General features: G+C 63.3%; 108 protein-coding genes and 1 tRNA gene (1 of these 109 only partly in view). 52 read left to right on the forward strand and 57 right to left on the reverse strand.

From position 1 onward, the window contains the following. Window positions 1-321: 321 nt before the first annotated feature. A complete protein-coding gene (locus DKW65_RS13445; protein ID WP_111657947.1) occupies window positions 322-1,302 on the forward strand; it encodes a ChuX/HutX family heme-like substrate-binding protein in 981 nt (326 codons plus the stop codon). Window positions 1,303-1,329: 27 nt separating this feature from the next. Here DKW65_RS13445 and DKW65_RS13450 read toward each other — a convergent pair whose 3' ends face one another. The 6 genes from DKW65_RS13450 to dapF are packed head-to-tail and all read right to left on the reverse strand — an operon-like array spanning window position 1,330 to window position 6,508. After that, a complete protein-coding gene (locus DKW65_RS13450; RefSeq protein ID WP_111657948.1) occupies window positions 1,330-1,647 on the reverse strand; it encodes a YqcC family protein in 318 nt (105 codons plus the stop codon). Next, window positions 1,640-2,347: an HAD family hydrolase gene (locus DKW65_RS13455; protein WP_111657949.1), complete on the reverse strand. Its 708-nt coding sequence runs from the start codon at window positions 2,345-2,347 to the stop codon at window positions 1,640-1,642. Before DKW65_RS13455 ends, DKW65_RS13450 begins: the two co-directional genes overlap by 8 nt. Window positions 2,348-2,391: 44 nt before the next feature. Then, window positions 2,392-3,309 (reverse strand): tyrosine recombinase XerC, encoded by a 918-nt coding sequence (gene xerC, locus DKW65_RS13460; RefSeq protein ID WP_111657950.1) that lies wholly within the window; start codon window positions 3,307-3,309, stop codon window positions 2,392-2,394. A 30-nt stretch (window positions 3,310-3,339) separates the two neighbouring features. Then, a complete protein-coding gene (locus tag DKW65_RS13465; RefSeq protein ID WP_111657951.1) occupies window positions 3,340-4,902 on the reverse strand; it encodes a hypothetical protein in 1,563 nt (520 codons plus the stop codon). 17 nt (window positions 4,903-4,919) lie between these two features. Further along, window positions 4,920-5,639: a DUF484 family protein gene (locus tag DKW65_RS13470; protein WP_111657952.1), complete on the reverse strand. Its 720-nt coding sequence runs from the start codon at window positions 5,637-5,639 to the stop codon at window positions 4,920-4,922. Further along, on the reverse strand, window positions 5,636-6,508 hold the full coding sequence (dapF, locus tag DKW65_RS13475; protein ID WP_111657953.1) for a diaminopimelate epimerase: 873 nt from the start codon (window positions 6,506-6,508) through the stop codon (window positions 5,636-5,638). The genes DKW65_RS13470 and dapF overlap by 4 nt, the downstream gene beginning before the upstream one ends. 184 nt (window positions 6,509-6,692) lie before the next feature. Here dapF and DKW65_RS13480 point away from each other — a divergent pair, with 184 nt between their 5' ends. Next, on the forward strand, window positions 6,693-7,556 hold the full coding sequence (locus DKW65_RS13480) for a metal-dependent hydrolase (protein WP_111658124.1): 864 nt from the start codon (window positions 6,693-6,695) through the stop codon (window positions 7,554-7,556). 19 nt (window positions 7,557-7,575) lie between these two features. Here DKW65_RS13480 and DKW65_RS13485 read toward each other — a convergent pair whose 3' ends face one another. The 7 genes from DKW65_RS13485 to argH form a co-directional block, all read right to left on the reverse strand. Then, window positions 7,576-8,589 carry an ArsA family ATPase gene (locus DKW65_RS13485; protein ID WP_111657954.1) on the reverse strand — a complete coding sequence of 338 codons (1,014 nt, stop codon included), beginning with the start codon at window positions 8,587-8,589 and terminating at the stop codon, window positions 7,576-7,578. Continuing rightward, window positions 8,589-8,873, reverse strand: coding sequence for a cory-CC-star protein (locus tag DKW65_RS13490; protein ID WP_211315812.1), 285 nt, complete (start codon window positions 8,871-8,873; stop codon window positions 8,589-8,591). Before DKW65_RS13490 ends, DKW65_RS13485 begins: the two co-directional genes overlap by 1 nt. Further along, window positions 8,870-10,546 carry a carbon starvation CstA family protein gene (locus tag DKW65_RS13495; protein ID WP_111657955.1) on the reverse strand — a complete coding sequence of 559 codons (1,677 nt, stop codon included), beginning with the start codon at window positions 10,544-10,546 and terminating at the stop codon, window positions 8,870-8,872. The genes DKW65_RS13490 and DKW65_RS13495 overlap by 4 nt, the downstream gene beginning before the upstream one ends. A 100-nt stretch (window positions 10,547-10,646) precedes the next feature. Further along, a complete protein-coding gene (locus DKW65_RS15960) occupies window positions 10,647-10,796 on the reverse strand; it encodes a hypothetical protein (protein ID WP_162925876.1) in 150 nt (49 codons plus the stop codon). Between the two features lie 35 nt (window positions 10,797-10,831). Beyond that, window positions 10,832-12,073, reverse strand: a complete 1,242-nt coding sequence (lysA, locus tag DKW65_RS13500; protein WP_111657956.1) for a diaminopimelate decarboxylase — start codon at window positions 12,071-12,073, stop codon at window positions 10,832-10,834. Then, a complete protein-coding gene (lptM, locus tag DKW65_RS13505) occupies window positions 12,073-12,240 on the reverse strand; it encodes an LPS translocon maturation chaperone LptM (RefSeq protein WP_111657957.1) in 168 nt (55 codons plus the stop codon). The genes lysA and lptM overlap by 1 nt, the downstream gene beginning before the upstream one ends. Before the next feature lie 23 nt (window positions 12,241-12,263). Beyond that, window positions 12,264-13,661, reverse strand: coding sequence for an argininosuccinate lyase (argH, locus tag DKW65_RS13510; protein WP_111657958.1), 1,398 nt, complete (start codon window positions 13,659-13,661; stop codon window positions 12,264-12,266). 175 nt (window positions 13,662-13,836) lie between these two features. Here argH and DKW65_RS13515 point away from each other — a divergent pair, with 175 nt between their 5' ends. The 4 genes from DKW65_RS13515 to DKW65_RS13530 are packed head-to-tail and all read left to right on the forward strand — an operon-like array spanning window position 13,837 to window position 16,908. Next, entirely contained in the window at window positions 13,837-14,865 is a 1,029-nt protein-coding gene (locus tag DKW65_RS13515) for a sensor histidine kinase (RefSeq protein ID WP_111658126.1), read from the forward strand. Window positions 14,866-14,882: 17 nt separating this feature from the next. Further along, complete coding sequence (locus DKW65_RS13520; RefSeq protein ID WP_111657959.1) at window positions 14,883-15,602, forward strand: LytR/AlgR family response regulator transcription factor; 720 nt, start codon at window positions 14,883-14,885, stop codon at window positions 15,600-15,602. A gap of 37 nt (window positions 15,603-15,639) precedes the next feature. After that, on the forward strand, window positions 15,640-15,951 hold the full coding sequence (locus DKW65_RS13525; protein WP_111657960.1) for a TRL-like family protein: 312 nt from the start codon (window positions 15,640-15,642) through the stop codon (window positions 15,949-15,951). Window positions 15,952-16,002: 51 nt separating this feature from the next. Further along, a complete protein-coding gene (locus tag DKW65_RS13530) occupies window positions 16,003-16,908 on the forward strand; it encodes a YihY/virulence factor BrkB family protein (RefSeq protein ID WP_111657961.1) in 906 nt (301 codons plus the stop codon). Between the two features lie 7 nt (window positions 16,909-16,915). On the opposite strand, the gene DKW65_RS13535 is transcribed toward DKW65_RS13530, so the two are convergent. The 7 genes from DKW65_RS13535 to yrfG form a co-directional block, all read right to left on the reverse strand. Further along, on the reverse strand, window positions 16,916-17,614 hold the full coding sequence (locus DKW65_RS13535) for a DUF6901 family protein (protein ID WP_111657962.1): 699 nt from the start codon (window positions 17,612-17,614) through the stop codon (window positions 16,916-16,918). After that, the gene (locus tag DKW65_RS13540) at window positions 17,611-19,062 is read right to left on the reverse strand and encodes a sensor histidine kinase (protein WP_111657963.1); all 1,452 of its coding nucleotides are present in this window, start codon (window positions 19,060-19,062) and stop codon (window positions 17,611-17,613) included. Before DKW65_RS13540 ends, DKW65_RS13535 begins: the two co-directional genes overlap by 4 nt. Window positions 19,063-19,083: 21 nt before the next feature. Then, window positions 19,084-19,545 (reverse strand): response regulator, encoded by a 462-nt coding sequence (locus DKW65_RS13545; protein WP_111657964.1) that lies wholly within the window; start codon window positions 19,543-19,545, stop codon window positions 19,084-19,086. 243 nt (window positions 19,546-19,788) lie between these two features. Beyond that, window positions 19,789-21,333 carry a phosphoenolpyruvate carboxykinase gene (locus tag DKW65_RS13550; protein ID WP_111657965.1) on the reverse strand — a complete coding sequence of 515 codons (1,545 nt, stop codon included), beginning with the start codon at window positions 21,331-21,333 and terminating at the stop codon, window positions 19,789-19,791. Between the two features lie 247 nt (window positions 21,334-21,580). Continuing rightward, complete coding sequence (gene hslO, locus DKW65_RS13555) at window positions 21,581-22,462, reverse strand: Hsp33 family molecular chaperone HslO (protein ID WP_111657966.1); 882 nt, start codon at window positions 22,460-22,462, stop codon at window positions 21,581-21,583. Between the two features lie 11 nt (window positions 22,463-22,473). Next, window positions 22,474-22,860 (reverse strand): RNA-binding S4 domain-containing protein, encoded by a 387-nt coding sequence (locus DKW65_RS13560; protein WP_111657967.1) that lies wholly within the window; start codon window positions 22,858-22,860, stop codon window positions 22,474-22,476. After that, on the reverse strand, window positions 22,857-23,528 hold the full coding sequence (yrfG, locus tag DKW65_RS13565) for a GMP/IMP nucleotidase (protein WP_111657968.1): 672 nt from the start codon (window positions 23,526-23,528) through the stop codon (window positions 22,857-22,859). The genes DKW65_RS13560 and yrfG overlap by 4 nt, the downstream gene beginning before the upstream one ends. Window positions 23,529-23,577: 49 nt before the next feature. On the opposite strand from yrfG, the gene nudE reads away from it, so the two are divergent. Both nudE and cysQ read left to right on the forward strand, forming a co-directional pair. Further along, the gene (gene nudE / locus DKW65_RS13570) at window positions 23,578-24,132 is read left to right on the forward strand and encodes an ADP compounds hydrolase NudE (protein WP_111657969.1); all 555 of its coding nucleotides are present in this window, start codon (window positions 23,578-23,580) and stop codon (window positions 24,130-24,132) included. Then, window positions 24,129-24,938, forward strand: coding sequence for a 3'(2'),5'-bisphosphate nucleotidase CysQ (cysQ, locus tag DKW65_RS13575; RefSeq protein ID WP_111657970.1), 810 nt, complete (start codon window positions 24,129-24,131; stop codon window positions 24,936-24,938). The genes nudE and cysQ overlap by 4 nt, the downstream gene beginning before the upstream one ends. 1 nt (window position 24,939) lies before the next feature. On the opposite strand, the gene DKW65_RS13580 is transcribed toward cysQ, so the two are convergent. Together DKW65_RS13580 and DKW65_RS13585 are read right to left on the reverse strand one after the other, a co-directional pair. Then, on the reverse strand, window positions 24,940-25,236 hold the full coding sequence (locus tag DKW65_RS13580; protein ID WP_111657971.1) for a hypothetical protein: 297 nt from the start codon (window positions 25,234-25,236) through the stop codon (window positions 24,940-24,942). A 152-nt stretch (window positions 25,237-25,388) separates the two neighbouring features. Further along, entirely contained in the window at window positions 25,389-26,753 is a 1,365-nt protein-coding gene (locus tag DKW65_RS13585; RefSeq protein WP_111657972.1) for an SLC13 family permease, read from the reverse strand. A gap of 96 nt (window positions 26,754-26,849) precedes the next feature. Between DKW65_RS13585 and DKW65_RS13590 the strand changes: the two genes are divergently transcribed. The 3 genes from DKW65_RS13590 to DKW65_RS13600 all read left to right on the forward strand — a co-directional run bounded on the left by DKW65_RS13590 (window position 26,850) and on the right by DKW65_RS13600 (window position 37,854). Beyond that, window positions 26,850-27,353 (forward strand): ATP-dependent zinc protease family protein, encoded by a 504-nt coding sequence (locus tag DKW65_RS13590; protein ID WP_111657973.1) that lies wholly within the window; start codon window positions 26,850-26,852, stop codon window positions 27,351-27,353. Between the two features lie 396 nt (window positions 27,354-27,749). After that, window positions 27,750-32,021 (forward strand): PKD domain-containing protein, encoded by a 4,272-nt coding sequence (locus tag DKW65_RS13595; protein ID WP_111657974.1) that lies wholly within the window; start codon window positions 27,750-27,752, stop codon window positions 32,019-32,021. A 16-nt stretch (window positions 32,022-32,037) separates the two neighbouring features. Next, a complete protein-coding gene (locus DKW65_RS13600) occupies window positions 32,038-37,854 on the forward strand; it encodes a PKD domain-containing protein (protein ID WP_111657975.1) in 5,817 nt (1,938 codons plus the stop codon). Window positions 37,855-38,180: 326 nt separating this feature from the next. Here DKW65_RS13600 and DKW65_RS13605 read toward each other — a convergent pair whose 3' ends face one another. Further along, window positions 38,181-38,411, reverse strand: coding sequence for a DUF2798 domain-containing protein (locus DKW65_RS13605; RefSeq protein ID WP_111657976.1), 231 nt, complete (start codon window positions 38,409-38,411; stop codon window positions 38,181-38,183). A 152-nt stretch (window positions 38,412-38,563) separates the two neighbouring features. Here DKW65_RS13605 and DKW65_RS13610 point away from each other — a divergent pair, with 152 nt between their 5' ends. Continuing rightward, window positions 38,564-40,003, forward strand: coding sequence for an aminotransferase-like domain-containing protein (locus tag DKW65_RS13610; RefSeq protein ID WP_111658127.1), 1,440 nt, complete (start codon window positions 38,564-38,566; stop codon window positions 40,001-40,003). A 16-nt stretch (window positions 40,004-40,019) separates the two neighbouring features. Here the strand turns inward: DKW65_RS13610 and DKW65_RS13615 are convergent, their stop codons facing one another. Next, window positions 40,020-42,203, reverse strand: a complete 2,184-nt coding sequence (locus DKW65_RS13615) for a hypothetical protein (protein WP_111657977.1) — start codon at window positions 42,201-42,203, stop codon at window positions 40,020-40,022. A gap of 312 nt (window positions 42,204-42,515) precedes the next feature. Between DKW65_RS13615 and DKW65_RS13620 the strand changes: the two genes are divergently transcribed. Next, window positions 42,516-44,873 (forward strand): DUF6351 family protein, encoded by a 2,358-nt coding sequence (locus DKW65_RS13620; RefSeq protein WP_111657978.1) that lies wholly within the window; start codon window positions 42,516-42,518, stop codon window positions 44,871-44,873. Window positions 44,874-44,932: 59 nt separating this feature from the next. Here DKW65_RS13620 and DKW65_RS13625 read toward each other — a convergent pair whose 3' ends face one another. Beyond that, window positions 44,933-46,144 carry an NAD(P)/FAD-dependent oxidoreductase gene (locus DKW65_RS13625; protein WP_111658128.1) on the reverse strand — a complete coding sequence of 404 codons (1,212 nt, stop codon included), beginning with the start codon at window positions 46,142-46,144 and terminating at the stop codon, window positions 44,933-44,935. 438 nt (window positions 46,145-46,582) lie between these two features. Here DKW65_RS13625 and DKW65_RS13630 point away from each other — a divergent pair, with 438 nt between their 5' ends. Then, window positions 46,583-47,002 carry a PRC-barrel domain-containing protein gene (locus tag DKW65_RS13630; RefSeq protein WP_111657979.1) on the forward strand — a complete coding sequence of 140 codons (420 nt, stop codon included), beginning with the start codon at window positions 46,583-46,585 and terminating at the stop codon, window positions 47,000-47,002. 98 nt (window positions 47,003-47,100) lie between these two features. On the opposite strand, the gene DKW65_RS13635 is transcribed toward DKW65_RS13630, so the two are convergent. From DKW65_RS13635 to DKW65_RS13650, 4 genes are all read right to left on the reverse strand, one after another. Then, a tRNA-Phe gene (locus DKW65_RS13635) sits at window positions 47,101-47,176 on the reverse strand. A gap of 53 nt (window positions 47,177-47,229) precedes the next feature. After that, the gene (locus DKW65_RS13640; RefSeq protein WP_111657980.1) at window positions 47,230-47,502 is read right to left on the reverse strand and encodes an oxidative damage protection protein; all 273 of its coding nucleotides are present in this window, start codon (window positions 47,500-47,502) and stop codon (window positions 47,230-47,232) included. A 48-nt stretch (window positions 47,503-47,550) separates the two neighbouring features. Next, window positions 47,551-48,624, reverse strand: coding sequence for an A/G-specific adenine glycosylase (gene mutY / locus DKW65_RS13645; RefSeq protein ID WP_111657981.1), 1,074 nt, complete (start codon window positions 48,622-48,624; stop codon window positions 47,551-47,553). A 7-nt stretch (window positions 48,625-48,631) separates the two neighbouring features. Beyond that, window positions 48,632-50,830, reverse strand: a complete 2,199-nt coding sequence (locus DKW65_RS13650) for an AsmA family protein (protein WP_111657982.1) — start codon at window positions 50,828-50,830, stop codon at window positions 48,632-48,634. Window positions 50,831-50,980: 150 nt separating this feature from the next. Here DKW65_RS13650 and DKW65_RS13655 point away from each other — a divergent pair, with 150 nt between their 5' ends. After that, window positions 50,981-52,912, forward strand: a complete 1,932-nt coding sequence (locus DKW65_RS13655; RefSeq protein WP_111657983.1) for a sensor histidine kinase — start codon at window positions 50,981-50,983, stop codon at window positions 52,910-52,912. Between the two features lie 12 nt (window positions 52,913-52,924). On the opposite strand, the gene DKW65_RS13660 is transcribed toward DKW65_RS13655, so the two are convergent. Further along, window positions 52,925-53,263 (reverse strand): acetyl-CoA sensor PanZ family protein, encoded by a 339-nt coding sequence (locus DKW65_RS13660; protein ID WP_111657984.1) that lies wholly within the window; start codon window positions 53,261-53,263, stop codon window positions 52,925-52,927. Window positions 53,264-53,343: 80 nt separating this feature from the next. Here DKW65_RS13660 and hisB point away from each other — a divergent pair, with 80 nt between their 5' ends. The 5 genes from hisB (at window position 53,344) to DKW65_RS13685 (ending at window position 57,137) form a co-directional block, all read left to right on the forward strand. Next, window positions 53,344-53,946 carry an imidazoleglycerol-phosphate dehydratase HisB gene (gene hisB / locus DKW65_RS13665; RefSeq protein WP_111657985.1) on the forward strand — a complete coding sequence of 201 codons (603 nt, stop codon included), beginning with the start codon at window positions 53,344-53,346 and terminating at the stop codon, window positions 53,944-53,946. Between the two features lie 7 nt (window positions 53,947-53,953). Further along, the gene (gene hisH / locus DKW65_RS13670; protein ID WP_111657986.1) at window positions 53,954-54,616 is read left to right on the forward strand and encodes an imidazole glycerol phosphate synthase subunit HisH; all 663 of its coding nucleotides are present in this window, start codon (window positions 53,954-53,956) and stop codon (window positions 54,614-54,616) included. Between the two features lie 9 nt (window positions 54,617-54,625). Beyond that, window positions 54,626-55,366, forward strand: coding sequence for a 1-(5-phosphoribosyl)-5-[(5-phosphoribosylamino)methylideneamino]imidazole-4-carboxamide isomerase (gene hisA, locus DKW65_RS13675; protein WP_111657987.1), 741 nt, complete (start codon window positions 54,626-54,628; stop codon window positions 55,364-55,366). A gap of 33 nt (window positions 55,367-55,399) precedes the next feature. After that, on the forward strand, window positions 55,400-56,173 hold the full coding sequence (gene hisF / locus DKW65_RS13680) for an imidazole glycerol phosphate synthase subunit HisF (RefSeq protein WP_111657988.1): 774 nt from the start codon (window positions 55,400-55,402) through the stop codon (window positions 56,171-56,173). A gap of 79 nt (window positions 56,174-56,252) precedes the next feature. Next, a complete protein-coding gene (locus DKW65_RS13685) occupies window positions 56,253-57,137 on the forward strand; it encodes a bile acid:sodium symporter family protein (protein WP_111657989.1) in 885 nt (294 codons plus the stop codon). Here the strand turns inward: DKW65_RS13685 and DKW65_RS13690 are convergent. The 3 genes from DKW65_RS13690 to DKW65_RS13700 are packed head-to-tail and all read right to left on the reverse strand — an operon-like array spanning window position 57,039 to window position 60,366. Continuing rightward, complete coding sequence (locus tag DKW65_RS13690; protein ID WP_111657990.1) at window positions 57,039-57,872, reverse strand: divergent polysaccharide deacetylase family protein; 834 nt, start codon at window positions 57,870-57,872, stop codon at window positions 57,039-57,041. The genes DKW65_RS13685 and DKW65_RS13690 overlap by 99 nt on opposite strands. After that, window positions 57,872-59,146 carry a S41 family peptidase gene (locus DKW65_RS13695; RefSeq protein ID WP_111657991.1) on the reverse strand — a complete coding sequence of 425 codons (1,275 nt, stop codon included), beginning with the start codon at window positions 59,144-59,146 and terminating at the stop codon, window positions 57,872-57,874. The genes DKW65_RS13690 and DKW65_RS13695 overlap by 1 nt, the downstream gene beginning before the upstream one ends. Beyond that, window positions 59,143-60,366 (reverse strand): murein hydrolase activator EnvC family protein, encoded by a 1,224-nt coding sequence (locus DKW65_RS13700; RefSeq protein WP_111657992.1) that lies wholly within the window; start codon window positions 60,364-60,366, stop codon window positions 59,143-59,145. The genes DKW65_RS13695 and DKW65_RS13700 overlap by 4 nt, the downstream gene beginning before the upstream one ends. Before the next feature lie 121 nt (window positions 60,367-60,487). Here DKW65_RS13700 and DKW65_RS13705 point away from each other — a divergent pair, with 121 nt between their 5' ends. Genes DKW65_RS13705 through secB form a run of 3 tightly spaced genes read left to right on the forward strand, consistent with a single transcriptional unit; the run spans window position 60,488 to window position 61,650 of the window. Continuing rightward, window positions 60,488-60,901 carry a rhodanese-like domain-containing protein gene (locus DKW65_RS13705; RefSeq protein ID WP_111657993.1) on the forward strand — a complete coding sequence of 138 codons (414 nt, stop codon included), beginning with the start codon at window positions 60,488-60,490 and terminating at the stop codon, window positions 60,899-60,901. Then, window positions 60,901-61,158, forward strand: a complete 258-nt coding sequence (gene grxC, locus DKW65_RS13710; RefSeq protein WP_111657994.1) for a glutaredoxin 3 — start codon at window positions 60,901-60,903, stop codon at window positions 61,156-61,158. The genes DKW65_RS13705 and grxC overlap by 1 nt, the downstream gene beginning before the upstream one ends. Window positions 61,159-61,182: 24 nt before the next feature. Beyond that, complete coding sequence (secB, locus tag DKW65_RS13715; protein ID WP_111658129.1) at window positions 61,183-61,650, forward strand: protein-export chaperone SecB; 468 nt, start codon at window positions 61,183-61,185, stop codon at window positions 61,648-61,650. Between the two features lie 413 nt (window positions 61,651-62,063). Here the strand turns inward: secB and DKW65_RS13720 are convergent, their stop codons facing one another. Next, window positions 62,064-62,528, reverse strand: coding sequence for a tRNA (cytidine(34)-2'-O)-methyltransferase (locus tag DKW65_RS13720; RefSeq protein WP_111657995.1), 465 nt, complete (start codon window positions 62,526-62,528; stop codon window positions 62,064-62,066). Between the two features lie 104 nt (window positions 62,529-62,632). Between DKW65_RS13720 and DKW65_RS13725 the strand changes: the two genes are divergently transcribed. Further along, on the forward strand, window positions 62,633-63,043 hold the full coding sequence (locus DKW65_RS13725) for an SEL1-like repeat protein (protein ID WP_162925877.1): 411 nt from the start codon (window positions 62,633-62,635) through the stop codon (window positions 63,041-63,043). Between the two features lie 59 nt (window positions 63,044-63,102). Here the strand turns inward: DKW65_RS13725 and DKW65_RS13730 are convergent, their stop codons facing one another. Beyond that, entirely contained in the window at window positions 63,103-63,573 is a 471-nt protein-coding gene (locus DKW65_RS13730) for a winged helix-turn-helix transcriptional regulator (protein WP_111657997.1), read from the reverse strand. A gap of 98 nt (window positions 63,574-63,671) precedes the next feature. Here DKW65_RS13730 and DKW65_RS13735 point away from each other — a divergent pair, with 98 nt between their 5' ends. From DKW65_RS13735 to DKW65_RS13745, 3 genes are read left to right on the forward strand one after another with little or no spacing between them, the layout of a single operon-like run. Next, entirely contained in the window at window positions 63,672-64,397 is a 726-nt protein-coding gene (locus tag DKW65_RS13735) for an SDR family oxidoreductase (protein ID WP_111657998.1), read from the forward strand. 13 nt (window positions 64,398-64,410) lie between these two features. After that, complete coding sequence (locus DKW65_RS13740) at window positions 64,411-64,992, forward strand: 2-hydroxychromene-2-carboxylate isomerase (RefSeq protein WP_111657999.1); 582 nt, start codon at window positions 64,411-64,413, stop codon at window positions 64,990-64,992. Beyond that, window positions 64,989-65,774 carry a thioesterase family protein gene (locus DKW65_RS13745; RefSeq protein WP_111658000.1) on the forward strand — a complete coding sequence of 262 codons (786 nt, stop codon included), beginning with the start codon at window positions 64,989-64,991 and terminating at the stop codon, window positions 65,772-65,774. The genes DKW65_RS13740 and DKW65_RS13745 overlap by 4 nt, the downstream gene beginning before the upstream one ends. Window positions 65,775-65,920: 146 nt before the next feature. Here DKW65_RS13745 and DKW65_RS13750 read toward each other — a convergent pair whose 3' ends face one another. From DKW65_RS13750 to typA, 7 genes are all read right to left on the reverse strand, one after another. Continuing rightward, window positions 65,921-66,427: a GNAT family N-acetyltransferase gene (locus DKW65_RS13750; RefSeq protein WP_111658001.1), complete on the reverse strand. Its 507-nt coding sequence runs from the start codon at window positions 66,425-66,427 to the stop codon at window positions 65,921-65,923. A gap of 4 nt (window positions 66,428-66,431) precedes the next feature. Further along, window positions 66,432-66,920: a uracil-DNA glycosylase gene (locus tag DKW65_RS16175; protein WP_111658002.1), complete on the reverse strand. Its 489-nt coding sequence runs from the start codon at window positions 66,918-66,920 to the stop codon at window positions 66,432-66,434. A 68-nt stretch (window positions 66,921-66,988) separates the two neighbouring features. Beyond that, on the reverse strand, window positions 66,989-67,381 hold the full coding sequence (locus DKW65_RS13760) for a VOC family protein (protein WP_111658003.1): 393 nt from the start codon (window positions 67,379-67,381) through the stop codon (window positions 66,989-66,991). 223 nt (window positions 67,382-67,604) lie between these two features. Continuing rightward, window positions 67,605-68,252, reverse strand: a complete 648-nt coding sequence (locus DKW65_RS13765; protein ID WP_111658004.1) for a DUF5701 family protein — start codon at window positions 68,250-68,252, stop codon at window positions 67,605-67,607. A gap of 151 nt (window positions 68,253-68,403) precedes the next feature. Next, window positions 68,404-68,811 (reverse strand): VOC family protein, encoded by a 408-nt coding sequence (locus DKW65_RS13770; protein WP_111658005.1) that lies wholly within the window; start codon window positions 68,809-68,811, stop codon window positions 68,404-68,406. A gap of 96 nt (window positions 68,812-68,907) precedes the next feature. Further along, window positions 68,908-69,453, reverse strand: coding sequence for a DUF6624 domain-containing protein (locus DKW65_RS13775; protein WP_111658006.1), 546 nt, complete (start codon window positions 69,451-69,453; stop codon window positions 68,908-68,910). A gap of 350 nt (window positions 69,454-69,803) precedes the next feature. Continuing rightward, a complete protein-coding gene (gene typA / locus DKW65_RS13780) occupies window positions 69,804-71,612 on the reverse strand; it encodes a translational GTPase TypA (RefSeq protein WP_111658007.1) in 1,809 nt (602 codons plus the stop codon). A gap of 284 nt (window positions 71,613-71,896) precedes the next feature. On the opposite strand from typA, the gene DKW65_RS13785 reads away from it, so the two are divergent. The 9 genes from DKW65_RS13785 (at window position 71,897) to glnG (ending at window position 81,468) form a co-directional block, all read left to right on the forward strand. After that, window positions 71,897-72,418 carry an ATP-dependent zinc protease family protein gene (locus DKW65_RS13785; protein WP_111658008.1) on the forward strand — a complete coding sequence of 174 codons (522 nt, stop codon included), beginning with the start codon at window positions 71,897-71,899 and terminating at the stop codon, window positions 72,416-72,418. 33 nt (window positions 72,419-72,451) lie between these two features. Continuing rightward, window positions 72,452-73,993, forward strand: coding sequence for an inactive transglutaminase family protein (locus DKW65_RS13790; RefSeq protein WP_111658009.1), 1,542 nt, complete (start codon window positions 72,452-72,454; stop codon window positions 73,991-73,993). Window positions 73,994-73,995: 2 nt separating this feature from the next. Next, entirely contained in the window at window positions 73,996-74,979 is a 984-nt protein-coding gene (locus DKW65_RS13795; protein ID WP_111658010.1) for an alpha-L-glutamate ligase-like protein, read from the forward strand. A gap of 81 nt (window positions 74,980-75,060) precedes the next feature. Continuing rightward, window positions 75,061-76,197 (forward strand): tRNA (5-methylaminomethyl-2-thiouridylate)-methyltransferase, encoded by a 1,137-nt coding sequence (locus DKW65_RS13800; RefSeq protein WP_245932519.1) that lies wholly within the window; start codon window positions 75,061-75,063, stop codon window positions 76,195-76,197. A gap of 3 nt (window positions 76,198-76,200) precedes the next feature. Continuing rightward, entirely contained in the window at window positions 76,201-76,425 is a 225-nt protein-coding gene (locus tag DKW65_RS13805; RefSeq protein ID WP_111658011.1) for a sulfurtransferase TusA family protein, read from the forward strand. 210 nt (window positions 76,426-76,635) lie between these two features. Then, on the forward strand, window positions 76,636-78,042 hold the full coding sequence (gene glnA, locus DKW65_RS13810; protein WP_111658012.1) for a glutamate--ammonia ligase: 1,407 nt from the start codon (window positions 76,636-76,638) through the stop codon (window positions 78,040-78,042). Window positions 78,043-78,127: 85 nt separating this feature from the next. Beyond that, complete coding sequence (locus DKW65_RS13815; RefSeq protein WP_162925878.1) at window positions 78,128-78,742, forward strand: DUF4124 domain-containing protein; 615 nt, start codon at window positions 78,128-78,130, stop codon at window positions 78,740-78,742. 124 nt (window positions 78,743-78,866) lie between these two features. Then, window positions 78,867-80,033 carry a nitrogen regulation protein NR(II) gene (gene glnL / locus DKW65_RS13820; protein WP_111658014.1) on the forward strand — a complete coding sequence of 389 codons (1,167 nt, stop codon included), beginning with the start codon at window positions 78,867-78,869 and terminating at the stop codon, window positions 80,031-80,033. 13 nt (window positions 80,034-80,046) lie between these two features. After that, a complete protein-coding gene (glnG, locus tag DKW65_RS13825; RefSeq protein ID WP_111658015.1) occupies window positions 80,047-81,468 on the forward strand; it encodes a nitrogen regulation protein NR(I) in 1,422 nt (473 codons plus the stop codon). Between the two features lie 12 nt (window positions 81,469-81,480). Here the strand turns inward: glnG and DKW65_RS13830 are convergent, their stop codons facing one another. Next, window positions 81,481-81,957 (reverse strand): nuclear transport factor 2 family protein, encoded by a 477-nt coding sequence (locus DKW65_RS13830; RefSeq protein ID WP_162925879.1) that lies wholly within the window; start codon window positions 81,955-81,957, stop codon window positions 81,481-81,483. A 32-nt stretch (window positions 81,958-81,989) separates the two neighbouring features. Here DKW65_RS13830 and pip point away from each other — a divergent pair, with 32 nt between their 5' ends. The 5 genes from pip to DKW65_RS13855 all read left to right on the forward strand — a co-directional run bounded on the left by pip (window position 81,990) and on the right by DKW65_RS13855 (window position 86,741). After that, the gene (gene pip, locus DKW65_RS13835; protein WP_111658017.1) at window positions 81,990-82,967 is read left to right on the forward strand and encodes a prolyl aminopeptidase; all 978 of its coding nucleotides are present in this window, start codon (window positions 81,990-81,992) and stop codon (window positions 82,965-82,967) included. Continuing rightward, window positions 82,964-83,401 (forward strand): D-aminoacyl-tRNA deacylase, encoded by a 438-nt coding sequence (gene dtd / locus DKW65_RS13840; protein ID WP_111658018.1) that lies wholly within the window; start codon window positions 82,964-82,966, stop codon window positions 83,399-83,401. Before pip ends, dtd begins: the two co-directional genes overlap by 4 nt. Window positions 83,402-83,506: 105 nt before the next feature. Beyond that, window positions 83,507-83,989, forward strand: a complete 483-nt coding sequence (locus DKW65_RS13845; protein WP_111658019.1) for a DUF3015 domain-containing protein — start codon at window positions 83,507-83,509, stop codon at window positions 83,987-83,989. Between the two features lie 74 nt (window positions 83,990-84,063). Then, a complete protein-coding gene (locus tag DKW65_RS13850) occupies window positions 84,064-85,923 on the forward strand; it encodes an Lnb N-terminal periplasmic domain-containing protein (protein ID WP_245932520.1) in 1,860 nt (619 codons plus the stop codon). Next, a complete protein-coding gene (locus DKW65_RS13855) occupies window positions 85,902-86,741 on the forward strand; it encodes an alpha/beta hydrolase (protein WP_111658020.1) in 840 nt (279 codons plus the stop codon). The genes DKW65_RS13850 and DKW65_RS13855 overlap by 22 nt, the downstream gene beginning before the upstream one ends. A gap of 1 nt (window position 86,742) precedes the next feature. On the opposite strand, the gene tatC is transcribed toward DKW65_RS13855, so the two are convergent. The 8 genes from tatC to DKW65_RS13895 all read right to left on the reverse strand — a co-directional run bounded on the left by tatC (window position 86,743) and on the right by DKW65_RS13895 (window position 92,237). Beyond that, on the reverse strand, window positions 86,743-87,504 hold the full coding sequence (gene tatC, locus DKW65_RS13860; protein WP_111658021.1) for a twin-arginine translocase subunit TatC: 762 nt from the start codon (window positions 87,502-87,504) through the stop codon (window positions 86,743-86,745). Beyond that, entirely contained in the window at window positions 87,501-87,845 is a 345-nt protein-coding gene (gene tatB / locus DKW65_RS13865; RefSeq protein WP_111658022.1) for a Sec-independent protein translocase protein TatB, read from the reverse strand. The genes tatC and tatB overlap by 4 nt, the downstream gene beginning before the upstream one ends. A 3-nt stretch (window positions 87,846-87,848) precedes the next feature. After that, window positions 87,849-88,094 (reverse strand): Sec-independent protein translocase subunit TatA, encoded by a 246-nt coding sequence (gene tatA / locus DKW65_RS13870; protein ID WP_111658023.1) that lies wholly within the window; start codon window positions 88,092-88,094, stop codon window positions 87,849-87,851. Window positions 88,095-88,107: 13 nt separating this feature from the next. After that, a complete protein-coding gene (locus tag DKW65_RS13875) occupies window positions 88,108-88,437 on the reverse strand; it encodes a phosphoribosyl-ATP diphosphatase (protein ID WP_111658024.1) in 330 nt (109 codons plus the stop codon). A gap of 81 nt (window positions 88,438-88,518) precedes the next feature. Continuing rightward, the gene (locus tag DKW65_RS13880) at window positions 88,519-90,129 is read right to left on the reverse strand and encodes an AarF/UbiB family protein (protein WP_245932521.1); all 1,611 of its coding nucleotides are present in this window, start codon (window positions 90,127-90,129) and stop codon (window positions 88,519-88,521) included. Further along, a complete protein-coding gene (locus DKW65_RS13885; RefSeq protein WP_111658025.1) occupies window positions 90,126-90,791 on the reverse strand; it encodes a ubiquinone biosynthesis accessory factor UbiJ in 666 nt (221 codons plus the stop codon). The genes DKW65_RS13880 and DKW65_RS13885 overlap by 4 nt, the downstream gene beginning before the upstream one ends. Then, window positions 90,788-91,537, reverse strand: coding sequence for a bifunctional demethylmenaquinone methyltransferase/2-methoxy-6-polyprenyl-1,4-benzoquinol methylase UbiE (gene ubiE, locus DKW65_RS13890; RefSeq protein WP_111658026.1), 750 nt, complete (start codon window positions 91,535-91,537; stop codon window positions 90,788-90,790). The genes DKW65_RS13885 and ubiE overlap by 4 nt, the downstream gene beginning before the upstream one ends. Beyond that, window positions 91,530-92,237, reverse strand: coding sequence for a DUF8198 family protein (locus DKW65_RS13895; RefSeq protein ID WP_162925880.1), 708 nt, complete (start codon window positions 92,235-92,237; stop codon window positions 91,530-91,532). The genes ubiE and DKW65_RS13895 overlap by 8 nt, the downstream gene beginning before the upstream one ends. Window positions 92,238-92,354: 117 nt before the next feature. Here DKW65_RS13895 and DKW65_RS13900 point away from each other — a divergent pair, with 117 nt between their 5' ends. Together DKW65_RS13900 and DKW65_RS13905 are read left to right on the forward strand one after the other, a co-directional pair. Then, window positions 92,355-93,176 carry a TlpA disulfide reductase family protein gene (locus DKW65_RS13900; protein ID WP_111658027.1) on the forward strand — a complete coding sequence of 274 codons (822 nt, stop codon included), beginning with the start codon at window positions 92,355-92,357 and terminating at the stop codon, window positions 93,174-93,176. 87 nt (window positions 93,177-93,263) lie between these two features. Further along, window positions 93,264-93,683: an SRPBCC family protein gene (locus DKW65_RS13905; RefSeq protein WP_111658028.1), complete on the forward strand. Its 420-nt coding sequence runs from the start codon at window positions 93,264-93,266 to the stop codon at window positions 93,681-93,683. Between the two features lie 220 nt (window positions 93,684-93,903). Here DKW65_RS13905 and hslU read toward each other — a convergent pair whose 3' ends face one another. The 5 genes from hslU to DKW65_RS13930 all read right to left on the reverse strand — a co-directional run bounded on the left by hslU (window position 93,904) and on the right by DKW65_RS13930 (window position 100,518). Next, window positions 93,904-95,229, reverse strand: a complete 1,326-nt coding sequence (gene hslU, locus DKW65_RS13910; RefSeq protein ID WP_111658029.1) for an ATP-dependent protease ATPase subunit HslU — start codon at window positions 95,227-95,229, stop codon at window positions 93,904-93,906. Between the two features lie 5 nt (window positions 95,230-95,234). Next, window positions 95,235-95,774, reverse strand: coding sequence for an ATP-dependent protease subunit HslV (gene hslV, locus DKW65_RS13915; RefSeq protein ID WP_111658030.1), 540 nt, complete (start codon window positions 95,772-95,774; stop codon window positions 95,235-95,237). Window positions 95,775-95,892: 118 nt separating this feature from the next. After that, on the reverse strand, window positions 95,893-96,513 hold the full coding sequence (locus DKW65_RS13920) for an SPOR domain-containing protein (RefSeq protein ID WP_111658031.1): 621 nt from the start codon (window positions 96,511-96,513) through the stop codon (window positions 95,893-95,895). Next, window positions 96,513-98,258 (reverse strand): arginine--tRNA ligase, encoded by a 1,746-nt coding sequence (argS, locus tag DKW65_RS13925; protein WP_111658032.1) that lies wholly within the window; start codon window positions 98,256-98,258, stop codon window positions 96,513-96,515. The genes DKW65_RS13920 and argS overlap by 1 nt, the downstream gene beginning before the upstream one ends. Before the next feature lie 64 nt (window positions 98,259-98,322). Continuing rightward, window positions 98,323-100,518: a primosomal protein N' gene (locus tag DKW65_RS13930; protein ID WP_111658033.1), complete on the reverse strand. Its 2,196-nt coding sequence runs from the start codon at window positions 100,516-100,518 to the stop codon at window positions 98,323-98,325. A 157-nt stretch (window positions 100,519-100,675) separates the two neighbouring features. On the opposite strand from DKW65_RS13930, the gene rpmE reads away from it, so the two are divergent. Next, window positions 100,676-100,897 (forward strand): 50S ribosomal protein L31, encoded by a 222-nt coding sequence (rpmE, locus tag DKW65_RS13935; RefSeq protein WP_111658034.1) that lies wholly within the window; start codon window positions 100,676-100,678, stop codon window positions 100,895-100,897. Window positions 100,898-101,025: 128 nt separating this feature from the next. Next, window positions 101,026-102,300, forward strand: coding sequence for a malic enzyme-like NAD(P)-binding protein (locus DKW65_RS13940; protein WP_111658035.1), 1,275 nt, complete (start codon window positions 101,026-101,028; stop codon window positions 102,298-102,300). An 80-nt stretch (window positions 102,301-102,380) separates the two neighbouring features. Here the strand turns inward: DKW65_RS13940 and DKW65_RS13945 are convergent, their stop codons facing one another. Then, a complete protein-coding gene (locus DKW65_RS13945; RefSeq protein ID WP_211315813.1) occupies window positions 102,381-104,957 on the reverse strand; it encodes a penicillin-binding protein 1A in 2,577 nt (858 codons plus the stop codon). A gap of 184 nt (window positions 104,958-105,141) precedes the next feature. On the opposite strand from DKW65_RS13945, the gene DKW65_RS13950 reads away from it, so the two are divergent. From DKW65_RS13950 to aroB, 7 genes are all read left to right on the forward strand, one after another. Continuing rightward, window positions 105,142-106,209 carry a pilus assembly protein PilM gene (locus DKW65_RS13950; RefSeq protein WP_111658036.1) on the forward strand — a complete coding sequence of 356 codons (1,068 nt, stop codon included), beginning with the start codon at window positions 105,142-105,144 and terminating at the stop codon, window positions 106,207-106,209. Then, the gene (locus DKW65_RS13955) at window positions 106,206-106,775 is read left to right on the forward strand and encodes a PilN domain-containing protein (RefSeq protein WP_111658037.1); all 570 of its coding nucleotides are present in this window, start codon (window positions 106,206-106,208) and stop codon (window positions 106,773-106,775) included. The genes DKW65_RS13950 and DKW65_RS13955 overlap by 4 nt, the downstream gene beginning before the upstream one ends. After that, window positions 106,772-107,446 (forward strand): type IV pilus inner membrane component PilO, encoded by a 675-nt coding sequence (locus DKW65_RS13960; protein ID WP_111658038.1) that lies wholly within the window; start codon window positions 106,772-106,774, stop codon window positions 107,444-107,446. Before DKW65_RS13955 ends, DKW65_RS13960 begins: the two co-directional genes overlap by 4 nt. Window positions 107,447-107,458: 12 nt before the next feature. Next, window positions 107,459-108,004, forward strand: coding sequence for a pilus assembly protein PilP (locus tag DKW65_RS13965; protein ID WP_111658039.1), 546 nt, complete (start codon window positions 107,459-107,461; stop codon window positions 108,002-108,004). Between the two features lie 19 nt (window positions 108,005-108,023). Further along, entirely contained in the window at window positions 108,024-110,129 is a 2,106-nt protein-coding gene (locus tag DKW65_RS13970) for a type IV pilus secretin PilQ (protein WP_111658040.1), read from the forward strand. 6 nt (window positions 110,130-110,135) lie between these two features. Beyond that, a complete protein-coding gene (gene aroK, locus DKW65_RS13975; protein ID WP_111658041.1) occupies window positions 110,136-110,666 on the forward strand; it encodes a shikimate kinase AroK in 531 nt (176 codons plus the stop codon). Between the two features lie 86 nt (window positions 110,667-110,752). Continuing rightward, on the forward strand, window positions 110,753-111,597 hold the 5' portion of the coding sequence (aroB, locus tag DKW65_RS13980; protein WP_111658042.1) for a 3-dehydroquinate synthase. It continues 232 nt past the right edge of the window; only the first 845 of its 1,077 coding nucleotides appear in the window; it begins with the start codon at window positions 110,753-110,755; its stop codon lies beyond the right edge, outside the window.

Genomic DNA, 111,597 nt, shown 5'->3' on the forward strand with positions numbered 1-111,597 from the left:
CGACTTCCAGCCAACTGAGAGTCTGGTTCTGGCGACCCGCTACGAAGTGGCCCTCGTGTCGTTGGTACTGAGCTGAGGCCTCGGGGAGGGGGACTCCCTTCCAGAAGTGTGTGAGGCAGGAAGCCGAACGCAAGCCCCCAGGGACGGGTTCACGGCGGCTTCTGGAAGGGAGTCCCCCTCCCCGAGGCCGTGCTACGAAGCTCTCCCATGGCCCCGGCATGACCAAGCCCAGCCCGACAAGACCTCGAACAACAGTTGACAGCATCTCAATTGGTTAATAATAATCATTCTCATTAAAGAGAGCTATTGCAGGATGCCCCCATGACCGCTCTGACATCACTGAAACGTTTTCATGCCCCCTGGCCCGGCCCGCTCGGTGCCTGTGCCGCCATGCTGGGAGACCGCGTGCTGCGCCTGCGCGAGGCGCCCGAGGCCTTGTTCCGGGCGCTGGCCCGCTTTCCGGCGCTGGAGGTGACCACGCGCTCTGACGCCGTCAGCCTGTGCCAGCGAGGCAGGCTGGTGCCTGCAGAGAGCAGCCACGACGGACTGCTTACCGTGCAGGGTTCGCACCTGTATCTGCAGGCCCGCAATGACCAGTGGGCTCTGGTGCTGGCGATACTTGCGCCGGTGGCCGGGCTGGCGAGTCGCAGCGTGCTGTTCTTTGATCGGCACGGGCAGTTGCAACTGAAGGTGCAGGTGCCGGAGGGCACGCCCGGGATGGATTTCGAGGAGCTGGTCTGCGCCTTTCTGCATCCGGATCAGCACCCGCTGCCGGTACCGCAGCCCCTGCCCCTGCACAGTTATGCCGCCTGCGTTGATCTGGCCGCACTGGAGCAGGCCTGGTCGGTGCCGGCGACGCCGGGTGATTTTGAGGCGTTGCTGGCGGCGCACGGGATCAGCCGCCTTGGGGCGTACTGCCGCGTGCGTGACAAGTTTGCCCGGGCGGTGAAGCTGGACAGTTTGCCAGCGCTGCTGTCGCTGGCAGCGGCGCGTCGGGCGCCGGTGTCGTTGCGGGTGTTCAGTGGCGGTTGCCGTCAGTGGCATCAGGGCGTGTTGCCCTTGCCAGCGTGGCAGGGAACGGCGTTGCGGCTGTGTCAGGATGACCTGGAACTGCGGCTGGAGACGGCGCAGATCGCTTCGGCCTGGCGGGTGCGACGCCCGTCAGGGCGGCAGATCGTGACCACGGTGGAGCTGTTCGATCACCGTGACGAGCGGGTGCTGGTGCTGCGCAGTGGCTGCGGGCAGGGAGAGTTGCCCAGTTGGCGGGCGTTGCTGGCGGATTGCCTGTTGCCCCCGGACTGAGCGCTGTCGCGCTGACGGCGGTGCGGGTCAGAACAGGGCGTCGATGCGGGCGATCACGTGGATGATGCGCTCGCGCTGCGGGGCGTCTTTCAGGGCCTCTTCGGCCATCGGGGCCACATCGCATTGCCCGGGTAACGGGTGATCCCCTTCCAGCAGGGCGCGAAAGCGCGCCAGAAACACCCATTGCAGCCAGGCGTTGAAGTCCATGCGATCGGCGCTGAACGGCACGGTGCTGAGGAAGGCTTCCGGTGGCGGTGGGGTGGCTTCCCAGAGACCGGCTTCGCGCAGGGTCTGCTCCAGTTCGGCCAGCAGGGCATACAGGTCGGTTCGCAGGGTGTCAGGCATCGAGCAGGGCCACCAGGTCGCTGAGTTCGTGCAGATTGTGGATGTGGTGGGGGTGGTCGGGCAAATCCAGGGGCCATTTCTGGTCCAGCAGGTTGGCCCAGACGGCATTGAAGCCGTGGCGGCGGGCGGCGTCCACGTCCTCCAGGGGATGGTCTCCCACATGCACGGCTTCGTTGGCGCGGACCCGCGCGGAGCGCAGGGCGGCATCGAACATGTCGCGTTCCGGTTTGCGTCGGCCGACGCTCTCGGAAGAATGCTGGAAGGCGAACAGGTCGCCAATGCCGATCCGTTTCAGGTCGGCATTGCCGTTGGTCAGTGCGCCCAGAACGTATGAGTCGGCCAGTGTTTCCAGCACTTCCAGTGCGCCGGGAAAGAACACCACTTCGTTGCGGGCTTCGTGGAAGACGTCGAAGGCCTGGGCCGCCAGGCGGCCGGATTCTTCGGCGCAGTAGCCGGCACTGCGAAAGCCTGCCGCCAGGGCGTCGCGACGCAGGGCCGTGAGGTTGTGCAGATAGCCGGGTTTCTCGCGGAGCAGCTGTTCGCGGATGTCGCGTACCCGGGCGACCGTCATGGCGGCGGCGGCATCGGGATAACGTTCGCTGATCCAGTCCCGGCACTGCCGTTCCGCCCGGCGGATGACTTCGTCCACGGGCCAGAGGGTATTGTCCAGGTCAAACGTGATCAGCTTGAGTCGGCTCATGCGGGCATCATAGCTGCCCCCCTGCGTCAGGGAAATGACGGGCGTCAGTCTTCTTCGCTGTGGTCGCCTCCGCGCCGCTGGGCGCGGGGGTGGGCGGCATCGTAGACCCGGGCCAGATGCTGGAAGTCGAGATGGGTGTAGACCTGGGTGGTGCTCAGGTCCGCATGGCCCAGCAACTCCTGCACGGCGCGCAGGTCGCCGCTGGATTCCAGCAGGTGGGTGGCAAAGGAATGCCGCAGCATGTGGGGGTGCAGGCGTTGGTCCAGGCCCGCCTCGCGGGCGCGCAGGGCCAGGCGCTGCTCGACGGCGCGAGCGCCAAGGCGGCGTCCGTGGCGGCCCACAAACAGGGCCCGCTCGGTGCTGTCGGTCACCAGGGTGGCGCGGGCCTTGAGCCAGGCGGCGATGGCCTGTATAGCGGGCTGGCCCACGGGCAGGTGGCGTGTCTTGCGGCCCTTGCCGGTGACCACCAGGCTGGCATCGGCGCGGTCAATGCTGTCGACGTCCAGGCTGACCAGTTCGGCCAGACGCAGGCCGGAGGAATAGAACAGCTCCATCATGGCCCGGTCGCGCAGGGTCAGGGGGTCGTCGGCGCGGGTCTGGTCCAGCAGCTGGTTGACGCTGTCGGCGTCCAGGGTTTTCGGCAAACGGCGTGGGCGTTTGGGGGCGCGGATATCCACCGCCGGGTTGTCCCGCGCCAGGCCCTCGCGGAGCAGATAGTGGTAGAAGCCGCGCAGTGCGGACAGCAGTCGTTGCAGGCTGCGGCCGCCCAGGCCACGCCGGTGCAGGGTGGCCACCAGGCTGCGCACATCGTGGCTGCTGAGGCCGGCCCAGTCGTGCTGGTCACGTTCCGAGAGGGTGTCGGCGACCAGCTTCAGATCGCGGGCATAGTGGCTGACCGTGTGTGGCGACAGTCGCCGTTCGGTCTCGAGGTGACGCAGATAGCCATCAATCGCTGGATGCATGGTGGGATTCACGCTAATCGGATTCGGGCATCAGCGCAACCGCGGCAGCAGTCCCGGCGTCTCCGGGGGTCTGGTGCTGAACTCAAGCAGGTAGGCGGTCAGGCCTGCGTCATCGAACAGAGGCTGCCATCCCCTGTCGAGATAGCCCACGTAGACCAGCAAGTGTCTGGCGTTCGGGTGCGGTGCATCAAAAAAGTAGAGGTTGTGCTGGGGGGCGCCGGGATGTATCCCGTAGATGCCGCCATCAAGCAGCAGGCCTGCGGCGGTCTCCGAGGTGGGCGCATAAACCACGCGGACGCCCGGCCGCAATCGGCCTGGTGAGAGCGAATAAAAGAAATCCTCGTTGAAGACCAGAATCTGCGTGATGCGCGGTTCATCGTGGGTGAGTTGATGCAGTTGTTCGGCCAGTTGGTCTGCAGCCGCTTCGCGCTGGGTCCGCCGGGGCAGGAAGTCGGGCAGTACCGCCGGAATACCGGCAACCGGATAGCGGCGATCGCCAAGCCGGTGTTTGACCGGGTCGAACTGGAGCAGGTGCTCGCCGACGATGAGGATGGCGAGGACCAGCGGGATGGCATGCCGCATGGGGCCCGGTGTCGGCAGGCGGGATAGCAGGACCTGCATGCCGGCGGCCCAGGCGAGGGTCAGCAGGGGCAGGATGGAGAGCAGGTAACGGGCCTCGAAGAACGAGAGTTGCGCGACGACCAGCCCCACCAGCAGAAGCAGCCAGGCGGCAGCACCGACGGTGACGGGCATGAGCTGGCGGAAACCGGCATGCCAGGGCGCGAGCAGAGCAGGCGCCAGCCACAGGGGGTTGAAGGTGCTGAACAGGCGCCAGGGGCGGCGCAACTCGTCGTCACTGGCGCGGTTGAGGATATCGCGAAACGTCAGGCGCCAGTTGATGTACTCCAGGGGCTGGGGTAGCGCCACCAGCAGCCACAGCGCATAGATCATGCCGGGCGCCAGCAGTGCGAGCACCAGGCGCCAGCGGCGCAGGTAGAGCAGATAAAGCGCCAGGCTGGCGAGCGGCATGATGCCTTCCGGGCGAATCAGTGGCAGCAGTGAGCACAGGAGAACGGCGGTCAGGAGTCGTTGGCTGGCCAGGGCCAGCAGGGTCAGGCTGAAAAAGAACGCGAGCCAGTTTTCGGCATTGAAGCTCAGGAAACCGAAGGCATACACCGGCATAAAGGCCAGAATCAGCAGGGCCGGGAGCATGGTGGCGGGGCGGATATCGAGATGTCTGGCCGTTTGCCAGAGCATCAGCAGTGTGGCCGCCCCCGCTGCCGCATGGCTGATGCGCATCAGTAACAGGTTGCCGCCGGTCAGCAGCGAGAGGGTGCCGTCCACCAGCAGGGCAACGGGTTGTACATAGCTCCAGTGATACAGGTCCGGGTTGGACCAGGCGCTGCGTACCAGGAAAAAACGGTAGGCATCATCGATGTGGAACAGCCGCCAGCCATCGATGAAATCAAGCATCCAGCCGTTGACCGGCCCGCTGGTGATCCAGGCCAGCAGGGCGTAGGTGAAAAAGGCGGTGAACAGGATGGCCAGGAACAGGCGCTGTGTCCGCACCTGCGGATTATTATTCTTGTTCATGACAGGTACCGGAGGTACTAGGTGGCGCGGCGGCGCGCCTCCAGTTGCGGATAACGGCGCAGCAATTCGTACAGGCGACGACTGAGAATATCGCCGATGTGGCTGATGAAGAGGGTGCCCAGCGAACTGCGGAAATGGTGGGCATCGAAGCTGCCGATGGCGAGCAGCCCCTGCTCGCCCTGCCAGACCAGGGGCACCATCGCGGCGGAGGCAACCCGGTCGGCATGTTGCGGGAACAGTTCGTCGAGCTCCACCTGACGCAGCACGCCGCAGATGGCCTTGCCGTTGCGCAACAGCAACTGCAAGGCCTCGTGCAGATCGGCGGCGGCCAGGCAGCGCACCTGGCTGCGCAGTTCGCCGGTCAGATCCAGATCGCGATCGTAGATCAGCAGGGTCACGGCATCGGCGCCGAAGTCCTGCTGCAGTGAGCGCAGCAGGGCGCTGAACAGTTGCTCCGGGCTGCGTGCCTCGACCAGGCTCAGGACCAGGCGGCGGGTCTTCTCGAACAGGACATCGTTGTCGCGGGCGACGGCGAGCAGGCTGTTGAGGCGTTCGCGCAGGCCCTGATTGCGCTCGCGCAATATCTGCGCCTGACGCTCCAGCAATGACACGGCGTTGCCGCGCGGATCGGGCAGCTGCAACAGTTCAAGCAGTTCCTGGCGCCCCTGGAAGAAGTCAGTGTGATCGCGCAGCCAGGCGGCGACCTGATCGCCGCTAAGGGCCTTCTGCTCGCTCATGCGTCGCTCCATGCATCCCGGTTCAGTTCGCCATCATAGACGCGGCTTGCCGGGCCTGTCATCAGCACGCCGCCCTCGCCGGTGTAGCGTATGCGCAGGTCGCCGCCAGGCAGTGATACGGTGACGGTGTCGTTCAGCAGCCCGCGGCGCTGGCCAGAGACCACGGCAGCGCAGGCACCGGAACCGCAGGCCAGAGTTTCGCCGCTGCCCCGCTCGAATACCCGCAGGCGAATATGCTGCCGGTCAAGGATCTGCATGAAACCGACATTGACCCGTTCCGGGAAGTCGGGGTGAGACTCCAGTATCGGGCCGACGCTGGCGACCGGTGCTGTGTCCACATTCTCGACCAGTTGCACACAGTGCGGGTTGCCCAGGCTGACAGCCGAGACTTCCCAGGCCTGCTGCCCGGCGACCAGGAAGTAGGTGTCCGCTTCGCGCTCGGCGCGCAGGGGAATATCCGCCGGCGCCCAGCGCGGCGCGCCCATGTCGACGGTCACCAGGCCGTCATCGGTCATATGCAGGGTCATCTCGCCACTGGCGGTTTCGACCCGGATGGCATGCTTGTCGGTGAGCCCTTCCTCGCGCACGAAGCGCGCAAAACACCGGGCGCCGTTGCCGCATTGCCCGGTTTCGCTGCCGTCGGCGTTGAAGATGCGATAGCGGAAGTCGGCGTTGCCGCGCGCGGGCTGCACCACCAGAAGCTGATCGAAGCCGATGCCGAAATGGCGATCGGCCAGCCGTCGCATCACGGCGGGCGGCAGCGGTGCGGCGTCTTCGGGCAGCGGCTGGCGGATGCCGTCGAGCACCATGAAGTCATTGCCAAGACCGTGCATCTTGGTAAACCGCAAGCGAGAGGAAGCTGGGGGCATGGTGGATATCCGGTTCAGGAAACTCTGCAAGTCGCGCCAGTATACGCCGCTGCGGCGGCTGGTGCATTCGGGCCATCCCGTCATGGCGCGGCCGCACAAATTGGCACAGCCTGCACTCACGTCCAGCGTGCCTGGCCGTTACGCTGTCGGTCATTGCAATGCTGATCTTCCGGAGTGCCTGAGCATGAATGCCAAAGCCCGAATTTACCCGCGGCCCACCAACAAGAGTGACATCCAGCCGCGCAAGATGGATTTCGAATTCGATGAACGCATTCCCCGCTACTGGTTTGCCGGGGATCAGTTCAAGACGCTGCTGCTGTCGGCGCTGTCCTGCACCTTTCCGGAGGGCGAGCGTTTCTTCGTTCGCTCGGTACGGCACTACCAGCGTGATATCCAGGACCCGGTGCTGCGCGAGCAGGTGAAGGGCTTTATCGGCCAGGAGGCCCACCACGGCAATGAGCATGAAGCCTTCAATGCCTTTCTGGAGAGCAAGGGCATCCCGGCCAGCAAGGTGTCCGAATTCGTGCTGCGTGGCCTGAAATGGCAGGCCAAGCGGATGTCGCCGGCGCGGCAGCTGGCCAAGACCTGTGCGCTGGAACACTTCACGGCCATGCTGGCAGAGACCATTCTTGAACATCCGGAAATGCTGGAAGGCATGGATGAGCGCATGTTGCCGTTGTGGCTCTGGCATGCGATCGAGGAGAGCGAGCACAAGGCCGTGGCCTTCGATGTCTATCAGGACCAGGTTGGTAGCTACTGGGTGCGGACCAGCGAGATGGCCGTGACCACGGTGGAGTTCATCGGCTTCACCATTTTCCACTATATCCAGCTGCGCCAGGGCATGGACGACAAGCGTGACCTGCGTTCGGTCATGCGCGGCATGAACTGGTTGCTGGGCAAGCCGGGTTGGCTGCGGCGCCTCGGGCGCAGCTATCGCGCCTACTATCGCCGTGATTTCCATCCCGGCAAGAAAGACAGCCGTGCCTTGCGGGAGCAGGGGCTGGCGCGCCTTGAAGCCCTGATGGCGCGCCTCGAAGCCGCGGCCTGAGCGCCGCGCCGGGCGCTACTCAGCGGTTCTCCAGCAGGGCGCCCAGTCTGCGCAGGCTGTCGATCCCCTGGATATCGTCCTCCTGCAGGGCCAGTTGCCGTTGCGGCAACTGGCCCATGCGTTCCCGAATGTCATCCAGATGCCGTTGCTGGCGGGTCAGACGTGCCTGCAGGAAGCGGCTGTCGGTGTCTGCGGGCAGCACGCGATTGATCAGCAGCCCGACCACCGGTACCTCGCTGGCGGTGAGGCTCTCCAGCGCCCGGTGAGTCTCCAGTATGGGCAGGCGCTCCGGGGTCAGCACGAACAGGAAGCCGGTCTGCTGCGGGTCCAGCAGGCGATGGCGCAGGCGGTGGAACAGCTGCTGGCGGGTGCGCAGTGTGGCGGTCAGATCGCGGCTGCGGGCTGCCATGCCGGCGGTGGCGTGGTCCTCCGGCTTGCCCAGCGGGCTGTCGAGATCACGGCCCGGTGTGAGATGTTTCAACACCTGGCCGAGTTCGCTGGCGCGCTCATTGTGGCGCAGCAGGCCATCCGTCCAGACCGCCATGATTTCCGGCAGGCTGAGTAGCCGAAGGGTGTGCCCGGTGGGCGCGGTATCCAGCACGATCAGGTCATAGCGTGTGTCGGTGTCATCCAGCAGGCGCGCCAGACGCTCCAGCAAGGCGGCCTCCTGTGCCCCCGGGGACTGGCGGCTGAGCTGCAGTTGCCGGGTCAACTCGCGCAGCTGTTCGGGCCGCACAAAGGGGCGCATCTGCCCGATCACTCGCGCCAGATAAGCGTCTGCCTCGTCTTCCGGATCGATCTCCAGGGCTGTCAGCCCGGGTGCCACGCGGGTCTCGCGGTTGCCGACCGGCTGGTCCAGCGCATCGGCCAGGCTGTGTGCGGGGTCGGTGGACACCAGCAGGACCTCGCGACCCGCGTCGGCGGCGCGCAGTGCCAGCGTGGCCGCCAGCGTGGTCTTGCCGACGCCGCCCTTGCCGCCCACCAGCAGCAGGCGGTGGTGGGAAAGCAGCGCGTCCGTATCAAGCCTGGGCATCAGCAGCAGCGCATGCTGTCGAGGGGGGAATGCTCCATGCCCATGCGTGTATGCCAGTCATGAAAACGCTCCAGCAGCAGTGGCTGCAGTTCCAGGGTGTACCAGCTGGCCGGATTCGGGATACCGAGGGTTTCGGCAAACACCAGCAACATGAACAGATCCTCTTCATCGCGCCGGGCACGGGCGATGGCCGCCCGGTAGGGGGCGTTGTACCACTGGCTGCCGAAGGCGCTGGCCTGTTGTTGCCAGTGGCGCAGTCGGCCGAGCAGGCGCGGGGGCGTCATGCGGTGGCCTCGCGCTGTTCGCGGCGCAACCGGCGCAGGGTGCCCAGGCATTCGAGTGTCACCAGCACGGCGGCAACCAGCACCACCAGATCCAGAATGACCAGGAACCAGTCACCGGCCAGGTACAGGTTGCGCAACTGGATCAGCAGGGCGGCCAGGGTCATCAACAGCAGGAACACCAGCGGGATCAGGGTGGGCGCAGACGGCCGCCCCAGGCGCACCAGCATCACGGTGATCACCAGCAGGGTCAGGCCAGCCAGCAACTGGTTGGTAGTGCCGAACAGCGGCCAGATCAGCATGCCGCCAGCGCCATCGGCGCCCCCGGCGCCGAAGGCCAGCAGCAGGCAGCTGCCCACGGCCAGCAGGGTGGCGGGCAGTGGCTTGCTCATCCAGCGGATGCTGTAGATCTCGCTCCACTCCTGGAAGATATAGCGTTGCAGGCGCAGGCCGGTATCCATGGTGGTGCCGGCGAACAGGGCGGCCATCACGGTCAGCAGCGTGGCGCCCACCGCGACATCCATGCCGGTACCGGCATGCAGGATATTGGCGCCGCCGTTGACGAAGGCGTTAACCCCGCCCTGGCCATAGGCGTGATAGATCGCCTGCCAGTCAGCGAGCGACGCGAACCCGGCGCAGGTCACGATGATGGCGGCCAGCGCCAGAGTGCCTTCGCCCACGGCGCCGAAGTAACCGACGAAGCGGGCGTCGGTTTCCTTGTCCAGCTGTTTGGATGTGGTGCCGGAAGCCACTAGGCCGTGGAACCCGGAAATGGCGCCACAGGCGATGGTGACGAACAGCAGCGGAATCAGCGAGGGCGTGCCGGCGGGCACGTCGGCATTGACCATCGGGGCCACCAGCGTCGGGTTGGCCACCAGCACGGCGCCGTACAGCAGGATCAGACCGATGAACAGTTGCAGGCCATTGATGTAGTCGCGCGGTTGCAGCAGCACCCAGACCGGCAGCAGCGAGGCAATGGCGGCATAGAAGAACAGGATCAGGATCCAGCTGGCGGCGGCGGACAGCCCGAAGGTGCTTTCCGGCAGGGATATGGGCACCTGGGGGCCGACATAGATCAGCGCATACAGCGCGACCACCCCGATCACCGAGACCAGCCCCAGGCCGATGATGCGCCGGTAGATCAACTGGCCGATCACCAAGGCGACGGCGATGGCGCCCCAGACCGGCACTACCGCACCGGGGTTGTTGATCAGAAGGCGCGAGATGACCACGGCGAAGACGGCGTTGACCATCAGCAGAACGAGGAAGATGACGATCATGAAGATCGAGCGGGCACGCTTGCCGACGACCTCGCCGGTGAGGGCGCCAATGGAGCGCGCCCGGTTGCGCACGCTGGCCCAGATGGCGCCGAAATCATGTACACCGGCAAAGAAGATGGTGCCCAGGACCACCCACAGGAAGGCAGGCAGCCAGCCCCAGATCACGGCGATGGCCGGGCCGACAATCGGTGCCGCCCCCGCCACCGAGGTGAAATGGTGACCCCACAGTACAAAGCGGTTGGTAGGCACGAAATCCACGTCATCCCGCTGGGCGTGGGCGGGGGTGCGGTAGTCCGGGTCCAGCTGATAGATGCGCTCGGCGATGAACCGCGAGTACAGGAAGTAGCCCGCCGCCATACCGGCAAGGCCCAGCACCAGCAACACGATTGCGCTCATTGGGGCTCCTGGTCTTGTCGTCAGTATTGTTATAGCAGGACTCTGCGCCGGGGGCAGGGCCCGGTCCATTCGACCATGGTGTCAGACAGCGATCATGGCGTCAGAAGCCCGCGAGCATGGCGGAGGGCGCTGGCAGTGCCGCCCTGGCAGGCGTGGAGGTCGGGTTGTCGCCATCCCGAGCCTCGCTGTCGGCACAGCCTGCCAGGGCAAGCAGCAGGGCAAGCAGTGCAAGGTGTTGCCCGTAACGCATGGCGTACTCCTTCTTGCATGCCCCGCGGGGCGTGCTCAGGGCAGCAGCGATTCCAGTCGCAACTGCTCCTCGATGGTTTCCCGCTGGCGCACCAGGAAGGCCTGATTACCGTCCACCATGACCTCGGCCGGGCGGTTGCGGGTGTTGTAGTTGCTGGCCATGGCAAAGCCGTAGGCGCCTGCTGAGCGTACCGCCAACAGATCGCCGGTTTCCAGTGCCAGCGCCCGCTCCTTGCCCAGAAAGTCGCCGGTTTCACAGACCGGGCCGACGATGTCCCATTCGCGGCAGTCTGCATCGTGGGGGGCCACCGGGACGATGTCCTGCCAGGCACCGTACAGGCTCGGGCGGATCAGGTCATTCATGGCGCCGTCGACGATGGCGAAATTCTTGTGCGGTGTAGGCTTGAGGTAGAGCACCTGGGTCAGGAAGACCCCCGCATTGGCGGCAATCGAGCGCCCGGGCTCAATATGCACCGGCATGCCCCGGGGCACATGGCGCAGCAGCGCCTGGATATAGTCGGCCGGGGCCGGAGGCGCTTCATCGCGGTAACGCACGCCGAGGCCGCCGCCCAGGTCCAGATGGCGGATGGTGATGCCGCGGTGGGCCAGCTTGTCCACCAGTGCCAGCACCCGGGCGAGCGCGTCCTCAAAGGGGGCCAGGCTGGTCAACTGGCTGCCGATATGGCAATCCACGCCGAGTACTTCAAGATGTGGCAGGCTGGCCGCGCGTTGATACAGCGCCGGGGCATCATCAATATCCACGCCGAACTTGTTGTCGCGCAGCCCGGTGGAAATATAAGGGTGCGTCTGGGCGTCCACGTCGGGATTCACGCGAATGGAGATGGGCGCGATCTTGTCCTGCTCGCCGGCGACCATGTTGAGCAGTTCCAGCTCTGCGGCGGACTCTACATTGAAGCAGTGAATACCGGCTTCCAGCGCGGCTTCCATTTCGTCGGCGGTCTTGCCCACGCCGGAAAAAACCACCTTGGCCGGGTCGCCACCTGCGCGCAGGACACGGGCCAGCTCGCCGCCGGAGACAATATCAAAGCCCGCGCCCAGGCGTGCCAGCACGTTCAGTACGGCAATGTTGGCGTTGGCCTTGACGGCATAGCAGATCTGGTGCGGATGATCGCCGAACGCCTCGTCGAAGGCGCGATAGTGCTGCTCCAGCATGGCGCGGGAGTAGACGTACAGCGGCGTACCAAAACGCTCGGCCAGTTCGCCAAGCGGGCGTTCTTCGGCATGCAGCTGGCCGTCACGGTACTGGAAATGATCCATCAGTCGTCGTCCTGGTCTTCGGCGGTGTCTGTCGCTGCCGGCGGCGGCTGTACCGCCGGCTCCCTGGATTCGCCGGGAAAATAGAGGTCGCCGCGTTGGCCGCACGCTGCCAGGAACAAGGTGCTGGCCAGCAGGAGCAACGTGCAGGTACAGGTCAGGGTGCGCATGGTCGATCTCCTTTGCCTGAGCTTCAGGACGGGGTGGCGGCGAGCGCCGTGCGCGCTCTGGCGACGGCCGCGCGGACCTGATCGGGTGCCGTGCCGCCCACATGATTGCGCGCACTGACCGAGCCTTCAAGGGTCAGCACCTCGAAGACATCCTCGTCGATCTGGTCGCTGAACTGGCGCAGCTCGGACAGGCTCATGTCGCTGAGGTCCTTCTTCTGGGCCACGCCATGGCCTACCGCCTTGCCCACAATTTCATGCGCGTCGCGGAAAGCGATGCCTTTGCGAACCAGGTAGTCCGCCAGATCGGTGGCGGTAGCGAAGCCGCGCCGGGCGGCCTCGCGCATGGCCTCGCGGTTCGGTTCGATGGCCGGAATCATGTCGGCAAAGGCGCGCAGACAACCGAGCAGGGTGTCGACGGCGTCAAACAAGGGTTCCTTGTCTTCCTGGTTGTCCTTGTTATAGGCCAGGGGCTGGCTCTTCATCAGGGTCAACAGGCAGATCAGATGGCCGTTGACGCGGCCGGTCTTGCCGCGCACGAGCTCCGGCACGTCAGGGTTCTTTTTCTGCGGCATGATCGAGCTGCCGGTGCAGAAGCGGTCCGGCAGGTCGATGAAGTTGAACTGGGCGCTGGTCCACAGCACCAGTTCCTCGCTCATGCGCGACAGGTGGGTCATGGCCAGCGCGGCCATGGCACAGAATTCGATGGCGAAGTCGCGGTCGCTGACGGCATCCAGCGAGTTGTAGCAGACTTCATCGAAGCCCAGCAGTGCGCAGGTGCGCTCGCGGTTGATCGGGTAGGTGGTGCCGGCCAGTGCGGCGCTGCCCAGGGGCATGCGGTTGGCGCGCTTGCGGCAGTCTGCCAGACGCTCGCGGTCGCGGCGCAGCATCTCGAACCAGGCCAGCAGGTGGTGGCCGAAGGTGACCGGCTGGGCGGTCTGCAGGTGGGTGAAGCCGGGCATGATGGTGGCGGCCTCGCGTTCGGCCAGGCCCAGCAGACCCTGCATCAGCCGGCTGAACTCGCCGTCGATCAGGTCGATATGGTCACGCAGCCACAGGCGGATATCCGTGGCCACCTGGTCGTTGCGGCTGCGGCCGGTATGCAGCTTCTTGCCGGTGATGCCGATCCGGTCGGTCAGGCGTGCCTCGATGTTCATGTGCACGTCTTCCAGGGCTACGGACCACTGGAATTCGCCGCGCTCGATCTCGCCCTGGATCGCGGTCAGCCCTTCGATGATGGCGTCGCGTTCGCTATCGCTGAGCACGCCGACTTCTGCCAGCATGGTGGCATGGGCGATGGAACCACGGATGTCCTGGGCGTACATGCGCTGGTCGAAGTTGACGCTGGCGGTGAACGCCTGCACGAACTCATCGGTGGACTCGCTGAAGCGACCGCCCCAGAGAGTGTTTTGCTTGTCAGCCATGGACTTACCTCATGCCACATGAAACACGGTGCGTTGGCCCTGCGACCCCGGTGCCAGTGGGCGGCCCGGGTCGACCGTCTGGCCGGAAAGGCGCGCAGTATAGCACCTCCGTGTCGCCCGGCGTGCAGCCGTGCGGTATAAGAATGGCCGGACAGGCGGAAGGATGATGCCGGATATGCAAGCCCCGACACACGGCGCACTGGTGCCGGACCTTTGTGATGGCCGGGCGGTACTGGTGGTGGTCGTGGTGGCACAGTTGATGGCCATCGTGCTGACCCTGACGGCCAGCTACTACGAACCCTTCAGCTTCGAGCGGCTCGGCCTGACCTCCTTCTTCATGCAATGGGTGGGGCTGACCTCGGCGGCGGTGCTGTGTGGTGTGCGGCGCTGGCTGAACCGGCTGCCCTCGGCCTGGGCCGCGATGGCGGTGGTGGCGCTGGTGGTGCTGATTACCCTGGTCTGCAGCACGGCCGCTGCGCTGTTGCCGGTGTGGGTGAATCCGGTGCAGGCGCCAGGCCTGTGGGATACCGATATCGCCGTTAATGTGGGGATTGCGGCTATCGTTGCCTCGGTGGTGATGCGTTATTTCTATGTCCAGGAGCAGTTGCGGCTCAAGGGGCAGGCGGCGCTGGAAGCCCGCATTCAGGCGTTGCAGTCACGTATTCGCCCGCATTTCCTGTTCAACAGCATGAATATCATCTCCAGCCTGATCGCTGTGAACCCGGATGCCGCAGAGCAGGCGGTCGAGGACCTGTCGCGCCTGTTCCGGGCCAGCCTGCGTGAAGGCCCGGCGCTGGTGCCGCTGAGCGAGGAACTGGACCTGTGCCGGCGCTACACGCGCATCGAGGAACTGCGTATTGGCGACCGGTTGCGGGTGCACTGGCAGCTGCCCCCGGACCCGGGCCGCTATACGATTCCCTTGCTGACCCTGCAGCCGTTACTGGAAAATGCCATTTACCACGGTATACAGCCGCGTGCCGAAGGTGGCGATGTCCAGGTGCGCATTGGCGAAGATGGCGATATGCTGGAGGTCGCAGTCATCAATCCATTGCCGGAGGTGCCTGCCTCGGGGGGCAAGGGTAACCATATGGCGCTGGACAATATCCGGCACAGGTTGGTGGCATTGTACGGTGACCGCGCCCGCGTTGAGGCTGCGGCTAATAATAACGAATACAGGGTGACCCTGCGTTACCCACTTGCCTGATCAGGGGGCTTTAAGCAATGCGAGTACTCGTCTGCGATGACGAACCGCTGGCTCGGGAGCGGCTGGTTCGCCTGGTAAACACGCTGGATGGCATCGAGGTCGCCGGTGAAGCGGCCAATGGTCGCGATGCGGTGATGACGGCAGAGCGCGTGCGCCCGGATGTCGTGCTCATGGACATTCGCATGCCCGACATGGACGGCATTGAAGCGGCCGCCTGCCTCGCGCAGGGGGAGCAACCCCCCTCCCTTATCTTCTGCACGGCTTACGACGAACATGCGCTGGAGGCGTTTCGCGTCAAGGCGCTGGATTACCTGCTCAAGCCGGTCAGCCGGGATGATCTGAGCGCGGCGCTGGAGCGTGTGCGTTCCCTGAAGGGGGCGGCGGAGACATCAGCCCCCGGGGGGCGGCGTCAGCATATTTCGGCACGCACCCATCGCGGGCTGGAACTGGTGCCGGTGGACGATATCCGTTATTTTCTCGCCGATCAGAAGTACATCACCGTGCGCCATGGCGACGGGGAAGTGCTGATTGATGAGACCCTCAAGGATCTGGAAACCGAATTCGGGGACCAGTTCGTGCGCGTGCACCGCAATGCCCTGGCGGCGTTGCGTTATATCGAGGGTATGGAGCAGGCCAGCAGCGGGCATCATCAGCTGCGGCTGCGCGGGCTGGATGAGCCGCTGGTGGTCAGTCGGCGGCATGTGGCCGGCTTGCGCAAACTGATGCAGCGGCTCTGAGCGGACTGCTGGATAACAACAACAAACGAGGTCAACAATGAAACGATTTCTCCTGGCAGCCATCGCTGCCGCTTTCCTGTCTGGTTGTGCCACGGCCCATATGCCGGTAACCGGTTTCATGTACGGCAACGTGAAGGGTCCGATGACGGCCACGGCTGCGCCCGAAGAAGCCACCCGCGTCGGGCGCGCATCGGTGCGTTCTATTCTGGGCATCATCGCCTCCGGCGATGCCAGCATTCACACGGCGGCCCGCAACGGCGGTATCCGTGAAATCCATTACGTGGATTACGAATCGCAAACCTTCTTCGGTGTGCTGGCCGAATTTACAGTTGTGGTCTACGGCAACTGATTTCCTGCCTGTTAGACTGGTGCGCACAGGGTGGCGCACCAGGAGAGGCAGGTGAAGGAACAATTCCGGTACTGGTTTGGGATACTGCGCGCAGCGCTGGATAACTGGGTCAAGAGCCACGCGTTTATTTACGCCGGGGCATTGGCATTCTTTACCCTGTTTTCCATCGCACCGGTGGTGATACTGGCCGTGCATGTGATTGGTCTGGTGCTCAGCACCGAGGCGGCCATGTCCCGTATCATGGGGCAACTGGAGGAGGCCATTGGCCCCGAGGCCGCTGAAGCGGTGGAAATTGCCGTGGCGGGCACGCAGATTGACCAGAGCGGCCTGCTGCCCACACTGATCGGTGTCGGCGCGATGATTATTGGCGCCACCACCGTGTTTGCCCAGCTGCAGCGTTCGCTGAACAATATCTGGGATGTCGCCCCTCGCCCCTCGCGTAACACCATCTTCCTGCTGCTGAAAAGTCGCGTACTGTCGTTAACCATTGTGCTGTCGATCGGCTTCATACTGCTCGTGTCGCTGCTGCTCAGCGTGGTGCTGCGCGCCGTCATGGTGTTTGCTTCCGACTGGTTGCCGATGCCCGGTTTCCTGATGGTCGGCGCCGAGGCGCTGGTATCGATCAGTGTCATCACCCTGCTGTTTGCGACCATTTTCAGGGTGCTGCCGGATGTCGCGCTGACCTGGAAAGATGTCATGCTCGGCGCCCTGATTACGGCGCTGCTGTTTACCCTGGGGCGCTTCCTGATTGCCATGTATCTGGCGCAGACGGCAACGGCGTCTACCTATGGTGCGGCAGGGTCGCTGGTGCTGCTGCTCCTGTGGGTGCATTACTCCTCGCTGATTCTGTTGTTCGGCGCGGCTTTCACCCGGGCCCATGCCGAAGCACGAGGGGTCGAGATCAGACCGCGCAATACGGCGGTCTGTGTGCGCAAGATGCTGGTAGAGGACAAGTGACGGCCGGTTACTGCATGCTGAACAGGCGGCGAAGGTGCGGCATCTGCTCTTCGAGCTGGAATGCCACATCACGGGTCAGCATGTCCAGCAGGATGATAGCGTTGGTGGCGGCCTCGGCGCCGTGCACGCCGCGCAGACGTGCCGCAAAGCTGCGGTTGATTTCACGCAGGTTGTCGTAGGTGTGCTCCATCAGGCTGAGGTCCAGCGAGAGTGAGGGATCCTGTTCCCGCTGCAGGTAGCGATGCAGCAGGAAAACGGACGCGGCGCGAAAAAAGGTTTCGGACTCATCGGCCAGCGGCAGATGGAAGATGCCCATGGGACGCAGAGGGAGGGTATGCGGACATGGGCTCAGCGAGCACACCAGCCCGAACAGTGAACCCAGGGCCCGCTGCAGAGAGGTTCGGGCGGTGTACCGGCGTGCCGGGGTGACCACATCCAGATGGATGTCGTCATAGGAGTCCCCCCATTCTGTCTGGCTGAATGCCCAGGCCAGGCGCAGGGCGACGGGACAATAGGGATGGTCCTCGATGCGCAGGGGGCAGTGTCGGCACTGATGATGATCAAGTCGCGCCCAGTCTGGTGGTTCGAAGCGGTGCGGCACCGCGAGATCCCGTGTCGCGGCGTCCATGTAGAGCGGAATGCGTGTCTCCCGGCCGGCGTTGTCGGTAATGAGATACTCGAAATCGGCTGGCGTATTCTGGCTCACTGGGCTGCTCCCGGTAACGCCTCCGACAGAGGCAGCTGTATCAGGAAGGCCGTGCCGACACCGGGCTTGCTGGCCACTGAAATACTGCCCTTGTGCCGCTTGATGATGTCCTGGCTTATGGCCAGGCCGAGTCCGGTGCCCTTGCCGACCCCCTTGGTGGTAAAGAAAGGCTCGAAGATACTGTCGAGCACCTCGGCAGGTATGCCGGGGCCATTGTCAGTGACCTTGATGGAGAAATGCTGGCGGTTGGCGCGTGTGGCAATAGTGATCTTTCCCTTGCCGTCGAGTGCCTGGGCGGCATTGACCACCAGATTGACAAACACCTGCGAGAGCTGCGGTTCCGAGCCGCAGATGCGCACCTCCCGATCATCGAACTGGCGCACGACCTCTATGCCGTGGCGTGTTTCATGGCGCGCCAGATTCAGGGCGCTTTCTATGCAGTGGTGTATATCGATGGCAGAAAAGGCGTCCTGGCCCTCGTGGGAAAAACACTTCAGATCGCTGATGATTTTCTGGATGCGCTCTACGCCATCGTGGGTTTCCTGTGTCAGCTGGGGCGTGTCCTCCAGAAGGTAGGCCAGTTCCTTGCTGGACAGGGTGCTGTCATGTGCCTGCAGGGCCTCGCAAAGCGCCTGCTCGCCAGCCAGGTCCCGTGCGGTCTCCACCGCCCGGGTCAGCGACTGGACGTTTTCCGTCAGGCGCCGCACGTTGCTGGCAACGAAAGCCAGTGGCGTGTTGATTTCATGGGCAATGCCAGCAGAAATCACGCCGAGCGAAGCCATTTTTTCCGAATGCAGCAGCATGTTCTCGACTTTGCTGATGGCCTCTTCTTTCTTGCGTACTTCACTGAGCAGTTGCGAGTTGAGCTTCTTGATCGCCGTGATATCAGTGCCGAAATAGATATAGCCGCGCTCTTCCTCGGAAAGATACGAGAGCGGAAACACAAAGACATCCACCCAGTAAGGCTGGCCGCTGCGGGAACGATTGCACAACTCGCCATGCCAGACCTTGTCTTCAGACAGAGTGCGCTGCATGTCGTCGTCGCTGTCGCCGCCACGCACCCGGGTGATGCTCTGATGCTTGCCGATCAGGTCGTGCAGCCGATGTTCGCTGAGCGCAAGAAACTTCTCGTTGGCATAGGTGATGTGCCCCTGTACATCGGTAGTGAATACGCAGTACTCGTCGATGATCTTGGCCAATGGCCCGAGGGCTCTCTTGTTAATGCGAAATTCGTCGGCATTGGTCTCGATCAGCTTGAGCCGGTTGGCAAAGGGGTCGCTGGTCAGGGATGAAAACTCGGCCAGCCGTGCCTCCACGTTGAGCGAGGCGCGGTACGTCTTGTAGAGCACCAGGATGACCACCAGCATCACCACGATCGACATGGTGATATAGAGGATGGAGAGGTTTTCGCCCTGGAAGGGGGAAGCCAATGCGCCGAGAATATCCATCAGTCTGTCTCGTTGGCTGCGTTACTTGCCGAGCCGGGCGCGCAGCTGCGCGACTTCATCCTGGAGGTCGCGCACCTGGCGAGCCAGCATACGGTTTTCCAGCAACGTGTCGCGAAGGCGCAGCCCTTCTTCAATGCTGTCTATCAGCATGGTGTCATCCCAGGGTTTCGGGATGAAGCGGAACGCGCCGGCTTCGTTGATGGCGGCCATCAGGGTGTCGATGTTGACCACGCCGGTCAGGACGATGCGCACGGCATCGGGTTGCAACGCACGCAGTTCGGCAAGAAAGGACATGCCGTCAATATCCGGCATGTTGTAGTCGGTGATTACGGCATCGAAGATGCGGGTTCTGGCACGCCGCAGCGCGTCGTCCGCATTGGTGAAGGTCTCCAGGGACCAGTTTTCCTTGTGCCGGAGGCAACGGGAGAGGCTTTTGAGGATGTTCTCCTCGTCGTCCACGATCATGATGTTGTAGGCGGTCATAGACACTATCCTTGGCCCGCTCCGGCCAGTTTTCTTGTATGTAGGTCTCTCTGTCTCCTGCCGTTATGGTTGTTGTTATGGTCCGCCTCGGAGTCGTCAGGGCGGGTCGGCATACGAACAAAGTACCACTGCGTGAACGGGTTCGCAATCAGAATGAACAGCAGGTTCATATCCTGATTCCGGGGGGGGCGGGATACAAAAAAGCCCGCCGGGTGGCGGGCTTTCAGGGGTGTGGCGCCGGGCTCAGAGGCGGGGGCCGGCGTTGCGGATGTCGTCGGACACGTCCGCGTACTTCTCGGCGAAGTTGCGGTTGAACTGCTCGGCCAGATCGCGGGCGCGGGCTTCGTAGTTGTCCGGGTTCTTCCAGGTGTTCTTCGGCACCAGCAGGTTGCTGTCGACACCCGGCACGTCTTTGGGCACATCCAGATTGATGATGTCCAGATGCTGCGTCTCGGCATTGTCCAGGGCGCCGGAGAGGATCGCGTTGACTACACCACGGGTGGTGGGGATGCTGAAACGCTCGCCTTCGCCGTAGGGACCGCCGGTCCAGCCGGTGTTGACCAGGTACACCTGAGAACCGAATTCGTCCATGCGCTTCATCAGCAGCTCGGCATACTCACCGGCGCGGCGCGGGAAGAAGGGGGCGCCGAAGCAGGTGGAGAAGGTGCTCTTGATGCCAGAGCCTGCGCCCATCTCGGTGGAACCCACCAGCGCGGTGTAGCCGCTCAGGAAGTGGTAGGCCGCCGCTTCGCGGGACAGTTTCGATACCGGAGGCAGTACGCCGGTCAGGTCACAGGTCAGGAAGATGATGTGCTTCGGTTCGCCGGCCTGGTTCTCGATGACGCGCTTCTCGACGTTTTCGAGCGGGTAGGCAGCCCGGGTGTTCTGGGTCAGGGAGACGTCCTTGTAATCCGGGACGCGGGTGTCGGCGTCCATGACCACGTTTTCCAGTACGGCACCGAACTTGATGGCATCCCAGATGACCGGCTCGTTCTTCTGCGACAGGTCGATGCACTTGGCGTAGCAGCCACCTTCGATGTTGAACACCACGCCCTTGCCCCAGCCGTGCTCGTCGTCACCGATCAGGAAGCGATCGGGATCGGCAGACAGGGTGGTCTTGCCGGTGCCGGACAGGCCAAAGAACAGCGCCACATCGCCGTTGTCGCCGACGTTGGCGGAGCAGTGCATCGGCAGTACGTCTTTCTCGGGCAGCAGGAAGTTCTGCACTGCGAACATGGCTTTCTTCATTTCACCGGCATAGCGCATGCCGGCGATCAGCACGCGGCGCTGGGCGAACTGGAAGATCACGCAGCCATCGGAGTTGGTGCCGTCGCGCTCCGGCTGGCACTCGAAGTTGGCGGCGTGCAGGATTTCCCACTCACCCTTGTTGCCGGTGTTGTACTGCTCCGGGCGGATGAACAGGGTGTTGGCAAACAGGTTGTGCCAGGCGGTCTGGGCCGTGACCTTGACCGGAATATAGTGCTCGGCGGCCGCGCCGACATGCAGGTGGGAGACGAACTGGTCCTGCTCGGCAACAAAGGCGGCGACGCGGGCCCACAGGGCGTCGAACTTGTCGGCGTCGAAGGGGCGGTTGACCGGACCCCAGTGGATCTTCGCACTGGTGCTGGGCTCATCAACGATGAAGCGGTCCATCGGAGAGCGGCCAGTGCGGTGGCCGGTTTCACAGACAAGAGCGCCGTTGGCGGCCAGGCGGCCTTCATTGCGCTGGATCGCCAGCTCGACGAGCTGCGCCGGGCTCAGGTCTTGGTAAACGGTAGCTTGGGTCATGGCTTTTCCTGGGCTATGTGGTCCTGGGCTATGTGGTCTGGGGCTTGTGGTCCTGCTTGATCCCGATTCGGGGCCGTAAACAGAACATCCGGGCGGAACGGGAATGCCCGGTTATTCATTTCGCATCGCGGGTGACGGTGCCGACAGGCGCGCGATTATGACAGAAAAGGCCCGGTGGTGCCATGCAGCGCCCATAGTGTCGGGCTGTCGGCGTCATAGCTTTCGCGGCACCGGGGGCGGAGCAGATTCAGGGCGGGCTGCCCGCCGTGCCGCCCGCCTGATGGACCAGTTGGCCCAGATCCACGGCGTCAAACAGCTCCTCATGGCCACAGAAATCGCAGGCAACGCGGGCTTCGCCGCGGTCGGCCAGCAGCGAAGACAGCTCTTCGCTGCCCAGGGACAACAGGGTCTGGCGCACCTTCTCGCGGGAGCAGGTGCAGCCGAAGCGCACGGGGTGGGCGGCGTGCAGATCGGGCGGTGTCTCGTGGAACAGGCGATGCAGCACCGTGTCCACCGGCAGGTCCAGCAGCTCCTCCATGGTCAGGGTGTCGGCCAGGGTGGTGACGTGTTCCCAGGTGCGGTGGTTGCTGTGGGCATCCGCAGTGCTGGCAGGCAGCGCCTGAAGCAGCAGTCCGGCGGCATGGCCGTTGCCTGCGGCCAGCCACAGGCGCGTCGGCAGTTGCTCCGACTGACTGAAATACCCCTCAAGGCAGCCCGCCAGGGTGTCGGCTTCCATCGGCACCAGCCCCTGGTACTGGCGGCCCTGTTCCGGGCGGATCGTCACCACTATCAGGCCTTCACCCAGCAGTGTGGGCAGGGGCGCCTCCAGGTCGGTGGCCGGGAGATCCGCCCGGGCCAGTGCGCGCACCTGATTGTCGTGGGTGCACTCGGCCAGGAGCAGGCTCAGCGGCCCGTTGCCTTGCGCCTGGAGGCTCAGGCGGCCTTCGAACTTGAGGGTTCCGGTGAGCAGCGTGACGGCGGCCATCGCTTCCCCCAGCAGCCCCTGAATGACCGGCGGATAGTCGCGGGCAGACAGCGCCTGGGCCATGCTGGCATCCAGACGCACGATTTCACCCCGAATATCACTGTCGGAGAACAGAAAGCGCTGGCGCAGGTCGCGGCTGGTCATGACACGGTCTCCTACAGATCCTGATCGCGGAAGCGGCGCAGGTCACGGCGCTCCTTCTTGCTGGGGCGGTGATCCGGTGCCACCTGGGTGCTGCGTTCGGCGCGGCGTCGGGCGGCCGCTTCCTCGCGGGCGGCAATACTGGCGTCGGTTTCACGGTAAAGCAAGGCGGCGTCCCGGGCACTGCCGCGTTTGCTGGCCAGCGCGGTGACTTCGATCTCGCGTTCGTCGAGGCCGACACGCACCTGCAGCATCTGGCCGGGCTTGACCGGGCGACTGGCCTTTACCCGCTGGCCAGCCAGATGCACCTTGCCGCCCTCCACAGCTTGCTGGGCCAGGCTACGGGTCTTGAAGAAGCGTGCGGCCCACAGCCATTTGTCGATGCGCACGCCCTCACTCATGGTCGCAGCGCCTGGCCTGGTGACACCCGGGCAAAATCATCGATGGCAGGGAACGGATCGGTGTGGGCGCGCGCGGGGGTGCTGGAGTCCGGGTGCAGAATGCTCCACAGGTGGCCCAGGCCATAGCGCTGCCCGGAGGCGAGCACCGGCAGGGAGTCGTCCACCAGCAGGGTCCGTGGTGCAGCAAACGGATGGTGGTGTTGCAGGGTCTCCCAGAAGGCCTGCTCTTCCTTGGCGGCGCGGTAGCTATGGCTGGATACCAGTGCATCGAAATAGCGATCAATGCCGGTGCGCTCCACTTTCAGCGACAGGGCATCCGGGTGGGCGTTGGTGACCATGATCACGCGTCGTCCGCTGTCGCGCAGGCTTTGCAGGAACTGCTCGGCCCCGGGGCGATAACCGATGCGTTCGGCGACCCGGCGCTTGAGTCCGGCAATATCCAGGCCCAGCTCCTCAGACCAGAAATCCAGGCAATACCAGTTCAGCGTGCCCTGGTGTCGTTCGATCCAGGCTTTCAGCAGGGCATTGGCCTCACTGTCAGTCAGTTGCTTTTGCAGGGCATACTGTCGGGGCACGTAGACCTGCCAGAAAAAGTTGTCGAAGGCGAGGTCCAGCAGGGTGCCGTCCATATCCAGTAATACGGTATCGATATCGTGCCAGTTGATCATGCGTGCAGGTCAGCCGTGCCGTAAGACGAAACAATCGGGAGAGAACAGTATGCAACAGAAACCGGAGATTCTCGAAACCCGACTGGTGGCCCGAAGCCGCCTGTTCGGCATCGAGGAAATGACTCTGCGTTTCAGCAATGGTGAGCAGCGTACCTACGAACGGCTGCGCACACCGCCGATTGCAGGCGTCATGATGGTGCCGATGCTGGATGACGACACCGTGGTGCTGATCCGGGAGTATGGCGCTGGCATGGAGGAGTACCAGATTACCCTGCCCAAGGGCGCCCTGGACGATGGTGAGGACTGGCATGATGCCGCGCACCGCGAGTTGCAGGAGGAAGCCGGTTACGGCGCCCGGCGCATCACGTTGCTCAAGCGCATGACCCTGTCGCCCGGATATATGGGGCACCGTATCAATGTGGTGCTGGCGGAAGACCTGTATGCCTCCAGCCTGCCCGGCGATGAACCCGAACCGCTGCAGGTGCTGACCTGGCGACTGTCCGAGCTGGACGCGCTGCTGGAGCGGGATGATGTGACCGAGGCGCGGGTGATCGCGGCCCTGTATATGGTGCGCGATATCATGGCCCGGCGGCGCGCCTCATGAGCGGGCTGGCATGGCTGGACCCTGTGGCCCGCCTGGCCGAGGCGGCGGGCGGGGCGATCATGCAGGTGTACCGGCGTGATGATCTGGATGTGACGCACAAGGCTGATGATTCGCCGGTGACGGCGGCCGACCTGGCGGCGCATCGGGTGATCGCCGAGGGGCTGGCGGCGCTGACCCCGGACCTGCCACTGTTGTCGGAAGAATCGACAGACAAGGACTGGGACATGCGCCGCCAATGGTCCCGCTTCTGGCTGGTGGATCCGCTGGATGGCACCCGTGAGTTCATCCGCCGCAATGACGAGTTCACCGTGAACATCGCACTGATCGAGGCGGGCGAGCCGGTGCTGGGTGTGGTGCATGCCCCGGTGACGGGCGACACCTGGCTCGGGGTGCCGGGCCAGGGCGCCTGGCACCAGCGGCCGGGCCACAGCCGCCGCGCCATTCGTACCCGCGAACCGGAAGCGCCGGTGGCCCTGATGGCCAGTCGCCGCCATGGCGCGGAGCAGGTGGACGCGCTGGAAGCCGAGATCGCCCGGGTGTTCGGGCAGGTCGAGCGGGTCAGCATGGGGTCGTCACTGAAACTGTGCCGCATTGCGGAGGGGCGTGCGGATGTCTATCCCCGCCTGGCGCCCACGGCCGAGTGGGATACGGCGGCGGCCCATGCGGTGGTGCGGGCAGCGGGCGGCGAGGTGCTGGGGCCGGACTTCGCGCCCCTGCGCTATCACAAGCAGGACCTGCTCAATCCGCATTTTCTGGTGATCGGCACGGACCCGCAGCGCTGGCGGTTCCTGCACGGCCACTACTGAATCAGCGCGACAGCGGTATCAGCCCGCTCAGTTCGTCCCCCACCAGATAGATCTGTTCAAGGCTGTGGCCTGCGGCCACGGCCATCAGGCACAACCCCATGGCCGGGATCATGACCTGGCTGACCAGCAGGATGGACAGGGCGCGATGCCCCAGACGGGCGGCGGCCAGCGTCAGCATCACCAGCAGGGCAAAGCCGATACCGGCCAGTGACCCGAGGATTTCAGCCGGCAGGGCGGCATGCACCGTGAGCGCCGACTCGCTGAGCGGCGCCAGCAGGCGCTGGATATCGTCAAACATCAATGAGCTCCCGCCTCGCGTGTGCATCCGGGCACCGCGGGCGATGTTTTTATGGCGTGTGGACACCCTCCCCGGCGTCCTCCCCCGACACGGATTGTGCGTTGTCTCGGGGCGTCTCTACCGTGAACCGGGTCGCGAAAGTCGTAGGGGGATTAAGACGAAGCTATTAGTAGTGGTACCAGCGTACTGGCAAGCGTGCCCAGCAGCAGTGCGCACAACAGGTTCAGGCGCAGCCCGGCGCGGATCATGGCCTGCTGGGGCACCTCTCCGGTGCCATAGACGAGCGCATTGGGCGGTGTGGCTACTGGCAGCATGAACGCGCAGGACGCGCAGACGGCAATCAGGACCACGACACTGACGTCGCTGACACCCAGCGCGACGGCCACCGCCCCCAGCAGCGGCACCAGCAGGGCGGTGCTGGCCGTATTGCTGACCAGTTCGGTGAGCATCACCACGAACAGCGCAATCAGCACATGGAGCAGCCACCGCTGCCACCACAGGTCACCACCGGGCAGGATGCCTTGCAGCGCCCCGGCCATCATGTGACTGGTGCCGGAGCTGTCCATCAGGTTGCCCAGGGTGATGCCCCCGCCAAACAGCAGCAGTACCCCCCAATTGCTGCGCTGCTCGATGGTGCGCCAGTCCAGCGCGCCGGTGATGCCGAGCAGGACGATGGCCAGCAGGGCCACCCAGGCGTCGGTCTCACGGATGCCGGTCCAGGCGGCCAGGGGTTTGCCAAGTACCCATAGCAGCACCGTCACCGCGAATACGCCCAATGCCATCATGGCGGCCCGGGAGCGGGGGAACGGGGGTGCCGGTCCGATATCGAGGCGTGGCACGCCGGGTTCCGGTCGAGTGGCCCCGTAGAGCACCGCCAGCGCCAGGGGAAACAACAGCGCGAACGCCGGTAGCCCGACACGCAACCAGTCCATGAACTGCCAGCCGAGGGCGGCTGCGGCGATGGCATTCGGCGGGCTGCCGATCAGGGTGGCGATGCCGCCGATGTTGGCGCCCCAGGCCAGGCCCAGCAGCAGGAACAGGCGAAAGCGCGGGAAGTCGCTACCCAGCGGTGCCAGCAGCCCGAGCGCCACGGGCAGCATCATGGCGGCAGTGGCGGTATTGCTGATCCACATGGACAGCAGGGCGGTAATGCCGCTGAGCAGCAGGGCCGCAGGCAACGGCTTGCCCCGGGCCAGCCGCAGCAGCTGTGCCGCCAGCCAGCGATCAATGCCGTGATGACTGAGCGCCGCCGCCAGCGCAAAGCCGCCGAGAAAGAGGAAGATGATGGGGTGGGCAAAGCCCTGCAGTGCCTCCGGCAACGGGCTCAACCCCAGGGCGGCGGCCATGACGGGCACCAGCAGCGCGGTGACGGTCAGCGGCAGCGCCTCGGTCAGCCACAGGGTGGCGATCAGCACAAACAAGGCCAGCCCGGCCTGATGGTCGGGCGCCTCGGGCAGATGCCAGGCCGCCGCAGCGAGCACGGCCGCCAGCAGTAGCCGCAGGGGATGCGCCGACATGGCGGCCTCCGTTTTACAGTTGCTTGCAGAGTAAACGGAACCTCCTGTCAGGAAAAGCGACTTAAATCAATATCTTGAGCGACAGGAGCGTTTGCGATGCTGCGTCAGACCCGTCCCCTGGCCCTGAGCCTGGCCCTGCTTGGCGCCTCGGTGGTCCATGCCGAGGTGCCGGAGAGCGATATTCGTGACAAGGCGGTCTACGGCCATATCGAACAGGTACGCCTTGCCGACCTGCCAGATCTGGTGCCCGCCAGGCTGGATACCGGCGCCCAGCGCAGCTCGTTGAGCGCCCGGGATGTGGAAATCGTGGAACGCGATGAGACGTCCTATGTGCGGTTCACCTTTGTGGATGCCGAGGGCAAGCAGCATGAGATAGAACGCCCGCTGGTGGAGGAAACCCGTGTTCGTCAGGCGTCCGGCGAAGAAACGCGCTATGTGGTCAGCCTGCCGTTGTGCGTGGGTGACCGGCTGGCGGATGTCGAATTCACGCTGACGGATCGCAGCGGCATGCGGTATCCGATGCTGGTGGGGCGCAATTTCCTGTCCGAACATGCCCTGGTCAGTTCTGCGCACCGCAACACCCTGACACCGGCCTGTTGAGGGCTCGGGCAAACAAATTACAACGATGTTACGGGCGGTGTGGGATTGTTGCTGCACTGCAAGAACGTGACGCGCTTTCGTCAAATGTGTGCGCCGTGTCCCAATCGGGTCGCGGCCAGCATGTCCGGTGGCACCATCGTCCTAAACCCATGAAATTTCAGGTGCCTGCATCGTCGGCGTCGCGGGCGCGCGGGCCTGGCCCCGCTGTGGCCCCCTCGGCCTGGACGGCCCCGCGCCACGCTCCATTTCTGTAACCCTGTGTACATCCCGTGCGCCGCAGCGGCCCTGTGCCGTCGGCGGCTGATTGTCACGGCTTTTCTCCTGTCGCTATGTTCAGACATTCCAGCGCCGTTGCCGGTGCGGACATAACAATACCAATGCATCAGGAGAGCTGTGATGGAGGATTCCGGGTCCGTGATCCGGTGCCTGTTCGTGGGCATGCTGGCCTGTGCCGTGCTGATGGGGTGCGGGGGATCAAGCGATGTCGCGGGCGGCGCGCCAACACCCCGGGACCATGGCCTGACCGGTGTCTTTATCAATGCCCCGGTGGTGAACCTGAGCTATCGGGTCGGGGAAAGCGCAGGCCAGCGCACCAGCAGCCGGCCAGCGGGCGGTTACCGGTGTCTTCCGGGCGATACACTGCAGTGGCGCCTCGGCGCTGTGGTGCTCGGGCATTCCGCATGTCTGCCGGACCATACCTTTGTTGCTGACGTGACCTGCCCGGGTGAGGCGGCACCGTCTGACCGGTGCGCCATCAACCTGGCCACGTTTCTTCAGGCCCATGCACCGGATGGCGCCGAGCAGATTACCGTGAGTGATCAGGCGCATGGCGAGGCGCGGGGGTTTGCTGTTGATTTTCGACTGCCCCCGGCGGCCTTTGCCGCCCAGTTTGATGACGGGGCGGCGCAGGCCTATCTTGCCGCCCGCTTGCTCGACAGTGGCCGCAGCAGCCTGCCCGATGCCGCCGTCGCTTGTGAAAACCTGGGCGCCTCCATGGCGGCACGTGGTGCCGGTGCCCGGCGACCGGACTGCTCCCTGCCGGATCAACCTGTCGCCCCGCAGGCAGATGCCGGACCGGATCAATGGGTGAGCAGCGCCGAAAGCGTGGTACTGGATGGCAGCGCCAGCCGCGCTGCGGATGACACGCCGCTGACGTTTTCCTGGCAACAGGTCGGCGGCCCGGCGGTCGCGTTGCAGGATGCTGACCAGGCCATGGCGCACTTTGTGGCGCCGGAGGTGGTGCAGCCGACGGTGCTGGCATTTCGCCTCACCGTGACAGATGTGCGCGGCCTGGCGCGGGCGGCCATCACACAGGTGTACGTGGTGCCGATACCAGGTTGTGACGATCAACTGCTGTGCGCGGGCGCCGCGAGTGAGCGCATCACGCCGGCACAGCGGCACATCGACGGCATGGATGAACCGCGCGCGCTGGGCAGTCGGCATTTTCAACAGTTCAACCTGGGTGGCTTCGGTTTTGATGTCACGCAGAATGTCCCGGAGCCGTTCGGCAGTCTCGGGCAGTTGCTGACGGAAGCGGCGGCGGCGCGCCTGCATATCAATGCCCGTGGCCAGGAGGAACACACCTGGGTGCGCGCCATGCTGCTGTCTGAACGGCAAGTGGATGGCAGTGACCAGCAGGTGGTATTTCTGGTGATCGATGCCATCGGCGCCGGGAACGTGATTACCAACGCGCTCAAGCAGCAGGTTTCCGCAGCGACCGGTATTGCGCCGGACAATATCCTGTTTGGCCAGACGCATTCCCACGCCGGTGCCGATCTGCAAGGGCTTTGGGGCGGGGTGCCGCAGGACTGGATTGATACGGTGCTGTATCCGGCCGCAGTGCGGGCGGTAAAAACGGCACAGCGGACCCTGTGCCCGGCGCGCCTGCATGTGGGCCAGATTGCAGTGCCGGAGTTGAATAACTACCGGCGCCCACGGGTGGACGAGGCTGCACAGGCTGATCCCGCCATGACCCTGTTGCAGGCGCGCTGTGCAGCGGGCCCCCATGAGGGGGCAGTGCGCGCCAGCCTGTTGCAGTACAACGCGCATCCGGTGGGTATCGGCGCTGGCGAATCCCCGCGCGTGCCGCACGCTGATTATATTCTCGGTGCGGTGGAGCGGCTCGAAGACGAATTCGGTGGCGTGGCGCTGTATTTCAACGGCCCGATCGCAGACGCCTCCACAGCGGGCAGTGCAACAGGAAATGATGCCTACGAGCGCGTGCGCTCGCGTGGCGAACAGATGGCCCGGCGCGCACTGGACGCTCCCATGCGCGAGCTGGCGCCGACGCTGTCGGTGCGTCACCAGGAGGCGACACTGCCGGTGACCAACCCCCTGTTTGTCAGTGTCGGCGCCCTGGGTGCGTTCAACCGTTACTATGATTTCCTGACGCTGCCGCTCGGTGATATTCCGTTTCTTGGCGAGCAACTTGGCTTCCTGCCGCAGACCACGCCAACGGCCTCCACGGTGGTGTCGCGGGTGACCGTGGGCGGTGCCGAGTCAGGGCTCGAGATCGTGACCCTGCCCGGCGAGGCGACCAACACCTTTGGCCAGTATGTCCGTGCGCTGGCGCATCCCGATGTGGACATGATGCTGCTCGGTCTGACGCAGCAATCCTTCGGTTACATCATTCCGGAAGAGGAATTCAGCTATCTGGATCCGGCCGGCGGCTCCGGGTTCCTGTTGCCGTTTACCCAATACGAAGAGTATGTGTCGCTGGGCCCGCTGACGGCGCCGCTGTTGCGTTTGCAGGCCTATCACCCGCTGTTCGATGTTGATCCGTTATCGGCACAGAACCTGCCGCCCTGGCTGCTCGCCTGTTATGACGACCCGGCCGACAGCGAGTGCATTCTGACGCGTCTGGGGCAGCAACTGGATTTCATACAGGCCGGGCTGGTCAGCGCCTGTGAGGAGGCCGGACTGCCCGGCGAGTTCTGCGGCCTGCTGGACCCCCAGGGGGTGTTGCCCGGTGATGGCGGCGGGGCAGCGGCCGACGGGCCACTGCTGGCGGATGTCTGCCGTGGCTACGCGCGTGCCGAGCTGGAGCCTCTGTGTCAGGTGCTGGATGACGCCCAGACCACTCTGCAAGACCACTGCGGCCTGTTACCCGGCGGCCTGCTGTGCGGCCTGACCTCCGGCACGCTGAACACGCTCGTGCAGACCTGCGACGACGCCCTGCCGGACACCGGGCCCTTGCCACTATGCCAAACCGTGGACACGGTGATTCAGGGTGCGGCCTCCTTCTGTCGCCAGGTATCGACCCAGACCGGTGATGTGCTGGTCAATGAATTTTGCAGCCTGATCGGCGGCGAGCATATCAATGAGCGCGCCATCGCTGCCTTTGAACGCAGTTGGGCCGGTCAGGCCATGGCCCTGCAGAACCGGCTTGGTCTGGAGCTGCCCTGGGTGCATACGCAGATACTGGCGACGCACAACTCCTTCAATGCCACCACGGAAAACATGCCGCCAACCCTGTCCGGTTTTGATGCCAATCAGTTCTATGGCGTTGTCGATCAGTTGCGCATGGGCGTGCGCGGCCTGGAGCTGGATGTGCACTGGATGCCGCGTCTGCCGGGCATCGACGGCAGCCTGTTCGATAACGATCTGGGCGGTCTGGTGGAGGATCTTGTCGGGGGTGTGCTCGGCGGCCTGGTGGGCGGGCTTGTCGGCGGTATCGACCCGGCCGAACTGTTTTTCGAGCCGGTAGTGTGCCACGGCAATGTACAGCATTTCGGTTGCACCTATGAGCGTTCGCTGGAAAGTGAATTGCAGGGTGTGCGTCAGTGGCTCGATGCGCATCCGGATGAAGTGCTGATCATCGATCTGGAGGCCAATCTCAGTGAGCCGCTGGATGATGTGGCGCTATCCTTCCAGCGTGCTGCCGAGGTATTCGATCAGGTGCTCGGCGATCTGATCTATCAGCCAGCGGCGCATGGGGCGACCTGTGACGATGACGCGCCGGTGTCTGATCCGACCTCCTGGCTGAACGTATCGCGGGCGCAGATGCTGGCGGCCGGGCGGCCGCTGATGATCTACACCGGCACCTGCGCAGACGGCAACAGCGCCCTGTGGGCGGACCTGTTTCACCGCAAGCGTGGCAGCAATCATGTGCAGTCTGCGCGGCAGGACTTTACCGATTACCGGTTTCCCGCCTGTGATTTCGATCGCCACACCCATCGCAGTCGCTGGACCCGTTTCTATGAGGACGGCACCCTGGTTGGCGCCATCACTGGCAGTAGCGGCCTGCGTGTGATGGAGGCGGTGCCGGAGATGCTGCGCTGCGGCGTCAACATGCCGTCCCCGGATTTTCTGCTGCCGGATCAGGTATCGCGTTTCGTCTGGAGCTGGGCAGAGCATGCGCCGGGGGATGACCTCGCATCTGCCTGTGCCTACCTGGATACCGACGGCCGCTTCGGGGCCAGCCGCTGCGACGAGCTCCGGCCCCATGCCTGTGTCGCGGACCAGAACCCCGAAGACTGGCGTATCAGCGCTGCGCCTGCGTCCTGGCAGGCGGCATCGTGCCCCGCCGGCTATCACTTTGCCGTGCCTGGCAATGCCTACTTCAACGAACAACTCAAGACAGCGCGCGATGCCGCCGGCGTCGTCGAGGTGTGGCTCAACTATCGGCGCCGCGACGACACCCCCGGGCGCTGGATAACGAATAACTAGAACTGGAGAAACGGCAATGATCCTTTCAGGTCGCCTGGTGGCGTTGTTGATGCTGGTGTATCTGGTATCCGCCTGCGGCGGGTCGAGTTCCGCCCGGGCACCGGATGGCGGGCAGACGCCACCGGATATCGAACTGCTGACCGGCGTGTTCATCAATGCGCCGGTGATCGGGCTGGGTTACCGACAGGGTGAGGCACAACAGCCCGCGCTGACGGCTGAGATGCCTGCAGGGCAATACCAGTGTGACGCTGCCGAGCCGGTGCACTGGCAACTCGGTGCCTTGCCGCTGGGGGTGTCCGATTGCCGTGCGGGCGATACCTCGCCCGTTGACCTGGTGTGCGCAGGTGAAGGTGAAGGGGGAGAAGAGGCCAGCCTGTGTGCGGTGAACATGGCGCGCTTCCTGCAGCTACACGGAGCCGATGACGCCGACACGCTGCGCATCAGCGAACAGGCGCGTAACGATGCCCAGGGGCTGGTGCTGGATTTCACCCTGACGCCGGACGCGTTCGCGGCGCAATTCGAGCAGGGCGGCAACCAGGCGTATCTGGCGGCCCGCAACGCGGAGTTTGATCGTCACGGCCTGCCCTCGGCATTCGAGGCCTGCCAGCGTCTGGTGCAGGGCATGCTGCAACGCCATCGTTTTGATGGCCTGCCGGATTGTGCGCCGTTGGCCCCGGCGGTCGGACCGCAGGCGGATGCCGGGCCGGACCAGACGGCGCTGGCGGGTGACACCGTGGTTCTGGATGGCCAGGCCAGTGCGGCGGGCGATGCCGCGCTGGTGTCGATAGCCTGGGTACAGCGTGCGGGCGCAGAGCTGGAGATCGACAACAGCGACGCGTTGCAAGCCAGCGTGAATCTGCCGCTGGAGGCGTCGGCCGGTGACGTGTTCGTGTTTGAATTGACCCTGGTTGATGAGGCGGGCCTGACCGACAGCGCCGAGACACGGGTCACGGTGGTGGCGGCGCCCAACATGCCGCCGGTGGCCGATGCCGGGCCGGACCAGACGGTGACCGGCGGGGAACCGGTGACGCTGGACGGCACTGACAGCGCCGACCCGGATGGCGACATCGTGGCCTTTGCCTGGACGCAACAAAGCGGCCCGGCGGTGATGCTCGACAATGCCGACACGGCTCAGGCGAGTTTTGACGCGCCGCTGGTGGCAGAGACCACGGCCCTGCGTTTCCGTCTGACAGTGACCGACAATGCCGGCGCCCAGGCCAGCGACAGCGTGACCGTCACGGTGTTGCCCCGCATGGACCCGCCGCCCCCGGAGCCTGAACCCGATGCGGGCAGCCCGGCGTTGCTGGTGCCGGTAACCCGGCAACAGTGTGATGACACCGTGGGTGGTTTTGGCGACCCCGGTGAACAGTTCTGTGAGGGGCTTTTCACCCTGCCGAATATGGCCCACAACGAATGCGTGCAGCTCGGGCGGCCGCTGTTCGGCGGTCCCGCAGACCTGTTGTGTGACAGCCTGTTTTCCAAGCCGATGCCGCCTGCGGGGGCACTGGCCCCGCCGGCCTCCTGCGCGGACGGCGAGGCCCTGGAGGGTGGCCGCAGCTACCCGGTATATATCGCCTCCGATAGCGGCGAAACCATCGCCTTCCAGGTGCTGGAGCCCCTTGGCGGTATCGATTGTGATGCAGGCCATGCCCTGGTGCTGCACGGGCATGGCTTCGGCGGTTCCCGTTCGCGCAGTGGCTTCAATGATTACCGCGAGGCCGGTTTCACCGTCATTTCCATCGACGCCCGCGGCTTTGGCGAAAGCAGCGGTACGGTCCGCGTTATGGACCCGGATTTCGAAGGCCGTGACCTGATCCGTATTCTTGACTGGGCCGAGGATCACCTCGATTACCTGCTCAAGCGCGACAAGCCGGGACTGCCGCCGGAGCTGAACCCGAATCTGGTGGTGGGCGCCATGGGCGGGTCCTACGGGGGCGGCTACCAGATGCTGCTGCACGGCCTTGACCCCAAGCAGCGGCTCGACGCGCTGGTGCCGGATATCACCTGGTATGACCTGCGCTACAGCCTGAATCCCGGCAATGTGATCAAGACCGGCTGGGATCTGTTCCTGGTGCTCGGTGGTGAAGCGGGTTCGCAAAGCAATCGCAACGGCGGGCTGGACCCGGTGATCCGCGAAACCCTGGTGCGCGGGCTGGCCCTGAACCGTTTCCCGCAGGAAAGCCTGGATTTCTTTTATTACAACAGCCCGGCCTACCGCTGTAACGGCGAAGAAATTCCCGAGCGTGGTCTCGACCCGACCGGGCTGTTGCTCGGATTGATCCATCCGCGCGACTACAGCGAACCGCCGACCGCCTACCCCGCCGCCGATGTGCTGATCACCCAGGGCATGCGCGACACCCTGTTCAATTTCAATGAAGCCTGGCGCAATTTTGAATGCCTGCGCGAACGCGGCGGCGACGTGCGCCTGCTGACACACCAGAGCGGCCACATACTGCCCCTGGAATTCCCCGATGACGTTCAGCCCGGCAACGTCTTGCCGCCGCCGCTGGGTAATCTGCTGCAACTGCCCGGCTTCCAGGGCGCAGGTGGTGGTTTTGCCTGCGGTGATATTTCCGTGTCGCGCGCCACCCGTGACTGGTTGCGCCATACCCTGCAGGGCGAACCGCTGCCTGGCTATTTCGACGGCACCGACGAGAACATCTGTCTGTCGCTGGCGGATGGCGCCTCGGTGCTGGTGCCCATGGACAGTTTTCTGGCGCCCGCCCCCGATGCCCTGCTGGAGGGCGGCACCAGCCGCGTAGTGGCCAGCGCCGCGCCAGTGCCCTCCGGCGTGACGGCGGTGGCGACCCTGACCACCACGCCGGAAATACTGCCGCTTGGCCGTGCCGGGCCAGAAGGCGCGATTCTGGGCGGCATTCCCACCGCGCTGCTGACGGTATCGGATCTGCTCGGCCGCGACAGTTGCGCGGTGGATATTCCCCTGCTCAGCGCCGGGTGTGATCCGGCCATCTTCATTGGTCTGGGGCGCCGTTCCGTGGGGGATCTGCGCTGGCGCCTGATCGACGACCAGATAAAGCCTGTGCGAGGCCTCAAGCGGGAGTCGGTGGTGCAACTGGTGGGTATCGCCGAGCAACTGGCCCCGGGCGATGAACTGGCACTGCTGGTCTACGGTTTCCATCTGCAGTATCCGGCCAGCTGGTCGCGGGACGCACTGGTGCCCTTCGTCAATGTGGCGGGCACGGTGCAAGTGCCCTTGCTGGCGGGCAGCCTGACCGACCCGGGCGGCACCCCGCCGCCGCCGGTGAATCTGGTGCCCGAAGTCACCGAGGTGTGTGGCATTCTCGGATTGCCCTTGCTGCGTCCCATCTGCCAGCAGGTGGACAATCTGGTGGATACCCTTCTGGAGCAGTGCGCTGGCCCCCTGGACCCGGCCTGCGGTCTGGTGGATGACCTGCTGGAGACCGTCAACGGCCTGGTGACCGGTATCGGCCTCACCGGCCCGGCGGATCTGTCGCTGCTGGTGACAGGCGCTGATGCGTTGCTGCGCGGCTGTGATGTGTTGGACCCGGAACATTGTCTGTACCCGTTCCCGTCCAATCATTTCACCGCCACCGTGCCCGCCGGCACGCCCACCTTTGCCACGGGCAGACGTGTGGCCATGAACCCGCTGGCGATGCCGCGCAACCTGGTGGGCAAACCGATTGACCCCACCGACTGGAACCGCAACGACGGCTTCTCGCCCGGTCAGTTGATCACGACCTTCGTGCCGGATCTGGATCTGGAGCAGACCTACCAGGCACCGCTGGATCAGTTGGGCATCGCCGATCCGCGCCGCTCGCTGACCGAAGAAGCCTTCGCCAACGGCTGGGGGCGGCCACCGGTGCTGGTGCTTGAAGTGGTGGACGAAGAACAGCTCGACACCCGTGAGCATCTGGTCTGGGTGGAGCAGGATGTAAACGCCGAATTGTTCCTGCCGATCAGCGAACTGTTCGGTGATGACATCGACCGGGTGGGCGATGCCCGCTCGGCGGTGTTGATCCGGCCCGCGAAAAACTTCACGCCCGGTCGCCGTTACGTGGTCGTGATGCGTGATTTGCGCAACGCGCAGGGTCAGAGCATCGCGCCTTCAGCCGGTTTCCAGGTATGCCGTGACCAGCTCGGCTCGTCGCTGCCCACGGTGCAGGGACGTTGTGCCGCGCTGGAGCAGGACGTCTTCCCGGTGCTGGAAGCTGCGGGCATTCATCGCGACAGCAGTCTCTATCTGGCCTGGGACTTTACCGTCGCCAGCACCGAGAACATTACCGGGCGGCTGGTGCACATGCGCGACGACGCGTTTGCCAGCCTGTCCCGCTCGGGCGATCACGACTGCCTGCGTCACGACGACGCTACGGCGGTGGACTGCGCCGTGCCGCGCTTTACTGTGGACACCGTGGACCTGGAGGCCGACAACGGCCGAATCGTGAAGATTGACGGCAGCCTGCTGATTCCGAGTTATCTGCTGCCCGCCGACACGTCACCGCTGGCCCGTCCGGAAGTGCGCCGTTTGCTGTCGCTGTTCCAGCAGTCGCCGCTGCCCTCGCCGTTCGACAACGAGGTTTACGACATCATCGAATCGGCCAGCCTGTTGCCACCGAACCGGCTCCACTATTCACCCGTGGACGGCCTGGTGCCGCCGTCGCCGACCACGCTGGATCTGCAGCGTTACGGCGATGGCCTGCCGGATCGCCTGGCCGGTGTTGGCGACATGTCGGCGCGCTATACCTGCGAGATTCCGCGCGCGGCCTTCGACGGCCAGGCACCGCCCGCCCGGGCCGCGCTGTACGGGCACGGCCTGTTGCAGGGTCGCGTGGCACTGACCTACGACCACCCGGGTGGTCGCTCCGAACTGGCGCGCAACTACAACACCATGTTCTGTTCCCTGGACTGGTTCGGCTTTGCCCAGGGCGACCTGCCCAACATCCTGCTGACCCTGCTGGATCTGTCCAATTTCGGCATCGTGCCGGATGCGTCCCAGCAGGGCATGCTCAACTGGATGTTCCTGGCCCGCGTTATGTTGCATCCGGACGGGTTTGCCAGTCACCCGGCATTCCGTCAGGGCGGAAGCCCGCAGGCTGGCGCCGCCTTCGAGCGCAGCGACGTGTTCTATTACGGCAACAGTCAGGGCGGCATCCTGCCCGGCCCGGTGCAGGCGGTATCGCCGGACATCAATCGTGGCGTTTACGGCGTGCCGGGCATGAACTACTCGCTGCTGTTGCGCCGCAGCAAGGATTTCACCCTCTATTCGATTCCGCTGTATCTGGCCTACCCGGACGAGCTGGATCGCAATCTGGCATTCGCGTTGATCCAGATGCTCTGGGATCGAGGTGAGAACTCCGGTTTTGCCGCGTACCTGACCGAGCGCGACAAGGCGGTGGATGGCACGCAACCAAACCTGTCGGGGACGGACAACTATGTGCTGCTGCATACCGCCTTTGCGGATCAGGAAGTCACGCACTGGAGCGTGGATATGATGGCGCGCACCATGGGGGCGCCGGTGGATGATCGCGACACGCTGCGTTATCCCGGCCTGAATCCGGATATTGCGCCTTACTACGATATTCCGCGTTTGCAGTTCGATGCGCAGGGTCGTGCGTCGGGGTCGGCCAATATCGTCTGGGTGCAACCGGGTGTGCTGTCGCCGCCGCTGGCCAATATTCCGCCGACAGAAGGCCCCAACCCGCACGGCTACCCGCGCGGTCATGGTGGTGCGAATTGCCAGATCCACCACTTCCTGCAACGCGAGGGCTTTATCGCCGACGTGCTGGATTACAGCGCGCAGCGGGACACTCAGGTGCAGCGCTGCCTGAACGATTTCGGCGTCGGGGAGCCTTGATCACCTGCTGCGGCGGCTCGTCGGTCGCCGCAGCTGTTCTGGCTCCGTAGCACCGAGGCCTCAGTTCAGTGCCAACGACACGAACGCGACTTCGTAGCTTGTCGCCAGAACCAGACTTTCGGTTGGCTGGGAGTGGTTAACCGGGCTGCGCGTGATGGCCCTCGGGGGGCGGGTAAAGGGTTTCTGGACCTTCGAGAGGCATGGATGCCGAACGAGAGCCCCCAGGGACGGGTTTACGGCGTGTCCAGAAACCCTTTACCCGCCCCCCGAGGGCCACAACCCCCACACCCAAAAGCATGGTCCCAAGCCCTCAGCCACCAACCCCGTCAGGGACGAATCAGCCGATCAGTCAGACGATGCGCCAACGGCGCGATGATGCTGATCAGGGGAAAGGCCACCACCCAGGCCACAACCCAGGCGCGCAGCCAGCGCCAGACGAAGCCCGCGTCCATGCCGGTATTGATGAAAGTGATGACACCGGACATCAGCAGCGACATGAACGCCGACATGATCAGCGCGAACAGCAGCGGGCGAAAGCGGGCGGGGAAGATGGGCATGGGTCGGGTTTCCAGAGTGATGGGGCGTGATATGGCACCATGTTACAAAAAAGGGTTGGCCCCCCGCAGCGGTTGCGGCATGGTTTCAGGGCGGTCGGCAGGCCGCGCAGCAACCATGATAACAACAAGCCGTGTCCGGGCTGGAGAGCAAAGTGGCCGAGGAACGCTTCCTTTACGAGCGGATCAGCCAGCGCCTGCTGGAGCAGATCCGCGCTGGCAATTACGCTGTGGGCGAACGTCTGCCCTCGGTGCGGCGCATGAGCGCGCTTTTCGGTGTCAGCGTCAATACGGTGATGCAGTGTTACCGGCAGCTTGAGCTGGAGGGTTATCTGGAGATACGCCCCCAGTCCGGGGTCTTCGTGCGCCCCATGGACACCGACGTCGTGGCGCCGCCGGACGAGGCGCGCTACCCGCTGCTGCCGGTGGAGGTATCACTCAGCGAGCAGGTGCTGGAATACATGGCCCTGCATGCCCGGCCGGAGGTCGTGCGCCTGGGCATTGCCCTGCCAGGGCCGGAGGTGCTGCCACTGGGGCGGGTCATGCAGGTGATGCGCGACGTGACCCGGCATCATCCCATTGAGGCCTGGGATTATATTCACCCCAATGTGAACAGCCCGCTCACGCACCAGCTTGCGCGCCGCAGCCTGGGTTATGACCAGCCGTTTGCGGCCGAGGATATCATCGTCACCAATGGCTGTATGGAGGCGCTGACGCTGGCCCTGCGCAGCGTCAGCAAGCCGGGCGATGCGGTGGCGGTGGAATCGCCCACCTATTACGGCACCCTGTTGTTGCTGGAAGCCCATCAGCGCCGGGTCGTCGAGGTGCCGGCCCACCCGCGTGATGGCATCAGCCTGTCGGCGCTGGAAGAAGTGTTTGCCCGGCGTCGTGTGTCAGCCTGCATGGTCGCCACCAACGCACAGAACCCGCTTGGCTTCACCATGTCCGCCGCGCGCAAGCAGGCGCTGGTGGCGTTGTCGGCGCGCTATCAGATTCCGTTGATCGAGAACGATATCTGGGGCGATACGGTGTATGCCTCGGCCCAGGCCCTGCCGGCCAAGGCCTGGGACCGCGAGGGCCTGGTGATCTACTGCAATTCCTTCTCCAAGACGCTGATGCCGGGTATGCGCCTGGGCTGGACGGTGGGCGGGCGTTTTCACCGGCGCCTGCTGGAGCTGAAACAGCTCAGTACCATTACCTCACCATCGCTGTCGCAGCTGGCCATGGGGCGGTTGCTGGAAAGTGGCTTTCATGCGCGTCATCTACGGGCGCTGCGCGAGGCGCTGTATCGGCAGGCGGTGCAGATGCAGTCGCTGGTGCTGGCGGCTTTTCCTGCCGGGACCCGTGTCACGCTGCCTTCCGGCGGCTGCGTGCTGTGGGTGAAGTTGCCCGACGGGGTCGACAGTCACGAACTGTTCGCCATGGCGGCCCAGGCCGATATCCATGTTTTTCCTGGCGGTGTCTTCTCCGCCACCGGGGAGTATCGGGGTTATCTGCGCATCAATGCGGGTAATCCGGTGACGGATGTCATCCGTCATGCGGTGCAGCAACTCGGTGACATGGTGGCGCAGCAGATGGCGGCAAGGTCACATTGACCTTGCCGCCATGGGGTCAGCGGTCCAGGCCGGTGTGATCGAAGCTGCGGCAGATGTCGTCGCCGCAGACGTCAATCACTTCGCTGTCGCGCTGCATGAAGGCGCTTTTCTGTGCCTGGGCAGCGGCTGTGCGACGCGGGCTTTCATGGGGGTCATTGCCGTACCCCGTCTCCCTGGTGGGGCCGGTGTTGTTGGTCGGTGGCAGGGCATTGCCGCGTTCCGTTTCCGGATTCCAGGCGCCCGAGTCCCAGATCATCAAGGCATGGCCCTGATGCGGATACTGGATGTCGTCGATGGCGAAATAGGGATTGCTGTCGGTGTGATCGCCCAGTCGCCGTGTCGGTTCATGAACGGGGGCGCCGATGGTACGGGCGATGATTTCCGCGCTCCAGTGCGTCACCAGATGATCGCCCAGGGCGGCATGCAGCAGCACGCGTTTGTCCGTATCGGTATTCGGCAGATGACGCCCTGCCAGATGGCTCAGGTAGCCGTTATTCTCCGCCCGGTCCCAGAGCATCTGCATCAGGGCAAACACGAGACTCTGGTCCAGGGTGTCGGGATAGGCGCCGTACAGAATAAAGCCGAAACGTTCTTCGAACGGGCCGAAGCGTTGCAGCAGCAGGCTGTAGTTGGCTCCCGGCACACCCAGCACACCGCGATGAATGTCCGGTGCCGTCGCCACCAGTGCGCCGCCCATGATGCCGCCCTGGCTGTTGCCATCGAAGAACACCTCGTCATGGTCGGTCACGAAGACCACCTCACCTTCGTGGCTGAATGCCGGGTGCGAAGCAAAACCATCCGGGTGAGTCAGCAGGCGCGCCAGGTACATGAAGTTCAACAGGCCCTGCTGGCTGCGGTCGTTCATCATGGGCAGATTGCTGATGTCGGCGAGCACGAGCGGTACCACGCCGGCATCCACATCAAAACGTGACATGCCGATCCAGTCGGTGGCGCAGTACATGATGTTGTGGTCATGCGACATGACGCGAACGGCATCGCTGCGGAATTCGCCGCCGGGACCTTCACCAAATAATCCGTGACCGTACAGCGCCGCCCGCGCCGGGTTGACGGGCGCACTGTCGTCATCAAAATCTGCGACCGTGGCTTCGGGGATCTGGCAACGGAAACGGGCCTGAACCACGTCATCGTTGTTGCGCACCTGGGGCAGGGCGTCGGCGTCGTTATCGCCATCGCTCGCATAATTGAAACGGCCGCCGGGCACACCGCCGGGGGTGGTGAGATAGTTGGGCACGTCAAACGTGCCGCTGATGCCGCGACTGAGCAGTGCGCGTTCCTGGCCGTCGATCTCCTTGCCAACGGTGGTGACGTTGAAAACCGGCGCCTGGTCGCCGAGACGCGCAAAGGCATCGTCACGAATATGCAGCAATCGACCGGTCAGGTTCTGCTGGCTGGCGATGGTGAAATCCCAGGCCAGCGTCAGCGAATCGCGTGCCACGCCATGCTGTGCCAGGCGGCTGAAGATATCATCCATAGCCGGGCGGCGTTGCTCATAGATGTCCTGGCCGGTGCGCAAATTGTCGCGATAGGCCCGAAACAGGGCCGGTGCCTCCAGCAGTTCACCCTGATCATCGCGCAGCTGCCGCAGGGCAACGATGTAGCGTCGGCCTTCGATGAAATTCGTCGCCGGACGAATCATCAGCGATTGCCGCTGCGGGTCGGTCGCCGTGGCGTCCAGTTCCGCCCAGATCAGATGGCGTTCCAGCGTTTCGGCGTCAATAACCAGAACAGGAGCATCGGTTTCCAGTGACGCTTCAATATCACCGAGGGTGACGGCGCCGGTCTGCTCCAGGTCCACCCCGGGGAAATGCGCCAGCAGCATCGCGCCTGGCGAAAAGCCGTCGTTGCGATTCCACTCGGCGGGGTCCATCGCTGCGGCTTCGGTGGGCAGGCCGGGCACGCCTGAAGGTTGTGCCACCGGCAGCGCTTCGGTCTGAAGATGAATACGCAATCCCGTGACACTGTTGTCGTCCGCCTGTGTGTAGTGGTTGCTCGGGAATGGGTAGAGACAGTGACTGCTGATCAGTTGATCGCAGTAGGCCGCCTGGGCCGGGTCCAGATGCGATAAATCAATTTGTGGACCACGGGGCGAGGATGACGATGAGCCGCCACAACCGGACAGTATGAGGCCGGCCATGGCGAGGCTGGTGGTTGCCAGCCGGCGAGTGCAGCGCTTGGGCATGGTACTTCTCCGCATCAGCCATTCGCCGGGATACGGCGTGGCCGGTTTGTTGTTGATGTGCTGGTGATCTTGTCCTGTGCCAGTCTAGGCGCGGCGCTGTGAGCACCAACAGAGACAGATTCCGGCGAATGAGTGAAACAGTTGCGGTGTACATCTGTTTCCCGGAAAGGTGAGAGTGTTCCCTTTGGTAACTCTTTTCCGGTGCGCGTAACACTGTTTGATTGGTTTAACCGCAACTGTACCTTTCGCTGGCCTCGGGGCTTTCCTAACGTGTAGTGGTCTTGCGAGATAACAACAATCGAGGAGTGGACCATGAAACGATATGCAGCCGGCGGCGTGCTGGCCGCCATGAGTATGGCAATGTTGGTGGGTTGTGGCGGCAGTTCGGGATCGTCGCGTGACATCGCGCCTTCCGTGACGCTGGATATCATTTCCAGTGCGCCGGATCAGGTCAGCGGTGGCGATGTGCGCATCGGCCTGCATGGCGATGACGCCGTGTTGTCGGCGCTGACATTGCGACTCAATGGTGAGTCAACCACGATGCAGGTGCTGGTGCCGGGCGACGGCATGCTCGAAGGCCTGGTCGAGGGTCTTGCTCCTGGCGACAACCAGCTGGAGGTGGTGCATCCGCAATTCGGTGTGCTCGCGGACCAGACGCTGGTGAATCACCCCATCACCGGGCCAATGTTTTCCGGGCCACAGCAGTATCCGTTTGTCTGCATGACGGTGCATGAGCTGGGCATTCAGCCGCTGGTGGACGATGGCGCTACCGAAGGCTTCCCGGTCCTGGACGACGAAGACAACGTGATCGGTTACAGCCGTGACTGTTCTATCGAGCCTTATGTCGAATACTGGTACCGCACTACCGGCAACAGCTATGCGCTCTTGCCTCTGGACGGTTCGCGTCCTGCGAATCTGGCGATGACGACGCTGATGGATGGTCGGGAAGTCGACTTCATCGTGCGTTGGGAGCGTGGCACCATCAATCGCTTTATCTACAGCTACGCCATGCTGGCGACGCTGGATGAAGCCAATGAAAATCCCGGCGCGCTGGACACGGATCTGTGGAATGGCCGTCTGCTCTATCGTTTCCAGGGCGGCGTGGGGATTGGTCATAGCCAGGGCCGGGTGGATCGCGATCGGCGTGCGCTGCATCCGGAAGTGCTGGGGCTGGGCTATGCCATCGCCTACTCCACCGGCAATCGCACCGGCGAACATTACAATCTGGAACTGGGCGCAGAAACCGCACTGATGGTGAAGGAGCACTTCATCAAGCGCTATGGCGCGCCGCTGTATACGGTGGGGTTGGGGGCTTCCGGCGGCGGTATCCAGCAATACATGTATGCGCAGAATGCACCGGGCCTGATTGATGCTGGCGTGCCGGTGCAGGCCTATACGGACATGGTGACGCAGACCATTCATATCGGCGATTGTGAACTGCTGGAACATTATATGGATGTGACCGATGCCGATAATGAAAAATGGCATACCACGGCGCACCGCTCCTGGCTGGTCGGCCTGCACGCCACGGACAATGTGCCCGACCCCATGGCAGCGGCCAAACAGATGCTCAATGATATGGCCGGCACGAATTACGGTATCGCGCCCGGCTCCACCGAATGCATCGAGTCCTGGCGTGGCCTGACGCCGCTGGCGCTGAACCCGCATTTTGGCAGCGTGCGCGAGCAACAGAAGATGCAGCCTTCTTCTATCATGGACAATGTTCACTGGACCCATACTGATGACCTGGTGAATATCTATGGCCGCGATGACACCGGGCATGCCCGCTCGCTGTTCGATAATGTGGGTGTGCAGTATGGTTTGCAGGCGTTGCTGGATGGGCATATCACCGGCGAGGAATTTCTTGATCTGAATGCGAAAGTGGGCGGCTGGAAACATCCCTCTGAAATGGTGCAGGAAGGCTTCCCCTTCATTGGCAGCATCGGGGACGTGCAGTCGAATCCGTCCCACTTTGACCCGTGGAGTCGTCGCAATATGAACCTGAGCGCCGGCGATACCCCCGCGCCGCGAACGGAAGGCGACATACTGGCCATGAATGCGGCCTACGAGTCGGGCATGGTGTTCCAGGGGCACGCGGATATTCCGTTGATCGACTGGCGCCCTTATCTGGAAGAGGTGCTGGATATGCACAATGTGCATCAGTCCTTTGCCCTCCGGCAGCGCATGCTCGATGCCGTCGGGCATCACGACAATCAGGTGATCTGGTTTACCGATGCGCGCGGTGTGGAAAACAATGCCTTTGACCAGACGCCGATGGCGCTGGCCGTCATCGATGAATGGATGACCAATATCCGTGAAAACCCTGAGCTGTCGGTGGCCGAGAACAAACCCGCTGCGGCAGTAGACAGCTGCTTCGACAATCACGGCCAACTGATCGCCGCCGACGAGACGGTCTGGAACGGTATTCTGGACGGCGAGGCGGAAGGCGCCTGCACGGCCACCTTCCCGATCTACACCACCTCGCGTATCGTCGCCGGCGCGCCGATCCAGGGCGACTTCTTCAAGTGTGCCCTGAAGCCGGTGCAAACCGCGCTGGCGGATGGCACCTACGGAGACTGGGCGCCGAGCGCGGAAGAGATCACTCGCCTGGAGGCCATCTTCCCCGATGGCGTCTGTGATTACAGCCAGCTGGATGTCGGGCGGCCCTGAGCCCGGGGCGGCCTGATCCTGCTGACCCGATGGGCGCCTCGCCCGTCGGGTCTTTAGTCTCAGTCCAGCCTGCTAAAGGAAAACAACGCCGTCAGTGGGTGCGCGCGATGCTCGATCTGTGCTCGCAGCAGTCCGGCACCCAGCATGCTGTAGGTGATGCCGTTACCGCCATAAGCCAGCGCAAACAGCACGCGTGGACCCTGTTCCGGATGGGGGCCGAACAACGGCAGGCCGTCGCGCGTTTCGGCAAAGGTGCCTGCCCAGGCAAATGCGGCCTGTGCCTTGAGATGAGGGAACAGCCGGGAGACCTTGCGCTGCAGTGTCGCGGCCTTGCGATCGACGGAGCGGTCCCGGCGCGCCGGGATGTCATGGTCGTCGTCCTCACCGCCTGCCAGCAACCTGCCATCGCCCGTGCTGCGCAGGTACAGGTAGGGGCGGGCGGACTCCCACAGCAATGTGTTGGCCAGCCAGCCCAGCTCGACCGGATCAATGGGGTCAGTGATGTAGGCGTAGCTGCTGAGATTTCTGGCGACACGCTGACGCAACCAGCGTTGCGATTCGTAGCCACTGGCCATCACGGCGTATTGGGCCTTGACCAGCATGCCGTTGTCGGTGGTCAGCTGAACTGAATGGGCGGTCGCCTTGATCGAGGCGACCTGCGTGCGATCGAACACGCGCGCGCCCTGTTTCTGCATCCTGTGCAGCAGGCGTGAAGCGAGGCGGTACGGGTCTACCCGGGCGGCTACCGTGCTGAGGATCGCGGCGGGTGCCTTCAATTGATATTCGTCCTTGAGCGTCCCCCGATTCAGCCAGCGTACCGGAAAGCCGTGTTTCTGCCGCCAGGCAAATTCGTCCTCCAGGTCGGTGCGATCCTTGCGACGGCTGGCGTAGTACAGGCTGTCGCAGGTATCGAAGTCGACATCGCCGATCGCGTTGGCGATCTCCCCAATGCTGCTGATGGCCTCCAGGCTGGATTGATACGCCAGCAGCGCGGTGTCCTGGTCGTAGCGCCTGACGAGATCAGTCGCATGGGTGTCGTTTTCATACTGCAACAAGGCGGTACTGGCGGACGTGCTGCCCCAACAGACATCGCGCTGATCGAGTACGACGACATCATGGCCGTGGCCAGCCAGTTCGTCAGCGATCAGCGCGCCGGTAATGCCCGCACCGACTACTGCGACATCGCAGCGTATGTCGGCGTCAAGCGGAGGGAAGGCATGCATGAGGCCATTCTTGACGGCCCAGAACGGATACCCGCTTTTCAAGTCCACCGACGGCTCCTGATGCATCATGTCATGGATTACCTGACAGCATCACGCTGGGGTGCGCATCGCGTCAGTGCGTTGTCACACGGATCACAGGTAACCAGTGTGCGTTATCGAACAGACCGCTCCGGGCAAGCGATGCGTTCGTCGCCGCCAAGGTCCACGACAGCGCCATGGCACCACCGGCAGGGGAAACGACACAGCCAGGCTCCAGCGCGCTGACCAACCGGAGGTGCCGCGCCACTTCTCCCGCGACATCGGGCTACAAGGGGCCATAAGTAAAATCATGCGTGTTTTGCCGCGAAAGCGGTGCAGTGTGTTCGTTGGCGTACGGAGGATCTGTTGGCTTGTGCGCAATATGAAATGGATTTCCCGCGAACCCGGGAACTGAACCAAAGACCCGAGAGGGTCCGGCAGACCGCCGTGTAACTGAGGAGTTTGATTATGAAAAAGTTAACGACAGTGATCCTGTCCGCTGCCATTGTGCCGCTGTTCGCGCTGGGCTCGGCCGCCATTGCACAGGACCGCGACAGCACGCAGAGAAATGCTGACCGTCAGTCTGGCGAGCAGTTCATGACCCGTACACCGGCCGGGGCGCTTTATGCCGATGACGTGATCGGCGCCGACGTGAAGAACCGCGCATCGGGCGATGACATCGGTGACGTGAAGGATCTGGTTATCGGCAAGGATGGCCGTATCGTCGGGGTAGTGGTCTCTACGGGCACCACTCTGGGCCTTGGCGGACGCAAGGTCAGTCTGAACTGGAATCAGCTTCAGCACGCCAAGGAAGACGGCGACCTGGTCTTCTACGTCGAGCTCAGTGAGGAAGCACTGAAGAATGCGCCGGAGCACAAGCGCAACTGATCTGATTCGGGCAACCGATCAGGCATAAAAAAAGGGGGCACATTAGCTTGTGCCCCCTTTTCTGTATGCCGCGCCTGCAGGTCAGGCCAGCATGAATATGGTGCCCGGAGGCGGAATCGAACCACCGACACGAGGATTTTCAATCCTCTGCTCTACCAACTGAGCTATCCGGGCAAAAGAGGGCGCTATTAAAGCGATTCGCCCCGGCCCCGTCAAGGCCGGTCTGATCAGTCTGAGGGCGGCACGTACCCCTCGGCACGGTCGAACGGCTGGTTGTCCAGAAAACGTTCACGCTGGGCATCGAGATAGGTTTTCGTGGCCGGGTCCATCACGTTCAGGTGCTTCTCGTTGATCAGCATGGTCTGCTGGGCCAGCCACTCCTGCCAGGCTTTCTTCGAAACCTGCTCATAGATCGCCTGCCCGGCCGGGCCGGGAAAGGGCGGGCGCTCCAGGCCTTCCAGTGTTTCCTGATACTTTCGGCAGATGACAGTGCGGCTCATGTTCGTGGCGGCTCCTGTGGTCGTGGGTGGCCGGATCGATGGCGCGCATCATAGCACGCTGAGCTGACGGGGCTGACCAAGCTGGTCGAGCAGGCGCTTGACCGGCGCGGCCAGACCCAGCCGGCCCGGGCGGGCCGGATTGATCCAGCGGCTGGCAGGCCCTTCGGCGACCTGGCCCGGACCAGGGCGGGTATCCACCAGCACCGGCGCGATATCCAGATGAAAGTGGCTGAAGGTATGGCGGAAGCCGGGCAGCCGCTCGGCGCCGGTGGCCTGCAGACCGTGGGGCGCGAGCGCGGCGTCCACGTCGTGATCCTGGCACTCGGGAAAGCACCAGAGGCCGCCCCACAAGCCGCTCGGCGGGCGCTGTATCAGCAGGATGCGCTGCTGCGCGTCGCGGGCCAGCAGCATCATGGTGCTGCGGACCGGCTGGGTCTTTTTCGGTTTCGAGGTCGGGTAGGCCTGGGGATTGCCGTCGGCATGGGCCTGGCAGCCGTTGCTTAACGGGCAGGCCGGACAGTCCGGTTTACGGCGGCTGCACACGGTGGCACCGAGATCCATCATCACCTGGGTATAGTCGCGCAGGCGGCTGCGCGGCGTCAGGCGCTCGGCTTCGGCCCACAGGCGCTGTTCCACGGCGCGCTCGCCGGGCCAGCCGCTGATGGCGAAGAAGCGGGTCAGCACCCGTTTCACGTTGCCATCCAGAATCGGCGCGCGCAGCTCCATGCTGATGCTGGCAATGGCGCCTGCGGTGGAGCGGCCGATGCCGGGCAGGGCGGTCAGCGCGTCGATATCCCGGGGGAAGATGCCGCCATGTTCCGCGACCACCTGTTGTGCGGCGCGGTGCAGGTTGCGGGCGCGGGCGTAGTAGCCCAATCCGGTCCACAGATGCAGCACGTCATCCACGGGCGCCCTGGCCAGGGCCGCGACGTCGGGGAAGCGCTTCATGAAGCGCTCGAAGTAAGGGATCACCGTGGTGACCTGGGTCTGCTGGAGCATGATCTCCGAGACCCAGACGCGATACGGGGTGATGCCCTGTTGCCAGGGCAGGTCCTTGCGGCCGTGCCGGTCATACCAGGCCAGCACGGCACGGCGGAACTGCGCGGGTGTCCAGTCGGGCATCAGGGCCTCAGCGGCGCAGGCGGTCCAGTTGTTCGCGGGCGCGGTCGCGTACCCGCTCTTCAGCGCGGTCGGTTTCTTCGCGCACCCGTTCTTCGGCGCGGTCGCGCTCTTCCTGAATCCGCTCACGGTCCACGCCGAGCTGGTCGCTGGCCAGACGGGCCACCAGCTCACGCCCGGCATCGCGGAAGGCCTGGGTGCTGGGCAGGCACCAGCGTGCCGGGCTGCCGGCCAGGTTGCCGGCGCAGCGTATCGGCCACTCGCGTTCGCTGATGCGCGGCTGGCTACTGATTTCGGGCGCCTTCATGCGCAGGGTGAAGTCGAAATCGTTGTTATGGATGTTCAGCCAGCCGTTGCCGTTGATGTTGGCGCCACGGTCCAGATCGGCGTTCAGGCGCTCTACCGTGGCCACCATGTCGGCCAGGCGGATGCGACTGTCGAGATCAAGGATTTCGGTGTCCTCGCGCAATTCACGCGGCAGACGGCCGTCCTCGACGCCAGGAATGAAGCGGGCCAGGGCCTGATGGTTGCCGAGCATGTCATTGATGCCGCTGGTCAGGGTGTTGTGCAGGTTCACGCCGCGCACCAGTGCATCGGTCAGGCCCAGGGTCATGTTGCCGGTGGCGTTCTCGAACAGGGCTTTCTCGCTGTTGCCGGTGGTGCGGAACTCGGCATTCATGTCGAACAGGCCACGGAACAGGTCGTCCCCCATCAGGGCCTGCAGGATCGGGTGAATCTGCACGGTGCTGACGGTACTGTTGAACGTCATGACCGGGTTGTCGGTGCGGGCGTCCAGGCTGGCGTCGGCGCGGAAGCTGCCCTCCAGCGTCTTGCCTTCCGCGCGGTTCAGGCGCAGCAGGCCGTCGGCGGCGCTCACGTCCACCTGCACGTCGCGGGCATCCAGGCCCATCATGGCCATCTGGCCGATGACCAGCTTGCCGGTCAGGGTCAGTTCACGCAGCGCTTCCAGAGGCAGGATCGGGTCTTCCGACAGCGGTCTGGCCGCAGCGCTCTCGCTGTCGTCCTCGGCGACCTCCTCGGCGGGGGGCAGATAACCGTCCACGTTGATGCGGTCCAGCGCCAGGTCGAACATCATCGCCAGGGTGTCGAGATCGGTGATGCCTGCCTTGCCGGTGATGCTGCTGTCATCCAGTGTGATCGTCAGCGGGTCCAGCATCACGCTGTTGGCCGGGCCGGACAGGGTGGCGGAAAAGCCGATGCGGCGCAGGGCATTGGCGTCGCTGGTTTCGATCGGTGCCTCGCCAATGGCGCGCAAGGCGTCGTTGGCGGCAAAGGGTTCGGTGTCGAGCTGGCCGCGCAGCATCAGGGCGTCATCCAGCCCGGTGATCTCCAGCTCACCCCGGGTACGAATCCCGGCGGCGTCCAGCACCAGATCGCGGATGCTGATGCGGCCTTCATCCAGCGCGGCTTCGATACGATTATCCACGCGAATCTGGATGGGGTTGGCGGTCACGCCGCCAATGGAGGTGTCCAGGCGCATCGGGTCGAGGGTGTAGACGTTGTTGTCCAGATCCAGGCCGAGCACGGTTTCGACCTGCAGGTCGATGCGGATGTCGTCCTGGTCCTGGTAGCGCAATGAGGCGCTGACCGGGAAGGGTTCGTTCAGCTGCACATCCTGCGCCCGCACATTGAGGTGTTCGACAGTAATGTCGGTGCCGTCCACCAGATTGCGATAGCGCAGGCGGCTGTTCGAGATGCTGACCAGCGGGATTTTCACCGGAATATCAAGGGCCGCAGCCTCTTCGTCCTGCTCCGGTGATGTCACGGTGACATCATCGTCGGGTGCAGTTTCTGTTGCGCCGATACGTTCCCAGTTACCGCCCTCTTCTGTTTCAATAAGGTTCAGTTCCAGGCCGTCCAGGGTAATGGCGTCCATTTCCACGCGCCGGAACAGCAGGGGCCATACCGCGACGCCGAGGCGCGCATCTTCAATGGCGGCAAACAGCTCCTCATCGTCGCCAACGCGTGCTTCCGTACGACCGATGCTGACGCCCAGTGAGGGCCAGAAGGTCCAGCCAAGGTCGCCCTGGATATCCAGCGCGATATTGGCATGCTCGCGGGCCAGTTCGGTAATCTGGGGTTTGAAGCTGTTCGGGTCGATCAACCGGGTAATGACAAACACGGTGATTGCCAGTAGCGCAAACAGACCGATCAGGACGTACAGGGCGATGCGGGCGGCGCGGGCCATGTTGAGGCTCTCCTTGCTTGCTGGTGGCACGGAAACCGGGGGCTCAGGCGAGAGGCCCCGGGCAGCTTGGCCGAGTATAGCAGCCTGCCGGGCACCGCTGTGCAGTGTCCGGTGACAAATCATGGGTGTTGCGTTTTTTTAGGGGAAGTTGTGTTGCGAAAGTTCCTGCTCCGCGCTGCGCTGGCCGTCCTGCTGCTGTTCGGCGCCCTGCCTGCTGTGGCGGCGGTCATCATGCCGGCCCCGGGTGAGCAGGAACTGAGCATCGGTCGCCATGTGGACGTGCTGGTGGACCCGGAAGGGCGCTGGGGAATCGAAGACGTCAGTACGACCTTTGCCGGGCGTTTCGAGCGCAGTCAGAGCACCAATCCCAGTTTTGGTTTTACCCGGTCGGTGATCTGGCTGCGTATGACGCTGGATCTGGATCAGGTGCGCGATCGCAGCTGGTTTCTGATTCAGCGCCACCCCATTGTCGATCACATGTACCTTTACGAGCCCGACGGTGCAGGGGGCTTCAGTGTGCACCATATGGGGGATGTGCTGCCGTTCGATGAGCGGGTCATGCGGGTCAGGGAGTTCGTGTTCCCGCTGGATCCGGCGCTGGAGGGGCCGCACACCTATTATATGAAAGTGCACGGGCTGGGTGCCTTGCATATTGATCTGCGCCTGTCGTCCTCGCGTGGACTGGTGGAGCGCACCTACCGCGAGCAGCTGATCTTCGGGCTGTTTCTGGGTGGCGTGGTGGCCATGCTGCTGTACAACCTGCTGCTGTTCTTCACCGTGCGTGACACGGCCTACCTGCACTATCTGGTGTTCATCGCGGGCTTCGCCCTGAGTTTTCTCAACATCAACGGCCTGGGGTTGCAGTACCTGTGGCCGAATACGCCGGTGATCAATGAGTATTTCCCGTTGCTGATGGGGATTACCATGGCGGCGGTCATCCAGTTCTCGCGTCGTTTCCTGGCGCTGGATGAACGCTGGCCGAGACAGGACAGGGTGTTGCGCTATCTGCTGTATCTCACCCTGCTGATGACGCTGCTGTCGGTCATTATTCCGCCGCCGTTGTCTTACCACCTGATTGTGTTCCTGGTGCTGCTGATCGTGCCGGCGCTTACGGTAGTCAGTTGGCGAACCTGGCGGCGGGGCTACCAGGCGGCGCGTCTGTATGTGCTGGCCTGGTTCTTCTTTCTCGGGGGCTGCGGTGTTTTCGCGCTGATGAACCTCGGCATCCTGCCCCACCTGGTGGTGACCAATTACGCGCCACATTTTGGTGGCGCCTGGGCCATCATCCTGATGTCGCTGGCGCTGGGCGACCGGATCAAGCTGTTGCAGGCCGAGCGTGACGCCATGGCGGAAGAGGCGCGGCGGGCTCTTGAGCGCCATGTGGTCGAGGTCGAGCGGCTGGATCATGACAAGACACTGTTCCTGGAATACCTGAGCCATGAACTGAACACGCCGCTGAACTGGCTGGCGGGTGCCAGCCTGCTGCGCCCCGGGCAGTTGACACCGGAGCTGGCGGATGCGGTGCGCATGGTGCAGAAAGGGCAGAGTCGCTTGCAGCAACTGGTGAGCACCTCGCTGCGCTATTTCGATCTGGCCCGGCGTGAATGCCAGCCGACGCTGTCGCATTGCCAGCCGATGTGGCTGGTGGACGCCTGGCAGCGTGAGCACGCCGGGAAAGTTGCCGCGCGGGACACCCGGCTGGTCAACCGGATTCCTGCGGACTTGCAGGTGGTGGCCTGTGAAAGCGAACTGGGTGAAGTGCTGGGAATGGTGCTGGACAACGCGGTGCGTTACAGCGAGCCCGGTGCCGAGGTGGTCGTCGAGGCGGTTGTCGATCGGGCTTCACAGCGGGCCACGTTGCGCATCATTGATCAGGGGCGCGGCCTGGAATCGACCGATCTGGTTCGGGTCTTCAAGCCTTTCTTCATGGTCGGCTCTGGCCATCAGGCCGACGGCTTCGGCTTGTCCCTGCCCACGGCGAAGGTCATGGTGGATCACATGGGCGGGGAAATCTGGGCCGAGAGCAGTGGGCGCGGCGCCGGGCTGACCGTATGCATCAGGTTGCCCCTGGCGCTGCTGTGAATCGGCAGCGGTTCAGCCGGTCAGGCCCGCCTTGCGTGCCAGCGGGGCCAGTTCGGTGGGCCAGGTCAGCCCCGGCAGCAGCCGGTTTGCCTCACGCAGCAGTGTCGCCCCCACCCCCCGTTGGCGGCTGGCCGGATGCACCACCAGCGCCGTGACCTGCCAGCCTGCGGCGGCCGGCGCGGCCAGCAGCAGCGCCAGTGGCCGACCGTTGAAATGCCCTTCGATCACCGTGAGCCCCCTGTCGGCGGCGCTGGCCAGCTCGGCGCTGACCTGCGGCTGGTCCGCAAGCACGCGCGCAAAGTAGTGGATGGAGTCGGCGTCGGGGCGATGTTCGCGGGCTATCAGAGGCATTGTCAGGGTCGCTGGTCGGGTTGCTGGTTACTGTACCGGGGGGGCCGTATAATACCCGGCCTGCGTACCGGAGGTCATTCATGAAACAACGCACCGCCAGTGTGGCGCGTAACACGCTGGAAACCCAGATCCAGATCAGCCTGAACCTTGATGGCACCGGCAAGGGTGTCTTCGAGACCGGCCTGCCATTCCTTGACCACATGCTGGATCAGGTGGCCCGTCATGGCCTGATCGACCTTGATATCAAGGCGAAGGGTGACCTCCATATCGATGCCCACCACACGGTGGAAGACATCGGCATCACCCTGGGCCAGGCGCTGACCAAGGCCTGGGGCGGCAAGCAGGGCGTGCGTCGCTACGGGCATGCCTATGTGCCGCTGGACGAGGCACTGTCCCGCGTGGTGGTGGATCTGTCCGGTCGCCCGGGGCTGGAGATGAACGTCGACTTCACCCGTGGTCGTATTGGCGACTTCGATGTCGATCTGTTCTTCGAATTCTTCCAGGGGCTGGTGAACCACGCCATGATCACCCTGCATATCGACAACCTGCGCGGGCGTAATGCCCACCACCAGGCGGAAACCGTGTTCAAGGCGTTCGGCCGTGCGCTGCGTATGGCGGTCGAGCCTGATCCGCGCATGGCGGATATCACACCGTCCACCAAGGGCACCCTGACCGAAGGCTGAAAACAGCATGGCTGAGACAGTAGCCGTTATCGATTACGGCATGGGCAATCTGCATTCCGTCGCCAAGGCGCTGGAGAAGGTGGCCTCGGGCCAGCGTATCCAGGTGACCAGCGATCCGGCGGCCGTGGTGGCTGCAGATCGTGTGGTCTTCCCCGGCGTGGGCGCCATTCGTGATTGCATCGCGGTGTTGCGCGAGCGGGGGCTGGACCAGGCGATTCTTGAAGTCGCGGCGGCGGGCCGCCCGTTGCTGGGTATCTGTGTGGGCATGCAGGCGATGATGAGCCACAGTGAGGAAAACGAGGGCGTTGACTGCCTGGGTATTTTCCCCGGTGTGGTGCGTCGTTTTGGTGACCAGAGCGATGAATTCGGCCGCCGCATGAAGGTGCCGCACATGGGCTGGAATCAGGTGCACCAGACGCCGCAGGCCGAGGGGGTGCACCCGCTGTGGCAGGGCATTCCCGATTACGCACGCTTCTACTTCGTGCACTCCTACCACGTGGCCGACCTGCCGGAAGCCCAGGTGGCGGGCAGCTGTGATTATGGCGTGCGTTTCGCCGCTGCCGCAGCGCGCGGCAACATCTTTGCGGTGCAGTGCCACCCCGAGAAGAGTTCACCGGCGGGCCTGGTGCTGCTCGACAACTTTTTGCGCTGGCAGCCCGGACAGGGCTGAGGAAGACTGATGCAACTGATCCCCGCTATTGATCTCAAGGATGGCAAATGTGTGCGCCTGCGCCAGGGGCGCATGGAAGACGATACGGTCTTTTCCGATGATCCGGTCGCCATGGCGGCTCACTGGGTGGAGCGTGGCGCACGTCGCCTGCATCTGGTGGATCTGAACGGCGCCTTTGCGGGCGAGCCGGTCAACGGTGACATCGTCAAGGCCATCGCGGCGGCGTTTCCGTCGTTGCCAATCCAGATCGGTGGCGGTATCCGCACCCCGGAGATTATCGAAGCGTATCTGGCGGCCGGCGTGCAGTGGCTGATTATCGGTACCAAGGCCGTGCGTGAACCGGACTTTGTGACGGACATGTGCCAGCGTTTCCCGGGGCATATCATCGTCGGCCTGGACGCGAAGGACGGCATGGTGGCTACCGATGGCTGGGCCAATGTTACCGATATCGAGGTGACGGCGCTGGCGCAGCGCTTTCAGGACGACGGCGTCAGCTCCATTGTCTACACCGACATCAGCCGTGACGGCATGCTCCAGGGGGTCAACGTGGAGGCCACGGCGCGGCTGGCCGATGCCATCCGTATCCCGGTGATCGCGTCCGGCGGCATTACCGACCTGGAAGATATCCGGGCCCTGTGCGGTCAGGCTCATCGGGGCATCGAGGGCGCCATTACCGGCCGCGCGATCTACGAGGGCACGCTGGATTTCGCAGCAGGGCAGGCCTTGTCCGACGAATTGATCAACGCCTGAACGACAACCTTTCTTCAGCTTCGGTGGTGCACTATGGGTCTCGCCAAACGCATTATTCCCTGCCTGGACGTGGACCAGGGTCGTGTCGTCAAGGGCGTCAAGTTCGTCGATATCCGCGATGCCGGTGATCCGGTGGAAGTGGCCCGGCGCTACAACGAGGCCGGGGCGGACGAGATTACCTTTCTCGATATCACCGCCAGCCACGAAGAGCGGGACACTACCCTGCATACCGTGGAGCAGATGGCCAGCCAGGTGTTCATTCCGCTGACCGTGGGCGGTGGCGTGCGCACTCTGGAAGATATTCGCAACCTGCTCAATGCCGGGGCGGACAAGGTCAGCATCAACTCTGCGGCCGTGCGCGACCCGGATTTCGTCCGTGCGGCGGCCGAGCGCTTCGGTTCCCAGTGCATCGTGGTGGCGATTGATGCCAAGAAAGTGAGCGCCGAGAGCGAGCCGAACCGCTGGGAAATCTTCACCCATGGCGGCCGCAAGCCCACCGGCACGGATGCGGTGGCCTGGGCGCGCCGCATGACCGATTACGGCGCGGGCGAGATCCTGCTCACCAGCATGGACCGCGATGGCACCAAGAACGGTTTCGATATTGCCCTGACCCGCGCCATCAGTGATGCCGTGCCCGTGCCGGTGATTGCTTCCGGCGGCGTTGGCAACCTTCAGCACCTGGTGGATGGCGTGCTTCAAGGGGGCGCGGATGCCGTGCTGGCGGCCAGCATCTTCCATTTCGGCGAGTACAGCATCCGCGAGGCGAAGGAGTACATGGTCGCCGCCGGTATCGAAATGCGCCTCTGAGGCGCCAGCAGAAGCCTTCTGGCGCCCACTCACCCCGGCAGGTATCCTGCCTGCGCGCTACAACAAAAAAGGGTGAGTTATGGAGCAAGGGCCTCTAATCGAGATCGGGCTGCCGGTTTCGCTGTTCTTCATCATGATCGGCATGGGTCTGACGCTCGGCCTGAAAGACTTCCGTGAGGTGGCCATCGCCCCGAAAGCGACGCTGGTGGGCACGCTGGCTCAGGTGTTGCTGATGCCCCTGGTGGCGTTGGGGGTGGCGACGGCCATGGCCCTGCCTCCCGCCCTGGCGGTGGGTCTGGTACTGATTGCAGCCTGTCCCGGTGGCACCACGTCCAATGTCTTTGCCTTCCTCGGTCGCGGCGACGTGGCCCTGTCCATCGTGCTGACGGTGATCGCCAGCCTGGTGACCATTCTCACCCTGCCGCTGTTCGTCAACTGGGCCATGTCGGTCTATTACGACGAAACCGTGACATTGCGCCTGCCGGTGTTGCGCACGGTGATTACCCTGTTTGTGATCATTCTGGTGCCCGTAGCCATCGGCATGGTGGTGCGCCGCTACCAGCCGGGTCTGGCGGCGCGCGCCGAACGTATTGTCGGCATTTTCGGGCTGGTGGTGCTGGTGGCGGTCATTATCGCCATCCTGGTCAGTGTCGGCGACGAGGCCTGGGGTTTCTTCCGTCAGGCCGGGGCCGCAGCCATTGTGCTGAATATCGCTGGCATCGCCATCGGGCTGGCCGGGGGGCGGTTGATGGGGCTGTCACGGGAGCAGGCCTTTACCCTGGCCGTGGAGATCGGCATCAAGAACGGCACCCTCGGGCTGATGATCGCTCTGAGTCTGATGGATTCGCCGGAAATCTCGATCCCGTCAGCGGTGTACGGTCTGTTGATGTTCGTGTTCGGCTTCCTGCTCATCGGTTACAGCCGTCTCACCGGTATCGGGCAGGTCCGCAGCGAGGCGGGTTGAAGCCTGCATTATTGCCTCGGGCAGCAGGGCGGATACCGGCACCAGTTCCACGCCGGCATCTGCCAGCAGGGGCAGCACCCGAGCCAGATACTCCAGGGTCTCGGGATAGGGGTGGCCGATGGCAATGGCGCTGCCCCGTCGCCGGGCGATGCGCAGCAGGGCATTGAACTGCTCGTTGATGGCCAGCAGATCCCGTTCATTATCCAGAAAGATATCGCGCCCGGTGGTGCGCAGGCCGTGTGCCCGCGCGGTGCTTTCCGCCACGGTGTCCGGCGTGGTGCGGCTGTCGATAAAAAAGGCCTGGTGACTGGCCAGCTCGTGCATCAGCCAGTGCATGGTCTCGTCATCGCGGGTGGCCACGCTGCCCATATGATTGTTCAGCCCGCGGGCTGTCGGCACCAGCTTGAAGGCTTCACGGACAATGGCCGCGATCTCCTCGGGTGCCATGTCCGGGCGAATGCCGCCCGGGTCCAGGGTCAGGCCATTGCCCGCCATGGGCAGGTGAATGATGACTTCGCGCCCCATGTCGGTTGCCGTGCGCGCCAGCGCCGGGCCGTGCGGTGAGCGGGGAATGACGGCGGCGGTGATCTCGCCGGGCAGATTCAGCGCCTCCAGGCCGCGTGCCCGGTGGTAACCGATGTCATCAATGATGACCGCGATGCGCACCGGCGGCGCCGCGAGCAGCAGGCTGCTGCACAGCAGCAGCACGGTGCCGCAAAGGAACCGCCTGACCATTACCGCGTGCGCGGCCGAGACAGGTGAATCCCCTTGAGAATGGACAGCGCCTGATACAGATCGTAGTCCCGGGTGGCCAGACTGTCGGGGCGCTGTTCCGGTTCGGCGGCATCGCCGCGCAGGTGCCGCGGCAGATCCGCCTCACGCACGCTGTCACGGCCTTCCTGCAGTTCCACGCGGGCCACGTTCACGGTGATGTCCGGGGCGATGCCGTCAGCCTGGATGGAGCGCCCTGAGGGGGTGTAGTACTTGGCGGTGGTGAGCTTCAGCGCACGCTCCTCGTGCAGCGGCAGCACCGTCTGCACCGAGCCTTTGCCGAAGGTGCGGCGGCCGACGATGATGGCGCGGCCCTGGTCCTGCAGGGCGCCGGCCACAATTTCGGATGCCGAGGCCGAGCCGCCGTTCACCAGCACCACCAGCGGCATGCCGGCCAGCATATCGCCACGGCTGGCGCCGTAATTGACCCGGCTGTCTTCCGCCCGGCCCTGGGTATAGGTGATCAGGCCTTCATCAAGAAACAGATCGGCCACCTGGATGGCGCCGTTGAGGACGCCGCCGGGGTTGTTGCGCAGATCCAGAATCAGACCATTGAGGGTATGGTCCGCCTTCAGGTCGGTCAGATGCCGACGCACGTCGCGCCCGGTGTTGTTCTGGAACTGGGTGATGCGCAGATAGCCGTAGCCCGGCTCCAGCATCTCGCTGCGCACACTGCGGATGGTGATGCGGTCACGGGTCAGGGTCAGCGTGCGTGGCGTGTTGTCGCCCTCGCGCAGAATGGACAGCACCACATCGGTGCCCACTTCGCCGCGCAGCATATCCACCGCCTCGTTCAGGTTCAGGCCTTTCACGAAGGTATCGTCGATCTTCAGGATGGTGTCCCCGGCCTGAAGCCCTGCGCGGCTGGCCGGGGTATCGTCGATCGGGGTGACCACCTTGACGAAACCGTCTTCCATCGAGATCTCGATGCCCAGCCCGCCGAACTCGCCGCGCGTCGTTACCTGCAGGTCTTCGAAGTCTTCCGGGGTCAGATAGGCGGAGTGCGGGTCCAGCTCAAGCAGCATGCCGCGAATCGCCGATTCCAGCAGCGTGCGGTCGTCAATATCCTCGACATAGGCGGCGCGGATACGCTCCATGACCTCTGCGAAGACGCGCAACTCGTTGACCGGGATGTCCTGAAGCGTGGCCATGTCATCCAGCTGGGATGGGGCGCTGCTGGCGCTGGCAGAGAAGGCGCAGAGGGCGAGGGCCGCAGCGCCGCGAAGCATGCGTTTCATCCGGAAGTCTCTCGGTTGGCGATGGGTGGCAGTGTAACACGGCGGTTGCACCAGCGGGTCGGGTCCACCGGCTGGCCGCGATGACGAATCTCGAAGTAGACCCCCTGTGTGTTCATGCCCCCGGAATCCCCGGCCCGGGCCAGTACATCGCCCTGGGCCACCCAGTCGCCGACATCGCGCAGCAGACTCTGGTTATGGCCATACAGGCTCAGGTAGCCGCCGCCGTGGTCGACAATAGTGATCAGACCATACCCTCTGAGCCAGTCGGCGTACACCACGCGGCCCGGGTGAATGGCGCGCACCGGCGTACCCGGGCTGGCGTCCAGCAGCATGCCACTCCAGCGCAACCCGCCATCCCGGCGCGCGCCGAAGGCCACCCGGACACGGCCCTCCACCGGCCAGGGCAGTTGTCCGGTCAGTTCGCCGAAGGGCTTGCCGCCGATATCGGGGGGAATATCGGAGAGCGCCCGGTTCATGTCCTGCAGCAACTTGTCCAGCCGCGCCTCGTCCTCGCGCAGCCGCGCCAGCTGCTCCGCCTGTTCGCCGAGCCGTTCGTTCAGCCGCGCCAGGGCGGTCTCGCGTTCCGCCCGCGCCTGCTCTGCACGCTGTTGTCGGGCGCTGACCGCATCGCGGCGCGCCTGAAGCGCTTCACGGGCATCGGCCACTTCAATGGTCAGCGCCAGCAGGGCACGCAGTTCCTCGCGCAGGGTTTCGAGCCGCTCATGGCGCGCCCGCTGGAAATACTCGTGATAGCGCAACAGCCGCGCCACCTGATCCGGCTCCTGCTGACTGAGCAGCAGCTTCAGCATGGGCTCACGGCCGCTCATATAGGCCGTGCGCACGGTGCGTGCCAGCCAGTCGAGCTGCGTCGCCTGCTCCGCAGTCATGCGCTGCTGGCGCTCTCGCAGCCGCGCCAGCTCGCGCTCGGCCTCGGCGGCGTCACGCTCCAGCCCCTCGATCTCACGGTTCAAACGGCTGACGGCCAGCTCGCGCTCACGCAGCTCACTGGCCAACTGGTCCTGACGGCGCAGATCACGCTGCTGGGTGCGTTGCAGAGCCTGGATGCGGTCGCGCAGCTCGCGCAGTTGCTGGGGAGAGGCCTGCTCCGCCGTGGCCAGCGCGGGCAGGCCGACGCCGCACAGCAGCCACAGCAACCCGAGTACGCGGACGAGGCGGCCGGAACGGGGATCGGGGGGGCTGAGAGATGAGGAAGCCTGCATGCAAAAACCGCTGTGCCTGTATTCGGGGAGCCGGATCGACGGTGTCCGGCTGCTGAATCATGGATGATCGGGCCCGGGTTGCCTATACTTGGGCGCCGTTTTCACCCATCCGGACGCTGATATGGACCGCATTTTCGAGTTTGCCGCCAACCACTACCTCCTGGTATCGGCGTTTTTCCTGCTCTGGACCGCCTTCTTCTTCACCGAGTCCCGGCGGGGCAGCCGCCCGCTCAGCCCCCAGGCAGCCACCAACATGGTCAACCGGCAGGACGCCGTGATTGTGGACCTGCGTGACGAAGATGATTTCCGCAAGGGCCACATTGCCGGTAGCGTCAATGTACCCTACGGCAAGATCAACGACCGTGTCAGCGAGCTCAAGGGATACCAGGACAAGCCGGTGATCCTGGTGTGCAACATGGGCAGCCATGCGTCCATCGCCGGGCGCGCGCTGAAACAGCATGGCTTCAGTGACCTGTATCGTATGCGCGGCGGCATCCAGGGCTGGCGCAACGACAACCTGCCTGTTGTACGCTGATGGCAGAGGTCCTGCTCTACACCACGCGCTGGTGCCCCTTCTGTGTCCGGGCACTGCGGCTGCTGGACAGCAAGGGCGCGACCTACACCAACATTGATGTGGGCGCCGAGCCTGCGCGCCGTGCCGAAATGATGGCGCGGGCCGGGCGGCACACGGTGCCGCAAATCTGGATCGGCGACACCCATGTGGGCGGTTGCGATGAGCTGTATGCGCTGGAACGAGCGGGTCGGCTCGATCCGCTGCTGAACAATGACTGACGACAAGAGTATTGGGGATTGATGATGAGTGAAGCACCGCAACGTACGTTTCAGCTGCAACGCATCTACACGAAGGATGTGTCCTTCGAGGTGCCGGGCGCGCCGGATATCTTTCGCAAGCAGTGGCAGCCCAAGGTGAATGTGCAGCTGAACACGGATGCGCGCCGCCTGGAAGGCAGTGAGTCGGACTATGAGGTGGTGCTGAGCCTGACGGTGACGGCGTCCAGTGAAGAGAAGACGGTTTACCTGGTCGAAATCAAGCAGGCGGGTGTGTTCACGCTGGTGGGCATCGAAGGCGACGAGCGCGAGCAGCTGCTGGGCGCCTACTGCCCGAACCTGCTGTTCCCGTATGCCCGCGAACTGGTTTCCGATCTGGTCAGCCGGGGTACCTTCCCGCAGTTGCTGCTGCAACCGATCAACTTTGATGCGCTGTATCTGGACGCCAAGCAGCGTCGCCAGGAACAGCAAGCCGCGCCTGAAGGGACTCACTGACAGACTCTCCCGTCTCGGGGGTTCGTCCCCTCCAGAGCGGGGCGTTGAGGCGGGGTACGCCCTTCCGGGACCGCTCAAGCCGTCCCTGGGCGCTCTTTCTTTGGCCATCCCTGGCCAAAGATGTCCCTCCAGGGCGTACCCCGCCTCAACGCCGGAGCGAGATTCTACGTTCAGTGGTGATAGCGCGTGCTGGAGGAACAACACCATCGGCCATCTGCTAGCGGAAAGACCGGGCTGCGCGTGACGGCCCTCGGGGGGCGGGTAAGGGTTTTCTGGACCTTCGAGAGGCATGGATGCCGAACGAGAGCCTACATGGATGTATTCACGGCGTGTCCAGAAAACCCTTACCCGCCCCCCGATGGCCACAACCACCAAGCTCCCGAGAATGGACAACACAGCCACTGGCTGCCGTTTCAAATACCGCCAACAAACCCCAGCTGCCGCCATGCCTCGTAAACCGTGGCCGTGACCGCATTGGAGAGGTTCAGGCTGCGGCTGCCCGGCAGCATGGGCAGGCGTAGCGGCAGCACGTCATCGCGGTTCATGAACAGCGCCTCCGGCAGCCCGCGGCTTTCTGGCCCGAACAGCAGCACGTCGTCTTCCGCGAAACGCGCCTGAGCGTAGTGATGAGAGGCTTTCGTGGACAGCGCCCACAACCGGCGGCCATTGCGCCACACCGAGAACGCCTCCCAGTCAGCATGCCGCGTCACCGTCGCCTGGTCCCGGTAATCCAGCCCGGCGCGACGCAGCAGCTTGTCATCCAGCGAAAACCCCAACGGTTCGATCAGATGCAGCTGGCAGCCGGTGTTGGCGGCCAGACGCATGATGTTGCCCGTGTTGGGCGGAATTTCCGGCTGGTAAAGGGCGATATGCAACATCGGCGCATTATGCCCGAGTTTGCAGCGCGCGGAGAGCCTTTCACCCGGCCAGCGCCGAAAACGGTTAGCATCGGAAGTCCATGTCCAGACAGGGAGTCATCACCATGAAAAAGAGCGCCATCCTGGTGTGTGGAGGCTTGCTGAGTGCGGGCGTGCTGACTGCCTGTGCCGGGGCGCCGCCGATGGACGAGGCCCTGCGGGCAGAAATGAAGGTGGCCGACGAGATGGCCGCCGCTGAGCCCGAGGCCTTGCGGGCGGATTACGAGCAGGGGCGGCGTTACTTCGAGTCGGGGCGTGTAGAGCGGTCACTGGTGGAGTTTGATTATGCCGCTTATTCCGGCTCGGCAGCGGCGGCCCTGCGATTGTGCGCGATCTACGGTGAGGGGCTGGGTATCAAGGTGGACCCGGTGAAGGGCGTGTTCTGGTGCCAGCGCGCCGCCCGGGCCGGGCATGCGCCAGCGGCGGCACGTTCGCGGCATCTGTTCCAGACCTGGTGGCAGGAAGAAGACGTATGACGTTGCCGCGCGGCCTCAGGCTGAGATTGAGGTAGTACCGTCTATCAAGGCAGCACCTTTTATCGAGGCAGCACCTTCCCGAGCCAGTGCGGGTTTTCTTCCACGCGGATATCCCTGGCCTCCACCGCCTCGCCGCAATGACTGCATTGCAGGGTGGCTTCCAGTGCTGCACCGCAGTGGGTGTGGATGCGGGTCACTGGAGCGCCCAGGGGATGGGGCAGGTATGTGTCGCCCCACTGGGCCAGATGAACGATGACCGGATACAGGGCGCGGCCCTTGTCGGTCAGCCGGTATTCCTCCCTGAGTGGTCGTTGCTGATAGGCCACTTTTTCCACAATGCCGCCGTCCAGCAGCTTGCGCAGCCGGTCGCTGAGCACATGGCGGGTCACGCCCAGACGTTGCTGGAACTGATCAAAGCGGCGCACCCCGAGAAAGCAATCGCGTAGCACCAGCAACGTCCAGTTGTCGCCGACGATGGCCAGGGTGCGCGCCACCGAGCAGGGGTGTTGATCAATATCTTGCCAGCGCATAACGCCTCCACGAAGTTGCCCCATCATAGCGGCTTGACGGGTTCCAAAAAAGAACCTAGTCTGAGTTCCAAATTGGAACCCATCAAAGTGAGGGTATCATGAGTCAGGCTGCCATGCTGGTCATCGGTGCCGGGGATGCCACCGGTGGCGCCATCGCAAAACGTTTTGCCCGTGAGGGATATGTCGCCTGTGTGGCGCGTCGCACGCAGGATGCGGTCATGCCACTGGTGGCCGACATAGAACAGGCGGGCGGTCAGGCCCGGGGTTTCGGCTGTGACGCCCGCGATGAGCAGCAGGTGGCGGATCTGTTTGCCACGATCGAGGCGGAAATCGGCCCGCTGGAGGTGGTGGTGTTCAATATCGGCGCCAACGTGTATTTCCCGGTGGTCGACACCACCGCCCGGGTGTATCGCAAAGTATGGGAAATGGCCGCCTTTGCCGGATTTCTCACAGGCCGCGAAGCGGCGCGAGTGATGCGGCCACGCCAGCGGGGCACGATCCTGTTTACCGGCGCGACGGCGTCGCTGCGTGGCGGCAAGGGTTTTGCCGCCTTCGCCGGGGCCAAGTTTGCCCTGCGGGCACTGGCCCAGAGTATGGCGCGCGAACTGGGGCCGCAGGGCATTCATGTGGCCCATCCGGTGATTGACGGCGCGATTGATACCGCGTTTATCCGTGACAACTTCCCCGACCGTTATGCGCTGAAAGCGCAAGACGGCATTCTCAACCCCGATCATATTGCCGAGGCCTACTGGATGCTTCATCAGCAACCGCGTGATGCCTGGAGCCACGAAATCGATCTGCGTCCGTGGATGGAAACCTTCTGAACGGAGAAACACCATGAGCAAGCAAGTGGAATTCTTTTTTGATGTGGGCAGCCCCACCGCCTGGCTGGCGTGGACGCAATTGCCCGCGATCTGCGCGCGCCGGGGCGCAGAGCTGGTGTATCGCCCGGTATTGCTCGGCGGGATTTTCAAGGCCACGGGCAACAGCCCGCCGGCAGCAGTGCCCGCCAAGGGCCAGTACATGCTTCGCGATCTGGGGCGTTTCGCCAAACGCTATCAGGTACCGCTGACCATGAATCCGTACTTTCCGGTGAATACACTCGGCGCCATGCGTATCGCCACAGCGGTGGCAGGAACGCCGGACCAGGACGTGGTGATTGCGGCGCTGTTCGATGCCATGTGGAAAACACCCTGCAAGCTGTCGGAACCGGAAGAACTGATCCGGGTGCTCAATGAGGCGGGCGTTGACGGTGCGGCCTGGCTGGAAAAATCAGAGGCCGATGACGTGAAGCAGCAACTGCGGGAGAATACCGAGGCTGCCGTGAAACGCGGCGTCTTCGGTGCGCCCACCTTTTTTGTGGGCAATGACATGTTCTTCGGCCAGGACCGGCTGGATTTTGTGGAAGAAGCACTATGAATTTTGATGACATTCTGGCCACGGTGGATGGCCAGGGTAATGCGGTACTTCCTGAAGGTTGGGGTCAGGGTCGCGCACTGTTTGGTGGACTTGTTGCTGCGGTGCTTTACGATCATCTTGAAAAGACCGTGTCGGCCGGGCGTCGCCTGCGCAGCTTTTCGTTGTCGTTTGTGGCGCCTGCCGCGCCGGGGCTGGTGTCGTTGAGCGGCGAGGTGCTGCGCGAGGGCAAGTCGGTCATGCAGGCCATGGTCACGGCTCGACAGGGTGAGCAGGTGGTGGCAGTCATGCTGGCCAGTTTTGGCGCCGCGCGCGAATCCGCGATTGTGGTGCAGGCGCCAGGACTTGGGCCGATGAAAAGCAGCGACGAGGCCATAAAGTTCCCGTTTATTCAAGGCATGATGCCAGATTTCCTCCAGCACTTTGATATGCGCTATGCGGCCGGCATGCCGCCCTACAGCGGCAGCAAGGAGCCTGATTTTGCCGGCTACATGCGCTTTGCGGAAACACCCAAGGCGATGACCACAGCCGCGCTGATCTGTCTGGTAGACACCTGGCCGCCTTCGGTATTGCCCATGCTCAAAGGCCCCGCGGCGGCGAGCTCTCTGACCTGGACAATGGAACTGCTGGAGGAGCCGGATAACAGACCGGCAGATACGCTGTGGCAATACGCAGTGACCACGGACCAGTGCAGCGAGGGCTATGGCCAGAGCCGTGCGGTCATTTGTGATCAGGAAGGCCGTACGGTTGCGCTCAGCCGCCAGACCATTACGGTATTTGCCTGAGCGTGTTGTGCCCCTCCTTCTGGGCCCGCAACTGGGCCGTTTGAACAGTTAAGGAGGGGTTCATGCCGCGCCTCTCGCATCAACAGAAATATCTGTGTACGAAAGTGATTGCTGAGCAGCGGCGAGTCGCCGGTTTCAGTGTCTGGTTAGCCCTGTGCGTTGAAGGATTCATGATAAGTAACGATGCCGCGTGGCAAAAGGGGCTGAAATGCCAAGGCCTGGAAGTACTCCGGCGGTACATCCGGTAGCACTAACTCCGACATGGCCTTGAACCCGAAGCGTGAGTAATAGGCCGGATCACCCAGCAAGACGCACCCCGCCGCCCCCTTATCTCGAAGCCGCTGCAAGGCTTCTTGCATAAGGAGGCTGCCAATGCCCTGACCCTGAAGTTCAGGGATGACCGAGATAGGGCCCAGTCCATACCAATGCGATGAACCATCCGACACCGTTACCGGCGACACTGCGACATGCCCCACGACGGAACCAGCCTGCTCCGCCACGAGGGACAGGAACAGCGCCCCGGCCTTGCGCAGGGCATCAACGATGAACTGCTCCGTGTGATCGGTGTGTGGTGCGTTCATAAATGCCGCGATCGTTACGGCATGGATTGCCGCAACATCAGTCGGTAACTCTTCGCGTATAACGGAGTTCATAATCTCAACCTTTTTCCCTGACTAACGACATGCTCACAGTGCGCCAACTGTTCAGAGTGGCTTCGCGGTTCCCAGGGCGCCGATTCACAAACATCGGGCTAGGGTGCGGGCTTGAGAGCAGGCCAAGAGGTGGTGCCACGCTCTGGATATGTTTGCGGGCATTCCGAGCTTTAGCGCCAACCAAAACGACTAACCGCAGCTTGGGCATCAGTTGGAAAAGGTTGGCGAGCGACTCAACTCCCGAAGCGATATCAGCCGATCTGGCCGGGCGAATTTTTGTGCCGGACCCAATATACCAAGGGACTGTATTCCAGATTGCGATACTCCGACGGTCTGTTCCAGCGTCATGAATCAACTCGAAAATATGCTTTGCGGTTTCGTCCGGATTATTCATGGATACAAAGCCGGAATTACGCGCCTTGGGCCCAGGTGCCTCCAGGAGGAAAAGGGCCCGCGCCCCAACCCCTCCATCCCAGGGGGCGAAATACGGAATAGCCGCCTCTGGCCCACCTTATGCCTGAGATCATCGACAAAATCGGTCAGTCGGGCAATTACACGTACTCACTTTGGTCGATGAAGCGCACAAAGCTTATTTCCGTCTGGATCGCGCACATAGGCCAGGTGCATGGCGCCGAGTTTGCCTTCGCGCAGGCCTGGCGGTTCTTCAATCGAAGTGCCCCCATGGGCAACAGCTGTGTCGTGGAACTGCTGTACCTGCTCTGGCGAGGTGCACTTGAACCCGATTGTGCCGCCATTGGCGAACGTGGCGGACTCACCGTCAATCGGTTCACTGACGCAGAAGGTCCCACCATCGTGCCGATAGAACAAGCGCGTTTGCCCCGTGTTGTTCTGATCTCGCAGCGGTTCTCCCGCCCCAAATACGCCTAGCAAGGCGTCATAGAAGCGCTTTGAGCGCTCAATGTCATTCGAGCCGACCATCACATGACTGAACATCTATACATCTCCATAGTCTTCGGCCTTCTGGCCAGTTGAGTCGCAGCAGGTTCGCTCAGCGTCGATATGTTGTGCCGCCGAACGCCTTGCTCACCGGTAAACTTTGGGCGCAGCGAGCAATTTATCCGCGTGCGGAAAATTATTAGGCATTGATTGAAGTTCGGGCTCAAAATTCAACTCTTGCCAATAGCTATGATAGAAAGACATGATGACCACAAAACGTTCAAACCGCCTGAACCCTTGACTTGCATGATGCAGTCGCCAACCAGGTATGAATGTTGCCGAACCAGCACCAGCCCAGGCGTGGCGCTCCCTTGCTGATCCAGATGGAGGGCACTCGCTGGTCGCCTCCGATACGTGAACCAGGCATCTGGATTGCATTGAACTGTTGCTTGTCAGTCAAAATCTCAGGAATTGCCAATACGCACTGCACGCCTTCATACATTGTTAACGGCGTTCGACCCTTGCTCTCAAGCATGTCGACGCTGTCGCTAGGGCTGACATTGAGCATGGATCCTCCTGTATCAACATCCCATAGCGCGTAGATATCAACTTCCGGGATAGCAAGTGAGTCAACATCCACGAAACTCTCAGGAGTTTTGGGTGTCATCTCCACATAACCTTCGTGGCCCTTGTAGCGTAGCTGAGACAACAAGTCACTATAGGAGGCAACCTGCATTCTGAAAACGATAACTACAGGGATGTTACCTTCTCTCACATCCTGGCCAGTATCAAGCTCGCAAATTTGTGCCCGTAGGTCGGCGGTTTGTTCCTGTAATTTGTAAAGATCATATCTAAATGCGTTATTCCTTATCCGCTCGGACAAGACATCTACTTGCCTGTCAAATTCTGAGGCTGGATGGTTCAACATCGAAGTTCCTTCATTTCTCGTTGGATCTTATGCTTCGGCACAAGACAGCTCGGATGCATAACACCGCGCACACCGGCGCGACCTTGCGAGCGTCCGGCAGACGGAGGCTACGTAGTGCTGCGCTTGGTTATGTGGTGATTCGGCTGCCATGTTAGTTCGACAGGTTAAGCTGCCACGACACGCCATACCTATCCTTCAACCACCCAAATTTCTGGCTAAAGCCATAGTTATCCAAAGGCATTAGCTCTGAACCACCTTCGGCGAGGGCCCGAAATGCCTTCTCTATTTCGCTCATTGATTCACACTCAACGTACAGTGACATGGAAGGTGTAAAGGTAAATTGGTGGTCAAGATGGCTGTCCAGCGCCATAAACTCGGTACCGCTTATCGTAAACCTAGCCATCTTCGCAGAACCTTCTGGTTCATGCTCGCCAGCTTCGTAGCGCTGAAGGTCAATGATCTCTGAATCAGGGAATAGAGAGGTGTAAAACTTGATTGCCTCCTCGGCTTTCCCGGCTTGTTCCCCGACAAACATGAGCGAGGTCTTAATGGATTTCATCTATTCCTCCGTTCTTGTTCGCACACATAACGCAGAGCGCACCGGCGACCTTGACGCAGCGAAGCGGAGACAAGGGCGTCCGAGTGCCGCGTTTGGTTAACTGGTTTGCTCGATATTGGCACGGCGTTTCCGCTCCTGCTCGGTCATTTGTTCCTGGCGTTCCTCAAGGGAGTTCAGCCCAAGACGCGCACGGCGTTCATTAACCGTAGCAGGATCCTCAATAGGAAACGGTGTTGGCCAACCGTCTTCATCAACATCAAACTGGGTGCCGTAGTATTGAGGCTTGCCAGATAGTGTACGCACCCGATCCTGTAGGAATGCCAACTGCCAGCCCGCTACATCCTCTCTCGCAACGGCATCTTCTAGTAGGGAGACACACTCACCCATGAAATCGGGATCTGAAACAGAATGCTGAACGACCAGCCATGCAGCTTTGGCAGCCTCTTCCCCAACTAACGAAACGCCGGGCCAGCCGTGAGCACCAATAACCTCTTTCAGGCGAAAAGCATTCTGCTCATGCAGGGCTTTCATCCGGGGATGATAAGACTCAGATGGCAATTCTCCGGAATCGAAAAGTTGCTGCAACAACCGCTGGTCTTCTGTCATCATCGTGACCAGCTCATCCGCAAGATTCTGATTCATGGGCTTCTTCCCAGTTAACAGGTATTAGGACGCCGGCTCATATATTGAATAACGACGCCGGCGGCCTATCACAATATGAAATGCTGCATATTGGAGAAATAATGCTTTCCCATCAATGGGTTGTGGCGCGTGCGTGCTTTGCTTTCTCAATAACAGCGCCTTCTTCTTTTCCCGTCCCAATCACACTGGCCATAGGGATAGCATAAAGATAGGGCTATGACCATTGTCTGGTCGGTGCTACCCCGATGGTGCAATCACAAACAACAACGCCCCGAATCCGGGGCGTTGTTGTCTGGGCTTACACCGGGTCCTGAAACCCGAGCGTAGCCCGTGTTGCGGCAGGCCTTGCCTTAGCGGCTGGCGCGCTTGCGATCCGATTCGGTCAGCAGCTTCTTGCGCAGGCGGATGTAGTGAGGGGTCACTTCCACCAGCTCGTCTTCATCAATGAAATCGATGGCCTGTTCCAGGGACATGCGGATCGGCGGCGTCAGGATGATGTTCTCATCGGTGCCGGAGGCGCGCATGTTGGTCAGCTGCTTGCCCTTGGTCGGGTTGACCACCAGGTCGTTGTCGCGGGAGTGAATGCCGATCAGCTGGCCTTCGTACACTTCCACGTTCGGCTCGATGAACATGCGGCCGCGTTCCTGCAGGTTGAACAGGGAGAAGCCCAGCACCTTGCCGGTGACGTTGGAGATCAGCACGCCGTTGTTGCGCTCGGCCAGTTGACCCGGCTTGTAGTCGCCGTAGTGCGAGAACACCGAGTTGAAGATGCCGGTGCCGGAGGTCAGCGTCATGAACATGGAGCGGAAGCCGATCAGGCCGCGTGAGGGCGCGGTGTATTCCAGGCGCACGCGGCCCTTGCCATCCGGGGACATGTTGGTCATGTCGCCGCGGCGAATGCCCATCTGTTCCATGATCGGGCCCTGGTGCTGTTCTTCCACGTCCAGGATCAGCTGTTCGTAGGGCTCTTTCCTGACGCCGTCTTCTTCCTTCACGATCACTTCCGGGCGGCCTACGGCCAGCTCGAAGCCTTCACGGCGCATGTTCTCGATCAGTACCGACAGGTGCAGTTCGCCACGGCCGGAGACGCGGAAGCGGTCCGGGCTGCCGGTGTCTTCCACACGCAGGGCCACGTTGTGGCGCAGTTCTTCGTGCAGGCGGTCGCGGATGTTGCGGCTGGTGACGTACTTGCCGTCCTGGCCCGCGAACGGCGAGGTGTTGACGTGAAAGAACATGCTCACGGTGGGTTCGTCCACGGTCAGCGGCGGCAGGGCTTCCACGTTGTTCGGGTCGCACAGGGTGTCGGAGATATCCAGCGGGTCCAGGCCGGTCACGCAGATGATGTCGCCCGCTTCGGCGGTCGGCACTTCCACGCGCTCCAGGCCGTGGTGGCCCATGATGGTCAGCACGCGGCCATTGCGGGTCTTGCCGTGGATGTCGATCACCTTCACCGGGGTGTTGGTCTTGACGCGGCCACGCTTGACGCGGCCGATGCCGATCACGCCGACGTAGCTGTTGTAGTCCAGCGACGAGATCTGCATCTGGAAGGGGCCGTCCATGTCCACATCCGGGTGCGGGACGCGGTCGATGATGGTCTGGAACAGCGGGGTCATGTCATCGGCCATGTCGTCGGCGTCGAGGCCGGCGATGCCGTTCAGGGCCGAGGCGTAGACCACCGGGAAGTCGAGCTGCTCATCGGTGGCGCCGAGGCGGTCGAACAGGTCGAACACCTGGTCCATCACCCAGTCCGGGCGGGCGCCGGGGCGGTCGATCTTGTTGATCACCACGATCGGCTTGAGGCCTTGCTGGAAGGCTTTCTGGGTCACGAAGCGGGTCTGCGGCATGGGGCCATCCACAGCGTCCACCAGCAGCAGCACGGAGTCGACCATCGACATCACGCGCTCTACCTCGCCGCCGAAGTCGGCGTGGCCGGGGGTGTCGACGATGTTGATGCGGTAGTCGTTCCACTTCAGGGCGGTGTTCTTCGCCAGGATGGTGATACCGCGCTCTTTCTCGATATCGTTGGAGTCCATGACCCGTTCCACCGCCCCGGCGCGGTCGCCGAGGGTGCCGGACTGCTGCAGCAGCTTGTCCACGAGCGTGGTCTTGCCATGGTCTACATGGGCGATAATGGCGATGTTGCGCAGGCGTTCGATCACAGGTCAGGCACCGGTTGCGGCATAATTGGGGCGCGGAGTATAGCAGGCTGGCGGTTGCAGCAACACGGGCTTTGACGCCCTGTAGGACAGGACTTTCACGATCGTTGCATAGTCTTTTACGCAACGGACGGTTATTTCCCCGGCGCCTTGCTCTAGAATGAGGCGCCGAGCTGCAACCCTGCGTGTCGGGCGCGGTCGAAGTTCGCCCGGACACCACAGAACAGGTCAGATCTATGCGACAAACCCGCTTCAGCCCTCTTTTCCTGCCATGGGCACTGCTCATAATGACAGTGCTTCCAGTGTCTGCCGTGGCGGAGAGCGAACCCGTACACAAGGTCATTCTGGGGTTGATCGAGCAGGCCCACGTTGATGAGCTGGACCTGACCGTGGAGGCAAAGCTGGATACCGGGGCTGTGAGCGCCTCGCTCAGTGCCTACGATATCGAGATTTTCGAGCGCAACGGGGACGACTGGGTGCGCTTCCGTCTTGGCACCGAGGGCGACGATGCCGAGCAGCGGGAGTTGCCGCTGGACCACAAGGTGCGCATTCGCCGTCGCCTGGCGGACATTGATGATGAGGCAAAAACCTACACGCGCCGTCCGGTGGTGCGCCTGATGGTCTGCATTGGCGAACGGCAGGTGCCGATGCGGGTCAATCTGACGGACCGCCGCAACTTCAGTTATGCGCTGTTGATCGGTGCGGAAGGGTTGACCGATCTGCGCAGTATCATTGATCCGTCGCAGGAAAACAGTGCCGGGGCACCGGAATGCGGGATGACATTGGGAGAGGCTGGTGAGAAAGACTGACGCTGCGTGGCGGAGCAAGCTGGGGGGCTCTGAATGCGTGGTGTAAAGCTGCATGCCCTTATTCTGGCGCTGGTGCTGATTGCTACAGGGCTTGGCGCTACGGCCTATCAGATCATGGTCCTCAACATTCCGGTGAGCGAGAGCGAGACCGATCCGGTCTGGGTAATCGATGCGCGTCTGAGCTTCCGTGCGTCCGGCAACACGCCGGTCAAGGCGCAGCTTTTTGTGCCCCCGCCGAGTGACCGGTATCTGGTGCTCAACGAGAGCTTTATCTCGCAGAACTACGGTTTCAATGTCAGTCGTGTCGAGGCCAATCGCCTGGTGACCTGGTCATCTCGCCGCGCCCAGGGTGAGCAGACACTTTACTACCGCAAGACCCTGTCACAGCGGTTCGGTGAGTCGCGGCTGGTGGAAGCCGGGCCGCAGTTCCGGCCGCGGCCGCCGCTGGAAGGGCCGGAGCGCATTGCCGCCGAGGCGCTGCTGGCGCCGATCCGGCAGCATTCGGCTGATGTGGAAACCTTCATCAGCGAAACGGTGCGCCGCGTCAACAATCTCAACGACGACAATGTGCGTCTGCTGCTGGGCAATGATGACAGCATCAGCAACCGTACGCGCGTGGTGGAAAAGCTGCTGGCGGTGGCGCATATCCCGGTGCAGCAGCTGCACACGGTGCGTTTGACAGCCAGCCAGAACCAGACCCCGGAGCAGTGGCTGCGCAGCTACACGGGTGAGCGCTGGATCTACTTCAATCCGGTCACCGGTGATCGGGGGCTACCCGATGATCGCATCATCTGGTGGATCGGCGCGGTGCCCGTGGCGGATGTCGAAGGCGGGCAGCGCCCCCGGGTCACGTTCAGCGTGACCAGCACGGAAATCAGTGCGATTCAGCTGGCGCAAACCTCCGAGCCGGCGCGCCGCAGCACCTTGCTCACGTTTTCCCTGTATGACCTGCCGGTAGCCACACAGGAGGTCTACCGGATCATGATCATGATCCCGCTGGGCGTCTTGCTGATCCTGTTGCTGCGCAATCTGGTGGGCATGCATACCCTGGGCACCTTTACGCCCGTGCTGGTGGCGCTGGCTTTCCGCGAGACCGAGATCTTCTGGGGCATCTTCCTGTTTACGGTGATCACGGCGATCGGGCTTTCCCTGCGCTCCTATCTTGAGCATCTGCGACTGCAGTTGCTGTCACGTCTGTCGGTGGTGCTGACCTTCGTGGTGATCCTGATGGCATTCATTGCCTTGCTGGGACACAAGCTGGGCATCGAGCGAGGGCTGTCTGTCGCGCTGTTCCCGATGGTGATCCTGACCATGGTCATCGAGCGGTTGTCGATTCTCTGGGAGGAGCGTGGTGCCAGCCATGCGATGAAGGCGGCCATCGGCACGCTGGTGGCGGCGAGTCTGGGGCATCTGCTCATGTCGCAACCGCATCTGGTGTACTTCTGCTTCACCTTCCCGGGCATCCTGCTGGTCTTTACCGGCATCATGCTGCTGATGGGCCATTACCGTGGTTACCGGCTGACCGAGCTGGTGCGCTTCCGCGCCCTGGCGGGCCCCGATAAAGGGAGGCCCTGACCATGCTGGGTCGTTGGCTGGCGCTGCGTCGGCGCGGGGTGATGGGCATCAACCAGCGCAATGGCGATTATGTGTTGCGCTACAACCGCCGCCATCTGTATCCGCTGGTCGATGACAAGCTGCTGACCAAGGAGCGGGCCATCACGGCGGGCATTCAGGTGCCCGAGCTGTACGCGTCGGTGGCCAGTGAGCAGGGGATCGAGCGCTTCATGCGGGGTCTGGACGACTACACCGATTTTGTCATCAAGCCGGCCCAGGGGGCGGGCGGTGATGGCATTCTTGTGGTCACGGACCGATTCGAGGGGATGTATCGCACGGCCGGTGGGCGGCTGCTCACGGAAGACGATATCCAGCATCACCTGTCGAACATCCTCTCCGGCATGTATTCGCTGGGCGGGCATCGTGACCGGGCCATGGTCGAGTACCGGGTCATCCCGGACAGCGTGTTCGGGGCGATCAGTTACGAGGGCGTGCCGGATATCCGTATTATCGTGCTCTGCGGTTATCCGGTGATGGCCATGCTGCGCCTGCCTACCCGGCAGTCCGGCGGCAAGGCCAATCTGCACCAGGGTGCGATCGGCGTGGGCGTCGATCTGGCGACGGGCATCACCCTGGAGGGCACCTGGCACAACCGGGTGATCCAGCGGCACCCCGATACGGCCAATCTGGTGGCGGGCGTGCAGTTGCCTGACTGGACCGGTTTCCTGGAAATCGCAGCCGGTTGCTACGAGCTCACCGGGCTGGGCTATCTGGGCGTGGATCTGGTGCTGGACAAGGATCGCGGGCCCCTGATGCTGGAGCTGAATGCGCGCCCGGGGTTGAATATCCAGATCGCCAATGCCAGCGGCCTGGCCGCGCGCTGTGCAGTGGTCGAGGCGCGCATGGCGGCGCGGGCGCGTGCCGGTGAGCCCGAGGAAATCGCCCCGGCGCGGATCAGCTTCTGCCAGGACCAGTTCACCACCAGCACTATACCGGCGCAGGCCTGACCCGCAGCGGCCGGGCTGTTATACTCCTTCACCCCTTGTTCACCTGCTTCCCGGCGCGTCGGCTATGCGGCGCGCCGCTTGATGTTTATGACACAGACCATGACCACCGCCGCCACCACGCCGCCGTCTGCCGCTGACCGTCCACGCCGGGCGCTGGCGCTGGTGTCGGGCGGGCTCGATTCGATGCTGGCTGTGCGCGTTATCCAGGCCCAGGGTATCGAGGTGGAGGGGGTCAACTTCTTCACCGGCTTCTGCGTTGAGGGGCATACCCACGCGATCCGCGAGCGAGACCGCAAGAAGCCCAAGCGCAACAATGCCCTGTGGGTGGCAGAGCAACTGGGCATCAAGTTGCACATCATCGATATCTCGCAGGAATACAAGGATGTGGTGCTGCACCCGCGTTATGGCTACGGCGCGCACATGAATCCCTGCCTGGACTGCAAGATCTTCATGGTCAATCAGGCCACCCTGATGCTGGACAAGGCCCGTGACCTGGCCGATGCGCGCGCCAGCGACGGCGACGGGTTCGATTTCATCATCACCGGCGAGGTGGTGGGTCAGCGGCCCAAGTCGCAGCGCAAGTGGACCATGCCGGTGATTGCGCGCGAGTCCGGCGCCGAGGACCGGTTGCTCAGGCCGCTGTCGGCCAGGAACCTGGACGAAACCCTGCCCGAGCGGGAAGGTTGGGTGGATCGCAGCAAACTGTATGGCTTCAGTGGGCGCAACCGGACACCGCAGATCGAGCTGGCCCGCGACTTCGGGCTGGAGGAGTTCGCCCAGCCCGCCGGGGGCTGCTGCTTCCTGACGGATGAATCCTATGCGAAGAAGCTGGGCGATCTGTGGCGCGCGCGCGGAGAGCGTGATTACGAGCTGGACGACATCATGCTGCTCAAGGTGGGCCGCCATCTGCGCCCGCGCCCGCACTTCAAGTTGATCATCAGTCGCGAGGAAGGCGAAAGCCAGTTCCTGCGCGGCTACCGGCATGTCTTTGACAGCCTTGAGACCTCCAGTCATGGGGGGCCGCTGACCCTGGTGGACGGTCACTTCGCGGACCAGGCCGAGGCCGAGTTCGCGGCCGCGCTGGTGGCGCGCTTCTCTCAGGGGCGGGAGGCCGATCGGGTCACCGTGACCTGGCGTCAGCGTGATGGCGTGACCCGTGATCTGCAGGTGCCTCCCATGGCGGCCGATGACGTGCCGCGCGACTGGTATCTGGGGTGAATCATGGAACAGCTTGATGCTCGCCGACTGCTGTGTCCGTTGCCGGTGATCCGTACCCAGGACCGGGTGAAGACGCTGGCGGACGGTGAATGTCTTGAGGTGCTTGCCACAGACCCCGGTGTGCTGAATGATGTGCCGGCATGGTGCCGGATCAATGGGCACACGGTGCTGGAAACCGGGGAGCGCGAAGGGGTTATCTTTGTGCGGCTCCGGGTGGCCAGACCCTGACTTGCACCACAATTGCGCACTCCTGCGTCATTGTGCACTATAATGGTGCATTCTCTGCCGCAGGCCGTCGCAGGAGCCTAGCATTCGTGCTGCTCCGCCATGTCTCAGAATGTGGCACGCATTTTGCTCCACAAACGGGCAAGACCCGGTTCGGTGCAACCCCCGGGCCGGACAAACCCATTTCTTGCTGCTCCAGGAGGACGCTTCATCATGTCTGCAAAGACTTTAAAACTGATCAAAGAGAACGACGTAAAGTGGGTCGATATGCGCTTTACCGACAGCCGTGGTAAAGAGCAGCACGTGTCCATCCCGGCCAGCGAAATCGACGACGACTTCTTCACCGACGGCAAGATGTTCGACGGCTCCTCCATTGCCGGCTGGAAAGGCATCAATGAGTCCGACATGATCCTGCAGCCGGATGACGACACTGCGGTGATCGACCCGTTCACTGATGTGTCCACGCTGAACCTGCGTTGCAACATCGTTGAGCCCACCACCATGCAGGGCTACGAGCGCGACCCGCGTTCCATCGCCATGCGTGCTGAGGAATACCTCAAGTCCACCGGGATTGCGGATTCCGCCCTGTTCGGGCCGGAGCCGGAATTCTTCGTGTTCGATTCCGTAAAATGGAAGTCCGACATGCAGGGCGCCATGTACGAAATCTACTCCGAAGAAGCGGCCTGGGTGTCGGCTGACGACTTCGAGCGCAACAACATCGGTCACCGTCCCGGCGTGAAGGGCGGCTACTTCCCGGTGCCGCCGGTAGACAGCCTGCACGACCTGCGTGCGGCCATGTGTGCGGCCATGGAGCAGATGGGTCTGGTTATCGAAGTGCACCACCACGAAGTGGGCACAGCAGGCCAGTGCGAAATCGGCGTGGGTGCCAACACCCTGACCAAGAAGGCGGACGAAGTACAGATCCTGAAGTACTGCATCCACAACGTGGCCCATGCCTACGGCAAGACCGCGACCTTCATGCCGAAGCCGCTGATCGGTGACAACGGTTCCGGTATGCACGTGCACCAGTCCCTGAGCAAGGACGGCAAGAACCTGTTTGCCGGTGACCTCTACGGTGGCCTGTCTGAAACCGCGCTGTTCTACATCGGCGGTATCATCAAGCACGCGCGTGCGCTGAACGCCCTGACCAATGCGTCCACCAACTCGTACAAGCGTCTGGTGCCGGGCTTCGAAGCACCGGTCATGCTGGCCTACTCGGCCCGTAACCGTTCGGCATCGATCCGGATTCCATGGGTCAGCAGCCCGAAAGCGCGTCGTATCGAGACCCGCTTCCCGGACCCGTCTGCCAACCCGTACCTGTGCTTCGCCTCCCTGCTGATGGCAGGCCTGGATGGCATCAAGAACAAGATCCACCCTGGCGATGCCATGGACAAGGATCTGTACGACCTGCCGGCAGAAGAAGCGAAGGAAATCCCGACCGTGGCGCACACGCTGACCATGGCCCTGGATGCCCTCGAAGCCGATCACGACTTCCTGCTGCAGGGTGGCGTGTTCACCAAGGACGCGCTGGATGGCTACATCTCCCTGAAGCGTGCTGAAGTAGAGCGCCTGAACATGACCCCGCATCCGGTCGAGTTCGATCTGTACTACTCGGTGTAACCGGGTTGGTATAGCCAGCGCTACAGGAAAGCCCCCCTCGCGGGGGCTTTTTTGTGCCGTATGATGAGGGTCGGAGGTGATGCAGATGAAACAGCGAGCGGGCATTTTCTGGCTGATCGGGCTGCTCGTTGGCCTGTTGGCTGGCATGCCGGTGCAGGCCGAAGAGGCATCGGACGAGGACCCTGGCGACCGGATCTATCGCTCCCGGGGCGCTGATGGCGCGCCCGTGTTCAGTGATCGCCCGCCGCAGGACGGGCGTCCGGTGGAGCAGCGTCGTACCCCGCGCGCGACCAATGTGGTGCCGGCACCGTCGTCGCCGCGCCCGCCGCCAGCGGGCGCCTCCCCGCCGTCCACTCCCCGGGCTGATGAGACGGAGCGACTGGACTACTACCAGCGCCTGGCCATCACCTCCCCCGAGCATGAGGCCACATTACGCCATCCGGTCGAGCCCGTGCCGGTGACCTACGAACTGGAGCCGGGACTCTTGCCCGGCCATCAGGTGCGCTTGCTGCGTAACGGCGAGCCAGAAGCGCAGATGGCGCTGGACTGGCCGCACCGGGGCGCGCATGAACTGGTGGTGGAGGTGCGTGACGCCGAGGGCAAGGTGTTGAAGCGCTCGGCCCCGGTCACTGTTTTCGTGCATCGCCCCAGTGCCCTGCTGCGTCCGGGCGCGTCCCGGGGTGGCAATGACACAGAGTGAGGCGCGAGCGCACCATAATGGTGCACAATAGGTCCAGTCCTTGCCCTTCCGATGTCCGGAAGTGGGTGAAAACCGCGTGATCACGCCCATCGTTTGATGGCCTGAAACTTGCTTTGGCCCTGTTATGGCAAAAACCAGACATGCAGAGACTTCCGTGCACAAGCGGCTGCTCGATCACCTGACCACGGCGGTCGTCATGCTGGATGAGCGGCTGATTATCCGCTACCTGAACCCGGCGGCGGAAATCCTGCTCTTTGCCAGTGCGCATCGGTCGGTGGGGCAGCCCCTGCCAGAGTGTTTTTTTGAGGACCCGGATGCCAGCGCTGCACTGCATCGGTGCATCGGGGAAGGTCATCCCTTCACGCGCCGGGAGGCGCGGATGATGATCTCGCCGGGTCAGGAGATCACCGTGGACTATTCGGTCGTTCAACTCAGTGAGCCCGGTCAGCCAGCCAGTCTGCTGCTGGAGCTGCAACCGCTGGACCGGATGCTGCGTATTGGCCGTGAAGAGGCGCTGCTGCATGCCCATCAGGCCACGCGGGCGCTGGTGCGCGGCGTCGCCCATGAGCTCAAGAATCCGCTGGGGGGCATCCGCGGAGCAGCCCAGTTGCTGGAACGGGCCCTGCCGGACCCGGAGCTGGCGGAGTACACCCGCGTGATCATTGATGAGGCAGACCGGTTGCGGTCACTGGCGGATCGCATGCTCGGGCCGCGCCGCCTGCCGAATTTCCGCCTGCTGAATATCCATGAATGTCTGGAGCATGTGCGCCAGCTGGTGCTGGCGGAGCATCCTGAGGGGGTTCGGGTGCGCCGGGATTACGACACCAGTTTGCCGGAAATCCCGGCAGACCGGGACCAGCTGGTGCAGGTGATTCTGAATCTGGCGCGTAATGCCGTGCAGGCGTTGACCGAGTCGGGCACGCCCGGGGCGCAGGTGATTTTTCGAACGAGAGTGATCCGCCAGTACACGATTGGTGCGGTGCGGCACCGGATGGTGCTGCGTGTGGATATCGAAGACAACGGCCCGGGGATTGCCGAGGAACTGCGGGAAACCCTGTTCTACCCCATGGTCAGTGGCCGGGCCAATGGATCAGGGCTGGGGTTGTCGATTGCCCAGTCCATCATCAGCCAGCACAGCGGCCTGATTGAATGCGAGAGCACTGCAGGCAAGACAGTGTTCAGCCTGTTACTTCCCATGGAAGCACAACCGGACACACACCAGAACCTGGTGCCCGGGGCCAGGGATAGCGGCGTGCAGGGGGAACCGGTCGGGTTGGCCGGTACAACATAGAGAGTGATAGACCATGACGGCAAAAGTCTGGGTCATTGATGATGACCGTTCGATCCGCTGGGTTCTCGACAAGGCGCTGGGCCAGGAGGGCTTCAGTCCGGTGTGTTACGAGGATGCCGACGAGGCGCTGAATGCGCTGGAAGCCGGCACCGATGAACCGGATGTGCTGATTTCCGATGTGCGCATGCCGGGCACAGATGGCTTGCGCATGCTGAAGGTGCTGCAACGCAAGCACCCTGATCTGCCGGTGATCATCATGACCGCGCACTCGGATCTTGATTCTGCTGTGGCGTCGTATCAGGGGGGGGCCTTCGAATACCTGCCGAAACCCTTTGATGTGGATGAAGCGGTGGCACTGGTGAAACGTGCCGTGCGCCACCGCGCGGAGGCCAAGGGCGGGCCGGCCGAAGAGAGCAGCGAGCCGCCTGCCGAGATTATCGGCGAAGCGCCAGCCATGCAGGAGGTGTTTCGCGCCATTGGCCGGTTGTCGCATTCCAATGTCACGGTGCTGATCAATGGCCAGTCCGGGACGGGCAAGGAACTTGTCGCCCATGCCCTCCATCGCCATTCGGTGCGTCGCGACAAGGCGTTCGTGGCGCTGAACATGGCGGCCATCCCGCGAGATCTGATCGAATCCGAACTGTTTGGCCATGAGAAAGGCGCCTTTACCGGCGCCAACAGCCAGCGCATCGGTCGTTTCGAGCAGTCCAATGGGGGCACCCTGTTCCTGGACGAGATTGGCGACATGCCGATCGAGGCCCAGACCCGGCTGTTACGGGTGTTGCAGGAAAACGAGTTCTACCGGGTTGGCGGTACCACGCCGATCAAGGTGGACGTGCGCATCATTGCGGCCACGCACCAGAACCTGGAGCGGCTGGTCAAGGATGGTGACTTCCGTGAGGATCTGTTCCACCGTCTGAACGTGATCCGCATCCATATCCCGCGCTTGTGCGAGCGCCGCGAGGACATTCCGCGACTGGCGCGCTACTTCCTGCAGCGGGCCGGTCGCGAACTGGAAGTCGAAGCCAAGACCCTGCATCCGGACACCGAGCGCTATCTGGCCGCACTGCCCTGGCCGGGCAATGTGCGTCAGTTGGAGAATACCTGCCGTTGGCTGACGGTGATGGCCTCGGGCCGTGAAGTGCTGGTGGATGACCTGCCGCCGGAGCTGAATCAGCAAGAGGCGCGTCCGGAAGTCAGCGGCAGCTGGGAAAAGGGTCTGCGCCAGTGGGCCGAGCGGGCGCTGGCGGCGGGCGAGCGTGGCATTCTCGACAGTGCCGTGCCGACCTTTGAGCGGGCCATGATCGAGGTGGCCCTGAACCACACCGGCGGGCGTCGCCGTGATGCGGCCGGTCTGCTGGGCTGGGGACGCAATACCCTGACGCGCAAGATCAAGGAACTGGGCATGGACGAACTCGCGAGCGTGGAGGACTGACGTCGGTCTGACTCAGTCAGGGCTGCCTTCCAGCAGGCGGGCGGCACTGGCACGTATCAGCAGCCAGTCGCCGTCGATCAGTTCCCAGTCGGAAGCCACCCGGAACAGCTGTCCCCGTTCCGGCAACAGGCCGCCGGTGCCGCCCGTCACCAGCGCGTTGAAACGCGCCTCGGCGCGATCCTCGCGCATCCCGTCCGGAGTCACGGACACCTGGGTAATGATCACGCGGATATCCGGGTAGCGCATCAGCAACCCGGCCATCATCCGGCGGGTTTCCTCGCGGTCCATTTGCGAGCGTCCCTCGTACTGGCTCAGGGAGAACGACTCTGCCAGTCGTGCGCTGACCACGGCGCCTCGGCGCTGGCTGACAGCGTCCGCCATGTCCCGGATGGCGGCCTCGATGGCCTCTTCCGGCGGTGTCTGGCTGCAACCGCCGAGCAGCAGGGTCAGGGCCAGCAAAGCGAGCAATGATGGCGTATGCTTCGTCACTGAACAGTCCTCCTGAGACGGCAATCTGATTGATGAGCGCAGACCTGACGCCCGTATCCCGGCATGCACTGTATCCTGCCCTGGCGCCCTGGGACCAGCGCTGGCTGGATGTCGGTGACGGCCATCGGCTTTACATCGAGCAATCGGGCAACCCGCACGGCGAGCCGGTGCTGGTGGTGCATGGCGGCCCCGGGGGCGGCTGCTCGCCACGCATGCGCCGCTACTTTGACCCGCGCCACTGGCGCATCATCCTCTTTGACCAGCGCGGTGCCGGGCAGTCGCAGCCGTCGGGCAGTCTGACCGCCAACACCACGCCGGATCTGGTGGCGGACATGGAGCGTATCCGCGTTGCCCTGGGTGTAGAGCGCTGGCTGCTGTTTGGCGGCTCCTGGGGGGTGACGCTGGCACTGCGCTATGGTCAGTGCCATCCACAACGGGTGGCCGGCATGGTCTTGCGCGGTGTCTTTCTGTGTCGTCAGCAGGATATCGACTGGTTGTACCGCGAGGGCGGCGCCAGTCGGATATTCCCTGACGCCTGGGCTCGTTTTCGGGATGCGCTGCCTGCCGCCGCCGGGGCGGATTTGCTGACCCGCTACCATCAGCGGCTCACGGAAGAGGTGGTGGACCGGTCAGTTGCCAGTGCCTGGGCGGCCTGGGAGGCGGCCTGCGCCACCCTGCTGCCGTCGCCGGGCGTGGTGGCCTCGTTCGAGACCCGGGCATTGGCGCTGGCACGTATCGAGAGCCATTACTTCGTGGCCGGGGGCTTCATGCCGGAGGCGGGTCTCCTGTCGCACATGGCGTCGCTGGCGGGGATTCCTGCGCACATCGTCCATGGCCGCTATGACATGGTGTGCCCGGTGGAGCAGGCGTGGACGCTGCATCAGGCCTGGCCCGGCAGCCAACTGACCGTGGTGCCGGACGCGGGCCATTCTGCGACAGAACCCGGTCTGCAGCGTGCGCTGGTGGCGGCAGTGGCCGGTTTTGCCGCAGCCGGGGAGACCCATCGATGAAGGTGCTGCTGCAACGGGTCAGCGAGGCTCGCGTTACCGTGGATGGCCGGGTGACGGGCGAGATCGGGGCTGGCCTGCTGGTGTTTGTGGGGATTGCCCGGGATGATGATGAGCGCGTGGTCGAGCGTCTGGCGGAGCGCGTGCTCGGTTATCGCCTGTTTGCCGACGATCAGGGCCGTATGAATCGCAATGTGATGCAAGTGCAGGGCGGTTTGCTGGTGATCTCCCAGTTCACGCTGACGGCTGACACGCGCCGGGGGCTGCGGCCGGGTTTCAGCGATGGCGCCGCGCCGGAACGGGCCGAGTACCTGTATGAGCATTTTCTGACCTGCCTGCGCGAGCAGGGGGGTGAGGTCGCCTGCGGTGTCTTTGCTGCGGACATGAAAGTTGCCCTGGTTAACGATGGGCCTGTGACCTTCATGCTGTCGTCTTAAACAGCTATTGCGCCGCACAGTGACTGCTCTATGATGGAGCGAGCACGGCTGCGCTGCGCTGCGTCGCCTGCCAAGGGAAATAATGTTAATCGGAGGAGTACCTACATGAAGAAAATCGTATTGGCTACCGCACTGCTGGGCGCATCCATGACCGCATCTGCAAACGCACCGGGCGGCCCGGGTTGCGGTTGGGGCAACATGCTGTTTGAAGGCCAGAGCGGCCTCCCGATCCATCTTCTCGCCACACTCGTGAACGGCACCTCCGGCAATGCCACGTTCGGCATGACCAGTGGTACCAACGGTTGTGACACCAGCGGCGCGCTGGCTTACAGCGGCAGCAGCCTGCTGGCCATGAATGGCGTTCTGGAAGAAGTGGCACATGACATTGCCATGGGTGAAGGCGAAGCGCTGACCGCCCTGTCCGTGTCCATGGGTGTTTCCGCAGAAGACCGCGGCCATTTCAACCAGACCCTGCACCAGCATTTCTCTGCCATCTTCCCGCACGAGAATGTGACCGCAGAAGATGTGCTTGCCAGCATTCAGTCCATCATGAAAGCTGACCAGCAACTGGCCAAGTACACTGCCTGATCGGTAGTCGTATCGCACCAGTGACATCTATGCCCTGCCGCGTCCGGCAGGGCATTTTATTATCCGGATAATCCATGTTCTTTCGTATTACCTTGCTGCTTTCTCTGGGGATGGCGATGGTCGCCCCGCCCGTCTGGTCAAACCATGTCGATCAGGAGGCGTTCGCAGAGGCGCTCGCAGAGTCGCTTGCAGAGTCGCCGCGCTGGCTGGCATTGCTGCATGTGAATCGCGGCACCACACTGCGCAGCCGGGGCCGCAGCTATGTGGCAGACCAGAATTTCTTTCTGTCGGCGGACGGTCGGCACGACCCCTATGCAGAGCTGGTCGCGACACATGAGGCGCTGAAGCCTGAGGGCAGCGAAGCCCGATGCGCCTACCCGGCGCGCTATCGCTTTCTCTCCGAAGCGCTTGGATGGCAACACGACGCGCCTTTTGAGCACTGCAGCGAATATCTGGAGTGGCGCGCGCTGATGCCGGATGAGCGTGTGGTGCTGGTCTTTCCTGCTGCGTACCTGAACAGTCCGTCGTCCATGTTCGGGCACACGCTGTTGCGCCTGGATGGCGACGAAAGTGATGGGGTCTGGTTATCGCAGGCCATCAACTTCGGTGCAGAGGTCGATGCCAGTGACAATTCCGTTTTCTATATTTACCGCGGGCTGGCTGGCGGCTATCCCGGGTATTTTTCGATCGTGCCCTATGTCACCAAGATCCAGGATTACGCGCATCTGGAGAACCGCGACATGTGGGAGTACACGCTGGCGCTGGATGCAGAGCAGCGGCAGTGGCTGGTCGAGCATCTCTGGGAACTGCGTGATATCCGTTTCGATTACTACTTTCTCGATGAGAACTGCTCGTTCCGGCTGCTCGAGCTGATTGATGTGGCGCGGCCTGACACCGGGTTGATGGAAGGGATGCGGCTGACGGAAGTGCCGGTCAACACGGTGCGCGCCCTGGAAGATGCCGGGTTGCTGGCGTCCCGGGTGTATCGGCCCTCCAAGGCCGTGGAGCTGGACCGGCTGGTGGCGCAGCTTCCTGCAGACGCACGGCGCCTTGCCCGACGTCTGGCGGATTCGCCCGAACTGTCCGCATCTGATGAATTCCAGGCCTTTGCGCCGCAGACACAGCGCATCATGGCGCAGACGGCCTATGAGTACCTGCGCTTCATCCATCGCAAGCGAGAGCGCGATGCAGAGGTGGCGCGGCGCAGTCTTGCCCTGTTGCGCCTGGCCAACAGCCTGCCGGCGCCTGATCCGGTGCCCCCCATCGAGCCGGAGGCGCCAGAGCTGGGGCACGCCACCAAACTGGTGGCGGCGAGCTACGGACAGCGCGAGAACAACGAGTTCGGGGAAATCCAGTTTCGTTACACCTATCACGACTGGTTCGACAACAGCACCGGTTTCCTGCGCGGTGCGCAGATCGAGGCGCTGAACCTGCGGCTGCGCAGCACCGAATCTGGTCCGCTGAAGCTTGAGCGGCTGGATGTGGTGAACATCCGATCGCTGGCGCCGAGGTCAACCTTCGTCAAGCCGGTGTCCTGGTTCGTCAACGGCGGCATCGAGCGCGTTCAGGCAGAGGGGCGCTATGGGCTGTCGCGTTATGTGGAGGCGGGCCCGGGTCTTGCCTGGCAGGCCGGACCCGTGACGCCCTATGCCTTTCTGCTGGCGCGGGTGGAAAACAACAGTGCCTGGGACCCGCTGATCACCAGCGCGGCGGGCGCCAGTGCCGGGCTGCTCTGGCATTTTGGCCATGCCACGTTCGGTGCTGGCGGTTCGGGTTACTATCTGACCAATGATGAATACCGTCACCGCGCACAGGCCACCTTGAATGTGCCGGTATCCCGCAACAATGCATTGCGTCTGGACCTTGAGCGTCTGGCCGTGCGGGGTGACGCTGATACGGAGTTCAGGATCTCATGGCGCTATCACTTCGACTGACATTGCTGAGCCTGTTTGCCGCGGGGCTGATGGGGTGTACCAGTGTCTTCTTCTACCCGATGAGCGACTGGGTACAAAACCCGGCGCGCCAGGGTCTGGATTACGAAGACATCATTCTGATTCACCCGGACGGCCTGCGTCTGCATGGCTGGTGGCTGCCGGCCGCTACGGAGGAGGTGCGGGGTACCGTTTATTTCCTGCACGGTAACGCACAGAACGTCAGCACCCACCTGATGAATGTGCACTGGCTGCCGGAGGCGGGGTACCAGGTCTTCCTGCTGGATTATCGGGAGTATGGCCTGTCGGAAGGCAAGGCGCGGTTGCCAGGGGTGTTCGACGACGTGCAGTTGGGTCTGGACTGGTTGGCCGGTGCGCAACGTGTCGAGGGGCCTCTGATTGTCTTCGGCCAGAGCCTGGGCGCGAGCATGTTGCCTTATGTGCTGGCGCGGGAAGAAAACGAAGGCAAATATGACTGCGTCATCATGGAAGCGGCCTTTGCCGGTTTCCGCGATATTACCCGTGATGTCATGCGCGGAAGCTGGTTGCTCTGGCCGTTCAGTTTTGTATTCGCTCCGTTTATCTCTACGGACTGGGATGCCCAGGCACACATCGCTGACCTGGCGCCGCAGCCATTACTGCTGCTGCATAGCCATGAAGACCAGATCATTCCCTACGCGCACGGCGAACGTCTCTTTGAGGCGGCGGCCGAACCCAAGACTTTCCAGCGCCTGCGTGGCGGACATATCGCCAGCGTACGTGACCCGGCTGTCCGGGATCGGCTGCTGGACTTCATGAATCAGGATTGCGTAACAGACTGAATCAGTGCTCGGCGGAGCTGGCCTCGGCTTCGCGGGGCCGTACCCAGCGCCCGGCCAGCAGTCCCAGTTCGAACAGGATCCACATCGGCACCGCCAGCAGCGTTTGCGACAGGATGTCCGGTGGGGTCAGCAGCATGCCGACGACGAAGCAACCCACGATGATATAAGGCCGCTTGGCTTTCAGCTTCTCCACGGTGGTGACGCCGGTCCAGACCATCAGCACGATGGCGATCGGCATCTCGAAAGCCAGCCCGAACGCAATGAAGAGCTTCATTACGAAATCCAGATAGCGGCTGATATCGGTGGCGACCGTGACGCCTTCCGGAGCAATCGCGGTAAAGAAGGCAAAGATCAGCGGAAACACGACGAAGTAGGCAAAGGCCGCGCCCAGGTAGAACAGCAGCACGCTGCTGATCAGCAGCGGCATGGCAATGCGTTTCTCGTGCTTGTAGAGGCCAGGGGCAATAAACGCCCAGGCCTGATGCAGGATCACCGGCATGGCCACAAGAATGCTGATATAGAGGGTCAGCTTGAAGGGCACGATGAAGGGCGCGGCGACATCGGTGGCGATCATGGAAGCGCCTTCCGGGAGCGCCTGGATCAGAGGCTTGGCCACCAGCGTGTAGAGATCACGGGAGAAGTAAAAAAGCCCGATAAAGATCACCAGGATCGCGGCCATGGCGCGCAGCAGACGATTGCGCAACTCGAGCAGATGGCCGATCAGGGTTTGCTGGGTGTCGTCCGGGTGAGGCGTTTCACTCATGATTCAGGCTTGTCCGGCGTATCACGCTTGCGCGTGGCCTCAGGGCTGTCGGTCTCGGGCTCCCGGGGCGCATCGTCGACCTCGGGGGGCAACAGGTTCTTGTCCAGCTTCAGGCTTTCATCTTCCAGCCCCATATCCTTGAGCTGCTGCTTGAACTTGTCGCGCATTTCCATGTTGATGGCTTCGCGCTCCAGCTCATTCTTCAGGTGCGTAAAGGCACTGCGCGCACGCCCGACCCAGTGCCCTACGGTACGGGCAGCACGGGGCAGGCGTTCCGGGCCAAGAATGACCAGGGCAATGACGAATATCAAAGCCAGTTCGGCGAAGCTGATGTCCAGCATGAATCAGGCCTGGTGGTCCTTGTCCTTCACCGGCTGGCCGTTTTCGTCCAGCGTGGTGCCCTGCTCGTCATGACTGCCCTTGATCTGGCGATTGCTTTGCTCGTCCTCGCCTTCCTTGACGGCCTGCTTGAAGCCCTTCACCGCACTACCGAGGTCGCCGCCCATATTGCGCAGCTTCTTGGTGCCGAACAGCACCACGACAATGGCCAGAACAATCAGCAGTTGCCAGAGACTGATACCGGATAACATGTGTTTTCTCCACTCAACGGTTGCGTGAGGCTTTCTCGTCCAGACCGGAGAGGCCGAAACGCCGCTCCAGTTCCGCGAGCACCTGGTCCGGGCTGGCATTCAACGCGGCCAGCATGACCATACTGTGAAACCACAGATCAGCGGTTTCGCTGATCAACGCATCCAGTTCGCCGCTGACTTCCGCATCGCGCGCCGCCAGCAGGGTTTCCACGGCTTCCTCGCCGACCTTCTCCAGGATCTTGTTCAGACCCTTGTGATAGAGGCTGGCCACATAGGAGCTTTCCGGGGCCTCCAGTTTGCGGGCCTCCAGTACTTCATGCAGCTGGCGCAGCACATCACTCATCAGACAGCTCCTGTTGAAACACCAGTTTAACAGATTCATATGACAGTCACCTGACTGTCATGGGGCATGCTGGTGGCGGCCTCAGCGGCGCAGCGCCCAGGCGGTCAGCAGTACCCCGCAGGCGGCGCCGACGCCCGCGCCCGCGCCGCTGGCCAGCAGCAGGCTGCCGCCCAGCAGGCCAAGCCCGGCCAGGCCGCCGAGCAGCTTGCGCCGATGTCGGGTCTGCTGCTCGCCCAGGCGTGCCGCCAGTTGCTGCTGCTGGTAAGGCAAGCGGCGCAGATTCTCCATCGCGTCGCGCAGCATGTCGGGCATGTCCGGCAGCTGTGCGGCCCATTCCGGTGCCCGGGCCTGGAGCTTCTTCAGGGTGGCCGTGGGCCCGTAGTTGTCCATCATCCAGGCTTCCAGCAGCGGCCGGCCGGTGGCCCAGATATCGAGTTGCGGGTAGATGCTGCGCCCCAGTCCCTCGATATGCACCAGTGTCTTCATCAGCAGGATGTATTGCACCGGCGCCTCGATATGGAAGCTGCGCGCCATGTCGAACAGCTTCATCACCAGCGGCGCGAACTCCAGTTGATCCAGCGGCATGGTGCGGATCGGCTCGACGATGGCGCGCACCGACTGCTCGAAGCGGTGCCGATCTACCGGCACCGTGGTCCAGCCTGCGCGAATCACCACGTCCACCAGGGTGCCGTAGTCCTCGCGCATCACCGCCAGCACAAGGCGGCCGAGGATATCCAGGTCGTCCTTGCCCAGTCGCCCGGCGATGGCGGCATCCACGGCCATGTACTGCGGCGCGTCGGGCTTGTCCGGATTGACGAAGATGTTGCCGGGGTGCATGTCGGCGTGGAACAGGTTGTAGCGGAAGACCTGGGCAAAGAAGATCTCCACGCCCCGCTCGGCCAGCCGTTTCGGGTCGATGCCGGCGGCCTTGATGCGCTCGATATCGTTCACCGGGATGCCGTGGATGCGGTCCATCACCAGCAGGCGCTCGGTGGTGTATTGCATGTGGATCGGCGGAATGAACAGCAGGGGGCTGAACAGGAACTGGCGGCGCATGGTCTCGCTGTTGCGCGCTTCAGCGGTCAGGTCCAACTCGCCATGAATGATGCCGACGTAGTCCTCCACCACCCGGCGCGGCCGGAAATAGCGCGCATCGGCCCACAGGCGTTCCAGCCAGGTGGCACCAAAGCGCATTACCGCCAGATCGCGGCGTACGATGCGCTCGAGCCCGGGGCGGCGGATCTTGGCCACCACTTCGGTGCCGTCCTGCAATGCGCCACTGTGCACCTGGGCGATGGACGCCGACGCCAGAGGGGCATCGTCAAAGCGACTGAAGACGATCTCGATAGGCTGCCCCAGTTCGGCTTCAATCCGGGCGCGGGCCTGCGCCACCGGGAAGGGGGCGACCTGGTCCTGCAGGCGTGCCAGGGCGTCGGTCCAGTCCGGCGGCAACAGATCGCGGCGCGTGGCCAGCAGCTGACCGAACTTGATGAAGATCGGCCCGAGGCGATCCAGCGCCTGCTGCAACCGCTCGCCCTCGGACAGATCGCGGGGGCCGAACCAGCTGGAGGGCACCAGATACATCAGGGCGATGACCAGTGGTCGCAAGGGGTGCGCGGGCAACAGGGTGGCGAGGCGGTAACGGCATGCGATATGCAGCACAAACAGCATCCGCCCGACAGGCAGGGTCATTGATCGTTGCTCCCGGCCTGTTCTTGCCTGCGTTGCATCAGCCGCTGGATGCGGGCTTCCAGGCGTTCCGTGGCCAGATGCAGCTCCTCGACGTCATGGCCGAACTCGCGTAGCGCAGTGCGCGATGGCAGCAGGCCGCTTTCGTTGGCCAGATAATCGCTGCCCTGGCGGGCCAGCCGGTCGAGGCTTTCCCGGGCCCAGCTGAACAGCCGTCGCGCGCCATAGTCCACCTGCTGCGCGAGCTCGTTACCCAGCAACGGTGCAAACAGCGCGCCCCAGTCAATATCCAGATCACGAACGATGGCGGTCAGCGCCTGCAGCAACTCCCGGTCACCACGAATGTTGATGGGGCCGCCAATCAGGCCGGGTGCGCTGTCCCAGCCGAGAAACTCGGCCGCCAGATCCAGCGGTCCGCCCCGCACGCTGACATCCGCGTCGGCTTCGCTGCTGTGATAGCACTCGATGCCATCCTCGACGATCAGCACAAACACCTCGCGAGCGGGCACGCGCAAACTGACCGACACCAGACGACCGGCATGCTCGGCCAGCCGCTGCTGGCTGGCCGGGTCATGGCGCAACGCGGTGTTCACGGCGCGCTCGATGCTGGCCAGCAACAGTGTCTCCAGCAGCCCCGGTGGCTGCGCCTGATGCTCCAGCGTCATACCTTGAACCCGCGATGCAGGGCGACGATGCCGCCGGTCATGTTGAAATAGTCGCAGCGGGCAAAGCCGGCGGCTTCCATCATGCCCTTCAGGGTCTGTTGGTCCGGGTGCATGCGGATCGATTCCGCCAGGTACTGGTAGCTCTCGGCGTCGTCAGCAATGGCCTTGCCCAGGCGGGGCAATACATTGAAGGAATAGATGTCGTAGAGCTTCGACAGCGGCTTGTGGATCGGCTTGGAAAACTCCAGCACCAGCAGGCGCCCGCCCGGCTTGAGCACCCGGAGCATGGACTTGAGCGCCTTGTCCTTGTCGGTGACATTGCGCAGGCCGAAGGCGATGGTGATGCAGTTGAAGCTGTTGTCGGCAAACGGCAGCGCCTCGGCATTCACCTGCGCCACGCGGGTATTGTGGGCGCAGCCAGCATCGAACAGCCGGTCGCGGCCGACCCCCAGCATGGCCTCGTTGATGTCCGCCAGCACCACCTCGCCCGTGTCGCCCACCAGGCGCGAGAACTTCATGGCCAGATCGCCGGTGCCGCCCGCCAGATCCAGCACCCGATGGCCGGGGCGCACGCCTGCGAGTTCGAGGGTGAAGCGCTTCCAGGCCCGATGGATGCCCATGGACATCAGATCGTTCATCAGGTCGTACTTGGGCGCCACGGAGCGGAATACGCCCGCCACCCGGCTGGCCTTGTCCTGCCAGGGGACTTCCTGGAAGCCGAAGTGGGTGGTCTTGTCGTCAGCCATGGGTAAGCTCCGGAAACGGTTGCGGGTGGCCCGCCAGCAGACGCGCCATCAGGGCCTGCTCCCGTGCCGCCAACTCGTCGAGCAGGTCGGCCACACTGGGCAGCGGGCGCATGGCGGCAAAGCCACGATCGAGGAAATCATACAGGCTGGCAAAGCCCGCTGCATGGGCCGGGCGACGGACCAGGCGAAAGGTGGTCTGGATCATGCGGCTGCGAACGTAGCGGTCGATATGGCCGCCGAGCTCGCTCACCAGCGCCAGCTGGCGCTGCCGGGCGGCCTCCTGCTGCTGGCGGCGGTAGGCCTCGGCGTAGCTGTCGGCGCACAGACCCTCATCGAGGCGTACATCCAGCACGTCCACCAGATGCTCATCCAGTTCCTGAGTCAGAATGGCCGCTTCGAGCGCTGAGGCGGAGGTCACCATGACCCGATCGGGTAGCAACTTGAGCGCTTTCGGCAAGGCCCGGCGGATTTCCTGCGCGACTGGCCGCAGATCACGCCCGCCGTAGACCTCGGTGAACAGGAAGTCCATCCCGGCCTCGGCCCCCGGCCGCGTCAACAGATCCCGATGGCTGGCGCGCAGGCGCATGATCTGCCAGCGCTGCAAACGGTCCAGGCGCGCGGCAAAGCGTGCGTCGTCCGCATGCTGACGCAGTGCAAAGAAGCGCTCCAGTGCGGTGTGTAGTCGTTCCCCTGCGGTCATGCCGCCGTCCTGTCCAGCCAGAAAGAGCAAAGCGCGGCAATCATAGCACTGGATGCGCGTCCGGTCGGTATGTCGGTATAGTGCCCGATCGTACGGCGCAAGCAAAAAGGGGAGGCGATGCAAAGCTGGCAGTTCGGTCCTGTGGTGGTGCCCCTCGCGCTGCTGCCCTGGCTGGCGGGGCTGCTGGTGGCCTGGGCCGTTGCCCTGTGGCGGCGCAAGCGCGCCGGTGAACACGCGGCCACCGATGTCGAAAGCACCCTGTTCATGGCCGTGTTCGCCGGTATCCTCGCCGGGCGGGCCGGTTTCGTGCTGCGTCAGTGGGACGCCTTCGGTGGCAGTCCGCTGGCCATGCTGGATATCCGTGATGGCGGCCTCTGGTGGCCCGCCGCCCTGGCAGCTGGTGTTGCGGTGTTCCTGCTGGTGCCCGGCATGCGCCGTCGCCGTGTGCGCCACGACCGTGCCTGGGTCGCAGCCAGCGCTCTGGCTGTGGCCTTGTCGGTGACGGCCGGGCTGGCCCTGCAGGCGCCAGCCCGACCGATGCTGCCGGAGGTCACCCTGGAGCGGCTGTCGGGGCAACCTGCGCCGCTAACGGTTTCCTCCCCCACCGTGATCAATATCTGGGCGACCTGGTGCCCGCACTGTCACCGCAGCATGCCCGCCTTGATGGCATTCCAGGCCGAGCATCCCGAGGTGCAGCTGGTGATGGTCAACCAGGGCGAATCCGCTGCCCAGGTGCGCGGCTATATGACGCGCCATGGGTTCTCTTTCCAGCAGTTGCTGCGCGATCCCGATGCGCGCCTGTCACAGGCCCTGGGCAGTCGCGGTGTGCCGCTGACGCTGGTTGTCAGCGCGCAGGGCGATATCGTGGCGGCACACACGGGAGGAGTCTCCCTGGCACGCCTGCGCGAACTGCTGCGGGCCCTGCCCGATACCCGTTGAGGCGCAGGCAGATTGGCGCAATGGGGCATTGCCTTCCGTTCCTGGCACGTCACAATCGAGCGCTTGTTTCTGCCAACGGGGTTTGCCATGCAGCGCATCGATATCCAGAAAAGCTTTCCGTTCCCGGTCTCCGACCTGTTTGCGTTTTTTGCTGACCACGAAAACCTGGAAAAGGTGTTCGTGCCGGCGAAGATTCGTCGCATCAAGGACGGCGAGGGTGACATCAACGGCCTCGGCTCGGTGCGTCGTCTGCGCATCCTGATGGCGCCGCCGTTCGAGGAAACCGTGACGGTGTTCGTGCCGAATGAGCGCATCGAGTACCGCATTACCCGTGGCAGCCCGCTGCGCAATCACCATGGCGTCATGCGTTTCAGCGACGACGGTCAGGGGGGCAGCCATCTGCATTACACCATCGAGTTTGAAGGCAAGTTGCCGCTGGTGGCGGCTATTGTGCGGGCGGCACTGGATCGGGGGATTCGCAAGGCGCTGGACGGTTTGCGTTTGTAACGGCGTTCATTCTGTTGAGTTCGGTGGGCCGTCACGTTTGATACTTTCTGCCACTCCATAGGTAGGGTGAGGGCAGGGGGAGAGGTGTCCAGAAGTGTGTGAGGCATGGATGCCGAACGCAAGCCCCCAGGGATGGGTTTACGGCGGCTTCTGGACACCTCTCCCCCTGCCCTCGCCCGGGCTACGAAGCGCCAAGGGGTCGGGAATGCCAGCGAGGGACTCAAAGAATATAGCGGCTGAGGTCCTCGTCGGCGGCCAGTTCGCCCAGATAGCGATCCACGGCCTGCGCATCCAGTACCAGCGGTTTGTCATGGTATTGGGTGGCCAGGTCGTCGGCGTCGAAGCTGATTTCTTCCAGCAGTTTCTCCAGCACCGTATGCAGGCGACGGGCGCCGATGTTTTCCACCCGCTCGTTTACTTGCCAGGCCACTTCGGCGATGCGACGGATGCAGTCCTTGGTGAACTCCACTTTCAGGCCTTCGGTGGCCAGCAGGGCACGGTACTGTTCCGTCAGTGATGCATTCGGCTCCGTCAGGATGCACTCGAAATCTTCGACGCTGAGTGCAGACAGTTCCACGCGAATCGGCAGGCGGCCCTGCAATTCCGGAATCAGATCCGAAGGCTTGCTCAGGTGGAAGGCACCCGAAGCAATAAACAGGATATGGTCGGTTTTGACCATGCCGTACTTGGTGCTGACAGTGCTGCCCTCTATCAGGGGCAACAGGTCACGCTGAACGCCTTCGCGGCTGACATCGGTGCCGCTGGTTTCGCCGCGCTTGGCCACCTTGTCGATCTCGTCGATAAAGACGATGCCGTTGTTTTCCACCAGGTCCACGGCACGGGTTTTCAGTTCATCTTCGTTGACCAGTTTGGCGGCTTCTTCGTCGCGCACCAGGCGGCGTGCCTCACGCACCTTCAGCTTGCGGGTCTTGCGCTTGGCGCCGCCCATGCGCGAGAACATCTGCTGCAGCTGGCTGGTCATTTCCTCCATGCCCGGCGGCGCCATGATCTCTACGCCCATCGGTTGCGCTGAAAGATCCATCTCGATTTCGCGGTCATCGAGTTCGCCCTCGCGCAGCTTCTTGCGAAACAGCTGGCGGGTGCTGTTGTCGGTGGGCTGGTCGCCGCGTGCCGGGGGCAGCAGGGCGTCGAGCAGGCGCTCTTCGGCGGCATCCTCGGCGCGGGCCTGCTGCTTGCGCATCTCTTTCTCGCGCAGCAGCTTGACGCCCATCTCTACGAGATCACGAATGATGGATTCCACATCCCGGCCGACGTAACCGACCTCGGTAAACTTGGTGGCTTCCACCTTGATAAAGGGAGCATCGGCCAGGCGTGCCAGGCGGCGGGCAATTTCGGTCTTGCCGACACCGGTCGGGCCGATCATCAAAATATTTTTCGGTGCGACTTCATTGCGCAGCTCCAGGGGCAGCTGCATGCGCCGCCAGCGATTGCGCAGGGCCAGCGCCACAGCTTTCTTGGCGGCTTCCTGCCCGACAATATGCCGGTTCAACTCGGTAACGATTTCGCGGGGTGTCATTGCGGACATAAGGTTCACCAGGACAATTCTTCGAAGGTGTGATTGTGGTTGGTGTAGATGCAGATATCGCCAGCGATGGCGAGGCTCTTGGCCACAATCTCCCGGGCGGGCAGTTCGGTGTTTTCCAGCAGGGCGCGGGCGGCGGACTGGGCGAAGGGGCCGCCGGAACCGATGGCAATCAGATCCTGCTCCGGTTCGATCACGTCGCCGTTGCCGGTAATGATCAGGGAATTTTCCTTGTCGGCCACGGCCAGCAGGGCTTCCAGGCGGCGCAGGGCGCGATCGGTGCGCCAGTCCTTGGCCAGTTCCACGGCGGCGCGCACCAGCTGCCCCTGGTGTTTGTCCAGTTGCGCTTCGAAGCGCTCGAACAGGGTGAAGGCATCGGCGGTGCCGCCGGCGAAGCCGGCAATGACCTTGCCGTGATGCAGGCGGCGTACCTTGCGGGCATTGCCTTTCATGACGGTGTTGCCGAGGCTGACCTGGCCGTCACCACCGATCACGACCTGATTGCCGCGGCGGACGGACACGATGGTGGTGCCACGATACTGTTCCATGCAGGAAAGCTCCTTGGATTTCGGGCGGTATCCGGGAATATGGGGGAGCGGGCGGGAAACTCAAGGCCCGGCGTGGCCGGGCCTTGTTGATAGTGTGGGGCGCGTGGCGGGTGCGGGATCAGGCGTCCGGGTCGCGCACGCGGATGGCCAGGGTTTCGATGCCGACGCCCACCAGCTGGTCCTGGACGCGGTGCATGGCGTTGGCGTTGGTGAAGGGGCCGATCATGACGCGGTGCCAGGTATCGCCGGATTCCAGGCTGACAGGCTGCACCCGGGCATCGAGGCCCTGGATGATCAGCTCTGCGCGGCGCCGGTCAGCATCTTCCGAACGGCGAAAGCTGCCCGCCTGGAGCAGGAAGTGCTCGGCCTGACGGTGTGCGATCTGGCTGTCATCGGTGCCGTTATCGGCGGGCGGCGTGGTGTCACGCGAGGGCCGGGCCGGTTGCGGGGTGTCGTCGTCGCCTTTCGGCATGATCACTTCCATCTGCGGCAGTACCGCATAGAAGTCGAAACGCGGGCCGCGGCTGTCGCTGCCTTTCGGCGGCTCGGCTTCGGCCTTGGGGGCTTCGGCAACACGCGGTGTGCGTTCGGCGTCCAGTTGTACCTGGCCCAGATGGAACAGGAAGGCAATGAACAGGCCGGCGACAACGCCGGTGAACAGCCAGACCCAGCCCGGAACCAGGCGGTTGCTGGCGGCAGCTTTGCTGGCGCCGCGGCGGGGAGCAGGTTTGCGAGCCATTACATGCGCTCCAGTGTGCGGATGCCCAGTAGCGCCAGGCCCTGTTTCAGGGTGCGGGCGGTCAGCCAGGCCAGTTGCAGGCGGCTGTCACGCAACGCCTCCGACTCGGCGCTGAGGATCGGGCAATGTTCATAGAAGCCGGAAAACTGCCCGGCCAGTTCATACAGGTAGCTGCACAGCAGATGGGGCAGACCTTTGTCGGCCACCTGCTGGAGGACTTCGGCAAACTGGAGAAGCTGGTTTGCAAGTGCTTCCTCGCGTTCCTGCTCGAGCATTATCGGCGCATCCAGTGTATGCGGGTCAATGCCTGCCTTGCGGAACACGCTGGCCACACGGGTGTAGGCGTACAGCAGATAAGGCGCAGTGTTGCCGTCGAAGCTGAGCATCTGGTCGAAATTGAAGATGTAATCGCTGCCGCGATGCTTGCTCAGGTCGGCATACTTGACCGCGCTGATGCCCACGGTGCTGGCGATATCCACCAGTTCATCCTGGTCCAGGTCGGGGTTCTTGTCGCTGACCAGGGCCAGCGCCCGGTCTTCCGCTTCGCTGAGCAGATCCACCAGCTTCACGGTGCCGCCGGTGCGCGTCTTGAAGGGGCGGCCATCGGGGCCGTTCATGGTGCCAAAGCCCATGTGTTCGAGATCGGTGCCCGGCTTGACCAGTGCGGCGCGCCGGGCCACCTCGAACACTTGCTGGAAATGCAGGGCCTGGCGTTGATCCACGAAGTACAGGATGCGGTCTGCCTGCAAGGTCTGGCTGCGATAGCGCAGTGCGGCCAGGTCGCTGGTGGCGTAAAGGTAGCCGCCATCCGCCTTCTGCACGATGACCGGCAGGGGCTGGCCGTCCCGCGTCTTGAACTCGTCCAGAAACACGCAGCGGGCACCGTCGCTTTCCACCAGCAGGCCCGCCTGGTCCAGATGGGCCACGATCTGCGCCAGATCCGGGTTGTAGGCGCTTTCGCCGCGCACGTCTTGCGGGGTCAGGCTGACGCCCAGGCGCGCATAGACCTCGAAACAATGGCTCAGGGAGACCTGATTGAAGTCGTGCCACAGCTTCAGGCAGTGGGCGTCACCGGATTGCAGCTTGACCACCAGTGAGCGGGCGCGGTCGGCAAACTCCCCGCTGTCGTCGAAGCGCTGTTTGGCGGCGCGGTAGAACTGCTCCAGATCGGACAGCTCGGCGGACAACTCGGCCTGGTCCTGCTGTTCTTCCAGATAGGCCAGCAGCATGCCGAACTGGGTGCCCCAGTCGCCGACATGGTTCTGGCGGATCACGCGATGGCCGAGAAACTCCAGCGTGCGCGCCACGGCATCACCGATGATGGTCGAGCGCAGGTGGCCGACGTGCATTTCCTTGGCCAGGTTGGGCGACGAGTAATCCACCACCACCGTGCCGGGCGGATTGGCCTGAGGCACCCCCAGGTGGTCGTCGGCCAGCGCGGCTTTCAGGGCGCTGCCGAGGACGTCGCCGGCCTGGAAGAAATTGATGAAGCCGGGACCCGCGATCTCGACCTTGCTGATGGCCGGGCTGGCAGGCAGGGCGGCCACCAGCGCTTCGGCCACCTCGCGCGGCTTGCGCCCGGCGGGCTTGGCCAGCATCAGGGCAATATTGGTGGCGAAGTCACCGTGCTGTTTGTCGCGGGTGCGCTCCACCTGAACCGGAGGACGGGGCTCCGCAGGCAAGGTGCCCGCCTGGCGCAGGGCATCAAGAGCCTGCTCTACCAGAGTAATGATCTGTTCTTTCATGCTGGGCCTGAGCGTGCTGGCTGGGAATGTCGCGCGGATTGTACGCCAGATGAGGCGGTTTTGCTTACAGCAGATCGGCGGGGTCGACGTCCAGATGCCAGCGGCACTTGCGTTGCAGCGGGTGGTTTGCCAGAGCGTCGAGCAGCGCCGGTAGCTGGCGGTGCAGGGTGCCGCGCATCGGGGCCATCAGCAGCAACTGTGCCCGATAACGTCCCTGGCGTCGCTCCATGGGCGCGGGTGCGGGCCCGAGCAGGTGCAGGCCGCTGTCCAGGGGCAGGGTGTCGCGGGCTTCGCTGAGCAGTGTCATGGCGGTGCCCGCGTCCATGGCTTCGGCGCGCAGCAGGGCCAGGTGGCCGTAGGGTGGCAGGCCCAGGGCCTGGCGTTCGCTGAGCAACTGCCGGGCATAGCGGTGGTAGTCGCCCTGGCTGAGCAGTTGCAGCAAGGGGTTGTCCGGTTGCCGGGTCTGAACCAGCAGACGTCCGGCGCGTTCGCTGCGGCCGGTGCGGCCAGCCACCTGAAGAATCAGTTGGGCGGCGTATTCGGGGCCGCGGAAGTCAGCGCTCAGGAAACCGGCGTCGGCATCCAGCATTACCGCCAGATCCAGGTGCGCGAAGTGATGTCCCTTGGCCAGCATCTGGGTGCCCACCAGCAGCGCGGCACCGCCCTTGCGGATATCGGCCAGCCCGGCATCCAGGCTGCCCTTGCGGCGTGTGCTGTCGCGATCGATGCGGATCAGGCGTGTGTCGGGGAATTCCTTTGCCAGCAGGGCTTCCAGTTTCTCCGTGCCAGCCCCCATGTCGCGCAGGTGCGCCGAACCACATTGCGGGCAATGCCGGGGTACGCGTCGGCGATGATCGCAGTGATGGCAGCGCAGCTCGCCCGCCGCGCGGTGCCAGGTCATGTTGGCGTCGCAGCGGTCGCACTCAGACTGCCAGCCGCAGTCCTGGCACAGCAGCATGGGCGCATAGCCGCGCCGGTTGATGAACACCAGGGCCTGACGATCGGCGGCGAGGGTCTGCTTCAGCGCCTCCAGGCTGCGTGGGCTGAGCGGGGTGTCCGCGCGCAGGCTGCGGCAGTCCTCGATATGAATGACAGGCGGGCGGGCGGGCCCGGCGCGATGCGTCAGGCGCAGATGCCGGTAGCGGCCCTGTTCGGCCTGGTACAGGGTTTCCAGGGCCGGGGTGGCGGTGCCGAGCACCACGGGAATGTCCAGCAGTTGGGCGCGCCATACGGCCAGGTCGCGGGCGGAGTAACGAAAGCCGTCCTGCTGTTTGAACGAGGTGTCGTGGGCCTCATCGACAATGATCAGGCCGGGGGCGTGCATCGGGGTGAAGATGGCTGAGCGGGTGCCGAGCACGATGCCGGCCCGGCCTTCGCGGGCGTCGTGCCAGGCCTGCAGCCGCTCGCGGTCGCTCAGGCCGGAGTGCAGCACGGTGACCGGCACGGTGAAACGGCTGCGGAAACGACGGATGGTCTGCGGTGTCAGGCCGATCTCGGGCACCAGCACCAGTACTTGCCGCCCGGCCGCCAGCTGCTGTGCCATGGCTTGCAGGTACACTTCTGTCTTGCCGCTGCCGGTGACGCCATCCAGCAGGAACGGGGCAAAGCCCTGGCTGTTGTTCAGGGCGCGGATGGCGGCATCCTGTTCCGGGCTGGCGGCCAGATGCGGTTCTGCCAGCGGATTGCCGCCGGGCAGGGGCAGCGGGGTAGGCGTGTCGGTGACCAGTTCGGCCCAGCCCTTGCTCTCCAGTGCCTTGAGTGGCGGGCTGGACAGCCCCAGGCTGGTCAGCATCGGTCGGCTGAGGCCGTCCGGATGTTCGCTGAGGATGGTCAGCGCCTGTTGCTGGCGGGGCGCCCGCGCCAGGCTGGCAGGATCGGCAAAGCGGCCCCGGGCGGTCAGGCGCCAGACCAGTTCGCCCGGGCGTTCAGCGCTCTGGTCCTGGCGCAGCAGCACCGGCAGGGCGGTTTGCAGTACCTCGCCAATCGGGTGCTGGTAATAGCTGGCGGCGCGCTGGCACAGGGTGCGCAGATCGGCATCCAGTACCGGGGTGTCGTCCAGCATGCGGCGGACCGGGCGGATTTTGCTGCTGTCATGGCTGGCCGGGCCGACCTCCCAGACCACGCCCACCAGCCGTCGCGGGCCGAAGTCCACCTCGCAGCGGCAGCCCGGCGCGGGCAGCGCGCCCGCCGGGGGCAGGTAGTCGAAAAGTTGCCGCAGGGGGACGGGAACCGCCACCCTGAGCACGGTCTGGGCAGTCAAGGTCAGTGTCTCGCGGGGTTATGGGTGAGGCTCGTCATCGCTTACCTGTTGCACGCCGGAGATAAGCTGGTAGTATTCGCACTCCCTTTTGCCCGGCGCAAGCCAATGTGTGGTGCCCGAGAGGCCTTCGGGTAGCGACACTGTACGGAGTCAGGCCATGAAAGCAGAGATCCATCCCGATTACCAGAACGTGACCATTACCTGCAGCTGCGGGAATGTCATGAAGACCCGTTCCACCCGTTGTGAAGACTTCCTGGTGGACGTGTGCTCGAAATGTCACCCCTTCTACACCGGCACGCAGAAGCAGGCCGAGAGCGGTGGCCAGATCGACAAGTTCAAACAGCGTTTCGGTGTGCTCAGCTCCCGCAAGAAGGGCTGATTCCCGCGTACCTGAACGCAGCTCGAAAAGCACCCGGCGGGTGCTTTTCTTGTTTATGGGGCCTTGAACAGCGTGTATAACCTGCCTGTCGCGCAGGGTGCGCGCTGCAGGATCGAGTGGAGATACCCATGTCGGATGAGTTCAAGCAGGCGGCGCTTGATTATCATGCCAAGCCTCGGCCGGGCAAGATCAGTGTCGAGATTACCAAACCCACGGAGACCAGTGGCGACCTTACCCTGGCCTACAGCCCGGGCGTGGCCGAGCCGGTGCGCGAGATTGCGCGCGAGCCGGAGCTGGCCTATCGCTTCACCTCCAAGGGCAACCTGGTGGCGGTGATCAGCGACGGTACCGCCATTCTGGGGTTGGGGGATCTGGGCGCCCTGGCGTCGAAGCCGGTCATGGAAGGCAAGGGGATCCTGTTCAAGCGCTTCGCCGGCATTGATGTGTTCGATATCGAAGTCGAGGCGGAAAGCTCCCAGGCGTTCATCGACACGGTGCGCCGTATCCATGTCACCTTTGGTGGTATCAACCTGGAAGACATCAAGGCCCCGGAATGCTTCGAAATCGAGCGCATTCTCAAGGAGCAGTGTGATATCCCGGTGTTTCATGATGACCAGCACGGTACGGCCATTGTGGTCTGCGCCGGGCTGATCAACGCGCTGGCGTTGCAGGACAAGAAGATCGAAGAGATTGTCGTGGTCTGCGTTGGCGCCGGCGCTGCCGGTGTCGCCTCCATCCGATTGATGATCGAGCTGGGGGTGCGCAAGGAAAACATCCTGATGCTGGATCGCAAGGGTGTGATTCATTCGCGTCGTGATGATCTGAACCAGTACAAGGCGGCCTTCGCCAATGAGACCGACAAGCGCACCCTGGCTGATGCTGTGGCCGGTGCCGATGTGTTTATCGGTGTGTCGGGCCCGGACATGCTGACGGCAGAAATGGTCGCCTCGATGGCACCGAAGCCGATTGTCTTCGCCCTGGCCAACCCGGATCCCGAGATTCGTCCGGAGCTGGCGCATCAGGTGCGCAAGGATATGATCATTGCCACTGGCCGTTCGGATTACCCGAATCAGGTGAATAATGTGCTGGGCTTCCCCTACATCTTCCGGGGGGCGCTGGACGTGCGAGCCAGTGCCATCAACGAAGAGATGAAGCTGGCGGCGGTGCACGCCATTGCTGGCCTGGTGCGAGAGCCGGTGCCGGATGTCGTGCTCAAGGCCTATGGCGGGGACGCCATCACTTTCGGCCCGGATTACATCATTCCCAAGCCGAACGATCCGCGGTTGCTCGGCGCGGTATCGGCGGCCGTGGCGCGTGCGGCGGTGGACACCGGCGTGGCGCGCAAGGGGTATCCGTCCCATTACCCGCTGGAAACCGTGGACGATATCTTCCCGGAGATCTGAGCCACGGATCTGCCCGTTCCAGGCATAAAAAAACCGCTCTGCTGAGCGGTTTTTTTATGCGGGACTGCAACAGCGGCGAATCAGAACAGTTCTTCCGGCGCGATCTGCTCGCCTTCCTCGCCACTGCCCATGGCCGGGCTGTCGTCCATATCAGGCAGGTCTTCCTCGCGGAAGTACTCGAAAATGGCGTTGGTGGCCCCCGGACGGGCGCGGCGTCCGTTTTCCGGGTTAATGCGGGCCGATACGATCCCGGGCGGTTGTGGCAGGCTGCGCTCCGGCACCTCGACCAGCGCCTCGGCCATGAAGTCGATCCACATGGGGAGTGCTGCCCGTCCACCGTACTCGCCGCTACCCAGCGTCGCCGGGCTGTCGAAGCCGACCCAGGCAATAGCCGCCAGGCCCGGGGCATAGCCGGCGAACCAGGCGTCCAGATGCTCATTGGTGGAACCGGTCTTGCCCGCCAGATCGCTGCGGTTCAGTGCACGGGCACGGGTGGCGGTGCCGCGCTGGACCACATCCTTCATGATGGAATCCATCAGCCAGATGGTGCGTGCGTCGACGGTGCGTGGCCGCCAGGTGACCAGCGGTGGGGCGTCTGGCACCACGGCGTCGTCATCATCGGCGATCGCATTGTCAGCCAGTGCTTCCCTGTCCAGTGGCAAACGCTCATGGGCGACCTCGCAGGCGTCAGCATCACAGCGCTGCACGCGCGGGGCCTGCCAGAGCACGTCGCCGTCGTCATTCTCGATGGTTTCGATGAACCAGGGCGGTACCTGGTAGCCGCCGTTGGCGAACACGGCGTAGGCGCTGGCCATTTCCAGCGGCGTCAGGGTGGCACTGCCCAGAGCAAGCGACAGGTCCCGGGCAAAGCGACGCGTGGGCAGACCAAACTCGTTCAGGGAGGCCATGGTGTTCCCGATGCCGACTTGTTGCAGCAGGCGAATGGAGACCAGGTTCAGGGAGCGATACAGCGCCTCGCGCACGCGCGTCGGGCCGTAGAAGCGATTGCTGGCCCCGGTCGGCCGCCAGGCGGCTTCCAGCTGGTTGTCCTGGAAGACGATGGGGGCATCGTTGATCAGGGTGGCTGCAGTGATGCCGTGTTCGATGCCCGCCGCATAGACGAACGGTTTGAACGCCGAGCCCGCCTGGCGCTCAGCCTGCAGGGCCCGGTTGTAGTTGGACTGGGCAAAGCTGTAGCCGCCCTGCAGCGCGCGAATGGCGCCGGTGTCCGGGTCTACGGCCACCAGCGCGGCCTGGGCTGCAGGCAGCTGGGCCAGGCGCCAGACATTCTGCCCGTCGTCATCCTGCACCGGTCGCAGGCGCACGACATCGCCTGGCCGGAGCACGTCAGCGGGCTTCTGCGGGGCATTGCCCACGGCGTTGGCGTTGATATAAGGACGCGCCCATTGCATCTGGGCCCAGGGCAGCGAGGCCACCTGGCCGACCGGCAGCACCAGGCGCACCTTGTCGTCCAGGACCTCTGCCACCACGGCGGGCTCCAGATCACCGATGCGGCGGTAGCCGCGCAGGGTGCGGGCCCACTCGGCGACGCTGGTGGGGATGCCGGCCAGGTTCACCGCCTGGGGGGGCTCGTCGGCACTGTCACTGCCGATGTCGGCGGCATCGGCGTCGACCTCGCTGATGGCGCTGGGCAGTGTCGGCAGGCCGCTCACCTCGATGCGTGCCTCGGCACCGCGCCAGCCATGGCGCTCATCGTAAGCGTGCAGGCTGTGGCGCAGGCTGCTGACGGCGGCTTTCTGCATGGTGCTGTCCAGCGTGGTGACGATGCGGAAACCGTCCGTGTAGATACGCGGGCCAAAGCGCAGCAAGGCATCCTGGCGGGCCATCTCCGCGATATAGGAGCCTTCCACCTGGGGTCGGGAGCCGTGGTAGCGGGCGGTGATGTTGGCGTTCCGGGCCGTGGCGTGTTCTTCCTCGGTAATGACACCCCGTTCCAGCATCCGGTCGAGAATCCAGTTGCGGCGGATCATGGCGCGCTGCGGGTTGCTGAGCGGGTTGTAGGCCGACGGGGCCTTGGGCAGACCGGCGATCATGGCCATCTGGGCCAGGTCGAGCTCGGCCAGGGGCTTGCCATAATAGACGCGGGCGGCGGCCTCGATACCGTAGGCGCGGTGGCCCAGGTAGATCTTGTTGACGTACAGCTCCAGGATTTCTTCCTTGGCGAGCACGTTCTCGATCTGCAGGGCGAGTACTATCTCATTGAATTTTCTAAGAAAAGTCTGATCGAGAGAGAGGAAGAAGTTGCGTGCCACCTGCATGGTGATGGTGGAGCCGCCCGAGCGGATTTCGCGATAGCGCACCAGTTCTGTGGCGGCGCGTGTCAGACCTTTCAAATCCACACCGTTATGGCGGAAGAATCGCTCATCCTCAGCAGAAGTGATGGCATCTACGAAGGTCTTCGGAATATCCTCGTACGCGATCGGGGTACGTCGCTGTTCGCCGTATTCGCCGATCAGGTCGCCATCGCGGCTGTAGACCCGCAGCGGTATCTGGAAGGTGACCTCCCGCAGCTGGGCGGCGGGGGGCAATTGCGGCCCCAGATACAGGAAGCTTGCGGTCATGACCAGGGTGACGCCGCTGGCGCCCAGCAGGATCAGGGCCAGGAGAAGTCGGAACCAGGTTTTTTTCAACAGCATAGGGAGCTCTGGCAGGTAATCGGCTAGTGGTCCGTGAAGCGCGTCATTATACGTCGGAATGGCTGTTGTGATCTAACAGCCTTTCTGTTATTACTTGATTCTAAAGTGGTTAGACATGAATCCGCTGTAAGTGTATCTTTCTTCTGGGAAAACACTTTAATAATAACCAGTCGGGACAACGAAAGTGCTGCCTTTCCTAAGTAAAAAGGCCCAGAGGGTCCTGGGGATCGACATCAGCACCACAGCCGTGAAGCTGCTGGAGCTGTCGAAAAGCGGGGATCGTTTCCGGGTAGACAGCTATGGCGTGGAGCCCCTGCCGGCCAACGCCGTGGTGGAGAAGAACGTCAGTGACGTGGAGAGTGTCGGTGACACCATCTCTCGTCTGGTGTCTCGTGCCCGGCCGGGCACCAAGTCGGCGGCCGTCGCGGTGGCGGGCTCGGCGGTGATCACCAAGGTCATCGAGATGGACGCCTCCCTGAACGAAGACGAGATGGAGAATCAGCTCAAGGTTGAGGCTGACCAGTACATCCCGTTCCCGCTGGACGAGGTCCGGATGGACTTCTGCGTGCTGGGTCAGGTGGAGGACAATCCCGACCGGGTGGAAGTCCTGCTGGTGGCATCACGTACCGAAAACGTACAGATGCGCGTCGATTGTCTGGAAATTGGCGGCCTGAAGGCGGGCGGCGTGGATGTCGAGGCCTATGCCATGGAGCGGGCCTTCCAGCTGGTTCACCCTCAGTTGCCGAACGCGGACGATCTGGAGACCGTGGCGGTCTTCGATATCGGCGCCACCATGACGACCCTCAACGTGTTGCACCGGGGACGTAACGTCTATACCCGTGAGCAGTTGTTCGGCGGCAAGCAGCTGACCGAGGAAATCCAGCGCCGTTACGGTATCTCGATGGAAGAGGCAGGCCTGGCCAAGAAGACCGGCGAACTGCCTGACGATTACGAGGCCGAGGTGCTGCAGCCGTTCAAGGAAGCGGTGGTCCAGCAGATCAACCGCTCGCTGCAGTTCTTCTATGGCTCCACCCAGTTCAATGAGGTGGACTATATCCTGCTGGCGGGTGGGTCGGCGTCTATTGCCGGATTGCCGGATCTGGTGCAGGACAAGATCGGTGCGGGTTGTTCGGTTGCGAACCCCTTTGTGGATATGGCTCTCGCGAGCAAGGTCAGTGCCAACGGTATCGCCAATGATGCCCCGGCGCTGATGATTGCGTGTGGCCTCGCGCTGAGGAGTTTCGAAGAATGAGAACAACCTACGTCAACCTCCTCCCCTGGCGCGAGGTGCGCCGCAAGCAGCGTCAGCAGGAGTTCGTGCTGTTGCTGGTCGTGGCGGCCGTGCTGGCGGGCTTTGTCTGGTGGACCTGGCAGGGCGCCGTGCAGTCCAGCATCACCAACCAGAATGCCCGCAATCGCCATATCGAGAAAGAAATCACGGAGCTGGATCAGCGCATCAGCGAGATCCAGGAACTGGAGCAGCGTCGTGCCGAGTTGATCGAGCGCATGCGCGTGATCCAGGACTTGCAGGGTAATCGTCCCACGATTGTTTATGTCTTCGACGAGTTGGTGCGCAAGTTGCCTGATGGTGTGCATTTCACGGAAGTGCGTCGTGTGGGCAACCTGTTCACCATTACCGGAATCGCGGAGTCCAACAATCGCATTTCGAGGCTGATGCGCAACCTGGGTGATTCACCCTGGTTTACGGATCCCACCCTGCTGACCGTGACCGCTGTGGATGGCTCGTCCCAGGCAAACCGTTTCACCCTGACCGCGCGCCAGGGTACCCCGCGGAGTGAGACGGAGGGCGCCGAATGAAGATGGATGAGTTGAAGAATCTGGATGTCCAGGAGATGTTCGAAAAGCTCCAGAACCTGGACATGGAGAATGTGGGCTCCTGGCCGATGCCGGTCAAGATCGGCGCCGCCGTGATTGTTTTCGTGGTGGTGATGGTTCTGGGGTACATGTTCAGCATTACCGACCTGAACAACCAGCTGGAGCGTGCCGAACGGCAGGAATCGACTCTGATGCAGCAGTTGGAGCAGAAGGCGCATCGGGCTCACCATCTCGACCAGTATCGTGATCAGCTGGCAGAGATGGAGGAAACGTTCGGCTCGTTGCTTCAGCAGTTGCCGCGCGAAACCGAGGTGCCCGGACTGCTGGAAGATATCACCCATACCGGACTGGGCAGTGGTCTGGAGTTTGATCGTATCGAACTGGCATCGGAGACCGAGCGTGAGTTCTATGCCGAGTTGCCCATCCAGATATCTGTACGGGGCGACTACCATGGTTTTGGCGCTTTCGTCAGTGGGGTGGCAGGTCTGCCGCGCATTGTGACGTTGCATGACTTCACCATTGTGCCCGCGCAACGTGGTGATGGAGAGCGTCTGCTGACGATGAACATCACTGCCAGAACGTACCGCTATGCATCCCGTCCGCCGCCGCCTCCGCAGCCGCAGCGGCCAGCTAATCAACGTCGGCGACGCTAAGGGGGACGGACGATGAAGACAAGATCTCTGCTCCACAGCCTGGCGCCGCTGATTCTGGTTGTTGCAACGGCCACCGGATTGGCTGGCTGCAGCAGTGGGGCCAATATCGCCGAACTGGATGCGCGAATTGCGGAAATCAAGGCGCGACCGAGGGGGCGTATCGAGCCGCCACCGGAATTCAAGCCGATTGCGACCTTTTCGTATGCGGCGCACCAGCTGCGCTCGCCGTTCTCGCCGCCGGTGGATGAATCCCAGATGACCGCACCTCAGGGGCGGCAGGTAGAGCCTGATATGACGCGGCCTCGTGAGTATCTGGAACGCTATAGCCTGGATGCCTTGCGTATGGTGGGTACCATCACGCGCCCTGGCCAGGAATTGGAAGCACTTATGGAAGACCCGAGTGGCGCCGTGAATCGGGTGCGCATCGGCAACCATATGGGCAGGAACTTCGGACGCGTGATCTCGGTGACCGAGACACGAGTGGGACTGATTGAAATCGTACCGGATGGGCACGATGGCTGGGTCGAGCGCCCACGTGCCATTTCGCTCTCGGAATAAAGATGCTGGGGAAGCCGTGATGAAAAGCTTGCGCGAAACAATAATAACTGGACGGATGGTCGCTGCCGTGGCGTTGTCCGCGATGGCTGCCCTGGCCTCGGCTGCAGCGTCTGCCGCCACGCTCCAGGATCTCAGCTATACCAGCCTTCCGGGGAACCGGGTGGAGGTGCGCCTCAGCTTTGATGGTGCGCCACCAGAGAATCACAGTTACAGCATTGAGCGTCCTGCGCGGATTGCGCTGGACCTGATGGAAACCAGCAGTGGTCTCAGCGAACGCAACTTCAACCTCGGCATGGGTAATGCGCGCAGTGTTACGGTTGTCGAGGCACGTGATCGCACCCGGCTGATCATCAATCTGGCACAGCTGACCGGTTATACGACCGTCGTGGATGGTAATGATCTGGTCGTGCGGTTGGGGGTTGGCGATGCAGAGCAGGCCGTGTTTGATGACGCCGCGCGCCCGGAAGCGGTTCGCGACGCGCGTGAAAGCCGCCTGGGGCAGATTGATTTCCGTCGGGGCAGTGATGGCGATGGCCGTATTGTGGTCAACCTCTCCCGTGCGTCTACCCCGGTGGATATCAAGGAAGAAGGGAACCGCATTGTGGCCCGGTTTGTTGGCGCGCGTCTCCCGGAGGAGCTGCGTCGCCGTCTCGATGTGACGGATTTCGCGACCCCGGTGCAGTATGTTGATGCGCGCCAGGAAGGTGAAACGGCGGTCATCACGGTGGAGGCACGGGGCAACTGGGAATATCTCGCCTATCAGGCGGACCGGGAATTCAGTATCAGTGTGAAACCTGTGACGGAGGCCGAGGAATCCCGTCGGCGTCGTGATGCCTTCGAGTACACGGGCGAGCAGCTTTCCCTGAATTTCCAGGATATTGAAGTGCGCTCGGTATTGCAGCTGATCGCTGACTTTACCAGCCTCAACCTGGTGGCTTCTGATACCGTCACCGGGCGCATCACGTTGCGTCTGCAGAATGTGCCGTGGGATCAGGCGCTTGATCTGATCCTGAAAACCAAAGGTCTGGACAAGCGACAGATCGGCAATGTGTTGCTGGTGGCGCCCGCTGATGAAATTGCAGCGCGTGAGCAGCTTGAACTGGAAAGCCAGCGTCAGATCGAGTCTCTGTCGCCGCTGCGCACCGAGTATGTGCGGATCAACTATGCGCGCGCCTCCGATATGGAGAAACTGATCAAGACCGAAGGGTCGCTGCTGTCAGCGCGCGGCTCCATTACTGTGGACGAGCGAACCAATACCCTGATTATTCAGGATACCGATCGCAAGCTGGACGAGATCCGGGAAGTGATCAGCACCCTGGATATTGCGGTTCAGCAGGTGCTGATCGAGGCGCGCGTGGTGATCGCAACGTCCGATCTGACCAATGAGCTGGGTGTGCGTTGGGGCGGTCTGGCCTTTGAAGGGGGTCGTCTGGCGCGGGACGGGCGTGCTTTCGTTGGCACCGGTCGTGCCCAGAATGCCCTGAACTTCGGTGTGGGCGTGTTCAATGCGGACGATATCGAGATTGAAACGCCGCAGGAACTGGTGGTGGATCTGGGGGTAACGGATCCTCAGGCGACGCGTTTCACGCTTGGCTTTGTTGATCTGGCTGCCGGTATTCTGGAGTTGGAGCTTTCAGCGCTGGCTGCCGAGGGTTATGGCGAACTGGTGGCTACGCCCAAGGTGCTGACCGCAGATCAGCAGCCGGCCCTGATCGCGTCGGGTAACCAGATCGGTTATCAGGAAGCGACGTCCAGTGGCGCGACGGCCGTGTCCTTTGTTGATGCCGAACTCCGACTGGAGGTGACCCCGCGTATCACCCCGGATGGCCGCATCATCATGGAGCTGAAGATCAACAATGACTCAGTGGGTGAAGTTATTGCGGGGATTCCCAGCATCAACACCAACCGTGTGGAGACCACCGTGCTGGTGAATGATGGGGAAACCGTGGTGCTTGGCGGTATCTTCCAGCAACAGCGCATGGAAGGGGTGGTCAAGACGCCGTTCCTCGGTGATCTGCCCTGGATCGGCCGTCTGTTCCGTCGCGAGTTCCGCTCGGACGACAAACAGGAACTGCTGATCTTCATTACGCCGCGCCTGCTGCGCGATACCTTCGCAGGTGGTTGAGGCGGCATGGACCCGGCACTGCCCTCCGTTTTTCTGATTGGCCCCATGGGTGCAGGCAAAAGCACCCTGGGGCGCTACCTCGGGCAGCAGCTGGGTCGGCCTTTCCATGATTCCGACAAGGTGATCGTTGATCGCACCGGTGCCGATATTCCCTGGATTTTCGATATGGAGGGGGAGGAGGGTTTCCGGAACCGTGAACAAGACATCATCGATGAACTGACCCAGCTTTCCGATATCGTGCTCGCCACGGGTGGCGGCGCCATACTGCGTGCGCCGAATCGCCAGGCCCTGCATTCCCGCGGCCGCGTTTTCTACCTGTACACCCCGGTGGATGTGCAGCTGGCACGGACGCGGCATGACCGCAACCGCCCCCTGCTGCAGACAGCGGACCCTGAGCGGGTGCTGTCGGAGCTGATGGCTGTGCGTGATCCGCTGTATCGTGAGGCGGCCCACCATATCGTGCCTACGGCCTCGGGCAATCTGCGCCGTATTGCCGAGCAGATCCTGCAACTCCTGGAACAGCCATTGTCCGTCTGACGTGGCTGTCTGCCTGAAGCGGTTGTCCGCCGGGGGCGGGGCCGTGGATAATGGCGTCTGATCGCTGACACATCACCGGAGACCCTATGCAGACCCTGGATGTAGCGCTTGGTGCGCGCAGTTACCCCATCTATATCGGTGAGGGTCTGCTCGACACGGCTCTGTTACGCAAGCATGTGCGCGCGAGCCAGGTGCTGGTGGTGACGAACGAGACCGTCGCGCCGCTCTATCTCCAGCGGGTGCTCGACGGCCTGGACGGCTTGCGTTGCGATACCCTGGTGTTGCCCGACGGTGAGCAGCACAAGAATCTGGCTACCCTGGAAACCATCTTCGATACCCTGATGGCGCAACGCCACAGCCGCACCACCACGCTGGTGGCCCTGGGCGGTGGCGTGGTGGGCGATATGGTGGGCTTTGCGGCGGCCTGTTATCAGCGCGGCGTCGATTTTATCCAGGTGCCCACGACGTTGCTGGCCCAGGTGGATTCCTCTGTGGGTGGCAAGACGGCGGTCAATCACCCGCGCGGCAAGAACATGATCGGTGCCTTTCATCAGCCCAGGGCGGTGGTGATTGATACGCAGGTGCTGGGTACGCTGCCGGAGCGGGAGCTGAGCGCCGGGCTGGCGGAGGTCATCAAGTACGGGCTGATTCGCGACGCTGCCTTCTACCAGTGGTTGCTGGAAAACATGCACGGCCTGACAGCGCGGGATCCAGCGCTGCTGGCGGAGGCCATTCTGGTCAGTTGCCGGAACAAGGCCGAGGTGGTGGCGGAAGACGAAACCGAGCAGGGCAATCGGGCGCTGCTCAATCTGGGGCATACCTTCGGTCATGCGATCGAGACCTGGACCGGCTACAGTGAGTGGCTGCACGGCGAAGCGGTCGGCGCAGGCATGATGATGGCAGCGCGCCTGTCGGCGGAGCTGGGATGGTT

The sequence above is a fragment of the Isoalcanivorax indicus genome, assembly GCF_003259185.1.
In the GTDB taxonomy this organism is placed as follows: Bacteria; Pseudomonadota; Gammaproteobacteria; order Pseudomonadales; family Alcanivoracaceae; genus Isoalcanivorax; species Isoalcanivorax indicus.

Coding starts and splice junctions, on each gene's coding strand:
- DKW65_RS13445 (WP_111657947.1), top strand. CDS start 322: ATGACCGCTCTGACATCACTGAAACGTTTTCATGCCCCCTGGCCCGGC.
- DKW65_RS13450 (WP_111657948.1), bottom strand. CDS start 1,647: ATGCCTGACACCCTGCGAACCGACCTGTATGCCCTGCTGGCCGAACTG.
- DKW65_RS13455 (WP_111657949.1), bottom strand. CDS start 2,347: ATGAGCCGACTCAAGCTGATCACGTTTGACCTGGACAATACCCTCTGG.
- xerC (WP_111657950.1), bottom strand. CDS start 3,309: ATGCATCCAGCGATTGATGGCTATCTGCGTCACCTCGAGACCGAACGG.
- DKW65_RS13465 (WP_111657951.1), bottom strand. CDS start 4,902: ATGAACAAGAATAATAATCCGCAGGTGCGGACACAGCGCCTGTTCCTG.
- DKW65_RS13470 (WP_111657952.1), bottom strand. CDS start 5,639: ATGAGCGAGCAGAAGGCCCTTAGCGGCGATCAGGTCGCCGCCTGGCTG.
- dapF (WP_111657953.1), bottom strand. CDS start 6,508: ATGCCCCCAGCTTCCTCTCGCTTGCGGTTTACCAAGATGCACGGTCTT.
- DKW65_RS13480 (WP_111658124.1), top strand. CDS start 6,693: ATGAATGCCAAAGCCCGAATTTACCCGCGGCCCACCAACAAGAGTGAC.
- DKW65_RS13485 (WP_111657954.1), bottom strand. CDS start 8,589: ATGCCCAGGCTTGATACGGACGCGCTGCTTTCCCACCACCGCCTGCTG.
- DKW65_RS13490 (WP_211315812.1), bottom strand. CDS start 8,873: ATGACGCCCCCGCGCCTGCTCGGCCGACTGCGCCACTGGCAACAACAG.
- DKW65_RS13495 (WP_111657955.1), bottom strand. CDS start 10,546: ATGAGCGCAATCGTGTTGCTGGTGCTGGGCCTTGCCGGTATGGCGGCG.
- DKW65_RS15960 (WP_162925876.1), bottom strand. CDS start 10,796: ATGCGTTACGGGCAACACCTTGCACTGCTTGCCCTGCTGCTTGCCCTG.
- lysA (WP_111657956.1), bottom strand. CDS start 12,073: ATGGATCATTTCCAGTACCGTGACGGCCAGCTGCATGCCGAAGAACGC.
- lptM (WP_111657957.1), bottom strand. CDS start 12,240: ATGCGCACCCTGACCTGTACCTGCACGTTGCTCCTGCTGGCCAGCACC.
- argH (WP_111657958.1), bottom strand. CDS start 13,661: ATGGCTGACAAGCAAAACACTCTCTGGGGCGGTCGCTTCAGCGAGTCC.
- DKW65_RS13515 (WP_111658126.1), top strand. CDS start 13,837: ATGCAAGCCCCGACACACGGCGCACTGGTGCCGGACCTTTGTGATGGC.
- DKW65_RS13520 (WP_111657959.1), top strand. CDS start 14,883: ATGCGAGTACTCGTCTGCGATGACGAACCGCTGGCTCGGGAGCGGCTG.
- DKW65_RS13525 (WP_111657960.1), top strand. CDS start 15,640: ATGAAACGATTTCTCCTGGCAGCCATCGCTGCCGCTTTCCTGTCTGGT.
- DKW65_RS13540 (WP_111657963.1), bottom strand. CDS start 19,062: ATGGATATTCTCGGCGCATTGGCTTCCCCCTTCCAGGGCGAAAACCTC.
- DKW65_RS13545 (WP_111657964.1), bottom strand. CDS start 19,545: ATGACCGCCTACAACATCATGATCGTGGACGACGAGGAGAACATCCTC.
- DKW65_RS13550 (WP_111657965.1), bottom strand. CDS start 21,333: ATGACCCAAGCTACCGTTTACCAAGACCTGAGCCCGGCGCAGCTCGTC.
- hslO (WP_111657966.1), bottom strand. CDS start 22,462: ATGACCAGCCGCGACCTGCGCCAGCGCTTTCTGTTCTCCGACAGTGAT.
- DKW65_RS13560 (WP_111657967.1), bottom strand. CDS start 22,860: ATGAGTGAGGGCGTGCGCATCGACAAATGGCTGTGGGCCGCACGCTTC.
- yrfG (WP_111657968.1), bottom strand. CDS start 23,528: ATGATCAACTGGCACGATATCGATACCGTATTACTGGATATGGACGGC.
- nudE (WP_111657969.1), top strand. CDS start 23,578: ATGCAACAGAAACCGGAGATTCTCGAAACCCGACTGGTGGCCCGAAGC.
- cysQ (WP_111657970.1), top strand. CDS start 24,129: ATGAGCGGGCTGGCATGGCTGGACCCTGTGGCCCGCCTGGCCGAGGCG.
- DKW65_RS13580 (WP_111657971.1), bottom strand. CDS start 25,236: ATGTTTGACGATATCCAGCGCCTGCTGGCGCCGCTCAGCGAGTCGGCG.
- DKW65_RS13585 (WP_111657972.1), bottom strand. CDS start 26,753: ATGTCGGCGCATCCCCTGCGGCTACTGCTGGCGGCCGTGCTCGCTGCG.
- DKW65_RS13590 (WP_111657973.1), top strand. CDS start 26,850: ATGCTGCGTCAGACCCGTCCCCTGGCCCTGAGCCTGGCCCTGCTTGGC.
- DKW65_RS13595 (WP_111657974.1), top strand. CDS start 27,750: ATGGAGGATTCCGGGTCCGTGATCCGGTGCCTGTTCGTGGGCATGCTG.
- DKW65_RS13600 (WP_111657975.1), top strand. CDS start 32,038: ATGATCCTTTCAGGTCGCCTGGTGGCGTTGTTGATGCTGGTGTATCTG.
- DKW65_RS13605 (WP_111657976.1), bottom strand. CDS start 38,411: ATGCCCATCTTCCCCGCCCGCTTTCGCCCGCTGCTGTTCGCGCTGATC.
- DKW65_RS13615 (WP_111657977.1), bottom strand. CDS start 42,203: ATGCCCAAGCGCTGCACTCGCCGGCTGGCAACCACCAGCCTCGCCATG.
- DKW65_RS13620 (WP_111657978.1), top strand. CDS start 42,516: ATGAAACGATATGCAGCCGGCGGCGTGCTGGCCGCCATGAGTATGGCA.
- DKW65_RS13630 (WP_111657979.1), top strand. CDS start 46,583: ATGAAAAAGTTAACGACAGTGATCCTGTCCGCTGCCATTGTGCCGCTG.
- DKW65_RS13640 (WP_111657980.1), bottom strand. CDS start 47,502: ATGAGCCGCACTGTCATCTGCCGAAAGTATCAGGAAACACTGGAAGGC.
- mutY (WP_111657981.1), bottom strand. CDS start 48,624: ATGCCCGACTGGACACCCGCGCAGTTCCGCCGTGCCGTGCTGGCCTGG.
- DKW65_RS13650 (WP_111657982.1), bottom strand. CDS start 50,830: ATGGCCCGCGCCGCCCGCATCGCCCTGTACGTCCTGATCGGTCTGTTT.
- DKW65_RS13660 (WP_111657984.1), bottom strand. CDS start 53,263: ATGCCTCTGATAGCCCGCGAACATCGCCCCGACGCCGACTCCATCCAC.
- hisB (WP_111657985.1), top strand. CDS start 53,344: ATGAAACAACGCACCGCCAGTGTGGCGCGTAACACGCTGGAAACCCAG.
- hisH (WP_111657986.1), top strand. CDS start 53,954: ATGGCTGAGACAGTAGCCGTTATCGATTACGGCATGGGCAATCTGCAT.
- hisA (WP_111657987.1), top strand. CDS start 54,626: ATGCAACTGATCCCCGCTATTGATCTCAAGGATGGCAAATGTGTGCGC.
- hisF (WP_111657988.1), top strand. CDS start 55,400: ATGGGTCTCGCCAAACGCATTATTCCCTGCCTGGACGTGGACCAGGGT.
- DKW65_RS13685 (WP_111657989.1), top strand. CDS start 56,253: ATGGAGCAAGGGCCTCTAATCGAGATCGGGCTGCCGGTTTCGCTGTTC.
- DKW65_RS13690 (WP_111657990.1), bottom strand. CDS start 57,872: ATGGTCAGGCGGTTCCTTTGCGGCACCGTGCTGCTGCTGTGCAGCAGC.
- DKW65_RS13695 (WP_111657991.1), bottom strand. CDS start 59,146: ATGAAACGCATGCTTCGCGGCGCTGCGGCCCTCGCCCTCTGCGCCTTC.
- DKW65_RS13700 (WP_111657992.1), bottom strand. CDS start 60,366: ATGCAGGCTTCCTCATCTCTCAGCCCCCCCGATCCCCGTTCCGGCCGC.
- DKW65_RS13705 (WP_111657993.1), top strand. CDS start 60,488: ATGGACCGCATTTTCGAGTTTGCCGCCAACCACTACCTCCTGGTATCG.
- grxC (WP_111657994.1), top strand. CDS start 60,901: ATGGCAGAGGTCCTGCTCTACACCACGCGCTGGTGCCCCTTCTGTGTC.
- secB (WP_111658129.1), top strand. CDS start 61,183: ATGAGTGAAGCACCGCAACGTACGTTTCAGCTGCAACGCATCTACACG.
- DKW65_RS13720 (WP_111657995.1), bottom strand. CDS start 62,528: ATGTTGCATATCGCCCTTTACCAGCCGGAAATTCCGCCCAACACGGGC.
- DKW65_RS13725 (WP_162925877.1), top strand. CDS start 62,633: ATGAAAAAGAGCGCCATCCTGGTGTGTGGAGGCTTGCTGAGTGCGGGC.
- DKW65_RS13730 (WP_111657997.1), bottom strand. CDS start 63,573: ATGCGCTGGCAAGATATTGATCAACACCCCTGCTCGGTGGCGCGCACC.
- DKW65_RS13735 (WP_111657998.1), top strand. CDS start 63,672: ATGAGTCAGGCTGCCATGCTGGTCATCGGTGCCGGGGATGCCACCGGT.
- DKW65_RS13740 (WP_111657999.1), top strand. CDS start 64,411: ATGAGCAAGCAAGTGGAATTCTTTTTTGATGTGGGCAGCCCCACCGCC.
- DKW65_RS13745 (WP_111658000.1), top strand. CDS start 64,989: ATGAATTTTGATGACATTCTGGCCACGGTGGATGGCCAGGGTAATGCG.
- DKW65_RS13750 (WP_111658001.1), bottom strand. CDS start 66,427: ATGAACTCCGTTATACGCGAAGAGTTACCGACTGATGTTGCGGCAATC.
- DKW65_RS13760 (WP_111658003.1), bottom strand. CDS start 67,381: ATGTTCAGTCATGTGATGGTCGGCTCGAATGACATTGAGCGCTCAAAG.
- DKW65_RS13765 (WP_111658004.1), bottom strand. CDS start 68,252: ATGTTGAACCATCCAGCCTCAGAATTTGACAGGCAAGTAGATGTCTTG.
- DKW65_RS13770 (WP_111658005.1), bottom strand. CDS start 68,811: ATGAAATCCATTAAGACCTCGCTCATGTTTGTCGGGGAACAAGCCGGG.
- DKW65_RS13775 (WP_111658006.1), bottom strand. CDS start 69,453: ATGAATCAGAATCTTGCGGATGAGCTGGTCACGATGATGACAGAAGAC.
- DKW65_RS13785 (WP_111658008.1), top strand. CDS start 71,897: ATGACAGTGCTTCCAGTGTCTGCCGTGGCGGAGAGCGAACCCGTACAC.
- DKW65_RS13790 (WP_111658009.1), top strand. CDS start 72,452: ATGCGTGGTGTAAAGCTGCATGCCCTTATTCTGGCGCTGGTGCTGATT.
- DKW65_RS13795 (WP_111658010.1), top strand. CDS start 73,996: ATGCTGGGTCGTTGGCTGGCGCTGCGTCGGCGCGGGGTGATGGGCATC.
- DKW65_RS13800 (WP_245932519.1), top strand. CDS start 75,061: ATGTTTATGACACAGACCATGACCACCGCCGCCACCACGCCGCCGTCT.
- DKW65_RS13805 (WP_111658011.1), top strand. CDS start 76,201: ATGGAACAGCTTGATGCTCGCCGACTGCTGTGTCCGTTGCCGGTGATC.
- glnA (WP_111658012.1), top strand. CDS start 76,636: ATGTCTGCAAAGACTTTAAAACTGATCAAAGAGAACGACGTAAAGTGG.
- DKW65_RS13815 (WP_162925878.1), top strand. CDS start 78,128: ATGAAACAGCGAGCGGGCATTTTCTGGCTGATCGGGCTGCTCGTTGGC.
- glnL (WP_111658014.1), top strand. CDS start 78,867: ATGGCAAAAACCAGACATGCAGAGACTTCCGTGCACAAGCGGCTGCTC.
- glnG (WP_111658015.1), top strand. CDS start 80,047: ATGACGGCAAAAGTCTGGGTCATTGATGATGACCGTTCGATCCGCTGG.
- pip (WP_111658017.1), top strand. CDS start 81,990: ATGAGCGCAGACCTGACGCCCGTATCCCGGCATGCACTGTATCCTGCC.
- dtd (WP_111658018.1), top strand. CDS start 82,964: ATGAAGGTGCTGCTGCAACGGGTCAGCGAGGCTCGCGTTACCGTGGAT.
- DKW65_RS13845 (WP_111658019.1), top strand. CDS start 83,507: ATGAAGAAAATCGTATTGGCTACCGCACTGCTGGGCGCATCCATGACC.
- DKW65_RS13850 (WP_245932520.1), top strand. CDS start 84,064: ATGTTCTTTCGTATTACCTTGCTGCTTTCTCTGGGGATGGCGATGGTC.
- DKW65_RS13855 (WP_111658020.1), top strand. CDS start 85,902: ATGGCGCTATCACTTCGACTGACATTGCTGAGCCTGTTTGCCGCGGGG.
- tatC (WP_111658021.1), bottom strand. CDS start 87,504: ATGAGTGAAACGCCTCACCCGGACGACACCCAGCAAACCCTGATCGGC.
- tatB (WP_111658022.1), bottom strand. CDS start 87,845: ATGCTGGACATCAGCTTCGCCGAACTGGCTTTGATATTCGTCATTGCC.
- tatA (WP_111658023.1), bottom strand. CDS start 88,094: ATGTTATCCGGTATCAGTCTCTGGCAACTGCTGATTGTTCTGGCCATT.
- DKW65_RS13875 (WP_111658024.1), bottom strand. CDS start 88,437: ATGAGTGATGTGCTGCGCCAGCTGCATGAAGTACTGGAGGCCCGCAAA.
- DKW65_RS13880 (WP_245932521.1), bottom strand. CDS start 90,129: ATGACCCTGCCTGTCGGGCGGATGCTGTTTGTGCTGCATATCGCATGC.
- DKW65_RS13885 (WP_111658025.1), bottom strand. CDS start 90,791: ATGACGCTGGAGCATCAGGCGCAGCCACCGGGGCTGCTGGAGACACTG.
- ubiE (WP_111658026.1), bottom strand. CDS start 91,537: ATGGCTGACGACAAGACCACCCACTTCGGCTTCCAGGAAGTCCCCTGG.
- DKW65_RS13895 (WP_162925880.1), bottom strand. CDS start 92,237: ATGACCGCAGGGGAACGACTACACACCGCACTGGAGCGCTTCTTTGCA.
- DKW65_RS13900 (WP_111658027.1), top strand. CDS start 92,355: ATGCAAAGCTGGCAGTTCGGTCCTGTGGTGGTGCCCCTCGCGCTGCTG.
- DKW65_RS13905 (WP_111658028.1), top strand. CDS start 93,264: ATGCAGCGCATCGATATCCAGAAAAGCTTTCCGTTCCCGGTCTCCGAC.
- hslU (WP_111658029.1), bottom strand. CDS start 95,229: ATGTCCGCAATGACACCCCGCGAAATCGTTACCGAGTTGAACCGGCAT.
- hslV (WP_111658030.1), bottom strand. CDS start 95,774: ATGGAACAGTATCGTGGCACCACCATCGTGTCCGTCCGCCGCGGCAAT.
- DKW65_RS13920 (WP_111658031.1), bottom strand. CDS start 96,513: ATGGCTCGCAAACCTGCTCCCCGCCGCGGCGCCAGCAAAGCTGCCGCC.
- argS (WP_111658032.1), bottom strand. CDS start 98,258: ATGAAAGAACAGATCATTACTCTGGTAGAGCAGGCTCTTGATGCCCTG.
- rpmE (WP_111658034.1), top strand. CDS start 100,676: ATGAAAGCAGAGATCCATCCCGATTACCAGAACGTGACCATTACCTGC.
- DKW65_RS13940 (WP_111658035.1), top strand. CDS start 101,026: ATGTCGGATGAGTTCAAGCAGGCGGCGCTTGATTATCATGCCAAGCCT.
- DKW65_RS13945 (WP_211315813.1), bottom strand. CDS start 104,957: ATGCTGTTGAAAAAAACCTGGTTCCGACTTCTCCTGGCCCTGATCCTG.
- DKW65_RS13955 (WP_111658037.1), top strand. CDS start 106,206: ATGAGAACAACCTACGTCAACCTCCTCCCCTGGCGCGAGGTGCGCCGC.
- DKW65_RS13960 (WP_111658038.1), top strand. CDS start 106,772: ATGAAGATGGATGAGTTGAAGAATCTGGATGTCCAGGAGATGTTCGAA.
- DKW65_RS13965 (WP_111658039.1), top strand. CDS start 107,459: ATGAAGACAAGATCTCTGCTCCACAGCCTGGCGCCGCTGATTCTGGTT.
- DKW65_RS13970 (WP_111658040.1), top strand. CDS start 108,024: ATGAAAAGCTTGCGCGAAACAATAATAACTGGACGGATGGTCGCTGCC.
- aroK (WP_111658041.1), top strand. CDS start 110,136: ATGGACCCGGCACTGCCCTCCGTTTTTCTGATTGGCCCCATGGGTGCA.